Genomic DNA, 115,343 nt, shown 5'->3' on the forward strand with positions numbered 1-115,343 from the left:
CACGCATTTAATCTTCATCATTAATTGGTATTTGCAAACGGATTATATAGTAATTAAATTTAGTGGCGTACTTAAGACTGAAATCATTCTTGTAAATCAATTTTAATCGTTTTTTGGTATTTACTAAACCAATTCCACCTTTTTGATTAAGATTTTGTGAAATTACAAAATTATTTAAGATTTCAAAATCTAACATTTTATTGTTAGTAACTTTACAATTGATCTTTATTTTTAAGTTAGGATTGTTTAAACTCCCGTGTTTAAAGGCATTTTCGACCAAAGAGATAAAAATCAATGGAGGCACAACAATATCCTCTATATCAGATTCTAAGTTTATCGTAACTTCTACATTTTCAAAGCGTAATTTCTCAATTTCAATATAATTTTGAATGTAATCAATCTCTTTTATCAGAGGAACAAATTTGGTTCCTTTTACATCATATAACACATATTCCATCAAATTTGATAGTTTTATAATCACATCAGGAACCTTATTTGAAGATTCTAATGATAATGCATATAAATTATTTAGTGTATTGAAGAAAAAATGTGGCTGAATTTGATTCTCAAGATATTTTAGCTTGATTTTGAATTGATTTTCTCTCAATGATCTGTTTCTTTCTCTTTCTCGCAACCAGGTCAAAGTCAGGTAAACTGACGAAGCCATTGCGAGAACATACAATTCGCCAATACAAACCGCTACAATATGGTTAATCTCAAAAGGATGATATTCACGATTGGCTTCCGGCCAGATATTTTCGGATATAATATAATAGGTAAGTGCTGTTTTTAATAAATAGATACAAAAAAGGCTCGCCAATAATGAAAATGTATATGTAATATATTTCTGTTTTAATACGTATCTGGGTACTAAAACAAAAAGATTGAAATAGACTAGAGGAATGTGTAAAGAGAACTCAATTAAGTTTGATTTGAACGAATAAGGATAATCATTGAAGTAAGCTCCCCATCTTAAAAAGTTAAGAGTGAAGTAAGTACTCCAAAACCAAATGTGATTTTGAAGTTTAATGTCAAATTTCAATTTTCGAATTTCGCTCAACTTATCGTTTTAATTATTGATTTTTCTGGTTTATCTCTTTAAATAATGTGCAACTTTAAACAATTAGTTGCTTAATCGCAATTCTTTTGAATATTATTTTGAAAAAAAATAGAATTCGTGTGTTTTTTATTTGATGTAACGTTTTCGTAAAACATATTATTTATTGTTTTGTGCCGTTTGTTTAAGGTTTAGATTTTTCTAAAAAAAAGAATCTTGTAATATGTAAAATGATGCCTGATTAGGTTTTGGATTTTTATTATAATTTAAGATTATTTTAAGAGTTTGAGATTTAATAAGGCATCTTTACTTTATAGGAATTTGTGAAGGTTAGCAATGCTGAATTAGATATCATATTTTGAATTTCTTAAATATGATTCTGATTATTAGTGGTTTAAATTTTGAGTGATTTATAATGCTTTGTGTTTGCAAAATATTTTCAATTATTGACATGAAAAGCTTAAAATGTTAATCGTTATTGAGTAATTATTTGTTATTTGGGAATTTTATTGCAGGAAATCATTGTATTTTTGCAAAAAAATTGAAAAATAATGCATTGAAAACGTTTTCGAATAACACATTATTGATTGTTTTGTGTCGTTGGTTTAAAATTTTAAGTCGTTTGTATAATAATTTTTTTTTAACAGTACGTTAACAATAAATTTACGACTTAACCAACAAAACCATGATAAAATGAAACAAATTATGTTAATCTTTATGATTGTATTTACGGCGCAGGTCTCGCTTGCACAGGTAAAGACGATCAAAGGTTTAGTAAGCGATCACAACGGATTGCCGTTGCCAGGAGTAACTGTTATTATTCAGGGCACAAAAACTGCAACCCAATCTGATTATGACGGAAAATATACGATACAAGCATCGACAGGAGATGTACTTGTTTTTTCGTATATAGGTATTAAAACTCAAGCTGTAACCGTGGCCGGTTCTGCTACAATAAATGTTGTACTTACAGAAGATGCACAAAACTTAAATGAAGTCGTTGTTACTGCATTAGGTATCAAAAGACAAAAGAAAGAGTTGGGTTATGCAGTTCAGGATGTAAAAGGCGACCAATTAAGTAAAGTAATAACAACAAATGTTGCTTCGGGACTTTCGGGAAGAATTGCCGGAGTTGATGTTTCGTTACCAGCAACCGGGATTGGCGGTAGTTCAAGGGTTATCATTAGAGGTATTTCGAGTATAGGTGAGAGTAATCAACCGCTTTATATTGTAGATGGAGTTCCTATTGATAACTCAGGTTTGAATAATGATAGTGCTGCAGCCAGCAAATGGTTTGATGGAAGAGATAACGGAGACGGAATTTCGAGCATTAATCCAAATAATATTGAGAGTTTAACAGTTCTAAAAGGAGCTGCTGCATCAGCATTGTATGGTTCAAGAGCGTTGAATGGTGTAATTTTAATTACAACTAAAAAAGGAAGTAAAGGTAAATTACAAGTCGAATTAACAAGTGGTGTTAGCTTTGACAGAGTAAATGCTAAATATAAAGATTTTCAAGGTGATTATGGTAGCGGAAGTCATGGTGTATTGCCAGATCCTACAAAAGCACCAGAAGAATTATACGGATATACTACAAGTGCTTGGGGACCTAAATTTTCAAATTCAATAGGACAACAGGTTAAAATATTTGATGGTTCTATGAAACCTTATGCCAGAGTTGATAATAATATTCAGGACTTTTTCAGAACAGGATTTACAACAACAAACGGAATTGCACTTTCTGGAGGTAGCGAAACGGCTTATGTTCGTTTTGGATATAACAATTTGAAAAATGATGACGTTATTCCTAATTCTGGTTTAGAAAGAAATGATGCTAGTTTAAACGCAACTTTAAAATCAGAGAAATTTACATTGGATGCTAATGTGAATTACATGATCGAAACTACCGCTAACAGACCTGGTTTGGGAGATTCGCCAAACAATGTTGGATATTCTTTGAGTAGTTTAGCACCAAATATTGATCAGGCATGGCTTCAGCATTATAAAAATGAGGCTACAGGAGAAATCTATAAATGGAATAATAATATTTATCAGCTAAATCCTTATTTTACAGTAGATGCCAATCACAACTCTTCTAAGAAAAACCGTTTTATGGGTAATGTTGCGGGAACGTATCAACTTGCAAAATGGGTGGGATTGACTTTTAGAAGTGGTTTAGATACTTATCTTTTTACTGCTAAAGATTTCATGTCACCTGGAGGTACCTGGCCAGCAAGAGAAACTGGATATTTGGGATTAAATGATATTACTGTTTCTGAAATGAATACTGATGTTATTGCTAATTTCAGCGAAATTAAATTAGCTACAGATTTGACATTCTCAGGAATTTTGGGAGCAAACAGAAGAGATTTCAGAAGACAGGAAAATTCTAGTTTCGGAACAAATATTATTGAACCGGGAACAGAATATATTAGTAATTTTTCTAATCAAACGATAAATGCACCATCAGTAACTAAAACAAGAACAAACTCTGTTTACGGTTCTGCAAAGCTTGATTACAAAGGATATTTATATGCTGAATTTACAGGAAGAAATGACTGGTTTAGCGTTATTGACAAAGATGCTTTCTATCCTGGAGCTTCGTTAGGTTTTATCTTTTCGGATGCATTTAATATTAAGAGCGATACTTTTTCTTATGGAAAATTCAGAGCTTCCTGGGCAAAAGTTTCTAATGCACCGGGAGCTTACAAAAACTCATTAAACTATACTACTTATTCTTCTTATGACGGACAAAGTGTTGTGAATGTTAAGAATACATCGGCACCAAATGCTAATTTAACGTATCAAACGAAGAAAGGAATCGAGTTTGGTTTAGAAACAGCATGGTTCAAAAATAGATTAAGAGCTGATATTACAGTTTATCGTGAAGATACTTCAGATCAAACACTTGATTTAGCATCTTCTGCAACTTCAGGATATGAATTTCTTTCTGTAAATGCCGGAGAATTGCGTAACGAAGGTATTGAGATCTTTTTATCTGGTACACCAATAAAAACTAAGGATTTTGAATGGGGAATTGACTTGAACTTTTCTAAGAATAAAAACTCAATTCTTTCTCTTCATCCGGATATTAATACTTACACTATTTCTGAGGCTCGTTGGGCTAATGCTGCAATTGTTGCACAAGTTGGCGGACAATACGGAAGTATTATTGGAAGAGATTTTGAAAGAACACCACAAGGAGAAATGATTGTTGGCGCAAACGGACTTCCTACTTATACAGAGAATAAAGTTGTTTTAGGAAAAGGTGTTCCGGATTGGGCAGCTGGTTTAACAAACAGATTTTCTTATAAAGGGATTACGCTTCAATTTTTATTGGATATGAAATTTGGTATGGATGTATATTCTATGACAAATTCACTTGCAGCTGCAAAAGGACTTTTGGATATTACTACAGAAGGAAGAGATGAATTTATTGCTGCAAGAACACAAGCTGCTGCAAGCGATCCTAATTTTGTTTTTAAAGACTGGGTTCCTACAGCTGGTTATGTGGCAAATGGAGTTGTAAATACAGGAACTGCCGATAATCCGGTTTATGTGAAAAATACAAAACCTGTAGATCCACAAGAATATTGGAGAAGCGTTACAGACGCTACACCGGCACCGTTTATTTATGATGCTTCTTACGTTAAACTAAGAGAGGTAAGTTTAGGGTACACTATACCTAAAAGTGTTTTTGAAGGAGCAAAGATCAATTCAATTTATTTTTCTGTATTTGCAAGAAACTTATTGACATTCAATAAAGATTTACCAAACATTGATCCTGAATCTATGTATACTTCCGGAAACGGACAAGGGTTTGAGTATGGTTCATTGCCATCGAGACAATCATATGGTTTTAATATTAAAGTTACATTCTAAAAAAGTAAATTATGAAAACTAAGCATATAATAATAGTTCTACTTTCAGTATTTACTGTAGTAGGCTGTACAGACAACTTTGATGAGCTGATAAAAGATCCGGTTGCGTTAAGTCCAAATCCGGCAGGTCAGCTCACATTTACTCAGTTATGTATGTCCGGTAATGGATATTATCAACATAGAACCAATTTGATATATTCGGGAGGTTTTATTCAGCATTATTCCGGTTCATGGGCAGTAACAGAATATGGCGGAAAATTTAAGCCAGTCGATGATTATGCAACGGCGCTATGGAGAAGTGTATATTCTAATGAAATGAAAAATGTTGTAGATATCATTGATAAGACTAGTGGAGATCCTGCGGCGAGAAATATGAATGCTGTTGGTAAAATTATGAAAGTAATGATTGCACAGCGTTTAACTGATATTTATGGAGATGTTCCTTATTCTGAAGCTGGTTTGGGTTTCTCTAAAGGAATCGTAACTCCTAAATATGATAAACAAGAAGATATATACAATTCCTTTTTTAAAGAATTAGAAGAAGCTTCTGCCCAGTTAAATGCTGGTGGAGGCTCAGTAAAAGGAGACTTATTTTATAGTGGAGATATTTCAAAGTGGAAAAAACTTGCCAATACAATGCGTTTACGTTTGGCTATGAGAATCTCAGAAATAAAACCCGCAGAAGCAGAAAAGCAAGCAAAAGCAGCTTTCCAAGGTGGAGTTTTTGAAAGTAATGCTGATAACTGTATTATGAAGCATTTGAGTTTTCCTTTTAATGATGATCCTGCAAAACTTGATTTTAGAGGAAACGGATTGTCTTACGGTTTTATTGGAGATCAGGGAGGAGATCACTTTAGTTCTTTGCTTATTAATTATTTAAGAGATAATGGAGATCCTAGATTAACGATGTTGGCAACGCCAAAAACAGCAAGTTCAACAGGTGGTGGAGGACCTAAACCGGGAGAAAATTTATATGAAGGAGTTGTTCCGGGATCTTTTATCTGGGAAGTTCCGGGAGGTTCAGAAGCAGTATCAGATATTCAACCTTACTATCAGCAATTAACGACTCCGTTTTTACATGTGAGTTATTCAGAGTCACAATTGTTATTAGCAGAAGCGGCTTACAGAGGATGGATTTCAGGTTCAGCAGCAGACTTTTATAAAAAAGGAGTTGAGGCAGGCGTAAAACAGTTAGAAATTTATGGTGCACCTGCTGCAAGTCAAGCTAGTATCAATACTTATCTATCTGCAAAACCGTTAGTGGCAGGAACAGAAAAAGAACAAATTGCAACACAACTTTGGGTTACTTATTTGTTTAATAGTATCGAAGCTTATTCAAACTGGAGAAGAACAGGATTTCCTCATTTAGTACCAATAACAAATTCAGATTCCGGAACTGGCGGAGTTGTACCAACACGTTTGTACTATCCAAATGATGAGATGCAGAAAAATCAGAAAAACTATGAGGAAGCTGTCGCAAGACTTGGAGGAAAGAATGATTGGTTAGGTAAAGTTTGGTGGGATGCAAATTAAAAAATAGTCCAAAAATATAAAGTCATGCCTAATAAGGTGTTATTTTCATTCTAATTAAAATTGAAACCACAAGTTTAAAATTAAAAATTATGATAAAAAATAAAGCCTTATTAGGCATCCTTTTTTTTATAAGCTCACTTTTGTCTGCTTATAGTTGTTCAACTGACAAAGAAACAAATCCGATAAATATAAAAACTAAAACAGCCAGAGTTGTTGGATATTTATCAACGGATAATATTAGCAAAATGAATTCGATGCAGTTTTGCAAATTAACACACCTTAATATAGCATTTGCAAATCCTGATAAAAATGGGAATCTAATTTTTTCAGGAGATATTGATGCACTTATTAAATATGCTAAATCGGTTAATCCTAATATTGTAATAAGCATTTCTCTTGCAGGTGGGGTTATTTCTCCAGAGCAAGCTGCAAATTGGTCTTATTTAATTGATAAACCCGAAAATAGACCGGCTTTAATTCAAAACATACTAAATTTTGTCGAATTGCACCATTTAGACGGAGTAGATGTAGATCTCGAATGGGATGCAGTAACTTCAGGATATAGCGGTTTTGTTATTGAATTAAAAAAGAGTCTTGCAGAACATAAAAAACTTTTAACTGCTGCTTTACCCAATAATACCAGATTCGAAAATATAAATTCAGAAGCTTTGAATGCGTTCGATTTTCTAAATATTATGGCGTATGATAGTACTGGTCCGTGGACTCCTAATAATCCGGGACAACATAGTTCGATGGCTTTCGCCAAAGACGGAATTATTTTTTGGCACAAACTTCAAAATGTATCCAGTGATAAACTGACTCTTGGTGTTCCTTTTTATGGATATAATTTTACATATCCGGAAGCTACCAGTTCTACTTTTGCTCAGATTGTAGAAGCAGGAACTCAATTTGCAGATCAGGATGAAATAGGAAAAATTTATTATAACGGAAGACCAACCATTTCACAAAAAGTAGAATTTGCTTCTGAGAATACGGGAGGAATTATGATTTGGGAATTGGCACAAGATTCTTTTGGTGAATATTCTTTGCTGGATGTTATTCATAAAAAATATACTTCTTTAAAAACTAAAACAACCGGATTGTGTGGGAATTAGAAACTTTAGAAAACTAAATTTTTTGGTGCTATAATCTCAGGTATTTGTGATTACTAATATTTTGTTAAAATTAAATATTTATTATCAAAAGTATTGATTTTAAAGCTAAATATCAGCTAATTACCTCTTTATTGATGATTCAACATTTGTTAACTAAATTCCTTGTTTTTTTAATTAAAAATTATATATAAGTGAAAAACGTTAGGATATATCAATATGAAAACGTTTTCGCATAACGTATTATTGAATGATTTATGTCGTTTGTTTAAAATTTATTGCTGTTTGTATAAATTATTTTTTTTAACAATCCCTTAAGAATAAATTTACACCATAACTAACAAAATAAATAAACATGAAAAAAATTTTCTTAATCTTTATGATTGTTTTTACGGCGCAAGTTTCGCTTGCTCAGGTAAGAAATGTTAAAGGTGTGATTACAGATTCTGCAGGGATGCCATTGCCAGGTGCATCTGTTGCTGTACAAGGAGGTCAAAAAGGTGCTTCTACCGATTTTGATGGTTTGTATACAATTGAAGTGCAAAAAGGACAAACTTTAGTTTTTAGCTATGTTGGTCTTGAAACACAAACTATCGTTGTAGGTGATGCTTCTACAATTAATGTAAAAATGCAACAAGCTTCATCTAATGCATTAAATGAAGTTGTAGTAACATCTTTAGGGCTTAAAAAATCAAAAAAGACTTTAACTTATGCTGCACAAGAAGTAAAAGGTGAAGAGGTTACAAGAGTTAAAGATGCCAATTTAATGAACAGTTTATCTGGTAAAGTTGCCGGTATGATTGTTGGAAAAAGTTCTGCTGGAGCTGGAGGTGCTGTAAAAGTAACTATTCGTGGTAACTCATCTGCTACAAACAATCAGCCATTATATGTTGTTGACGGAATCCCATTATTGAACTCTACTTCTGCTATGTCAAACCAGGTTTTTGGTGATACAGCCGGAGGTAACAGAGATGGTGGAGATGCAATCTCAATGATGAATCCTGATGACATCGAATCTATGACAGTACTTAAAGGAGCTTCTGCAGCTGCTTTGTACGGTTCTCAAGGTGCGAATGGTGTTATCTTAATAACAACTAAAAAAGGAAAAGAAGGAAAAGTAACGGCAAATTATAATTCAAGTGTATTTGTAGACAATGTAGTTTCTTTGCCAGATTTTCAAACTAATTATGGTTCAGCTCCATCATCTGATTTATCTTGGGGACCAGCAAAAAAATCTCCTGATCATGTTAAAGGGTTTTATAATACTGGTGTAACTATGATTAACTCTATCGCTATAAACGGTGGTAGCGATAAGGCGACAACTAGTCTTACTTATGCAAATACTAACGTTGATGGTGTGATACCAACAAACGAGTTTAAGAAAAATAACATTGCGCTTCGTCAAAGCATTAAATTGTTTGATGATAAAGTAACTGTTGATGCGTCATTATCTTATGCTGAACAAAAAATCAACAATAAACCAACAAATGGATTATACTTCAACCCATTAACAGGAGTTTATTTGTTTCCAAGAGGAAATGATTTTGCTGACTACTATAAGAATTACGAACAATTTAATTCTACTAGAAACTTAATGGACCAAAGATGGCCATCAGCGACTTCAGATATTATTCAAAACCCGGGTTGGATTTTAAATAGAAATGCTTCTATCGATAAAAATCAATCATTAATTAGTTCTGCTGCAATTTCATATAAAGCAAACAACTGGTTAAGTTTTAAAGCTAGAGGAGGTTATAACAGATTGTATAATACATTTGATAAAAGAATGTACGCAGGAACAAATGAAACTTTGGCTCCATCTACAGGTAGATACATCTACTCAGATAGTGAAAGTTACCAATTATATGGTGATTTGATTGCTACGATCAACACAAAATTCAATGATGATTTCACATTCAGTGCTACTCTTGGTACGAGTTTAACAAAATCTACAGTTAATGACGCTTATGTAAGTGATTCAGGTCAAAAGAATGGATTAATTAATGCAAACTGGTTTAATACAGGTAACTTTGTGTCTGCTGAAAGAAATGCTCACACTATTGGAGGTAAAAAAGAAGTTCAATCAGTTTTTGCAAGTGCAACTTTTGGTTACAAAGACATGCTTTATCTTGATGTAACAGGAAGAAATGACTGGTCTTCAACTTTAGTGAATACAGATAACTTAAGTTTCTTTTATCCTTCGGTAGGTTTATCAGCAATTTTAAGCCAAATGGTAACATTGCCAGAAGCAATAAGTTATGCAAAAGTAAGAGCTTCTTATGCTCAAGTAGGTAATGATGTTTCTGCTTTTTTAACTTCACCTGTAAATACAATAGTTGGTGGTCAAGTTACTCCGCCATTAGTTGGACCAAAACCAGGTACTTCTTTGAAACCGGAAATGCAAAATTCTTATGAATTTGGTACAGAGTGGAGATTCTTGAATAATAGAATCGGATTTGATTTTACTTACTATAGAAACGAAACTAAAAATCAATTAATTACTGCTCCGGCTCCAATTCCAAATACTACAGGATACCAAAACTATGCATTTAATGCTGGTAGTATCGAAAACAAAGGTTTTGAGATTACTTTAACAGGTAAAGCAATTGCTAATGATAATTTTTCTTGGGATCTTGGATTAAATTATGCTTCAAATAAAAATACAGTACTTGATTTAGGTGCTGGTGCAAATGGAGGTGTTAATACTGTTGTTTTAACTAACGGAGATCCAAATAGCTATAAATATGTTTTAGAAGTAGGAAAACCATTTGGTGAAATTCAAGGAAAAAATATAGTTAGAAATGCTCAGGGACAAATCGTACTTGATAAAGATAAGAATATTCAAAAAACGGACTTTGTTGATTTAGGTAGCTCTAATCCTGATTTTATGTTAGGTTTTTCTAACTCATTCAAATACAAAAAATTGACTTTAAATTTACTTATTGATGGTAGATTTGGTGGTCACGTAATGAGTATGACTGAAGCAATGCTTGATTATTATGGTGTTTCTAAAAAAAGTGGTGATGCAAGAGATGCTGGAGGAGTTAAGATAAATGCAGTAGATCAAGATGGAAATGCAGTAACAACAATGGATGCTCAAAAATATTATTCACAAGTTGGTAATAGAGCTGGTGCAACAGGAGAATATATGTACAAAGCTACAAACGTGAAATTAGGAGAAGTTTCTTTAGGATATACTTTTGATTTCAGTAAAGAAACAGTTTTCAAAACAGTGAATCTTGCACTTGTTGGTAAAAACTTATTTTTCTTCTACAAAGATGCTCCGTTTGATCCAAACGTAACATTAAGTTCTGGAGAAGGATTACAAGGTGTTGATATTTTTGGTGCTCCATCAACAAGAAGTATTGGTGTTAATTTAAATTTAACTTTCTAAATAATATAATATAAGGACAAAACCTTTTGGTTGTTGTAAGAGAATCTTGTTTGTTGATTGAATGTAGAATAGTGTAAAAACAACAAACAATTAACCCTAAAATGGGGTGGCTTATAAATCAATAAAAATGATTTTAATTAACGATAAAAATTCACAGATGAAAAATAAATTATTAATATTTGGTTCAGTTTTAGCTCTTGCATTAGGCAGCTGTACAAATAACTTTGAGGATATAAATACCAACGAGACCGGTTTTAGTAACCATGAATTAGAACAAGACTTTAATCAGGTAAAAGCGCCTATTAAGACAATGCAAAGGGGGATGTATATCCTGGTTGCAGATGACTGGCAAGGAGATATTCAGTTTAACTTAAATGCTGATATTTTTTCAGGATATATGGGGACACCTCATGATTTTGAAGGTAATAGAAACAACTCAACTTATGTTCTTTTAGATGGTTGGAATGGTGCAGAATGGGTTCAGAAGTATCAAAGAGAAATGGTTAACGCATACAACCTTGAGAAATTAACAAAAGGAAAATTTCCTCAGTTTTATGCTTGGTCTTTGATCTTGAAAGTTTATGCAATGCACAAAACTACTGATTATTATGGACCTATCGTTTATTCAGGTTTTGGAAATGCTGATGGAACGACTCCTTACGATTCTCAAAAAGCAGTTTACGATCAGTTTTTCGCCGAATTGAAAACAGCTATAGATATTTTGAATGCTAAAATTGTTGAAGATCCAAGTATTGCACCAGAAAAAGTAACTTTTTTCCCTGATCCTAAAGATCCAACAGATGGAACTACAGCTAAAGGTAAAATGTTGAATTGGATAAAATTTGCTAACTCTTTACGTTTACGTTTAGCAATGAGAATTTCTAACATAGATCCGGTTAAAGCAAAAGCAGAAGCAGAAGCAGCGGTTTCAGGTTTTGGAGTTATTACAACAAATAATGAGAATATGGCTTATTTAGCAGAGCATCCTGTTAAAACATATACAGGTCCTTGGGCAGATATCAATGCAGGTGGAGCGATTACTTCTATCATGAATGGTTATAATGACCCAAGAAGAGAGACTTTCTTTCATACTGCTAAGGGCGGAGTTTATCAAGGTATTAGAATGGGTTCTATAGTTGATGCTGAATACAGAACAGCTCAAGCAGATTTATTCTCTAAAGTTGGACCTATTGTAGAAAATGATATGATTCCTTGGTTTAATGCATCTGAATCTCACTTCTTAAAAGCAGAAGCGGCATTAAAAGGATGGAATGTTGGCGGATCTGCTCAATCATTTTATGAATCAGGAATTACAACTTCGTTTGCTCAATTAGGAGCAGGAAGTGCATCAGCTTATATTAATGATGATACTTCAATGCCAGCTAATTTTACTGATCCATTAAATCCAACTAATAATATTGCAGCACAAAATTTAGTATCAGTAAAATGGTCTGATGCAGCATCAAATGAAGTGAAATTGCAAAAAATTATTACTCAAAAATGGATTGCTATTTTCCCTGACGGGCAAGAAGCTTGGGCTGAAACTAGAAGAACAGGATATCCAAAATTATTCTTACCGGCAAATAACTTTTCAGGAGGAAAAATTCCAGATGGAACTTTTGTAAGAAGAGTAAATTTCTATGTTAACGAAAAAACGGGTAATCCAGCAGGTTACGCTCAAGGTGTAAGCCTTTTAGGAGGTCCTGACACAGGAGCAACTAGACTTTGGTGGGATACTGGAGTTAACAAATTCTAATAAACATACAGAATAAAAGAATTTAAGTTTGGTTAGTAAATGGTATAAGTAATGAAAATTGCTTATACCATTTCAAAAACCAAAATTGTAAATAGCAAAAAAAGAAAAAGAAATGAAAAGTGCTTTAGAAATAAAACCTGATATCAGCTATAAAAGCGCAGGAAAATTTGAAGAAACTCGATTTGAAAAAATTCATAACGAAATCTTCAAAAGTTCTGTAGAAGCTTCAGTAATTGTAGCGCAGGAAATTGCGCAATTAATTAGATCTAAACAAGACAAAGGTAAATCTTGCGTATTAGGTTTAGCAACAGGTTCTTCTCCTATAAAAGTATATGAGGAATTAGTGAGAATGCACAGAGAAGAAGGCTTGAGTTTTAGCAATGTAATCACTTTTAACCTGGATGAATATTATCCAATGACAAAAGAGAACAATCAGAGCTATCATTATTTCATGCATCAGCATCTTTTTAATCACATTGACATTAATCCAGATAATGTTAATATTCCAGATGGAACCGTTCATATTGATGAATTAAATCAATATTGCATCGACTACGAAATGAATATTAAAAATGCCGGAGGATTAGATTTTCAACTATTAGGAATTGGTCGTACAGGTCACGTAGGTTTCAACGAACCTGGATCACACATCAATTCAGGAACCAGAATTATTACACTGGATCACATTACAAGAGTAGACGCTTCATCAGATTTTAATGGTATTGATAACGTTCCTAAAAGAGCGATTACCATGGGAGTTTCTACGATTTTAAGATCAAAGAGAATCGTATTAATGGCTTGGGGACAAAACAAAGCCGATATCATCAAAAGAACTATTCAGGGAGATATCAGTTCAGAAGTTCCTGCGACATTTTTACAAAATCATCCTAATGCGACTTTCGTATTAGACCAGTCTGCAGCATCAGAATTAACGCGTTTCAAAACGCCTTGGTTAGTTGGAGAATGCATCTGGAATCAGGAATTAAAAAGCAAAGCGATTGTTTGGTTGTGCCAAAAAACAAAACAATCAATCTTAAAATTAACAGACAGAGATTACAACAACAACGGAATGTCTGATCTTTTGGCACAAGAAGGTTCTGCTTATGATTTGAACATCAATATGTTCAACGTATTGCAGCATACCATTACAGGATGGCCAGGTGGAAAACCAAATACAGACGATTCTCATCGTCCGGAAAGAGCCAATCCGGCAAAAAAACGAGTGATTCTTTTTAGTCCGCATCCGGATGACGATGTGATTTCTATGGGAGGAACTTTTTCAAAATTGATAAAACAAGGTCACGATGTACACGTTGTATATCAAACCTCCGGAAATATTGCAGTTACAGACGACGAAGCATTGAAATTTGCTGAGGTTGCCAAAGATTTTATTGGTGAAGCAGGCGCAGGAATCAACTTCAAATCTGTGATTGAATTTTTGAATAGCAAATCAGAAAATCAAATCGATTCTCTTGAAGTTCGAAAATTAAAAGGATTAATCAGAAGAAGAGAATCTTATGCAGCGACAAGATATATTGGGCTGAAAGATGAAAATACACACTTTTTAGATCTTCCGTTTTACGAAACAGGACAGGTAAAAAAGAATCCATTAGGACCAGAAGATATTGCGATTGTAAAAGATATCATTGCACAAATCAAACCACATCAGGTATTTGCTGCAGGAGATTTGGCAGATCCACACGGAACTCACGAAGTTTGTCTAAATGCAATTTTTGCGGCTTTGAAGGAATTAAAACCGGAGAAATACATGGACGATTGCTGGTTGTGGTTGTACAGAGGAGCTTGGCACGAATGGGATATTCACGAAATTGATATGGCCGTTCCGCTTTCTCCATCAGAAGTATTGCTAAAACGTCATGCGATTTTGTACCACCAATCTCAAAAAGACAGAGTAATGTTTCAAGGAAATGACTCAAGAGAATTCTGGGTTAGAGCCGAAGATCGTAACAAAAATACAGCGATTCTATACGATGAATTAGGATTGGCTGAATACGAAGCAATTGAAGCTTTTAAGCGTTTTGATTACTAGAGTTGTTTTATAAAGATTCGGTTTGGAGCGAATCAAATTCAAAATTCAGATTGATTTCATAGCGATTTGTGAGGTTCAATAGAGAGATCATTCTGAGTTTTGTTTCTATTATCTATTATTAATGTTGTCTTGGGATAACATCTTTTCAAAAACAGTAAAAATGAAATATTTATTAGTCCTACTATTAGCAGGTGTAACTTCTAGTGCTCAAATTCAAAAAGAGCAGCTAAATCTTATGCCGTGGCCTCAAAGTGTTGTTGTAAACGATGGGAATTTTGCTTTAGATAAAAATTTTAAAGTAAACATTACCGGAAATCCTAATTCCAGAATTTTTGGTGGAGTAACTCGCTTTTTGCGTCGCTTAGATGGTAGAACTGGTATCTTTTTTCAACAAGGTTTTATTACAAAATTAAATGAAGTTCCAACAGCTGAGCTTCAGATAAACTGTACAAAAAGCGGAAAAATTGGTTTATACGAAGATGAAAGTTATCATTTAGACATCAAAAAAAATCAAATTACAATAAATGCAACCAGCGATTTAGGAGCACTTCATGGTCTTGAAACGTTACTGCAAATGTTGCAGAATAATAACAACTCGTTTTATTTTCCGATCTCACAAATTTCAGATTTTCCAAGATTTACATGGAGAGGTTTGATGATTGATGTTGCAAGACATTTTCAGCCAATTGATGTTGTAAAAAGAAATATCGATGGATTGGCAGCAATGAAAATGAATGTTTTTCACTGGCATTTGGTTGACGATCAAGGTTGGAGAATCGAAATGAAAAAACATAAGAAGCTTATCGATGTAGCTTCGGATGGAATGTATTATACACAAGAGGAAATTAGAAATATCGTAAAATATGCTGATGAGCGCGGTATTTTAGTAGTTCCTGAAATAGATGTTCCTGGTCATGGATCTGCAATTTTAACGGCTTATCCGGAAATTGGAAGTAAATTGATTACACTGACAGGAGGAACGTCTGAAAAAAATATTCAAGGTACAGCAATTGCTACCTATGGAATTGAAAGAAATGCGGGTATATTTTCGCCAACATTAGATCCTTCAAATCCTAAAACATATCAATTATTAAGTGAAATTTTTGATGAGGTTTGTCCCTTATTTCCCGGCGCTTATTTTCATATCGGGGGAGACGAAAATGAAGGGAAAGACTGGGACGCAAACCCGAAAATTCAGGAATTCATGAAGAAAAATAAGTTAGCCAACAATCATGAATTGCAGACTTATTTTACCATGCAATTAGTTCCAATGCTTACAAAACATGGAAAACAATTAATGGGATGGGAAGAAATTTTGACAAAAAACATGTCAAAAGATGCCATTATTCATTCTTGGAGAGGTCCAAATGAAGGAATGGTTGCAGGACAATCTTTAACAGATGCAGTAAAAAAAGGATATAAAACAGTTTTATCAAACGGCTATTATATCGATCTAATGTATCCTGTTGCAAGTCATTATTTAAATGATCCAATGCCAAAAGGAGTAGATTTAACTGCCGAAGAAAAAGCAAGAATATTAGGTGGAGAAGCTACAATGTGGACAGAACTTGCAACGCCAACAACATTAGATTCAAGAATTTGGCCAAGAACAGCAGCAATTGCAGAAAGACTTTGGTCAGCTGGAGACATTACAGATTTGGCAAGTATGCGCAAACGTCTGGATGTAATATCTTTTAGATTAGAAGAATTAGGATTAACACACATTCGTAACAAAGCAGTGATTTTGAGAAATATCTCAAACAATCAAAACATAGAATTGCTTGAAGAACTTTCAAATGTTTGCGAACCATTAAAAGGATACACACGTAATAAAGGAGGAACAGAATATCAAATGTATTCACCGTTTACACTTTTTGCAGATGCTTGCGGACCGGACGCTAAAGATTCTTTAGCTTTTGATGATGCTGTAAATCAGTATTTAGCAAATAAAACACCAGAGAATAAAGCAAAAGTTACCGCATTTTTCACTAAATGGATTGCCTTAAATAAAGGACTAATTGAGTTAGGAGCAAACGCACCTTTAGTACAGCCAATTTTGCCTTTGTCAAAAAAATTAAATGATGCATCACAAGAATTATTACTTGTTTTAGACAATAAATCAACATTAAAAGCTGAGGATTTAAAAACTCTAATAGAACAATGTAACACAAAAGAACACGCAGATGTTGAGTTATCAGTTTATGCGAGTCTTAAGAAATTGATATAAAGAGAAAGTTTGGTTTGAATTAGTGTTTAGTAAGTTTAAGTTACCATGATTATTTAGTAATTCATTTATCTCTACTAGAGATTTCTAGTAGAGATAATTATGGTAAAACCGAAAAAAATCGCTATAAAAACCTGTTAAAAAGAATATAAGTATAAGAATTATAGAAACCAAATAGTAACATTTAAAACCAAATAGACAGAATAGATTAAAAAAACATGACAAACAATTAAAGTATTAAAAATCGATGAACCCCAAATTTATCTTTTTGTATTTAAACTAATTTTTAAAAAAATTAAATAAATATCAATCAGTACTATTCACCAATGATTATGGATAAAATCAGTAATAGTAATATTTATTTTTAGAAGTAATATGAATTAATTTTTCCAATTGGTTGCAATCTTTTTTTTGCAATTGGTTGAATCCCAGTTGTTACATTTTATATACAGAGTTGCGGTATGTAACTTATTTCGATTGGAATATTTCTTTTTATTAACCAATATTAATTTAATTATGAAACATTATTACAGATTGCTTTTTTTGTTACTGTTTCCCTTACTCGCGTTAGCCCAACCAGCTCACGGTAAAAAGGTAGTAGGGTATTATGCGCAATGGGCTATTTATGCCCGTGATTTCAATATTCCCAAGATTGACGGGAGTAAATTGACGCATTTGAATTATTCGTTTTATGGTACAACTTTCGATCCGGCACACCCGGAGAATACAAAGTTGTTATGTTTAGATTCCTATGCCGATTTTGAGCATATGGAAGGTGGAATTCCTTGGGATGCTCCTGTAAAAGGTAACTTTTATGACTTAATGAAACTTAAGGAAAAGTATCCGCACTTAAAAATTTTAATCTCTGTTGGAGGATGGACAAAAGGTCAGGATCTTTCTCCGATTGCTGCAAGTCCTGTAGCAAGAGCCGCTCTGGCTGCAGATATGGCAAACTTTATTACCAAATATCCTTTTATCGATGGATTTGATATCGATTGGGAATATCCGCTTTCCGGTGGAACAGATGGTACCGAAGTAATTAACGGAGCCCCAATTCCTCCACAAAAATACAGCCCGGACGACAACAAAAACTTAGTTTATTTATTGAAAGCAATGCGTCAGGCAATGCCAAATAAATTAATCTCGATTGCTGCCGGAAACAATGTTCGTAAAGTTGCATCGCAATATTTAGGACCATCAAACAGAGCACAATACGGAATGACAGAAGATATTTCGACATATTGTGATTATATCACCTATTTTGGATATGACTTTGGTGGAAACTGGTATGATAAAACGTGCTACAATGCACCTTTATATGCAAGCGGAAACACAAACGATCCGCTTTACGGAGCAACACAATCAGAATCACTTGATGAATTAACAAATCAATATTTGAACGTTGTTGGTTTTCCTGCGAATAAATTAATCATGGGATTACCTTTCTACGGAAAGAAATTTGATCATGTAGCGACAAATTCAACAAATGGATTATTCGTTTCGGCTCCAAGAGATGTAGTTGCAGGATGCACAAATCCGCAAAATCCAACAGGAACTTGGGATGGTGCAGCAGCTTGTGAAAAATCAGGAAGTATCGAAATTTGCGATTTAGTCGGAAATCCGGTTACGAATTCACATGCTTATTTAGATCCAAATACAATGCAGGTTACATCATCTGCTGCAGCAGCAGGATGGGTAAGATATTTTGATAATACAACAAAAGTTCCTTATCTGTATAATGCTAGTTTAAAACAGTTTATCTCTTATGAAGATAAGCAGTCAATGGATTTAAAAGTACAATATATTAAATCAAAAAATCTTGCCGGAGGTATGGTTTGGGAATTATCTCAGGACACAAGAGGTTCTGTACCAAATGCATTATTAACTCAGGTAGATACATCATTTGGAAGCGTTGTTCCCGGAACAGTAAGTATTGCAGGTTCTGTAAAAAACGGAACAGCTTTAGTTCCTGATGTAACAGTTGAACTTAGAAATGCAAGTAATGTAGTATTGCAAACAGTAGTTTCTACAGGAGGTAATTTTACATTCAGCAACTTGACTTCAGGACAAAATTATATACTTACAGCTGCAAAAGCTTCATATACTTTTACGCCTGTAAATTTAACAAACGTAACAGTTAACCAAACAGGAGTTGTTATCAATGGATCACAACCTTTGTACACCGTTAGCGGAACTGTTCTTAACGGATCAACTGGAGTTTCTGGCGTTACAGTTACAGCTACATCAGGATCTACGGTTCTAACTGCGACTTCTAATGCAAGTGGAGTTTACAGCGTTGCTGGTTTAACAGCCGGACTTAATTTTACAGTTACAGCTGCAAAAACAGGATTCTCTTATACGCCAACTTCAACAGTTTATAATGCGATAGGTGCCAATCAAACGTTGAATTTTGCTCAGGGCGCTCCAATTGTATATTATACAGTAAGCGGAACAGTTCTAAACGGAACTACTGGAGCTTCAGGAGTAACAGTTACAGCAACTTCGTCAGGAGGAACTTTTACTGCAACTACAAATTCAACTGGAGCTTATTCGATTGCTAATTTACCGTCAGGCGGAACTTATACTGTAACTGCAGCTTTAGCAGGACAAACATTTACTCCGGCGTCAACAGTTTATACTAATTTAATAGCAAACAAAACATTAAACTTAACACAAGATGCTGTTGTTGTTCCAACTAATAAAATTAGCGGAACAGTTAAAAACGGAACCGTTTTAGTAGCGGGTGCAAAAGTAGAAATCGTTTTACCTTGGACAGATAGTACACACAACTGGAAAAGTGTAATTGCAACAACAGATGCACAAGGAAAATACAGCTTTGACAATTCAGTTGTAGCAGGATATACAACAGTTACAAGTTTAAAATTAAATAGTTGGGAAAACGGAGAAGTAGTTTATTTACCAAATAATCTGGCAAATTTCCCAGTTCCGGCAAACCCAACAATTTACAATTTTAATACAAGTACTACAGCAAAAGCAGCACAAGTTCAGGCAAATTTAATTAGCGGAAGCGTTAAAAACGGAACAACTCCGGTTGCAGGTGCAAAAGTAGAATTAGTGGTGCCTTGGACAGATAATACTCATAACTGGAAAAGTGTTTTGGCAACAACAGATGCATCAGGAAATTATACTTTCGATAATGCAGTTGTAGCAGGTTATACACAAATTTTAAGTTTGAAATTAAATGCATGGGAAAATGGCGACGTGACTTATTATCCAAATAACTTAGCCAACTTTGCAGTTCCAACAACAGCAACAGTTTATAATTTTAATAGACAAGCAGTGGTTGCGACTAAACCAGTAGTTACCATTACAGCGCCAACAGCTTCGGCGATTGCTATAAATTTAGGATCATCAATTAATTTTGTTGCAAGTGTTGGATTAAGTGCTGCAGATGCTACTACAATTTCATCAGTTGTATTTAGTTTAGACGGACAAACCATAAGTGCTACAAATTCTTCAGGAACTTATACATCGGTTTGGACACCGGCAGCAAATCAGTTTTCTGCTTCTCATACGTTAACCGTTACGGCTACAGCATCAAACGGAACAACAGATGCAAAAACATATAGTTTTACATTAACTTGTTCAGGTGCAAACTGTCCAAATTCATTGCCTGTAATTACTTGGAATTCACCATCGAATACTACAGTAAACCAAAGTACTTTCCAGGTTGTGCCAATTTCGGTTACAGCTGTAGATAGTAACGGATCAGTTTCAGGAGTTACTATTACAATAAATGGAGGTACATTCAACATGACAGCAGGTACAAATAATACTTATACGTATAATTTTACACCATCTGCTTATCAGGATTATCCAGTTGTAATCAAAGCAACTGACAATCAATCTGGTGTAACTACATTAAACAATACAATCAAAATTGCTCCGGTGAGCACAAATAGATTCATTCCGCTTCCATCCAAAATTATTTTAGGATACGCACATTCTTGGGAAAATGCAGGTGCTCCATTTTTATATTTTTCTCAAATGGTAGGAAGTAAGTTTAACGTAGTCGATTATTCTTTCGTAGAAACCGTTAATCGTGATGGTTATACACCAGTATTAACTACTAACGACAATAGATATTTGACCAATGGAGTTTTCAATAAGCAATTGTTGAAAAACGACATAAAATCTTTAAGAGATAGCGGCGTTCCGGTTATTGTATCTATCGGAGGTCAAAACGGTCATGTTGTTTTAGACAATGTAACTCAAAAAAATATCTTTGTTAATGGTCTAAAAGCAATTATAGACGAGTACCAATTTGACGGGGTTGATATTGATTTTGAAGGCGGATCAATGAATTTTAGTGCAGGAGGTTTAAGAGATATTTCGTATGCGGGTATTTCTGCTTATCCAAGATTAAAAAACGTTGTAGATGCTTTCAAAGAATTAAAAGCTTACTATGGCCCTGGATTCTTATTAACTGCAGCTCCTGAAACACAATACGTACAAGGAGGATATTCTACCTATACAGATACTTTTGGATCTTTCTTACCAATCATTCAAAACTTACGTAATGAATTAGATTTGTTAGCAGTACAATTGTATAATACAGGAGGAGAAAACGGATTAGACGGTCAATATTATGGTTCAGCTAAAAAAGCAAACATGGTAACGGCCCTAACCGATATGGTGATAAAAGGATATAACATTGCTACAACAGGAATGCGTTTTGATGGTTTACCAGCCTCAAAAGTTCTTATTGCATTGCCAGCTTGTCCAAGTGCAGCAGGTAGCGGTTATTTAACACCGGCAGAAGGAATTAGCGCGATGCATTATTTAAGAACCGGAACCACTTTTACCGGAAGAACATACACTATGCAGGCAGGCGGACCATATCCTTCTTTAAGAGGATTAATGACTTGGTCAGTAAACTGGGATGCATCATCTTGTGGTAATTCATCTGAATTGTCTAAAGCATATGCTACTTATTTTGCTTCGCAGTCAACAGCAAAAACATTAGCGGTTGATAATATTCCTTCAAAAAGCAGTGCAACGATAGCGTATTTCAAAAACAATGCATTATCAGTTACAAATGAGACTGAAGATATTGCTCAGATTGATGTATTCAACATCCTTGGACAAACATTAGTAAGTCATAAAAACGTTCAAAATAATAAAGAAATTCTGCTGCAAGATCAAAGTTTTTCAACAAAACAATTGTTCTTGGTTGTTGTTACAGACAAAGCAGGAAAAAAACAATCATTCAAAGTATTGAACTTCTTAAACTAAAGTTCGTCGCAATGAATAAAACACTGAAATAAAACATTGGAACGGTTAAAATTGAGTTTGGTTATTTATTTTTTAATCTGATTTTTATTTCGAATAAATGCATTGAACTCAGGTGATTTGTTATTTGGTTTTCACTTGAAGGAGAGCATTCTAAGCCTGGCAATTTTATTGCCAGGTTTTTTTTTGTTTTAAAGGGAAGTTAATCTAATGAAAATGTTTAGGAGCTATTTCCTACTATCCACTCCAATCTTTTATGCCGAACCCCGGCACAAAAGGATTTCCACTTCTATCAGGGCTAGGGCTTTAGGTTTTATTAGAAACAATTAAGATGAAGTAATCTCAAAGTAACCCCAAAGCACGTCATTGTGAGGAACGAAGCAACCACAATACTATAGACAATTATTGACATGGCAAGTGAGATTGCTTCGTTCCTCGCAAGGACATAAAATCCGCGTTTTCGCGATAGCGAATCCGTTTAATCCGCGTACCATTTCTAGCAAAGCATTTTAAAAATTGTAACGATCAAAACGGCTCTTGAACAAATGATATAATTCTAAAGTATCAGAATCTAAAATTTGCGATTCATTATATTCTAAACCATAATTAATGTCAAGAATATCCAGTTCAATATTTTGATCATTTATTTGTCTGCTATATTTATTAAAAGACAATTGATCATCATCGATTGGAGGATTTGCCTGATTGTTCTTTTCTATTTCTGCTAAGATGATTTCAGATTTAAATTCAGGAAATTGTAAAACCTTATTTAAACTCCCATCCAGATTAAAAATCACGGCATTATTTGGATTTGGATATAAATTACTATTGCTAAATATTGCTACAATATATTGCAAATTAGCTGTAGGAAATCCTTCTACACTGCCTTCATTATCAAAAACAGAAATTTCCGTTTCGTTATATTCCCAAGCAATACCAAATCTTTTTCCTTTTAAAAACTCATTCTTTAAATTTTTATCAATTTTATCAAAATAAGATAAGTGAGGAGCAAGTATATCAATTGGAATTTGAATACCGTTTTCATTCGTTTTTTTCCAGTTTTTAATCATGTTTTCAACAATATCAGTGTAAATCAGTTAAAATTTGCGTCATATTATCTTTGTCAAAGTTTCAAACTTTGACAAAGATTTAAAAATCTCAAATCGCAAAAAGCAAGAACAAAAAATCAGTGTAAATCAGCTGGAATCAGTTTAATCCGCGTGCCATCTTAGCGCAAAGTAGCAAGTGAGATTGCTTCGTTCCTCGCAAGGACTAAAAAATCCGCGTGCCATCTCAACGTAAAGTAACCACAAAGCACGTCATTGCGAGGAACGAAGCAACCGCAATACTATAGACAATTATTGACATGGCAAGTGAGATTGCTTCGTTCCTCGCAAGGACAAAAAATGAGAGTAAAAAGAAAAGTAAGAAACAAAAAAAAGCCACATAAATCCGCGTCTTCGCGATAGCGAATCCGTAAAATCCGCGTGCCATATTACCGCAAAGAAATTCAATTCTTCTTAATCCATTCATCAACAGGAATCTTTCGCTCAACATATTCAGAATATTTCTCGTGGTCAACTAAATCCATATAAGTCACAAAGAAGTTTTTTCCATCTGCAGAAACTTTAAAAATTTTACATTCATCATAATTTTCGTTAGCACCTTGAAAATATTGATCACAGATTTCAAAAGTTTTAATTTTATAAAAAGGGTTAAGATCAGAAGGTTTTTCTATGATTTCAAAGTACAATTCCTTTTTTAAACAATTGATTTTGTAGATTTTAATAATCTGGGTTTTTCGTTTTTCAAAGAAATCCAGAATCTGTTTTTCCTTCTTATTATATACAAATTGATATGGAATAAATTGGTGTTTTTCGGTTTCAAAATCCTTAGGATGATTTCGTTTTTCAGTTGGTTTTATTTCGACACCATTTTTATCAATATAACCCCAGGTTCCACCAACAATCGACGGATGTTCTTCATCTTTAGAGTAATCAAAATAACAACCATTACAGTATTCGGTAAAACCAAAATTCATATGAGAAACCCAATCGTATTGCGCCGGAATAACCTTAACTCCGTTTCGATTAGCAAAACCAAGTTTTTTGTTTTCGACAAATCGCATATAACCTTCACTAAAATCATCAAAACCGGCATCAAACATATAAGGTTCAAATAGAAAATTTCCTTTTCTGTCATACATTTTTAAACCATCTTTAATAACCCAAAAAGGAATTAAATTTCCTTTGATTTCTTCTTTTAAAATTCCATCATAAATAGAAGGAATTAAGGTATAAGCAGCTGGAATAATAATTTTCCCGTTTTGATTTTTTACGCCCAAAAGACTATCTTTTTCAATAAAATAATAGAGTTTATCCGTTTGAGAGAAAACAGAGAATTGATTTAGGATTAAAAGAAGCAGAAATATTTTTTTCATTAAAAGTGCCTTTAGTTATTGACAGTAATCAAATGTAGTAATTAAAGTCTTTAAAAATAACTACTTTTGATTTCCAATTATTGCATCAAAAATTCATGAAGAAATCAATTGTTTTTCTAATCCTATTTCTACTTTCGACAACAATTTTCGGTCAAACGAAATTCGGAAATCCGGAAGTTAATCCAATCCAAATTCAGAATAAATACAATGATTGGTGGATTTATCAAAGCAAAAATATCATGCTTTCCAGAGATTATGTAGCGCTTGATACCGATTCTAAAGAAATTTCAAAAGAAACCTTTCTAAATGAATTAACAAATGGAAATTATATTCCAATTAGATTAAAATCGGAAGATTCGATTTACTATTATAAGCTTTTTAAAATTCAGCCCAATTCAGATACAAGTATAAAGGCCACCATAAATCAGGAAGCTTTTGACGCATTAAAGAATTTCGAAATGGAAGGAAAACCTTTTCCTAAATTCTCTTTCAAAGATTTAAACGGAAACATTGTTTCTAATGAATCCATGAAAGGTAAAATCATCGTCATAAAATGTTGGTACATTCATTGTGCAGCCTGTATCAAAGAATTTCCCGAAGTCAATCAATTAGCAGCAAAATACAAAGACCGAAAAGATATTCTTTTTGTAAGCCTTGCCGAAGATACACCAGAACAATTAAAGGTGTTTTTAGCCAGAAAACCATTGTCATATTCAGTTATTCCCAACATGAAAATTTACATGAATGAAACTCTGCAACTGAATGCTTTTCCAACTCATTTTATCTTGAATAAAGAAGGTTTAATTGCTAAAGTTTTACCTAATTATAGAAGTCTGGAAGTAGCTTTGGAGAAAGAAAGTAAATTATAATAAGTAAGTTGTTAAAAGTTAGAAGTTAGATGTTGTTGTATTTGATAGGAATGGTGGATTTTATATTTCACTTTTCACATTTTACAAAACAAAAAACTTAGCGACTTAGTTCCTTTGCAACTCTGAACCTTTTTCCTTACTTTTGCACCAAATTAATTAAAAAGACATTCATGTTAACAGTCAATAATTTATCAGTTCAATTTGGCAAGCGAATTTTGTTTGACGAAGTAAATACCACATTCACTCACGGAAATATTTACGGCGTTATTGGAGCCAATGGTGCTGGGAAATCTACTTTTCTAAAAATCATTTCGGGCGACATCGACCCAACTTCCGGACACATTCATTTAGAACCGGGAAAACGTATGTCGGTTTTAAACCAAAATCACAACATGTTCGATGAGCATACAGTTTTGGAAACCGTTTTGATGGGAAATAAAGTTCTTTATGCTGTTAAAAAAGAAATGGATGAACTTTATTTAGATTACAACGATAAAAACGCAGACAGAATAGGAGAACTTCAGGTTCAGTTTGAAGAAATGAACGGTTGGAATGCAGATTCTGATGCCGCAGCGATGTTATCTAACTTAGGAATCAACGAAGAACACCATTATACTTTAATGGGCGATCTTGAGGGAAAAATTAAAGTACGTGTGCTTTTGGCACAAGCGCTTTTTGGAAATCCTGATTTGCTTATTATGGATGAGCCTACCAACGATTTGGATTTCGAGACAATCGCTTGGTTAGAAAATTTCTTAGCAAACTACGAAAATACTGTAATTGTAGTATCTCACGACCGTCACTTTTTAGATGCGGTTTGTACACATATTTCTGATATTGATTTCGGAAAAATAAACCACTACTCAGGAAACTATACTTTCTGGTACGAGTCTAGCCAATTGGCAGCAAAACAACGTGCTCAGCAAAACAAAAAAGCAGAAGAAAAGAAACAAGAATTAGAAGAATTTATTCGTCGTTTTAGCGCGAACGTTGCAAAATCTAAACAAGCAACTTCTCGTAAAAAAATGATTTCTAAATTGAATATTTCTGAAATCAAACCTTCAAGCCGTCGTTATCCTGCAATTATTTTTGACCAGGATCGTGAAGCTGGAGATCAGATTTTGAATGTAGAAGGTTTAGCAGCTTCTGTAGAAGGAGATCTTTTGTTTAAAGATGTAGATTTGAATATGGCAAAAGGCGATAAAATCGTTCTTTTTTCTAAAGATTCACGTGCTACAACAGCTTTCTACGAAATTTTAAATAATCAACAAAAAGCAGACGCAGGAACTTTTGATTGGGGAATTACAACAAATCAGGCTTATTTACCGGCAGAAAATCATTCATTCTTTGAAAACGATTTGACATTGGTAGATTGGTTACGTCAATACGCAAAAACAGAAGAAGAGCGCGACGAAGTATTTATTAGAGGATTCTTGGGGAAAATGATTTTCTCTGGAGAAGAAGCTTTAAAAACAAGCCGTGTATTATCAGGAGGAGAAAAAGTACGTTGTATGCTTTCGAGAATGATGATGGAGCGTGCAAATATCTTAATGCTTGACGAACCAACAAATCACTTAGATTTGGAGTCGATTACAGCGTTTAACAATTCATTAAAAAACTTCAAAGGTTCAGTAATTTTCACAACACATGACCACGAGTTTGCACAAACTGTAGGTAATAGAGTAGTGGAGTTAACGCCAAATGGAGCTATAGACCGTTACATGACATTTGACGAATATCTGGATGATGAAAAAATTCAGGAATTAAGAAAGAAGATGTACAATTTGTAATATTTCAATTTATAATATGAAGAAATCCCGATCGCTTTGGCAATCGGGATTTTTTTATGATTACTTATTGCCACCGAAGACTTTTGCAAAAATGAAAATGATTATCGCAACAATAAAGATGACGATAAAGATTCCGAATCCCATTCCGGCTTTGAAAATATCTCCAATAACTTCGCAACTTGTAAATGAAAATAGTATTACGAATACCATTAACAAACGTGTAATTATTTTTTGCATGATTTTGCTGTTTTAATTGTTTTAAAAAGAATTGAGTATTCTAATTTGCTTACAATAAAATTAATTCATACAATAAAAAAATGTGTTACATAATTTGGTCGAAAAGTTTTATGATTTAGAGATTAAGGAAAACGAATCAAAAAAAGAACCAAAGGTTCGGTTCATATTATAGGGCTGGATTTCAATCCAGTTTAAATATAAAAGACAAATATTACAACATTTCAATTAATTGAATTTTATTCCCACAAGTATCATCTAAAATGGCAATTTTTACATTTCCCATTTCAGTGGGTTTCATGATAAATTCAACGCCAAGATTAATAAGTCTTTCGTATTCTTCCTGAAGATTATCAACATTGAATTGCGTGTATGGAATTCCGGCTTCAAAAAGTGCTTTTTGATACGTTTTGGCAGGTTCAAAATGATTTGGCGAAGGTTCTAATAAAATTTCAACGCCATCTGGTTCATCTTTAGAAACTAGGGTTAACCATCTGTTTCCTTCGCCTAAAGGCACATCATGTTTTTTTATGAAACCCAATTTTGTAGCGTAGAATTGTAATGCCTTTTCTTGGTCTTGAACTGGGATTCCTATGACTTTTGCTTTCATGATTTACTCTATTTAGTTTATTGAACTTGTCTAAAATAGAAAATTAGATTTGTAATAATTTTAAAAAGGATTAATATGTACAGTATTGTTAGAAAAATATAAGCTGAATTTTTAAAATAAAAATACAGCTTATAACAGATGATTCCGTTTAAAATAATAGGGAGCAAACCAAAAATAATGGCAATAAATAAAAAACCTAGACTACTAAAAAACGAATCGTTTGATAGTCGCAGTTTAATTGTTTCTAACTCAATTAGCGAAGGATGAATTAAAAGTTCTGCAATGGATTCTTCACTAATGTTAGGATATATTTTACTATGTATCGCTCTTAATCCAGAATCAATTAATTGATTGAAAGCCATGTAGGAAATGGTTATGTAATTTGAAGCAATCGCAATAAAAGGAATTGCTAACATAAGAATTTGCCTGTTGTCAATGCTTAGATCAAATACTTTTACTTCTGAGATAATTGAATTGTCAATTAGAAACCAAATTATACTTAAAACAAGTGTAATGAAATAATAAGTATACATTAGTTTGCTACTAGCTTTATAATTTTCATTTAAAATTGGTTCAATTGCCTTTAATTCTTCAATTGTGGTTTTTTCGTTATTAATAGTATTAATGATTTGCGAATTAAAGTTTGGTTGTTTCATTGTTTTAAATGTTTTTAAAAAAAAATGTAATTAATAATATTTTCTATCTAATAATAGTTTTCTATTTATTGATTCTTCTATTGATTCCAGATGTAGATCTTCATAAGCATTTTCCATATGTTCACCGTAATGCAGTTTCCAGGGGGAAGTACTATTTAAGTTAGCACTTAAATATATATTGATATTATTTAATAGAAATTCGCGATTTAAAATAGGCGTATTGAAATTCTCTATACGATGATTTTCTTCTCTATTAATGAGAATATTATATAGTTTTTCTAGATTAAGTTTAAAATTATTTTTGCCTAATACTTCAATTGTAAATTCGATATCTGATAAATCCGGATCAATTGATAAATTAAAAATTGGAGTCATTTCATCGTATGGTTCTCCCCAGTCAAATTTCTTTTCTTCAATATAACAATACGGGCATGTACTTTTGTCGATGTAAATCATTTATTTAATTTATTGAACTAGATTTAATTTCTGTTAAGTTATTTACTTGGTGGATACGAAAAAAATAGAGCTATCGTTTTGAAAAACAAAGTAATTTAGAGATGGTTTTATTCATAATCATATCTATAAGTCAAGAAATCTCCTTTGTGAACATACGTTTTATATTCATTTTCGAATTTGTTTTCAAGTTCTTTTTTAAGCTGTTCATCTTTGTAATTGTAATGTCTTTTGTTTAAAAAACCAACTGACCTAATTGTCGGATGGTCAAGTATTGGTTTGAGGTTTCCGTTCAAAATGTTTGTGTTTACAAAACGGAAGTCAATAAGATTTGGAAATTCATTTAAAAAATCAAGATTGTCAATTGGTCCACAATTATTTAAACAAAGTACTTTTAATTTTTTGAGTTGAAGTAACTCCTGCGATAATTTGAATTTTTTTGATGTGTTAATGTGTAAAAACTCAAGATTTTCACTTAATAGGCTCAACCCATGATCATTTTCTAATTTAGTGCAATAATGAAGTTCAAGTCTTTTTAGATTTTTAAATTTCTCAATACCATCAAAGTTTTTAATGTTAGCCCAGTTTAATTCTAAATATAATAGTTTGTCTGCTTCAGACAAATTTTCAAACGAGTATGATTTTTCTTTTAGGTGCCAAATGATAGCGTATTCCGAAGTTGTAAAATTCTTGTTCTCAGACGTAATTGTATTTTCTTTAAAGTCCTTTCTGAAAATTTTGTCTTGTTCTAATTGTTCAAACCATATAGAGTTAAATCTCCAATCCATTTTTTTTGTATTAAATTATGAAATTGTTATAAGTATTTGTGAATTGCTCCAATAGAATTAGTTAGATCTGTTCTGCTTATGAATTTTCGAGCAATCTATTTTATTCACTATCAATTATTATTGGTTCGGATGTGGAAATTACGCTAACGCAATCATTTATACTTGAAATTAAATATTCATTATGGTCAATTGAATGATGCTGCGATACGAATCCATTTCGTAATTTTTCAAGTTCAAACCAGCCACCACTTTCGACTTTCCAGATCCAACCAGGAACTCTTACGTCGGGATTCCAAAACTCTAAAAGATTTCCTTCATCTAAGACTCTAAAACCAACTACATTTTTAAAAATAACATATATTGGACTTGGATGATCATTAAAAGATAGCGTTATTTTTAAAGTCCATAAGTCATAACTTACATTAAATATTTCAGGGTTTGATTTGTTAGAAAAGTTGATGTCAAATTCTTTAACTTTTGGTTCTAATAGATCTTGAATGTTTTCCATAACTTTTGGTTGGATTAATTTTGCATTCCGTTAAAATATAACTTTTGCAAATGAAGTTTTAAAAGTAATTTTATTTCTCGGAACAAAATGGGGGATTTTCAAAAAAAAGTATTTGTAAATGAAAATTTTCATCCCAAATCAAAAAAAAATATTTCCCTTCCCAACACCCCAACAAATAAATTCTGATTTTGTATATTTGCCCAACCAAACATTACAACTAATTATGAGCCAAAAAGTATTACTTAATTCAAAAGAAGTTACTATCATACTCCATCGTTTGGCTTGTCAGTTAATCGAAAAACATCTTGATTTCTCCGATACAATTTTAATTGGGATTCAGCCGAGAGGTGTTTTTTTGGCGGAGCGTTTAAAACAAATTTTAGAGAGCGAATACAAAACACCCGAAATCTCTTTGGGTTATCTGGATATTACTTTTTTTAGAGATGATTTCCGTAGAACTGATAAACCGCTTGAAGCAAATAAAACCCAAATCAACTTTATAGTCGAAAACAAAAAAGTCATTTTTATTGATGACGTTTTGTTTACCGGACGAAGCATTCGTTCTGCTTTAACCGCAATTCAATCTTTTGGAAGACCTTCAGAAATTGAATTACTGGTTTTAATCGACAGACGTTTTAGCCGCAATTTACCTATTCAGCCCGATTATCGCGGTCGTCAGGTTGATGCTATTAATGGTGAAAAAGTAAAAGTGAGCTGGAAAGAAAATGATGGTGAAGATGTTGTTCATTTAGTAACGAATTAGTTTAATCGGAAAAATAGTCTATTAAACATTTTTAAAAAATAAACGGTTAAACAAATAAACGATTAAACAATAAAAGTAATGACAGAGAACGAAACGTTTATTTACGAATCAATTTTTAATCAGATAAGAATGGGATTTCTTTCTGTTGATGAGATTCAGGAAAACATCATAGAAGAGATTGAAGACAACGAATTTGAAGGCGAAATATCAGAAGAATGGGCTTTTGAAAAAATAAGAGAAGAATACAAAAAGTTACTTGCAGAAAGTAAACAATGGAAAAGTCCAACAGATACTGAAAGGCTAATAGAAGCTTTTGATGAATTATGTGATCAAAATATACTGGCGCTTCATAATGTAGGTTACACCACAACTGATGGTGAATACGAAGTGATTGAAGTTGAAAGAGAATTACAGGAAAATGAAGTGGAGTCTGATGGATATTGTTTTTATCACGGACAGGATCTGGCGAGAGCTGTTGCAGTAGAAGATTCGAAATTGTTTATCGCTTTTCAGAAAGTAGACAATTCTGATGATGCAATTACGATAGAAATAGGGAAGAGAGTTGCCGAAGTTTTGATAAATAATGATTTTAGAGTAATCTGGAATGGTTCTGCAAGAACGAAAATTGAAATTCCAGGTTTTAGATGGCAGAAGATTTTTAATGAAGACGATAGAGATCTGCAAGATTATAGTGACGTTGTAGATAGAATGATTCAATAAAACAGCTTCTCTTTAAAGAAGCATTGACAATAATATTAAAGAAATAAAAATGAAAGAATTAAGCGTAAATCACTTATTAGGAATTAAATATATCAACGAGAATGATATTAACCTGATTTTTGAAACTGCCGATCATTTTAAAGAAGTCATTAACCGACCTATTAAAAAAGTTCCTTCATTACGAGATATTACAATTGCCAATATATTTTTTGAAAACAGTACCAGAACTAAACTTTCTTTTGAATTAGCACAGAAACGTTTATCTGCCGATGTTATTAGTTTTTCGGCAGCTCAGTCTTCTGTTAAAAAAGGAGAAACTCTGATTGATACTGTGAACAATATTCTATCAATGAAAGTTGATATGGTTGTAATGCGCCACTCTAATCCCGGAGCGGCTTATTTTTTATCTAAAAATGTCAAAGCAAGTATTGTAAATGCCGGAGACGGAGCACACGAACATCCAACTCAGGCTTTGTTAGACAGTTATTCTATCAGAGAGAAACTGGGTGATGTAACCGGAAAAAAAGTGGTAATTGTGGGTGATATTCTGCATTCGAGAGTTGCCTTATCAAATATATATGCTTTGCAAATGCAAGGCGCAGAGGTTAAAGTTTGCGGGCCAAAAACATTGATTCCAAGATATATAGAATCGCTTGGTGTTACGGTTGAACCAAATTTAAGAAAAGCATTAGAATGGTGTGATGTTGCGAATATGCTTCGTGTTCAGAACGAACGTATGGATGTTAACTTTTTCCCTTCAACACGTGAATACGCTCAACAATATGGTGTCGATAAACCTTTGCTGGATTCTCTTGGAAAAGAAATCGTAATCATGCACCCGGGACCAATCAATAGAGGAGTAGAGATTACATCTGAAGTAGCAGATTCTGATCATTCGGTGATTTTAAATCAGGTTGAGAATGGTGTTGCGATTAGAATGGCAGTGATTTATTTATTGGCTTCTAAGATTCAGTAGTTTAGTTTTCAGTCGCAGTTTTCAGTCTGATTAAAAGTGAAAACGGAGACCGAGACTAAATACTATAAACTGAGACTGCGACTGAAAACTAAAAAAAAACGTACCTTAGCTCTCGAAAACAGAGCCTATATATAATAAAATGAAAGTAGATCAAAAAGGACATACCGTTACGATTAAAGATACCCAGGGAGATTTTAATTCTTTTTTGGAGAAAGTGACGCAGCAGTTTAAAACCTTTGAAAAACAAAATATTATAATCGATTTATCATCAAATGCTCAATTGGCAGAAGGTGATTTGAAACTTTTTTTACCACTTTCGAAGCAACAAAAAAAAGCTAAAAAATCCTTTGTAATTGTAGTTTCTGATCTTGACTTTAATGCTATTTCTGATAAACTGGTTGTAGTTCCTTCACTTTTGGAAGCACACGATATTATCGAAATGGAAGAAATCGAAAGAGACCTAGGTTTTTAATTTTAGATTTTAGAGTTCAGATTTTAGATTTGGAATACTGAATGAATCTTAAATATGACTTACTCAATCTAAAATCAACAATCTAAAATCTAAAATGAAATTAACCATACTTGGCTGTTATGCCGCAACTCCCAGAACTCTTACTAATCCGACTTCGCAGGTTTTAGAAATTAAGAACAAAATGTTTTTAATTGATTGTGGCGAAGGAACTCAGGTTCAATTACGTAAAAACAAGATTAAATTCTCAAAGATCAATCACGTTTTTATTTCGCATTTGCATGGAGATCATCTTTACGGATTAATTGGGACTATTTCGACTTTTTCTCTTTTAGGAAGAACAACCGATTTACATATTTACGGACCAAAAGGAATCAAAGAGCTTATACTTCTTCAGTTGAAACTAACGGAATCATGGACTACTTATAGTTTATTTTTTCATGAATTAGAATCTAAGGAGAGTGAAGTTATTTTTGAAGATCAGAAAGTAATTGTCAGAACGATTCCGTTGAAACATCGCGTTTATACAAATGGATTTTTGTTTCAGGAAAAACCGGGAGACAGAAAACTAAATGTAGAAGCGGTTCAGCATTACAATATTCATACAGCATATTATCAGAAAATAAAAGGTGGAGGAAATGTAACGCTTGATGACGGAACGGTTATCGAGAACGAGAAATTATCTTTTGATCCCATTCCTTCATTGAGCTATGCTTTTTGCTCAGATACAGTTTATACAGAAGATATTATCCCAATTATAAAAGATGTTGATGTTTTGTATCACGAATCTACTTTTTTGGAATCTGAAGCTGCATTAGCGAAAAAAACATTACATTCTACTGCAATAGAAGCGGCAAAGATCGCACAGAAAGCAAATGCTAAACATTTGATTTTAGGTCATTATTCTACAAGATATGACGGAATCGAACGTTTTAAAGAAGAAGCTGAAACTGTTTTTCCAAATGTTTTATTAGGGAATGATGGGGTTTCTTTTGAATTTGTTTAATAAGGTACTGAGGCTCTAAGGTTCTGAGGCGCTAAGTTTTGGAATGTGAATATACAGATGTCACCCTGAGCGAAGTCGAAGGGCTTTTATAACAAGAAGGGCTTCGACTTCGCTCGGTCTGACAAACGTGAAACCTGAAACAAAAATTCTAAAATCTAAAATCAACAATCTAAAATCTAAAGTCATGAACGATTTAAGTAATTATAGAAAGTCTTACGAGAAAAGTGAATTATTAGAAAGTAATATTCCGGAAGATCCAATTAATCTTTTTAACCGATGGTTTCATGAAGTGGAGGATTTTGGCGCAAGCGGAGAAGTAAACGCAATGACGGTTTCTACAATTGGTTTGGATGGTTTTCCGAAATCAAGAGTAGTTCTGTTGAAGAAATTTTCTGAAGAAGGATTTATTTTTTATACGAATTACGATTCGGAAAAAGGAAAAGCTATTGCTGCAAATCCGCATGTTTGTTTGTCTTTTTTCTGGCAGGAAATGGAACGTCAGGTAATCATTAAGGGAATCGCCGAAAGAACTTCTGAAAATATTTCGGATAATTATTTTGATTCTCGTCCTGACGGAAGTAAACTTGGTGCGATTGTTTCTCATCAAAGTGAAGTGATTCCGTCTCGAGCATTTTTAGAAGAAAACTTAAAAAAATTAGAGGCTGAATTTGAAGGAAAACCAATTCCCAGACCCGAAAATTGGGGTGGATTTTTAGTAACTCCTTTAGAGGTAGAATTTTGGCAAGGAAGACCAAATAGATTGCATGACAGAATTCGTTACACAAGCCAATCAGATTTTTCATGGAAGATTGTACGATTATCCTCATAGTTGTAAGAAATTTACATTCTATAATAAAATTTTAATGCATTTCGTCGATTATTTTTGTAGTTTACCGATAAATTGAATACGTTTGACTTAAGAAACAAAAAGATTTATCCAAATATAAGTTTAAAGAATTTGCCCCAACATTTACTTTAAAATTAAACATGCTATTGACTATGAAGAAGATTATCTGCACCATGCTGTTCATTGTAATCTCAGTTACAATGAACTCATGTTCTGCTGACACGGCCGAGGGAACTGAAAATAGCAGCTCGACGGAAAAAGTAGTGATGAATTACACTTACAATGATTCTGAGCTGGAAACAATGCAAGCAATAAACGATTACCGAGTAAGTATTGGTTTGAATGCATTGCAAAAAATCAATCACATTTCTTCTAAATGCGAGGAGCATAACAACTATATGATTGCAAACAATGTTGTAGATCATAGTGATTTTGTTGCGCGTTCTGAAAATATTATGAAGTTGCTTGGTGCTACAAACGTTGGAGAAAACGTTGCTTACAACTACAAAACGGCTGATGCTGCACTGCAATCCTGGCTTGCAAGTCCTGGTCACAAAAAAAATATCGAAGGAAACTATACCCATTTTGGTATATCAGTAAAAACTGATCCCAGAACTGGAAACAAATACTACACAAACATATTCGCGAGAATATAGAAAAATATTGGACTGGTTGGTTTTTATTTGTCGTTGTAATTCGAAGAGTTGCAACGACTTTTTTTATGTAAAAAAAGGGATCAATACAGAAACCTGTGGAGCTATATAAATTAAGGGATGAATTTAACCGCAAAGTGCGCAAAGTTTTTTTTTATAGATTACGCTCATTAAACGCAAAGTTCGCAAAGCTTTATCAATATAGCTTTGCGAACTTTGCGTTTTTATAAAACCTTGCAAATAAAAAACCATTGCGTGCTTTGCGGTAAAATGCGCAAGGCAAGATTAACGTAAAGCTTTGCGAACTTTGCGTTTTTATAAAACCTTGCAAATAAAAAACCATTGCGTGCTTTGCGGTAAAATGCGCAAGGCAAGATTAACGGTAAAGCTTTACGAACTTTGCGTTTTTATAAAACCTTGCCAATAAAAAACCTTTGCTCCCGATAGCTATCGGGATTGCGGTAAAATACGCAAGGCAAGATTAACGGTAAAGCTTTGCGAACTTTGTATTTTTATAAAATCCGATATGTATAAAAAAACTTTGCTCCCGATAGCTATCGGGATTGCGGTTAAAATAATTAGTCAATACAAAATAGTTTAAATTTCTCCACAGGTTTTTGTGTTGATCCAAAAAAAAGCTGCCTAAAAAATAGGCAGCCCTGGCAAATGTGTAATAATCTTAACTAAACTTAAAGTGCAGTGATAATAAATTCACTTCGTCTGTTTTCCTGATGTTCAGCTTCTGTACAAGGAACATCGTCGGCGCATTTATTTACAAGTTGGGTTTCACCATAACCTTTTCCGGTTAATCTGTTTGGTGTAATACCATTTTTAACGAGCCATTGTATTGTCGATTTAGCTCTTCGATCAGATAAGGCTTCATTGTATTTGAATGATGCACGACTGTCTGTGTGTGAGCGAATATCTAATTTCATTGTTGGATTATCATTTAATACAACTAATATTTTTTCTAAGTCTAATGCCGCTTCTGTTCGAATATCTGATTTGTCTAAATCAAAGTAAATCATTTTTATTTTGAAGCATTTTCCTAAATTATCTCCAATAGTTACTTTACAGGTTTCAGGATCTAAAGCAATTGGAAGACTTGTTTTTCCGGTTGTTTTTTCAATTGTTATGTTAACTTCTTTGGTAGAAAAATCAGTTTTTTCGGCTCTTACATTATAGCTTTTTCCGCATTCGACAGCAAAAGTATAATATCCGTTTTCATCAGCAGTAACTGTTTTTTTAGGCTTAGTTGATCCCATATCGTATAAAGTGACTGTTGCTCCGGGTAAAATTGCTCCGGTTTCGGAGTTTGTAATGGTTCCGTTTAACTCCTGAATACATCTAAGTCTTTTAGTTTCCAGGAATTTATAAATGTCATCAGAACCCATTCCGCCATCTTTATTAGAACTAAAATATCCTAGTCGTGTGGTTGGATCTATGATATAGGCAAAATCGTCTTTTGGAGAGTTAATGTCGGCTCCAAGATTTTCGATTCCGGTGATCGTTCCGTCTTCTTCAATTTGTCCCACAAATACGTCAAGACCACCAAGTCCGGGATGTCCGTCAGATGCAAAATAAATTTCCTTTTCATTGGTAACAAACGGAAACGTTTCTTTTCCTTCGGTATTAATAGGTTTTCCAAGATTTTCGGGTGTTCCATAACTTCCATCTGGATTTATACTTACTTTATAAATGTCAGATTGTCCAACTGTTCCCGGCATATCTGATGCAAAGTACAGTGTTTTCTCATCTGGGCTAAGTGCCGGATGTGCGGTACTGTAATTGTCGCTGTCAAATGGCAGTTCTTTGATATTTCCCCATTTACCATCGCTTTCAAGTGTTCCTTTGTATATTTTTACTAAAGTAGTTTTATTTTCATCTTTTCCTTTTTTGCCATCTACATAGTTGTTTCTTGTAAAATAGACCGTTTTGCCATCTTTTGTAAAAACAGGCGTAGCTTCGTGAAATTTAGTATTAATTGCGCTTTTGAATTTATGTACTTTAGAAGCGCTATTGGTTGCGGCATCAATATCGGCGTCATATATATTGGTGAAGTATTCTCCTGTCCATTTGTGTTTGCGTTGCGAAAAATTACCTGTATCTCTTGCTGATGCAAAATACAATTTGTTGTTGTAGATAAATGAACCATAATCAGAATATTTGCTGTTTATGCCGGCGTCTTCAATTTTATAACGTCCTGAATTTGCTTTAATCTGGTCCAGATAATTTACATCTTCTTTATAAAGTTTACCTCTGTTATCGCCTTTGTATTTGATATTAAATTCGTCCAGAATTTTGTTTGCTTTATCAAGTTGTCCGGTTGATTTTAGAGATTGTGCATATCTGTAATAATATTCGGGTTCAACATTGGTATCCATTGAAAATAATTCTCCGTACCATTTTGCAGCTCCGTCAAACTCAGAGTTGAAATAATAGGAATTACCAAGTTTTTTAAACATTTCCTCAGATTTGTATCCTTTAGAGGCTACTTTCTCGTAGGTCTTTATAGCATCAACATAAGCGTAGTTATTGTACTTTTTGTCGCCAGAGTTTACCTTCGATTGCTGAGAATAACTTTTAAATGAAAAAGCACTTATGATTGTTAAGCAAAGGAGTATATAATTTTTCATAATAATCATTTTTAAAAGAAACGAGGAGTTGTCATTTTACCATTGTTTTTGAAGATTTCATAGCGCAGGAAGATTTCATGCGAACCTGAATTGTAGTTCTTTAAATTGGTAGTTTCGTTGTCGTATCCATATCCAACATATAGACCATCTGTAATTTGAAATCCTACCATAGCACTTAGGGCAGCACTCCATCTATAGGCTACTCCGACAGTAAATTTCTCAAAGAACATAAAGTTTGCTGATACATCTACTTGAAGAGGAGCACCTTCGACCATTTTTGTTAGCACTGCGGGTTTAAATTTTAAATCGTAAGAGAGATCAAAAACATACCCGGCCATTAAATAATAGTTTATTTTGTCTTTATAAATCGCTACATCATTACTATCATAACGGTTGGTTTCTATAAAATTAGGAACTGATAATCCAATGTATGCTTTGTCAGAGTGCCAATAAACTCCGGCTCCAATATTAGGAGAGAAATCACTGTTTAAGTTTTGAAATTGTGGATCTCCGGCTGTTTCCGGATTTAGTTTATCCACATCAAGATTAAAAATATCAGCTGTAGCTTTAATACCAAATGAGAGTTTCCAGTCCTCAGAAGTATGTATTGTATAGGATATATCTGCAGAGATTTGGTTTTCGTTTGTTGGACCAATTTTGTCATTTACTAACGAAAGCCCTATTCCTATATTGCTATTATTGATTGGAGTGTTTACGGAAACAGTATTAGTTTTCGGAGCTCCATCAAGTCCTACCCATTGATCGCGGTGCAAAGCAAAAATACTTAAAGCGCCACGAGAACCTGCATAAGCAGGATTTATATTTATTGTGTTGTACATATACTGCGTATATTGTGCATCTTGCTGCGCATATCCTGCAATTGTAACAAACATAATGACGAAGAAAAATAATTTTGTTCTCATAGTAGATATTTATTATTTTAATTATTACTATTGATTTTTTTGTATTAGGGAAATCAAAAAATTCAATGCATTCGCTTATTCAATGAATAAGGATTTATTTTTATTAATTATCGGATAATGCTCTATAATAGAATGTCTGTTATAGAGCATTTCTTCTGCTATGTTCTATTTAGACAGATATAAGTATCCATCTAGTTTATGATTTTGAACTACATTATTTCCGTCAAGAGATTTGTAGGTAACAATGTAGAAATAAGTTCCTGTTGGTAATCCGTCTGATTGTTTTACAGTCGTTCTGCCTCTTGAGGTTCCGTCAAAATTGTTGGTTGTGTTATTGTAATTACTAGTTTCAAATACTAATATTCCCCAACGATTATAGATTTCTACAGTGTTTTCAGGATAACATGTTGTCTCATCGATATTATCAATTACGAAAACATCATTTTTACCATCTCCATTAGGAGAGAAAGCATTGTGTATTACTATGTTTTCGCACGCTAATACAACACAATCAGCATTTACTTCCATATTAAGGAGTACACTTCTTGGACAATTTTCATCGGCTATTTTATATTCAAATTTATAATTGCCAATTGCTAGTCCAAATGCGTTAAGTACATTTCCTTGCAATGCATTGCTGCCATCAGTATCAATCCAGGTTCCGGTTTGTGGTGTGTTTTCTGGTAGTAAGGCAAGTAAGTCAATAGGAGATCTATCGTCATTACAAGCTTTGCTGGAAATATTTGTTACACCATTTGGAGAAACTGTGATTGTAATTGTAGCAGTATCACAATTCTCAGCGCTTAGTTTATCACAAATTCTATAAGAATAAGTATAAGTACCAGCTGGGGTTAAACTTGTTACTGTTACATTTCCGGAAGCGTCAACAGTGATATTTGGATCATTGCCTGTTTGGTCCAGTAAGGTAAAGTTTACCAACTCTAATGTCGCTGGAATATTTCCTTTTAAGTCATTGGCCAAAACGTTTCCAACTAATCCAAAAGTATTACAACCCACAGTATAAGTATCGTCTACAGCATCAACCGGAGTTGGTGGCGCAGGATCAACAACGGTAACGGTTACGATTGCTGTGTCACAATTTCCGTTATCGGCATTTTCACAAATTTGATATGTTAGAGTATAAGTTCCTCCAAGTGTACCCACTTTTACATCTACAGAACCATCAGGGTTTAGTGTTAATGCTCCCGTAGGATCTGGTGTTACTACTGTAAGTGTAACATCTGCAGGATTTACCGGATCACCGTTTAAGGTATCGTTAGTATATACATTCAATACATTTGTAGCACCTATTGTTCCCGGTATCGGACCTGCACTATCGTCATTCGCAATAATTGCAAAGGTTGGTCTTGCAGTACAGAAAGGATCTGCTGGCGGATAATCTACTGTAATTGTTTGGCTTGGATTAACAGACAATGTCACGTTAGCTTTTGGACGAAGACCTTCAAATCCGTCTGGAGCTTGTATCCATTTATTGTTTTGGAATACCCATCCTGGCCAGTCAATACCATGTCCGGCTTGATCAACCACAGCACCAGGCCATAATACACGTCCGCTTAGTGGTAAGTCAGTCATTGTAGTTACTACATTATTTGCAGGATCTGCCCAGGCAATTGTTACACCATTTACCGGAGTAAAGTTTCCTGGAGTGACTACATAATCAAGGTAAGGAACGTCGTTTACACAAATTGCTGTTGCTGTAACTGTCATCGTTGGCGCTTCAATAGTTATTGTAACTGTTGCAGTATCGCAGTTTGAAGTTTGATCAACTTCACAAATTTGGTACACCATTGTCAAAGTTCCTGCTGGAGCATTTGGCAGAATATCTACAGAACCGTCAGGATTCAATTGTAAAAATTGATTTGGTGTTACTGTAGTTATAATAACATCAGAAGGGGTTACAACTACGCCTTCGATAGTATCATTTGGCAATACATTCAGAACATTCGGCTGAGTATGATTTACTCCTGGGAATGGTCCTGCGCTATCATCATTAGCTACGATATCACGTAATTCTTTACAGTTTACACCAAAGTCAGCATCTAAGTGAACTAAATCTTGGGCGGTTACGGTAACAATATATGCGGCAGTACTTGTAGTTTGACAAACGGTATGCATTGCTATTTTGGCTGGTTTAGAAGTTTTGTTTTTGTTTGTTCCACCTGATGGAATAACTTTTACTAAACCTGTAGCTCCCAAAGCAGCTGCAACAGCGTCTAAGTTTGCATCTCTAACCAATTTTATATTATAATCTCCGTAAGGGTTTGGAGTTCCGGGTCTGTCTCTCCAGAATCCTTCAATACCTACGATTACTTCTTTATGATATCCGTTAGGACCATCAACAATAACGTTTGGACTTGCTGCGTTTCCAAAACCACCGGCATTTAATTCTCCGACATTTTGAGGACCTGCATAACTTCCGTCTCCGTTAAAATCGATCCATTCCCATAGACTAAAGTCTATCGCACCGTCTGCATCTGGAATGTTTTTAGTCACAACACCATCATTATTCGCATCGTACCATTCGTCCTGAACGCCATTTCCATTAGTATCATACCAAACATAATCTCCTAGAACCGGAAGGTTTGATTTTCCATATTCAAAATTATGTTCCTGGAATTTACAATCTTCAAGAGTAGTAAAGAACAAGCTTGAATCTACAGGATACAATTGTTGTGCACTGTTTAAATTAGCATCCTGAACCTGAACTAAATAACTTCCGGCAGGCATTCCTGTAAAGGTATAACGACCATCTGCTCCGGTGATACGCAATAGGATTGGACCTGTTGTAGTGCCTTGCGGAATCAATGTAACCGGTACATTTGCAAGTGGAGTATTGGTATCTATATTGATAATTTGCCCGGATATTTTAATTTTATAATTAGGCTCAGTTATCACAACTGAAGTCGTAGCAGTACAAGTTTGGTTCTCAGCATTTACTGCAGATGATGCAGTTACTGTATAAGTTCCTGGTGCTAAATTGGTGTTACCAACAACTTCGTTATTCGCGTTTCTAATAATTACGGTTGAACCAGGACTATTAGTAACTGCTATTGAACCGTCATTTGCGCCAAGACAAGAAACATTTGTTGCGATTGCGCTTACAGAAACTTTGTTGTCAACTGTGAAAGTTCGAACAAGTTCTGTTTTATTACCCGCACAATCAGTCAAAGTATAAGTTCTTGTTAAGATATAAGCGTTTCCGTCGCAGCCGCTAGCTTCATTATGAGAATCGCTAACAGTAATGTTTACGGTAGGACTGCAATTATCAGCCGCATCTGTTATATCTGAAGGACTTCCAATAGGGATATCTGCAATACTTTGTAAGTTCGCAACATTTGAAGGAGCAGTTCCTGTAGGTGGAGTTGTGTCTCTTACTGTTATAATTTGAGTGTAAGAAGCAGTGTTTCCGCCACAATCGCTAGTGGTCCATTTGCGAGTCAAAGTATAATTAGTAGGACATTCGTTTTGAATACCACTTTTAACTTCGCTGAAAACGATTGGTAAATTACCATTACAATTATCAGAAGCTTCAACGTTTGCCGCAGCAGGTACAGCATCACAGGAAACTGTAATATCACCCGGAAGTTCTCCCGCAAATATTGGCGCTGTAGTATCTTGAATTGTAATTACTTGCGTGAAAGTATCAGAAGTATTTCCACAATCGTCTTTTACAGTCCAGGTATTGGTGTAAGTTCCAGCATTTGAACAAGTTTCAGAAGCTACAAACTGACCAGATACTTTTACGATATTCGAAACATCGGTATCACAAGTGTCTGTCGCAGTTGGGAATAAAGCTTGCGCAGAAGATAAAGCTTCAGCATTACTACATTCGATAGTTTTGTTTAAAGAAGCAACTTCAGTAGACCAAGTTGGCGCTGTAGTATCTTGAATTGTGATTACTTGCGTGAAAGTATCAGAAGTATTTCCACAATCGTCTTTTACAGTCCAAGTATTAGTATAAGTTCCTGAGTTTGCACAACCTTCGTTAGCTACAAACTGACCGCTTACTTTTACGATATTCGAAACATCAGTATCACAAGCATCAGTCGCAGTTGGGAATAAAGCTTGCGCAGAAGATAAAGCTTCAGCATTACTACATTCGATAGTTTTATTTAACGAAGCAACTTCAGTAGACCAAGTTGGAGCTGTAGTATCTTGAATTGTGATTACTTGCGTGAAAGTTTCAGAAGTATTTCCACAATCGTCTTTTACAGTCCAAGTGTTAGTATAAGTTCCTGAGTTTGCACAACCTTCGTTACCTACAAACTGACCAGATACTTTTACGATATTCGAAACATCAGTATCACAAGCGTCAGTCGCAGTTGGGAATAAAGCTTGCGCAGAAGATAAAGCTTCAGCATTACTACATTCGATAGTTTTATTTAATGAAGCAACTTCAGTAGACCAAGTTGGCGCTGTAGTATCTTGAATTGTGATTACTTGCGTGAAAGTATCAGAAGTATTTCCACAATCGTCTTTTACAGTCCAGGTATTGGTGTAAGTTCCTGAGTTTGCACAACCTTCGTTAGCTACAAACTGACCAGATACTTTTACGATATTTGAAACATCAGTATCACAAGCGTCAGTCGCAGTTGGGAATAAAGCTTGCGCAGAAGATAAAGCTTCAGCATTACTACATTCGATAGTTTTATTTAATGAAGCAACTTCAGTAGACCAAGTTGGCGCTGTAGTATCTTGAATCGTAATTACTTGTGTGAAAGTTTCAGAAGTATTTCCACAATCGTCTTTTACAGTCCAGGTATTAGTATAAGTTCCTGAGTTTGCACATCCTTCATTAGCTACAAACTGACCAGATACTTTTACGATATTTGAAACATCGGTATCACAAGCGTCTGTTGCAGTTGGGAATAAAGCTTGTGCTGATGATAAAGCTTCAGCATTACTACATTCGATAGTTTTGTTTAACGAAGCAACTTCAGTAGACCAAGTTGGCGCTGTAATATCTTGTACAATAATTGTTTGACTTACAGGAAGAGAAACATTTCCACAAGCATCTTTAGCGGTCCAGGTTCTTGTTTTTGTGTAAGAACCCGCACAATTACCAGGAGTTACAGTATCTTCATAAGTTAATGAAGCAATTGTACCATTGTCGTCTGTTGCAGTTGCCTGAGCAAATACAGGTTCGGCAGGACAGTTAATAGTTGAGGTTTCCGGTAGCGGATCAATTATTGGTTTAACTGAATCTCCATCAAGAATCTCAAATGTTACAGTATGTGTACAACCTTTAGAATCAGTAATTATTACACTATAATTTCCTGCTAGAAGATTTGTAGCTGTAGCCGAAGTTTGCACCGGATTTGTATTCCAAGAGTAAGTGTAAGGACCAGTTCCTCCAGAAGCTACCACAGTTGCAGATCCACTTTCAGCTCCACCACAACTTGCGTTTACTTGAGATTTTGAAGCTGTTAATGCAAGTTCAGGTTCAGTAATTGTGATTTGTTCAGTATCTGTACAACCTTTTTCATCAGTTACGGTTACAATGTAAGTTCCTGCAATTAAGTTAGTCGCTGTAGCCGAAGTTTGAATTGGCGAAGTATTCCAAGAATAAGAATAAGTTCCGGTTCCTCCGGTTGCAGAAGCTGTTGCAGAACCAGTTGCGTCGCCTTTACAGTTTACATTAGTATCAGTTTTGATCGCTGCTGTAAGTGCAAGTTCAGGTTCAGTAATTGTGATTTGTTCCGTATCCGTACAACCTTTTTCGTCAGTTACCGTTACAATATAAGTTCCCGCGATTAAGTTTGTAGCTGTAGCCGAAGTTTGCACCGGATTCGTATTCCAAGAATAAGAATAAGTTCCGGTTCCTCCGGTTGCAGACGCTGTTGCAGATCCAGTTGCGTCACCTTTACAATTTACATTAGTATCAGTTTTGATTGCTGCTGTAAGTGCAAGTTCAGGTTCAGTAATTGTTATTTGTTCCGTATCAGTACAACCTTTTTCGTCAGTTACGGTTACGATATAAGTTCCTGCGATTAAGTTATTGGCTGTAGCCGAAGTTTGGATTGGATTTGTATTCCAAGAATAAGAATAAGTTCCGGTTCCTCCAGTTGCAGATGCTGTTGCAGATCCAGTTGCGTCACCTTTACAATTTACATTAGTATCAGTTTTGATCGCTGCTGTAAGTGCAAGTTCAGGTTCTGTGATTGTTATTTGTTCAGTATCGGTACAACCTTTTTCGTCAGTTACGGTTACGATATAAGTTCCAGCGATTAAGTTATTGGCTGTAGCCGAAGTTTGAACTGGAGAAGTATTCCAAGAATAAGAATAAGTTCCGGTTCCTCCAGTTGCAGAAGCTGTTGCAGAACCAGTTGCATCGCCTTTACAATTTACATTAGTATCAGTTTTTATCGCTGCTGTAAGTGCAAGTTCAGGTTCCGTAATTGTTATTTGTTCAGTATCTGTACAACCTTTTTCGTCAGTTACCGTTACAATATAAGTTCCTGCAATTAAGTTATTGGCTGTAGCCGAAGTTTGAATCGGATTCGTATTCCAAGAATAAGAATAAGTTCCTGTTCCACCAGTTGCAGAAGCTGTTGCAGAACCAGTTGCGTCACCTTTACAATTTACATTAGTATCAGTTTTTATAGCTGCTGTTAATGCAAGTTCAGGTTCAGTAATTGTTATTTGCTCTGTATCGGTACAACCTTTTTCGTCAGTCACAGTTACGATGTAAGTTCCTGCAATTAAGTTTGTAGCTGTAGCTGAAGTTTGAATTGGAGAAGTATTCCAAGAATAAGAATAAGTTCCTGTTCCACCAGTTGCAGATGCTGTTGCAGATCCAGTTGCGTCACCTTTACAATTTACGTTAGTATCAGTTTTTATTGCTGCTGTTAATGCAAGTTCAGGTTCCGTAATTGTTATTTGTTCTGTATCAGTACAACCTTTTTCGTCAGTTACCGTTACAATGTAAGTTCCTGCGATTAAGTTATTGGCTGTAGCCGAAGTTTGGATTGGATTTGTATTCCAAGAATAAGAATAAGTTCCGGTTCCTCCAGTTGCAGATGCTGTTGCAGATCCAGTTGCGTCACCTTTACAATTTACATTAGTATCAGTTTTGATCGCTGCTGTAAGTGCAAGTTCAGGTTCTGTGATTGTTATTTGTTCAGTATCGGTACAACCTTTTTCGTCAGTTACGGTTACGATATAAGTTCCCGCGATTAAGTTATTGGCTGTAGCCGAAGTTTGAACTGGAGAAGTATTCCAAGAATAAGAATAAGTTCCGGTTCCTCCAGTTGCAGAAGCTGTTGCAGAACCAGTTGCATCGCCTTTACAATTTACATTAGTATCAGTTTTTATCGCTGCTGTAAGTGCAAGTTCAGGTTCCGTAATTGTTATTTGTTCAGTATCTGTACAACCTTTTTCGTCAGTTACCGTTACAATATAAGTTCCTGCAATTAAGTTATTGGCTGTAGCCGAAGTTTGAATTGGATTCGTATTCCAAGAATAAGAATAAGTTCCGGTTCCTCCAGTTGCAGAAGCTGTTGCAGATCCAGTTGCGTCACCTTTACAATTTACATTAGTATCAGTTTTGATTGCCGCTGTAAGTGCAAGTTCAGGTTCAGTAATTGTTATTTGCTCTGTGTCAGTACAACCTTTTTCGTCAGTTACTGTTACGATATAAGTTCCTGCGATTAAGTTATTGGCTGTAGCCGAAGTTTGAATTGGATTCGTATTCCAAGAATAAGAATAAGTTCCGTTTCCTCCAGTAGCCGAAGCTGTTGCAGATCCGGTTGCGTCACCTTTACAGTTTACATCAGTTTTAGTATTTATAGCGGCTGTTAAGGCTGCTTGTGGTTGTCCGATAGTAACATCACAAGTTGTTTTGTATCCTAATTTATCGGTGATAGTTACAGTATGTAAACCAGCAGTTAAAGCTGTTGCCTGAACAGTTGTTTCGCTGTTATCCCATAGATAAGTATATTCTCCGTTTCCTCCAATAGCTGTAACGGTTGCGATACCATTATTATCTCCATAACATTTAGCAGGAGCATCTTGAACGACACTACAAGACAAAACATTAGGTTGAGAAATAGTGATAGTACAAGTTGTTGTACAGCCTTTAGAATCTGTAACAGTTACAGAATGTAATCCGGCATTTAAAGCAATAGCTTTTTGTGTTGTTTCAGTATTATCCCATAAGTAGGTATAATTACCATTTCCGCCAAGCGGAGAAACTGTTGCTTCACCATCACTCAATCCATTTGAAGTTACTGCTTTGTTTTGTGTAATTGAACAAGATAAAGGAGCAGAAGGTTGTCCAACAATTACCGAATTTGATTGACTAGAACAAGAATCTGTTACAGTCAATGTATAAGTTCCGGTAGGAAGTCCATTTACAGAAGCTGTAGTTCCTACAACCACATTCGAGCTGTTTACCCAAGAGTAAGATATAGTTCCTACGGCATTTGTTACTGTTCCAGCAGTTACTGATCCAGTACTGTCGCCATAACAAGAAGCGTCAGTTTCAGAAGAAGCTCCTAATGCTAAAGGTAAAGCTGGTTGTCCAACAATTACTGAATTAGATTGACTAGAACAAGAATCTGTTACAGTCAAAGTATATGTTCCGGTTGGAAGTCCGGTTACAGAAGCTGTTGTTCCAACTATTATGTTTGCGCTGTTTACCCAAGAGTAAGTTACAGTTCCTACAGCATTTGTTACTATTCCCGCAGTTACTGATCCAGAACTTGCATTATAACAAGAAGCATCAGTTTTAGAAGAAGCAGCTAATGCTAAAGGTAAAGCCGGTTGTCCAACAGTAACCGAATTAGATTGACTAGAACAAGAATCCGTTACAGTCAAAGTATATGTTCCGGTAGGAAGTCCGGTTACAGAAGCTGTTGTTCCAACTACTGTATTTGAACTATTTTTCCAGGAATAAGTTACAGTTCCCACAGCATTTGTTACAAGTCCCGCAGTTACTGACCCAGAACTTGCGTTATAACAAGAAGCATCAGTTTTAGATGAAGCTCCTAATGCAAGAGGTAAAGCCGGTTGTCCAACAGTAACCGAATTAGATTGACTAGAACAAGAATCTGTTACAGTCAAAGTATAAGTTCCTGTAGGAAGTCCAGTTACAGAAGCTGTAGTTCCAACAACGACGTTAGAACTATTTTTCCAAGAGTAAGTTACAGTTCCCACAGCATTTGTTACCAATCCTGCAGTTACACTTCCAGAACTTGCATTATAACAAGAAGCATCAGTTTTAGATGAAGTTCCTAATGCAAGAGGAGAAGCAGGTTGTCCAACAATTACTGAATTTGATTGACTAGAACAAGAATCTGTTACAGTCAATGTATATGTTCCGGTAGGAAGTCCGGTTACAGAAGCTGTAGTTCCAACAACCACATTCGAACTGTTTTTCCAGGAATAAGTTACAGTTCCCACAGCATTTGTTACAAGTCCCGCAGTTACACTTCCAGAATTTGCATTATAACATGAAGCATCAGTTTTAGAAGAAGCTCCTAATGCAAGAGGAGAAGCAGGTTGCCCAACAATTACTGAATTAGATTGACTAGAACAAGAATCAGTTACAGTCAAAGTATAAGTTCCGGTTGGAAGTCCGGTTACAGAAGCTGTTGTTCCAACTACTGTATTTGCACTGTTTTTCCAGGAATAAGTTACAGTTCCCACAGCATTTGTTACAAGTCCCGCAGTTACACTTCCAGAACTTGCATTATAACAAGAAGCATCAGTTTTAGAAGAAGCTCCTAATGCAAGAGGTGAAGCCGGTTGTCCAACAATTACTGAATTAGATTGACTAGAACAAGAATCTGTTACAGTCAATGTATAAGTTCCAGTAGGAAGTCCGGTTACAGAAGCTGTAGTTCCAACAACCACATTCGAACTGTTTTTCCAGGAATAAGTTACAGTTCCCACAGCATTTGTTACAAGTCCTGCAGTTACACTTCCAGAACTTGCATTATAACAAGAAGCATCAGTTTTAGAAGAAGCTCCTAATGCAAGAGGTGAAGCAGGTTGCCCAATAATTACCGAATTTGATTGACTAGAACAAGAATCTGTTACAGTCAAAGTATATGTTCCGGTAGGAAGTCCGGTTACAGAAGCTGTAGTTCCAACAACCACATTCGAACTATTTTTCCAGGAATAAGTTACAGTTCCTATGGAGTTTGTTACAAGTCCCGCAGTTACACTTCCAGAACTTGCATTATAACAAGAAGCATCTGTTTTAGATGAAGCTCCTAATGTAAGAGGGGAAGCCGGTTGTCCAATAGTTACCGAATTAGATTTGTTCGAACAAGAATCAGTTACCGTTAATGTATATGTTCCGGCAGGAAGTCCGGTTACAGAAGCTGTGGTTCCAACCACCACATTCAAGCTGTTTTTCCAGGAATAAGTTACAGTTCCTACGGCATTTGTTACAAGTCCCGCAGTTACACTTCCGGTACTTGCCCCATTACAAGAAGCATCAGTTTTAGAAGAAGCCGCTAATGCAAGAGGTGAAGCTGGTTGTCCAACAATTACCGAATTTGATTGACTAGAACAAGAATCTGTTACGGTCAACGTATAAGTTCCGGTAGGAAGTCCGGTTACAGAAGCTGTAGTTCCAACAACCACATTCGAACTATTTTTCCAGGAATAAGTTACAGTTCCCACCGCATTTGTTACTGCTCCCGCAGTTACAGTTCCGGAACTTGCACCATTACAAGTAGCATCTGTTTTAGAAGATGCGGCAAGAGCTAAAGCTGCTGTAGGTTGTGTTATATTAATCGTTAATATAGCCGTTGCGCAGTTATTATTGTCAGTTGCGATTACTTTGTAAGTTCCAACGGTTAGACCAGATATATCTTTTGTAGTTGCGAAATTCACATCGTTTTTAGTCCATTTATAAGTATATGGACCTTGACCACCAGTTGGCGTATTAAGCGTAATAGCTCCATTATTACCTCCAAAACAAGTAACATTTGTTTGATTCGCCACCGTTACAATTGGGCAAGGAACATTTGTAGTTGGAGAGGTAATATTTTGGAATGTTGTGACACAAAGCGCATTTTGGAAATCTAACCTCGATGTGCTAACCATTTGATTACCGCATGTGTTTGGTTTTGGAGTTAATCGATATTTTAACGTAATAGTTTCAACATTCAAAAAGTCAATATTCCAGGCAATTTGTTGTCCGGTAACAGTCGTAGTTCCCTTAGTAGAAGTCACAGTTCCAATTACAAAATTTGGATCAACAGTTTCTTTTTCAAAAGGAGTTCCCACTATTTGTTTTGCAACCCAGGATAATTGAGTGAAAATTTGAGAATAAATTCCAGTTAAATCAGCAGCATTTTCAGTAAAGAAAGAACCTCCTGATTGGATTTGATTCAAAGTATATTGTGCATCAGTTTGTTCGGTTCCGTTAATAGCACCAAATAATCCAACAGTAAAAATTTGATTATTATACGTAACTCCTCCCACAACAACAGTTTTTCCTGCATTAGCAGCAGCAATAGCATCCTGAATACAAGTACCTTGTTGACCACCAGAGCAGTTAGTGCCATGAGATGCAGATGCATTAGCAACACCATCGGTCAATAAAACCATACTTCTAGCAGTCGAACAATTGTAAGTTGCAGTTGCCAGAACCTGATTGGCTTTAAGAATACCATCTTCGATATTGGTACCACCATTTGCAACAAGTCCGTTAATGATGGTTTTTAGTCCGGCTTTACCACTAGAATCGGTCAGACCTTGTCTTATTAAACCATTATTACTAAAAGTTACGATTGCGACTTTATTATTCCCCGTTGGGTTATTCGCAGCAAGAAACATTTTGTCAATAAAATCATTAGCAGCATCCTGAGCATAGGATAACGGCTTCGGATTGTTTCCGTCGCCCATACTTCCGGATACGTCAATAACTAAAACAACTTCTAAAGGTCTGGCAACAGGATTTGAGCCTTGAATTTTTAATTCCACATCTAATGCTCCACAAACTCCCGGTGCTACAGTAACAGTTTTTGTTGGTGTAATTGTTTGTGCAAAACCTATCGTAGAAGAAATTAAAAAAAGTAACAAATAGAATGCTTTGTTGACTTGTTTCATAAAATGGATAAAGTGTAATGTTTTTTTCATTTTATATGAATTTAAATTGAAAAACAACTAAATATTTCGAAACGAACTATTTAATTTTCAGAAGGATTGTTTACGATTGTATGAACAATAGTGCTCGCTGTGTAATTACTACAATTTGTAGATGTCGCATTTATTTGGGTACAATTCCATTTGTTGTATGCAGTTCCTTGAGGGACCGATAAATGAAGTGAGAAAGTAGCTGTTTGATGAGATGAAACAGTGATAGAAGTAATCGGTACAGCACTATTGTCCAGAAAACTGCCAATTAAGTTAACATTTTGAGAAGTACTTGTTTGATCATTGTTCGCACAATTACCATTTATATTCAGCGCACTCAGGTTATAAACATCAGTCGAATTTCCTTCATTGGTAATAACCAGCGTAAAATAAGCGCCATCAGTACCAGCGTTGCTGTAGTTTCGGTCTTTCTCGACACCCAGAGTTGCGTTACACGAACCAGATTGGGCAAACGAAAGAGTTGTTAGTAAACAAAACAGTATAGAAAAAATGTTTTTTTGAAAGATATTTTTTTTAAACGAAAAAATAAACTTACAATTGGTTACAAATTTTACTGCCTTTTCAAGAGTAGATTTAGTTCTCATAACTTAAGATTTAGTTTTGTTGTATTTGCGAAAAATTAACAGAATCAAAGTTATATAGTCTATTTAATTTTGATTTTTTTTGTCTGTAACTAACCTAAAAACTCGTTGAAATGTTCTTTTTTTGTTAAATTATACCTCCAAAAAGTAATTTTTGTGTCTTTTTTTTGAAAAAAAATTAGTGACTTTTTTTCAATTTTTCATGAAAAAGAGGTTTTTTGTAATGCTTTAAAATGCTAATAATCAATTATTTAGTTAATTTTTTGGTAATATGCATAATATCGACGAAGTGTTTGTTTTAACAGATGAAGTACACTTTTTGTTAAAATTTGTAAGTAGAAAAATTGGATTGTTAAAATTTTGAGAATTTCATATTCTTGTTAAAATTTATATATAATGTTAACAGAAATAAAAAAAGAAGGAGTATTAGAATTTCTTTTGTAAATTAGAACTTGAATAAAGATTTACCTCTTTAATGGAGATCTCTAAACCTTCGGCTTATGAAAAATTTAATTTTAATACGGCATGCAAAATCCAGCTGGGAAGCTCCTTTAAAAGATTTTGACAGACCTTTAATGAAAAAAGGTATTTTAGATGCTCATGATGTATCAGCAATTATTTCGAAATTTCTGCCAAAGACCTATATTATATGGAGTAGTACTGCCGCTCGTGCCACGGAAACAGCTCTTATTTTTGCTCAAAATATTTCATACCCTATTGAAAGTATCGTTTATAAAGACGACCTTTATACCTTTGATGAGAGACAACTCGAGAAAGTTATCAAATCATGTGATAATAGTTTTGATAGCGTTATTCTTTTTGGACATAACGAGGCTATTACAAATTTTGTTAATAAATTTGGAGATGTTTTTATCGAAAATGTTCCTACGTCAGGTTTCGTATCATTACGATTTGATTCAGAAAGTTGGGACACTATTAATAAAGGCAAAACTCATAAAACAATTTTCCCCAAAGATTTAAAATAAATACCAGTGTACGAACAGAAATATATCGATAGAGAAAAAAGTTGGTTAGCGTTTAATGCAAGAGTTCTTCAGGAAGCTGCGGATAATACAGTTCCACTTTTAGACAGGTTGCGTTTTGTTGGAATTTTTTCCAATAATTTAGATGAATTTTTTAGAGTTCGTTATGCTGCAATTCGACGGTTGAGTCTCTCCGGAATTTCTGGCGAAAAATATTTAGGCGGAGTTTCTGCCCACCAATTAATTAAGGATATTACCGAAATTGTAATTCAGCAACAATCAGAAAGTTTACGTATTCTTAGTAATATTGAAGCTGAGCTTGAAGCTGAAAATATCTTTGTTATAAACGAAGATCAGATTACAAAATATCAGGAAGCTTACCTAAAAGACTTTTTTGTTCAAAAATTAAGTCCCGAATTAGTAACTATTATCCTGAATGATTTAGCCGAATTTCCGGTTCTTAAAGATACATTAGGTTATCTGGCAGTTCGTCTGGAAATGAATTTAAATGATGAAATTCGATACGCCGTTATCGAAATTCCTAAAACAATAAACAGGTTTGTTGTCCTGCCATCAAACGATGAAAAACAATATGTTATCCTTATAGACGATGTAATACGTTATAATTTGGGTAATATTTTCAATATTTTCGATTATAAAAGTGTTTCCGCACACATGATCAAAATCACGAGAGATGCACAATTAGATATTGATAGTGATTTGAGTAAGAGTATGTTGGAGAAAATTGCAACATCCGTAAAAGATAGAAGAATAGGAGAACCTGTTCGTTTTATTTACGACAATTTAATAGAAGAAGATACGCTACATTTTTTCTTAGATAAAATGAAAATTGTAGAAACAGATAGTATAATTCCCGGCGGAAGATATCACAATCGCCGTGATTATATGAGTTTTCCAAATTTAGGAAGATACGATTTACTTTATAAACCAAATGAACCACTGCCAATTCCGGGGTTAAGTTTGGGCGGAAGTATTTTAGAGAAAATCAGTAAAAAAGATTATTTATTACACGCTCCATATCAGTCATTTTCATATTTGACAAAGTTTTTGCGTGAAGCCGCTTTAGATCCAAAAGTTACAAGTATAAAAATTACATTGTATCGTTTGGCAAAGAATTCGCAAATCATCAGTTCTTTGATTAATGCTGCTAAAAATGGTAAAAAAGTAACCGTACAAATCGAACTTCAGGCGCGTTTTGATGAAGCTACAAATATCTCCTACGCAGAGCAAATGCAAACCGAAGGAATCGATCTTATCTTTGGAATAAAAGGATTAAAAGTACACAGTAAAATATGTGTAATAGAACGCGTTGAAGAAGGAAAAACTCGTCGTTACGGATTTATTTCGACAGGAAACTTTAACGAATCAACAGCGAAGATATATACAGATGTTACGGTTCTTACCTGTCATCAGGGAATTTTGAAAGACATTTCTAAAATATTCGAATTTTTCGATATCAACTATAGAGTGCACAGATACAAACATTTAATAGTATCGCCACATTATACAAGAACAAAATTTATTAAATTAATAGATCGTGAAATTCTGCACGCATTAGCTGGTAGAAAAACACATATTAAATTAAAAATGAATAGTTTATCAGATTTTAAAATGATCGATAAATTATATGAAGCGAGTAACGCCGGAGTAAAAATCCAGCTTCAGGTAAGAGGAATTTGTTCTTTAATTCCTGGAATTCCGGGAATGAGCGAAAACATTGAAGCCATAAGTATCGTAGATAACTATCTGGAACATTCAAGAGTTTACATTTTTGGAAATGCCGGTTTGACAGAAGTTTACATTTCGTCAGCCGATTTCATGACCAGAAATTTAGACGGTAGAGTTGAGGTAACATGCCCGATTTATGACCTTGAAATTAAAAAAGAATTAATTGATAATTTCAATATAGCATGGAAAGGGAATGTAAAAGTGAGATATCATTCCTATAAATTAGATAATAAATACAAGCCACGTAATCATCATGCCCCATTTAGAGCACAGCTTGAAACCTACAAGTATTATCAGAATAAAATTGATGTAATCGCAGAGGAAGTACAGCGTACAAATTAAATAATTAAAATTTCAAATCATAAAGTGAGCATGATTAATATAAGGAAATATGCAGCAATAGATATTGGTTCAAATGCCATGAGGTTACTAATATCGAATGTTGTAGAGCAAGATGGCAAAGAACCACAATTTAATAAAAGTTCGCTTGTTCGTGTGCCAATTCGTTTGGGACAAGATGCCTTTACAGTAGGAGAAATTTCAGAAGAAAATATAGATCGAATGGTTGATGCTATGAAAGCATTTAACCTTTTGATGAAAGTACATAAAGTAGAGCGTTATATGGCGTTTGCAACTTCGGCAATGCGCGAAGCATATAATGCAAAAGAAGTTGTTGCTTTGATTAAGAAAAAAGCCGACATTAAAATCGAAATTATCGATGGTAAAAAAGAAGCGGCAATTATCGCTTCAACAGATTTACATCATTTATTAAAATCAGACGAAACTTATCTGTTTGTAGATGTTGGTGGCGGAAGTACAGAGTTTACATTGTTCTCTGATGGAAAAATGATCAACTCAAGATCTTTCAAAGCCGGAACAGTTCGTTTATTAAATAATATGGTTCACGATTCTGTTTGGGATGAAATCGAAAAATGGATTAAAGTCAATACAGCAGATTATGAAGAAGTAACCTTGATTGGTTCCGGTGGAAACATTAATAAATTGTTTAAAATGTCCGGAAAACAACAAGAAAAACCGCTTTCATACATTTATATCAATTCACAATATGCATTCCTGAATTCGTTGACTTATGAACAAAGAATTGCCGAATTAGGTTTGAATTCAGATCGTGCCGACGTAATTATTCACGCAACCAGAATTTATCTAAATGCAATGAAATGGAGTGGTGCACGTCAAATATTTGTTCCTAAAATAGGTCTCTCTGACGGAATCGTAAAAGCAATGTATTACGGTAAAATATAATATATAAATATTTTTTAGCCACGAATTTCACGAATTTTCACGAATTAATTTTTTTAAGCTTTTATTGAAAAAAAATTAGTGCAAATTCGTGAAATTCGTTGCAAACTTTACTCTAACTATATGAATAAAACTAGACTTGAAGCTTTTAGTGATGGTGTTTTGGCTATTATAATCACCATAATGATTTTAGAAATAAAAGTGCCTCACGGAGTTGAGTTTGCAGATCTAAAACCGCTAATTCCTAAGTTTCTAAGTTATGTTTTAAGTTTTATTTACGTTGGAATTTACTGGAACAATCACCATTATTTACTTCATGGTCTTACCAAAATCAACGGAAAAATTCTTTGGGCAAATCTACATTTACTTTTTTGGCTTTCCTTAATTCCTGTTGCAACTGGTTGGATGGGTGAACATAATTTTGAAAAAGCACCTTTAGCACTTTATGGAATTATTTTATTGGGATGCGCAGTGGCTTATATTGTTCTTCAGAAAATGGTTTTGGAAGCAGAAGGGAAAGACTCGCTTTTAAGAAAAGCTATTGGTGAAGATTTAAAAGGTAAAATCTCAACAGGTCTTAATATTGTTGGAATCGTTTCTTCATTTTATAATGAATGGATTTCTGGTGGTTGTTATGTTGTTGTGGCTTTAATATGGCTTGTGCCGGATAAAAGAATCGAAAGAGTTTTTGCATCAAAAGATTAATTTATTCTGAATTATTTAAAATGAAAACCGTTTTTCAATCGATTCAGATTTTGCCTCAGAAAGAATTAGAGCAGTTAGAAGATTTAATTACTTTTCGTACCCTTAAAAAAGGAGAACTTTTATTGAAAGAAAATCAGATTTGCAACGAAATCTATTTTATTAAAAAAGGAATTTTAAGGTCTTATTTTTTCAATCATCAAGGAGACGAAATCACGAATTGTTTTGCTTTCGAAAATGAATTTATGGCTTCCTTTTCCAGTTTTATAACTCAAAATGTCGCCGAAGAAAATATTCAGGCTTTAGCCGAAACAGAATTGCAGGTTTTAAGTCGTGAAAGTTTAGAAAAGCTTTATAACTCAGGAATTCATTGGCAGGAAATTGGGCGTAAACTCACTGAAATGGAATATGTAACACTTCAGAAACGAATGATTTCTTTTCAGAAATTATCTGGAACACAACGTTATGAAGAACTTTATCAGAATCATCAAAAATATCTTCAGTTGATTCCGCTTCAACATTTAGCATCTTATTTAGGTGTTACACCAAGGCATTTAAGCCGAATTCGAAAAGCGGTTTTATAGGACATTTGTCTAGTAATGATTTTCATTGGAACATTATTTTTGTTAAAAAGAAACACATGAAAAAAATACTGATCATTAATGGTCATCCAAATCCATCAAGTTTTAATTTTGGAATAGCCGAATCTTACTTAAAAGGCGCAATTGCTTCCGGATCAGAAGTAGATACAATTACAATTGCCAATTTAAAATTTAATCCAAATCTACAATTTGGTTATCAAAAGCGAACAGAATTGGAGCCTGATTTAATAGAATCCTGGCAGAAAATTAAAAAAGCAGATCATTTGGTTTGGATTCATCCCATTTGGTGGGGCGGACTTCCGGCAATAACAAAAGGATTTATTGATCGATTGTTTTTACCAGGAATGGCGTTTGAGCACCGGGAAAATTCTGTTTGGTGGGATAAATTGCTCAAAGGAAAAACAGCTCATATTATTACAACATTAGATCAGCCAAGTTGGTATTATAAATTGGTTTATGGAAATCCAAGTGTAAATCAATTAAAGAAGACTGTTTTAGAATTCTGTGGCGTAAAACCCGTAAAAGTGAGTTACATTGGGATCATAAAAACTTCTGATGATTTTCAAAAAGAAAAGTGGTTACAGAAAGTCTACGATTTCGGACTGAAAAATAAGTAAAAAAGTTTGCCACGAATTCCACGAATTTCCACTAATTCTTAATGTTTAGTATGCAAAACAAATTCGTGAAATTCGTGGCAAAAAAATATTCGTGAAAAAAAATATCTTAAGAAGTCAAATCCAATCCAAATGTAGAACGTAAAAGATCAAGATTTGGGTTGATTTCCATCAAACGATTGTATCGATCCTGATCATTCAAACTACGTTTAATCTCGATAGTTTCATTTACATTAACTTCAATAGTAATATCATGATTGTGTAAATGCCCTTTTAAGTGTCCTAAAAGACCATGAATTTGTGATTCGAAATCTAATTTAGAACCTTCGTTTGGTAATTCAAAAGTAATGACAGTTCCGTTTAAAGTTGGATCGTTAATTAATAATAACGATTCCATAATTTTATGTCCTTTATCCCCCAAACGCTGCGCATACTTATTCCATTGAACCAACATTTCAGTCTGAGTAAATTCTTCCGTAGGCATTACAGAAGTTGGTTTTACGTAAGTCATGCTGGCTGCTTCCAATTCTTTTTTCTTGCGAATACTTGATAATGAAAAAGCCGAAATTTTTGGTTCGTTACTGGTTTCCTGTTTTGGAGCAACAGGAGCTTCTTGTTTTGTCGGAGTTTGAGTTTCTGTTGGACTTACTGCATTTTCAACTTTTGAAGTTGGATTTACAGTTTCGGCACTTTCGACTTTGGACTTTGGATTTTGGACTTCAACTATAGAGTAGCTTCCATTTTTATAATAAGTAGGCGGAATTATGAATTGCTCAACTTTTTTTTTTCTCCATCAAAATTGATAGAGGCCAATTGCATCAAACATAATTCGACCAAAAGGCGTTGGTTTTGGCTTAATTTATACTTTAAATCACAGTCATTTGCAATGTCAATTCCTTTTAGTAAAAAATCCTGAGAACATTTCTGTGCCTGAACGCCATACATTTGTTGAGCTTGTTCTCCAACTTCAAGTAAAGTTATTGTAGCGGGAGTTTTACTCACTAATAAATCTCTGAAATGCGAAGCTAAACCAGCAATAAAATGATGTCCGTCAAAACCTTTTGCAAGAATATCATTGTAAGCTAATAAAAGATCCGGAATCTTACTTTCTAAAAGTAAATCTGTAATCGTAATATAAGTTTCGTAATCTAAAACGTTTAGGTTTTCGGTTACAGCCTGACGCGTTAAATTAGTTCCGCAATACGAAACAACACGGTCAAAAATAGATAAAGCGTCACGCATTGCACCATCAGCTTTTTGAGCAATAATGTGCAAAGCATCGTCTTCAAAATTGATTCCCTGACTTGTAGCAACTTCTGCCAAATGTTCTTTAGCATCTTTTACGGTAATTCTTTTGAAATCAAATATCTGACAACGAGATAAAATCGTTGGAATAATTTTGTGTTTCTCTGTTGTTGCTAAAATAAAAATAGCATGTTTTGGTGGTTCTTCTAATGTTTTCAGGAAAGCATTAAAAGCGGCCGAAGACAACATATGAACCTCGTCAATGATATAAACTTTGTATTGTCCGGTTTGTGGCGGGATTCGAACCTGATCAATCAGATTACGAATATCATCAACCGAGTTGTTTGAAGCAGCATCTAACTCAAAAACGTTAAAAGCAAAATCTTCATTAGGATCATCATATCCGGGCTGGTTTATTTTACGAGCCAAAATACGCGCGCAAGTTGTTTTACCAACTCCACGAGGCCCTGTAAATAAAAGGGCAGAAGCAAGGTGATTACTGTCAATAGCATTCAACAAAGTGTTGGTAATGGCTTTCTGACCTACAACATCCTTAAAGGTCTGTGGGCGATATTTACGAGCCGATACTACAAATTGTTCCATATTCTTTTTATTCGATAGCAAATATAGGCTGAAAATTACCAAATCACAAATCTGAAATTGATAATTATTTGACGGAATTTTGAGCGTTTTGAATGTGAGGAAGTAAGCAATTTAAATTAACATTTTTAAATGAGAAGACGGTAAAATTGTACGCGGATAAAACGGATTCGCTAAAGCGAAAACGCGGATTTATGCGGATTTTTTCTGCATGCTTGTCATCCTGAGCGATCCCGATCCCGAAGCGTCGGGACGGGAGTAGGATCGCAATCATAATCGACAATCAAAGTCCTTGCGAGGAACGAAGCAATCGCACTAAGCATGAAAACGAATTGTTCTTGAAGTATTTAATTTTGAAAATCGTCATTTTAATTTATACTTTTGATTGAATACAAAAAGCTTATTATCAGTATTGTAATTTTAAGAAAGCTATTTTTAGAAGATACTAATCCTATATAAATTATTAAATATGAAACTGTTTTTATTGACTTTATTATTAATCGCAACTTCGGTTGTAAAAGCACAAAGTGTAACACAGACAACTCCTGTTTATCAATTGCGTATTTATGAAATTTTCGAAAAGAATAAGGATATTTTTCATGAGCGATTTCGAGATCATGCAATGCGTATTATGAAAAAGTATAATTTTAAAATTTTATCTATCTACGAATCAAAATCAGATAAGAAAACCGAGTTTGTTTATTTTTTAGAATGGCCGGATCAAAACACAATGAAAAAAGCCTGGAACGGTTTTAAAGCCGATAAAGAATGGATCGATATAAAAAAACAATACACCGAGAAATATGGTGATGTCATTGGAAATATTGAAGATCGGGTTTTGAATAAAGCAGATTATTCGCCTCAATAATGTTCATTAGTTTGTCTTTAGTATTTGTTATTTGTAGTAAAAAAGTACTATTTTTAAGGTAGTATAATACTACACTTTGTAAAATCAACTTTTAAAATAAGTACTAGATGAACTATTCAAAATTTTACTTCGTCCTGCTATTAGCCCTTTTTTCAATTTCAATTAATGCTCAGCAACAAGATGAAAAAGCTGTTGCAATTATTAATAAAGAACTTGATGCAATGGGAGGAAAAAATTTTATAAAAAGTATAAAAACACTTTATACCAATTCAGAAACTCAAATGGAAGGGCGAACTGCAAATTGGGTTGTCAAAGAAATGAAACCAAATATTGGCAGTTTTGAAATAGTATATGGAGAACGAGTGGTTTTTAAATCCTGGTACGATGGCAAAGTCGGTTATAATTTAAGTAGTGGTCAAAAAACAGTTGCCAATCAGGATAATTTTAAAGACAAAGCTTTCAAAAAAAATATATTTAATGAATTGGATTATTTAGATCCATCTTTATACAAATTGGAATACTTAGGAACTGAAGATTTTGAATCAGCAAAATGTCACAAAGTAAAAGCTACTGGTATTGGTGACAACAAAAAAGTTGAGTTTTTGTATTTTGACGATAAGACTTCTTTTTTAGTGAAATCAGAGACTGTAAAAGGCGAAAAAGATTCATTTGCAACTGTAGTTTATGGAGATTATAAAAAATTCAATAAACTAACATATTTCACAACCATGAGATTTGGAGTTGATAAAGATTCCCAAAGCGCTAAAATTGTTGAGCTTTTATATAATGAAAAGGTGAGCGAAAAGGATTTTCAATAATCAATATTTTGAAAAAAAATAAATATCATAGTAAATGCAACAATATAGTTTTAAGAATAATATTTTAAATTTAAAAGTTAAGAAATCTCCACTGGCAATTAGAGCTGTAATGTTCTTTTTTACGTTTGCTTTTTTTCTATTTCCTACATTAGGAGCTATTGTTAGTGTGCTAATTGGTGGTGGACTGCAATTTGGTCATGTAATTGGAATTGGAATATTTGCGCTTATGGGATTTTATCTTCTTCGAGTTTCATTATGGAATACCTACGGCGAAGAAACAATTGAAATATTGAATGATAAAGTTATTTACGAAGCTAATTATGGTTGGTTTAAAGACGGGAAAAAAGAAATTGAAATTTCATCTCCAAAATATTCATTTAAATCTGTTGGTTATGAGGAAGATAATGAAGGGGTTTTAGTAATTTCTGATGGAAAAATTCAACTGGAATCTGTTGTGAAAATTCCTGATTCAGCGTTGGAGGAATTGCTTTGGATTTTAGAACCAGCTTTTGTAGCTAAACAAATTTAAAAATGAAAACTCCAAACCCAATAACAACTGTCGACGAAACTGAAGGTCAAAAATTAAAAATAGCCGGAGGAAATTACCGAATCATTATTTCGGGAAAACAAACTAATGGAGAATATGCTGTAATCGAAATGTCGGTTCCGGTTGGAGCTGGACCAAATCCGCATGCGCATCCTGATTTTGCAGAGACTTTTTTTGTTTTGGAAGGAGAAGTTTCATTCAAATCAGAATTAGGAAGTTATGTGGCGAAGAAAAACTCTTTTGTCAATATTCCAAAAAGCGGAATTGTTCATGGCTTTAAAAACTTAAGCGATAAACCTGCCAAACTTTTATGTACCGTAACTCCAGCCGGATTAGATGATTTGTTTGAAGAAATGTCACATTATATGGAAACAGCGTCTTCAAGCAATGAATTGGAGAAAAAGGATAACATAAATTCGATTTTTAAAAAGTACGGACAAACACTTTATCCTGAGAATTATTTTGATTAAAAAACAGACCAAAATTTATTTAAATCACAGCAGTCCTGAATATTAAAATTCAGGACTTTTTTTATGCATTAATTTTAAGAAATTAATAAGTTTTAAAATTGTAGGATTATTTTGTAATATTTCATGGATTTATTCGTTAACTTAGAGAATTAATTAATTTAAAAAAGATATCATTATGAAAGTTAAATCAATTTTATTAGGACTGTGCCTTGCTTTTTCATTAGTAGCTTGTGGCCCTAAAGACGCAGATATTCAAAAAGAAATTGCTGCAAAAATAAGTGCTTTGCCAGGTGTTGACGTGACTGTAAAAGATGGAGTTGCAACGATATCAGGTATTTGTAAAGACGAAGCTCTTAAACAAAATGCAGAGAGCATCGTTAAAGGTATAAAAGGTGTAAAATCTGTAGTGAATAACTGTGAGATTGCGGCTCCGGAACCTGTAGCGACGGAAGCTCCTGTTGAAATTAATCCGGATGCAGTTTTAACTACTTCGGTAAATGATGTTGTAAAAACGTATAGTGGTGTGACTGCTGCGATTAAAGATGGCGTTGTAACTCTTACAGGAACGATCAAAAAAGAGCAATTACCAAACTTGATCAAAAGTGTACAGGAATTGAAGCCTAAAAAAGTTGAAAATAAGTTAACTATTAAATAAAGAAATTATGAGTTTACTGGATAAATACAAAGAGTTAACAGATTTGGCGACTAATTTAGGAATCGCAAATTTGCAAGTAAGAGAGCAGGATAATGTGCTTTATATTGACGGAACAGCAAAATCAGCTGCAGATAAAGATCAGGTTTGGGATGCTTACGGAAAGTTAGATCCTGAATTTAGATCGGCAGATGTGGTAATGAATATTGTAGTTGCCGAAGGAACAACAACAGAATATACTGTTGTAAGTGGTGATTCTCTATCGAAAATAGGAAGAGCACACGGCGTTTCCTGGGAAGCAATTTTTGAAGCTAATAGAGATCTTATTAAAAACCCTGACTTGATTCAGGCAGGTTGGAAAATAAAAATACCAACAGCATAATTTATTTTATGTATTGTTTTTAAAAGTCTGTCATTTTATGATGGACTTTTTTTGTAGTTTATTGGATTGAGGATGGTTTATTGGATTGAAATGGAACGCGGATGATGCGGATTCGCTATCGCGAAAACACGGATTTATGCGGATTTTATGTCATTGCGAGGAACGAAGTAATCTCCGCAGGTAGTTCTACAAAGTTTTTTTGTCATTTTTATTATTGTCAGGCTGAGCGAAGTCGAAGCCAGCGTTCCAATTAGTGCGCCTTCGACTTCGCTCAGGTTGACATAAAATGAGAAAAATAAATCTGTGCACATCTGTTTAAATCTGTAAAATCTGCGTGCCATAAAAAAACAATGGTTCTTATAAAACCTAAAGCCCTAGCCCTGATAGCAGCGGTATCCTTTTTCTTGTTTCTTTAACAAGGAAAAGATACAGCGAATAGCAGGAAATAGCTCCTTAAAAATCACCTGCCCTTTATACTTAGATCGAATAAAAACTTTGCGGTTTCCTGATCTGAGTCGGCGGAGAAACCCGCGACATAAACTCCTTTTTTACCAGAAGTTGACTTAATTCCGTATACAACTGCCTCATCGCCTGGGTCCGAATCCCCTTCGTATCGATACACATGAACAATTTCAAATTTTTCAGGATTTTTTTTAATCAGGTCCGAGTTTAGATTAAAATCACATGTAAATCCTTTTTCATTCAATTGATCTAAAGCTTTTGAAACAGTTGCGTAATGATACATTCTAATCATAATAATTGAATTTTAAAATTATGGATTTTAAAGATAACTAATTTAAAATTAAAATGTTATGAAAACAGGTCTAAAATCTAAAATTTAAAATGATTATTCTTAGTTGATAAATCGTTACTTTTGCCGCGCAGACCGCCTTATCGTCGTTCCGATTCATCGGGAGGGAGGAAAGTCCGGACACCACAGAGAAGCATAGCGGGTAACACCCGTCGGCGTTAGAAATAGCGCAAGGACAAGTGCAACAGAAAGTATGTACAGGTAATGCTGTAGTGAAACCAGGTAAACTCTATGCGGTGAAATACCAAGTATATCAGCATTTAAGGGCTTCTCGTCCGTTGTTGAAGGGTAGGTAGCTTGAGTCTCGCAGTAATGCGGGATCTAGATAAATGATAAGGCTCTGATTTATCAGAGACAGAATCCGGCTTATAGGTCTGCATTTTTTATATATATTTGTGATACTCTCTAATCTATCCTCATGAATATAACCGCCCCAAAATCTTCTAAGAAACCAAAGAAAAGTACTTTTAAAGTCATCATAACCAATCTTACTTTTTGGGTTCTGATTGCTATTATCGCAGGTATTTTGCTTGGACATTTTTCGCCTGAAAATGGTGTGAAAATGGAAATACTAGGAAAAAGATTCATTGATATTATCAAACTTTTTATTGGTCCGATTATCTTTCTAACGATTGTTTTAGGAATTTCCGGAATGGGAAATCTGAAAAAAGTAGGCCGAATTGGAATAAAAGCTCTCGGATATTTTGAAGTGGTTTCGACCGTAGCTTTGGCTATTGGAGTTTCTGTTGCTTATCTTTTTAAACCTGGAAAAATTGATAGATCAGGATTGACTCTTGGCGATGCAAGTCAATATACAAGTGGTACTGCCAAACATTTTTCGTGGTTAGAGTTTTTCTTTTCGAACTTTACTTTGCAGGTTTTATTGGCAGCGATTGTTTGCGGTATTGCCTTGAATTTTTATAAAAAAAGAGAACAAACGATTTTAGTTTTAGAACGTTTTTCGAAAGTAGTTTTCCTTGGATTAAAATACGTAATGTATTTAGCTCCAATCGGTGCTTTTGGTGGAATGGCTTTTACGATTGGTAAATTTGGTTTACAAACTTTGATTCCGCTTGGGAAATTGATGTTATGTGTTTATTTAACCATGGCGTTATTTGTGTTTCTGGTTTTGGGAAGTATTTTGAGATATTATAAAATCAGTATTCTTTCGATTTTAAAATATATTAAAGAAGAACTTTTATTGGTTTTAGGAACTTCGTCTTCAGAAGCCGCTTTGCCAAGTATTATGGTAAAATTGGAACAAATGGGTTGTAGTAAATCGGTTGTGGGTTTAGTGATTCCAACTGGTTATTCTTTTAATCTTGACGGAACTTCGATTTATTTATCGATGTCGGTGATATTTTTGGCACAGTTGTATGATGTTCATTTGAGTTTTTTCGAAATATTAAGTGTTATCGGAATCCTGATGGTAACGTCAAAAGGTGCGGCAGGAGTAACCGGAAGCGGATTTATAGTTCTAGCGTCGACTTTGACGGCTTTGCATAAGATTCCGGTCGAAGGTTTGGCCTTTTTACTGGGAGTTGATAAATTTATGAGTGAAGCGCGAGCAATAACCAATTTAATTGGAAATACTGTGGCGACAATTATAATCTCGAAAACAGAGCATGATTTTACAGAGTTGAATTTGGAACCTGTTTTGGAGGAGTAACTTTGTGTTGAATGACTTTGTGTTGAATGGCACGCGGATTGTACGGATTCGCTTTCGCGAAAGCGCGGATTTATGCGGATTTTTTTTCTCATTTTTGTCCTTGCGAGGAACGAAGCAATCTCATTTGCTATATTAATTATTGTCTGGTAGGAGTGTGGTTGCTTCGTTCCTCGCAATGACAAACCGGGCGAGTATTAGATCAAAAATTCGCGTTAATTAGTGTAATTCGTGGCTAAAAAAATAATAATTATGAAAAGAATCGGAATCTTAGGACTTGGCGGAGTTGGTGGTTATTTTGGAGCACTTTTGGCGAAAGCTTATTTTGGATCGGATGCGATTGAAATTGTCTTTATTGCACGTGGAGAAACGCAAAGAATAATTGCTCAGGACGGATTAAAAATCGTTACTGATGAATCTGAATTTATTGTTCGTCCAAAATTGGTTTCGAATAATCCGGATGAAATTGGACAATTAGATTATTTAATTTGCGCTACCAAAACCTATGATATTGAAGAAAGTTTACTTTCGCTAAAAAAATGTATTCTTCCGGAAACGGTGATTCTTCCTTTATATAATGGAGTTGATGCACCGGAACGTATTCAGGAGTTATTTCCTGAAAATGTAGTTTTGGAAGGTTGTGTTTATATTATTTCGATGATTTTTTCGCCAGGAACAATTCGTAAGATGGGTTTTTATGAAAAGTTATTTTTTGGTTCTAAAACGGCTTCAAAATCAAAATTAGAAGAATTGCAAAACATCTTGCAAAAGGCAAAAATCGAAAGTTATTTGGTTGATAATATTGAAGAAACGGTTTGGGAGAAATTTATCTTTATTTCGGCGTTGGCTTCTGCAACTTCCTATTTAAATGAAAATATTGGCGATATTTTACGCAATCCCGAATCTAAAGAACTTTATGTTCAATTGATACATGAAATTGTAGCAGTTGCCAATGCTAAAGGCTTGAAATTGCCTGATGATATTGTAGAACAAACAATCGTAAAATTAGAGAAGTCACCAAAAGAAGCGACTTCATCTATGCATAGAGACTTATTGGCAAGCAAAAATACAGAAGCAATTTCATTGACTCAGTTTGTAGTAAAAGAAGGCGCTAAATACAATGTCGAAACTCCTGCTTACAAAAAAATTGCTGACGTTTTATTGCCACAATAAATTATGATTCGTCTTTTGTAGTACGTACCAGACTGATTCCGGAGGTAAAGAAAACAATACCCAGAATTCCATAAATAATTAACGATTTTATATCTCTTGTTGCTCCGGATGTACTGGAGAATATCACGGCTGTATAAATAAGTCCAACGATGCCAAGAATGGTTAGTAAGGCTCCAAAAAATCTTTTTAGGTTCATGATTTCTAGTTTTAAAGTGTTCATAGCAAATGTATTAGCTTGGCTGTTGAAACCGTTATACAATTGCTTTTAAAACTTATATTTTTTTCAGTGTTAAAACGTTCTTTTAATACGATTTGTATTATTTAAATACTATTTTTGGCGCAACCAATTTAAATAACCAAAATGAAAAAAAAATATTTGTTCTTATGTCTTGCCGTTCTTTTATTTAATGGAGTTTATGCACAAGATGAAGTTGTAACTTCTGTTAGAAAACATCAATTTAAAATTAATATGTTCACTCCGGGTTTTGTTTATGAACATGGCTTTGATACTAAAAATACACTTTACTCAGAACTAAGTTTGAATATAGGTTACAGACATAATGATTTTTATGATGAATCTAGTTGGTATTTTGTGCCAACAATTAACGAACAATTTCGTCACTATTATAATCTGGAAAAAAGAGCCGCCAAAGGAAAAAGAACAGCCTATAACTCGGGGAACTTTTTTGCTGCCTCAGTCTCTTATAACTTTGAATCTATTTCTTCAAATAGTTGGTTTAATGAATATTCTCCTTCTGTAACAATTGGTCCGCTTTGGGGTTTTCAAAGAACTTACAAAAGAAAATTTAATTTGGAACTAGGCTTAGGTGCCGGTGTTAATATTGATAAATATGACACAGAATTTACGCCTATTATTAATTTTACATTAGGATGGGTTATTGGAAAATAATCTATAAATAAAATAGAAAAACCTTGACGAATCAAGGTTTTTCTATTTTAAATTCTAAGCCAATATTACGTGTACTTTCAATACTGATTTTTGGATCTGAATTGAAATATTTTCTAAGTCTGCTGATAAAAACATCCATACTTCGTCCTGAGAAATAATCATCTTTTTTCCACACCGACATTAAAATTTGATCTCTCTTTAATAACTGATTATGGTTCAGATATAAATACTCAATTAGCGAAGCTTCCATTTCTGTAAGTTGCTGGACATGATTTTTATTATTCAGTGTTAATCTTTCATTATCAAAAACATAAGAGCCAATTTCAATTATATTGTTTCCTTCCAGAGTTCTTTTTTGCTCGATTCTCTTTAGGATATTCTGCAAACGCAAAACCAGTTCATCAACTTCAAAAGGTTTTATGATATAGTCGTCAGCACCAAGTTTTAATCCGGTGATTTTGTCTTCTTTTAACTTTCTTGCTGTTAGAAAAATAAATGGAATCTCAGGATTAATCGTAATTATTTTTTCGGCCAATGAAAATCCGTCCAATTTTGGCATCATGACGTCAAAAACACAAATATCAAAATCCTGGTTTTTAAAATAGTCTAAAGCTATTTCTCCATTTTCTGCCCAGATTACTTCAAATTGATGTAATTCTAAATATTTTTTTAAAATTCCGGCAAAATCAAAATCGTCTTCAGCTAAAAGTAATCTTTTCAAAATAAGGTAATTAAATTTTTAATAAAATAGTAAACTGAGTTCCTTTTCCTAAATCACTCACAACGTTAATTGTGCCCTGATGCGCTTTTATAATTTGATTGACATAATACAAACCTAAACCTAAGCCTTTTGTATTATGAAGATTTCCTTGTTCTACACGGTAGAATTTTTCGAAAAGTAGGGATTGTTTGTTCTTTTCAATTCCAATTCCGTCATCTTCAATACTAATAGAAAATTGATTTTGGACTATTCTTGTTTTTATCGTAATTGTATTTGAACCATATTTTACAGCATTTTCCAAAACATTTAAAAAAGCCGTTGTGAGATGAAATTTATCTAAAACTAAAATTGTTTTCTGCGTTTGAAAATCAGTTTGAAGATTGATTTTTGGGAATGTAATTTTAAAATCATTCACAATTGCAGTAAGAAAATCTTCGGTTTCTATCTTTTCTTTTTGTAATTCAATTTCATTTTCAGCCAGCGAATTTGCCATAACCTGATCGATCAAGTTTTGTAAACGATTGTTTTGGCGTGAAATCGTATTGACAATCGAGTTGAAGTTTTCATCATTGTCACGAATATTTTTGTTCTCCAGGATTTTAGTCGAAATACTTAAAGTTGCCAATGGCGTTTTTAGTTCGTGTGTAATATTATTGATAAAATCTGTTTTGACATCGCTTACTTTTTTCTGTTTAATTAAGGCTTTTATTGCAATTACAAATAGCGTTATAAGCGTTAAAATAGATAATAAAGACAAAATCAAAACAACTGTCATTCGTCTCAGAATAATCATTTCCCAGTCGATTACAGAAACGTACATTGAATCTTCTGTCAATAATTTGTAATCCTGATTGGCGTAAGTTCCGTTTGTGGTTCCAACGTAATTGCGAACCAGAAAAGCATGATTTAGAGAAATCAGGTTTCCGTATAATTTATTTTGAATAAAAGGCTTTTGAGAGAAAATTGTATCTGCTTTTTTTCTGTTTTGATACAAAATGAATTTATTTAGTACAATTGCAAAATCAATTTTAAGATTCGGTAAATCGCGTTCGAACTTACGTTTAATTTTTTGTGTTAATGCATCTTGAAATTCATTGTCAAGAATCCCTTTTTTTACATCAAATTTGGTTGTTTTTCCTTTAAGGTAATTCTCTGATAAATTTTTATAAAGGGCTTCTTTTCTGGAAACAATTGCAGAATCTATATCACTGTAGTTGTTTGATATCTGGGCGATTTCATTTTTAATTTCCGTATGAAATTGCGCCACTTTATAATCGTATGTCGTTTTTACCAAATAGCATTGAACCGTCGATAAAACGATCAAAGCGATAACAGAAAATGCGATTAATAAATTGATTCTTTGTTTCATAATGTTTTGTTGGCACACGGATGACGCAGGTTAAACTGGTTTACACAGATTTTTTTGTTTTTCACGCTGATTTGAAAATGATTTCTTTAAATCTACGAGAGATTATGTCGCGCGGATGACGCTGATTAAACGGATTTATACAGCTATTATTGAACAAAACTAATAAAAACAAAATCAGCGTAAATCCGTTCAATCCGTAAAATCCGTGGCGAATTCTCCAGTTCAAAAATAATGCTTTTATAGTTCAAAAAGTACGTTAACTCCGCATTAACCTTCAATTAACCTTCAGAACTCATTTTTAGAAGCACTTTTGCATTGTTTCAATCTAAAATCAATCAAAAAATGAACATTTCTTTACCTTTTAAACTTTTTCTAATTTTAATTTTATTTTGTTGTTCGCTATTTGCAAATGCACAAACCGAAACTCCTAAAGACAGTATTTCGAATAAGTTAAATGAAGTTGTGATTACTCAAAACAAAAAAACTTTTACTAATACAAACGGGAATATTAAAGTTGATGTTGCCAATTCGATTTACAATTCGATTCCAAATTCAGTCGATTTATTGGCAAAATTACCAACCGTTCAGCTTAGTTCCGACAAAGAAAGTATTACGGTTATTGGTAAAGGAAGTCCGCTGATTTATATTGACAATCAAAAAGTAGGAATGAACGATTTGAATGCTTTGGCTGTAGCCGATATTAAAACCATCGAAATTATTCAGAACCCATCTTCTAAATATGAAGCCGAAGGACGTTCTGTGATTCTAATTACAAGAAAATTTAGCAAAAAAGACAGCTTTAGAACGGAGATTTCTGAGGTTGCTTCTTTCAAAAAAAACTACAACAATTACCTTGGGTTTAATTCTAATTTCAAAAAAAACAAACTCGAACTGAAAGCAAATTTTAATTACAATCGTTTAAATCCTTGGGAAAATCATAGTATAGATTATCAAATTCCAACTGCGGATATTGCTTCTAAATACGATGTAACGGCTGATACAAAAAGAAAACAATTCGTATTTGGAGGAGGTTTGTTTTATAAAATAAACGAAGATGATTATTTCTCATTTAGTGTCAATAGTAAGTTGCAAACTGATGTTTTTCCAATCAATACAATAACGGATAATAAAAATAAAGACGAAATAAATCATGTTGTAACTGCTAGTGATAATATCGGCAGAAAGAATTTTGTAAACTCATTTTTGAACTATTCAAAGAAAATAAAAGCAATTGACATGCAGGTTTTTACCGGACTTCAATATTCAAATTTTGACCAGACTTCTTTGAGTAATGTTCAGGATAATTTTAATGATTCAGGATTTGAATTGACGCAAAATCGAGATCAGAAATTTAAAGTAAATGTTTTTTCCGGAAGAATTGATACAGAGAAAAAATTCAAAAACGAAATGAAATTAGAAGCTGGAGGATTGTATTCTTCTGCTAATTCAAAATCTGATTTTGATATTTTGTATTATGAGACAAATGTAAAAGAAATAAGTCATTATGATTTTAGCGAGCAAAATTTAGCAGGATATAGTCAGCTCTCCGGAAAGATTAAAAAAGTCGATTTTTCAGTTGGTTTTAGAGTTGAGAATACTAATGTAGACGGGAAATTCAGAAGTGATTTAACGCCTTTAGTTGATAAAAATTATACCAAATTTTTCCCGAAAGCACAGTTTACATTTGCAATTGACAGCACAAGAAATATTAGTCTAAATTATGCTAAAACTATTTCCAGACCCAATTATTCGTCTTTAAGTCAGGGCGCGACGTATATAAATCCTTATTTTTTGTACGCACGTAATATTTTCCTAGATCCAACAATTACCGACGAAATTGCAGCTACTTTTCAATATCATGATAAGTCGGTTAGACTTAGTTATTATCAGACCAAAGATCCAGTTTATAATACTTTCTCTTTTGACGATCAAAATAATATAATGACTTTTAAGGATATAAATTTCGATAAAAGCTCTGGCTTTACAACTGAATTTGTGCTACCATTCACGTATAAATTTTGGACAACAACGAATTCTTTGATTTTTATTTTAGAGAAAATTGAAGATCATAGTGCTGTATTTATGAGCTCTAAACCTTATGCTTATTTTAGTTCAAATAATGAGTTTAAACTTCCAAAGGAATATTTTTTTAATTTGAATTTTTGGGGATTAACAAAACAATATACTGGAGTTTTTGTTACAAATCCCAGATTTGTAGTTGATATGACGGTTTCAAAAAAATTCCTCAAAAAATGGAATTGTACTTTAAGCTGGAATAATATTTTTAAAAATAATATTCAAACAGAAAAATTTACCATTAACAAGGTTAATTCAAAAGCGAGATATGTTGTAGATAATCAAGAAGTTTCAATATCGATAAAATATTCTTTTGGAAAGGTAAAAGGAACAGAATTTAAGGAGAAAAGCATTGATGAGAATGAAAGCAGAGTTCGATAAAAACAAAAAATCCCTTGAATTTCAAGGGATTTTTTTATGATTTAAAAAAGGAAATTATCCTTCGTCTTCTTCTGTTATTTTAATGAAATCATCAGGAAGTTCTTCATCATCGTCCGTAGAATTTAATTCGAAGAAACTAAAGAAAGATCCGCCGTAGCTTTTCTGAAAAGAAAAATTACTTAAATGCTCCATTTTTGTATATTTCGAATGCTCTATAATCATCATTCCGTCTTCATGAAGTAAATCTCTTTCGAAAACTGTTAAGACAATTTTTTCAAAAGCATTCTGATCTAATCCGTAAGGTGGATCTGCAAAAATAATATCGTATGATGTTTTGCAGTTTTCCAGAAATTTATAAACATCACTTTTCGTAGCTGCGATATTAAAATCATATTCTGAAGCGACTTGCTTTACAAATTTTACGCATCCAAAATCACCGTCAACAGAGGTAATTGGAGCACTTCCGCGTGAAGCGAATTCGTAACTGATATTACCGGTTCCCGAAAATAAGTCTAAAACCTTTAAGCCGTCAAAACTAAAATGATTATTTAAAACATTAAACAATGCTTCTTTACTCATGTCAGTCGTAGGTCTTACAGGAAGGTTTTTTGGCGGAAAAATTCGGCGTCCTTTGTATTTTCCTGAAATGATTCTCATGATTGAAATAAGATATAATGTTTTTGATTTTGTGCAGTTGAAAAGCGGTTTCTTTGCTGTAAAGTTTCTACATCCATAAACGAAATATGGCGAATGTACTTGTAAGCAATGGCATAAAACGGGTCGTTTCTATCTATTATTCCTAATAATTCAAGCGGAAAACTTTCTGGGTTTAAGCTCAATTGTTCGGCAGTAAATAGAATATAATAGAGAAAATCTTCTGGAGTCTGGTATTCAAAAGAATTGAATAATAGCAGTTTTTGATTTTGTACAACGATTATTTCAAAATGGTCCGGATTGAAATTCACAACCATTTTTTTCTCATCATTGTTTTTTGAATTTTCAATAATTTTCTCCACCAAAATACTGTTAACATGTTTGTAATCGAACGAACCAACAGTGTCAATTAAAAAGTTATTAATATTGACATATGGAATATAAACCGAATTCATTTCGTATTTTGAAAGGTGATCGAAAGTAAAAAAATCGGTTTCAAAAACTTTTGTAGTGTATTGTAAATAACTTGCTAAGTAATTTTCGTCGAACAAAGCCGACGGTACAAAAGTTGAAAGATTGTTGTTGTGAATTACCAAAATCTCGTCGTAAGAATCTTTTAATTCAGGATAGTTTTTAAAAGCAGCACTATATAAGTCTTCAATTTTTGATGTTTTTTGTGCAGCATCAAAGTTAACTTCGTTAAACGCTGTAATAGTATTGTTTAGAGTATCAAAACAACAAAATGAAAATCCATTCAAGGAAACCTGAATAGATAATTTTTTGTAATTTTTTGAAGTGATATTAGTATTTTGCAATGACATATTTGATTTACAATTCGTTACCTGTTTTTGAATCAAGAAAGAATTTAAGGCGAGTACAAACTTACAAATTAAAAAGGAAGAATTATAATTGCAATTTCAAAAAACAATTTCAATTAGATTTTAAAGCAAGGTTAAGTTTTCTTTACTTATAAGTGATGTAGGTATTTTAAGATTTAGCTTTGTGTATTGATTTCAGGATAATATGAACTTATATCACTTATATGGTGGAAAAATATTATCATAATTCGTTTCCCAAGGTTGAAAGCTTGGGCTATGGTTGGTTTCTGTAATAAAGCTTTTGTATTGATTCCTGGATAATATGAACTTATATTACTTATATGGTGAAGAAATATTAAATTGACATTGCCATTAAAAAGCCCGTACTTTGTATTTCAATTTTACCTTATGAATTCATCATTGTTTTACGGTGTTTTGCAAAAAAGATTTCCGTTTCCTCCAACATACAAACAGGATATATTTTTTCAGAAAATCGCTATTTTCTTAACGGACACACATAACGATACTATTTTTGTACTAAAAGGATATGCCGGAACGGGAAAAACGACTGTGATTTCGACAATTGTAAATAATCTTGGAGATATTAATAAAAAGTTTGTTTTGCTGGCGCCAACGGGTCGTGCGGCAAAAGTAATTTCCAATTATTCGAATACGCCCGCTTTTACAATTCATAAAAAAATATATTTTCCTAAAAAGTCGGCTGGTGGAGGCGTTGCTTTTACCAAGCAATTGAACAAGCATAAAAACACCATTTTTATCGTCGATGAGGCTTCGATGATTTCTGATAGTAATTCAGATTCTAAGCTTTATGATAACGGATCGCTTCTGGACGATTTGATTTCGTACGTATATTCCGGAACCAATTGCAAGATGATTCTCCTTGGAGATACAGCGCAGTTGCCGCCCGTGAATTTAGATATTAGTCCGGCACTTGATACGCATACTTTGGCAGCTCATTATAATAAAGAAATCAAGCATATCGAACTTGACGAAGTAATGCGTCAGGAGGAAAGCTCTGGGATTTTATTTAACGCTACGGAATTACGTGAAATTCTAAAAGAAAGCTTTATTACCGAGTTTAAATTCAATGTAAAAAGGTTTAAAGATATTGTTCGTTTAACGGATGGTTACGATATTCAGGATGCAATTAATTCGGCTTACAGCAATTATAGTATTGAAGATACAGCGTTTATAGTTCGTTCGAATAAAAGAGCGAATCAATATAATGAACAGATCAGAACGAGGATTTTGTTTAAAGAAAGTGAGCTTTCTGTGGGCGATTTCCTGATGGTGGTTAAGAATAATTATTTCTGGCTAAAAGAAACTGATGAAGCAGGATTTATTGCCAATGGTGATATTATTGAAGTTTTGGAGCTTTTTGGAATCAAAGAATTATACGGATTTACTTTTGCAAAAGTAAAAATCAGAATGGTCGATTATCCTGATCAGAAACCTTTTGAAACGGTTTTGTTATTAGATACAATCAAAAGTGAATCTCCATCTTTAACGTATGAAGAATCTAATCGTTTGTATGAAGAAGTAATGAAGGATTATGAAAATGAAACGACAAAGTATAAGAAGTTTCAGAAAGTAAAAGAAAACGAGTATTTTAACGGATTACAAGTGAAATTCTCCTATGCGATTACGTGTCATAAATCACAAGGTGGACAATGGAATACCGTTTTTATTGAACAGCCATATTTACCAAACGGAATCGATCGTGATTATATCAGATGGCTTTATACCGCTATGACACGTGCTAAAAATAAGTTATATTTGATAGGATTTAAAGACGAGAGTTTTGAAGAATGATTAGTTGCCACGAATTTCACGAATTAGTACAAATTACTTTTGAGTTCAGTAAATTAGTGTAATTCGTGAAATTCATGGCGAAAAAACAGCAACAATGACAACATTAAACGACTTACATTCGATTTCATCAACGTTTTCGAATACAGATAAAATGCCGGTTTTGTTTTTAGGACACGGCAGCCCAATGAATGCAATTGAAGAAAATCAGTTTGTGACTGGTTTTCGAAATTTGGCTAAAACATTGCCACAACCAAATGCGATTCTATGTGTTTCGGCGCATTGGTTTACAAACGGAACCAAAGTAACTTCGATGCAAATGCCAAGAACGATTCATGATTTTGGAGGTTTTCCGCAAGCTTTATTTGATGTACAATATCCTGCAAAAGGAAGTCCTGAATTAGCTTTGGAAACTCAGAAAATTTTAGAACCTGTTCACGTAGATTTAGATGAACATTGGGGTTTAGATCATGGCGCCTGGAGTGTCATCAAGCACTTATATCCAGAGGCAAATGTTCCGGTAATTCAGTTGAGTATTGATTATACAAAATCAGGACAATATCATTTTGAGTTGGCTCAGAAGTTACAATCATTGCGTCGAAAAGGTGTTTTGATTATCGGAAGCGGAAACATAGTTCATAATCTTCGTCTGGTTGATTTCAGAAATTTTGATAAAGACAATTACGGTTACGATTGGGCGATTGAAGCGCGTGAAACCGTTAACAATTATTTATTGGACGGAAATTTTCAGCCTTTGATTGATTTCGAAAAGATGAATAAAGCGATTCAATTGGCGATTCCAACTCCGGATCATTATTTACCTTTATTATACACATTAGGTTTAAAAGAAAAAACAGAAGAATTGAGTTTGTTTAATGATAAATTATTAGCTGGTTCTTTGAGTATGACATCGGTGAAAATCATGTAATAAATTTTACCGCAAAGCGCGCAAAGGTTTTTCGCAAAGAGCACAAAGTTTACAAGCTATACGACGAAACATATTAGGTAAAGCTTAGCGAACTTTTAGACAAATAGAAGAAAAACAAAGCTTAGCGAACTTTGCGAAAAACCTTTGCGCGCTTTGAGGTAAAATGCGTTTTCCAGATCAGGTTAAAAAGCTATAAAGACAAATAGATTCACAAAATCTTCTATTTTTCTAAATTATAAGCATATAAATATTCGTCAGCGCTTCCAAAGTAAATAGTGTTATTATCGATAAATGGCGATGAAACAATAGAGCCTAATTGATAAAATTGATCCATCACTTTTTTATTGTTATCATAAACTGACAGATCTTCGTTTTGACCAGCATATCCAAAATCTAATAAGTCATTTTTTAAGGTTGAAGCTGCGAATTGTTTGCGATTTTCTGTGCTTACTAAATTTGATTTTTTTCCATTTGAAAGTAAATCCAAAGAGAAGAAATTCCCAGTGAAATCTCCAAAATAAATCGTGTTTCCAGCAATTGCCGGTGAATTATAAATATAACCATTTGCTTTAAAACGATATTTTTCGGCTCCGGTTTTAGCATCCAAAGCCAATAAAGCATAAGTATCAGATGTTCCTACATAAATAGTATTGTTTTGAATTACAGCAGAACTTAAGATCCAGGAATTTTCGGCATTATACTTCCAGATTAGTTTTCCGTTTTCGGCATTTAAAGCAAAAAAGAACGGTTCTCTTGCTCCAAAATAAACTTTACCGTCAGAAACTGCAACAGAAGATTGGATTCCTTTAAAACCAGTTTTTGTTCCCGTGGCAAAATTCCATATTTCTTTTCCGGTTTCAATATTCAATGCATATAATGTAGCGTCCCAACCTCCAATGTAAATTTTATCCTGATCTATTACAGGAGTTCCGTGAATGGGTCCGTTAGTTTTGAATTTCCATTTTAAGTCACCTGTTTTAGCGTCTACAGAATATACGTTTCCATCGCTGCTTCCGAATAAAACTGCGGCTGCTTTTCCGTTTTCATAAACCACAGGAGATGATAAATAAAAGCTCCATAAATCCTCCATATATTGGGTTTCCGGTTTCATTCCCCACATTCCAATTTCGCCAAGCCAATGTTCGCCGCCAGTTTTAAATTTCCAGATTAGTTTTCCGTCTTCTTTGTTTATGGCATAATAATTTCCATCAAAACTGCCAAAGTAAATGGTGTTTTCAAATATACTTGCAGAACTGTGAATTGCTCCATTAGTTTTGAATTTCCATTTTGTTTTTCCTGATTTTACTTCAATTGCATATAGAAAACCGTCTTCACTGCCAATATAAACAATACCATTTTTTACAACTGGAGAAGCAAAGATTTTACCTTCGGTTTTGTATTTCCATTTTAAGTTATCAAGTGGCTGATATCCTTTTCCATCAAAAATGTGGTTTGAAAATGCGTTAATTATTTTAGGATTATTCTTTTGGCTTAAAGCCGAAGTAATAAAAAATAAATTGAATAAAAGCAGAATCAATACCGACAGTTTTTTCATGATGTTTTTTCTTATAAATATAATGTATTTTTAAAATCACGGCAATCACATTAAATCGTTCTGTTGTGATTATTTTTTTAAACTTAATTTCGAATAGTTACATTTGTTTACGTTTAAAAATAAATTTAAAATGAAAATAATAGCTGTAATTCCGGCACGATATGCTTCAACACGTTTTCCTGCTAAACTGATGCAGGATTTAGGTGGAAAAACTGTGATTTTAAGAACTTATGAAGCTGCGGTTTCAACAAAATTGTTCGACGATGTTTTTGTAGTAACTGATTCTGATTTGATATTTGATGAGATCGTAAATCACGGTGGAAAAGCCATTATGAGCATCAAAGAGCATGAATCAGGAAGTGATAGAATTGCTGAAGCTATTGCAAATTTAGATGTTGATATTGTTGTAAATGTGCAAGGCGATGAACCTTTTACAGAAGCTGGACCTTTAGAACAGGTTTTGTCTGTTTTTAAAAATGATGAAGATCGCAAGATTGATTTGGCTTCGTTAATGCGTGAAATTACAAATGAAAACGAGATAAATAATCCAAATAATGTAAAAGTGGTGGTTGATCAATCGCAATTTGCATTGTATTTTTCGCGTTCCGTGATTCCGTATCCTAGAGATAAAGACGTTGGAGTGCGTTATTTTCAACACATCGGGATTTATGCTTTTAGGAAACAGGCTTTGTTAGATTTTTATAGTTTGCCAATGAAATCTTTGGAAGCTTCTGAGAAGTTAGAGCAGCTACGTTATTTAGAATTCGGAAAACGTATTAAAATGGTTGAAACAACTCATGTTGGTATTGGGATTGATACGGCAGAGGATTTAGAGAAGGCTAGGGCTATATTGAAGGCTTAGTTTGCGGGGAATGGCACGCGGATGACAGGGATTCGCTATCGCGAAGACGCGGATTTTTTGTCATTGCGAGGAACGAAGCAATCTCACTTGTTTTATCACGTCATGTTTTTATAGTGTGATTGCTTCGTTCCTCGCAATGACGTAATTTGTGTAAAAATAAAAAAGCTTGTAAACAATTGTCTACAAGCTTTTTTTATATTCAAAACCGAATTAAATTCTTAGTATAAACTAGGGAATTTAGACGGATTAACTTCATTCATCATGCTGTATACTTTTTCAAAAATATCTTCGGCAGAAGGTTTTGAAAAGTAGTCACCATCAGTTCCGTATGCTGGTCTGTGTTCTTTGGCAGCAAGAGTTTGCGGTTTACTGTCTAAGTAATTATAAGCGTCCTGGTCTTCCAGAATTTGTTGTAAAATAAATGCTGAAGCTCCACCTGGAACATCTTCGTCAATTACTAAAAGACGATTTGTTTTGGCAATACTTTTTACAATATCCTTGTTAACGTCAAACGGAAGTAAAGACTGAATATCGATTACTTCACAATCAATTCCTAAATCCAATAATTCTACAGCCGCTTGTTCTACTAATCTTAATGTTGATCCGTAAGAAACTAAAGTAATATCTGAACCTTCTTTTAGAGTTTCAACTACACCAATTGGTGTTTTGAATTCTCCAAAATTCAGTGGAGTTTTTTCTTTTAAGCGGTAACCATTCAAACATTCGATTACTAAAGCCGGTTCGTCAGTCTCTAAAAGAGCGTTGTAAAAACCTGCCGCTTGGGTCATATTTCTAGGAACCAAAACGTGAATTCCGCGAATAGCGTTAATAATCATTCCCATTGGAGAACCAGAATGCCAGATGCCTTCCAGACGATGTCCGCGGGTTCTGATGATTAATGGCGCTTTTTGTTTTCCAACGGTTCTGTATTGTAAAGTAGCCAAATCATCACTCATGATTTGAATCGCGTACAATAAATAATCTAAATATTGAATTTCAGCAATAGGGCGTAAGCCTCTCAAAGCCATTCCAATTCCTTGTCCAAGAATAGTTGCTTCACGAATACCAACATCGGCAACACGAAGTTCACCGTATTTTTCCTGCATTCCTTCTAAACCTTGGTTTACGTCACCAATGTTTCCTACGTCTTCACCAAAGATTAAAGTTTCAGGATATTTGCTGAATAAAGCGTCAAAATTGTCACGTAAAATCATACGTCCGTCTAAGTCGGCTTTTGCATTTTCGGCATATTCAGGGAGTACTTTCTGAACTGAAAATACATTTTGTTCAGAATCAGAATATAAGTTACTGCTGAATTTTTCCTGAGTAACTCCAATATAATCTGTGATCCATTTTGATAGTATAGCTTTACTATTTGGAACTTCGATAAAGCGTAAAATCTTTCTTGCGATAACAAGCATTTCCTTTTTTAAAGGTGATTTTATAGCGCTTAATTCAGAGATGTATTTTTTAATTCTTTCTTTATGATTGATGCTTGCCTCAGCAATTTGCTCCAATAATACTAAAAGATTTTTTTGATCTTCGATAATTGGATTTATAAAAGAGTTCCAAGCTTCTTTTTTGGCTTCAAGAACTTCTTTTTTCAATTCAAAATCAATTTCAGCTAATTCCTCAGGAGATGCAATATTGATGGCGATCATCCATAAACGCATCTGACGAATACAGTCAAAATCTTTTTCCCAAGCCAGTCTTTCTGCATTTTTGTAACGTTCATGAGAACCAGAAGTAGAATGTCCTTGTGGCTGAGTTAATTCGTTTACGTGAATTAAAACAGGAACGTGTTGTTCGCGTGCGATTGCACCGGCTCTTTCATAAGTAGAAACTAACTCGGCATAATCCCAACCTTTTACTCTAAAAATATCATAACCTTTAGAATCTTCGTCGCGTTGGTATCCTTTTAAGATTTCAGAGATGTTTTCTTTTGTAGTCTGATGTCTTGCGTGAACCGAAATTCCGTATTCATCATCCCAAACACTCATAACCATTGGTACTTGTAGTACTCCGGCAGCATTTATAGTTTCAAAAAACAAACCTTCAGATGTACTTGCATTCCCAATAGTTCCCCATGCAACTTCGTTTCCGTTTACAGAAAATTTGTCTTTGATAGTAATACCATCAACATTTCTGTAAATTTTTGAAGCTTGAGCTAATCCCAATAATCTTGGCATTTGTCCGGCTGTTGGAGATATATCTGCGCTTGAATTTTTTTGTTTTGTTAAGTCTTTCCAAGATCCGTCTTCGTTTAAACTGTGCGTTACAAAGTGTCCGCCCATTTGTCTTCCTGCAGACATTGGATCAAAATCTAAATCGGTATGACCGTATAAACCTGCGAAAAATTGCTTTGGAGTCAGCTCGCCAATTGCCATCATAAAAGTCTGATCGCGATAGTATCCGGAACGGAAATCTCCGTTTTTAAAAGCTTTTGCCATAGCAAGCTGTGGCACTTCTTTTCCGTCTCCAAATATTCCAAATTTGGCTTTACCAGTTAATACTTCTTTACGACCTAAAAGACTACATTCGCGGCTGGTTACTGCAATTCTATAGTCGTTCAATACCTCAGTTTTGAAATCTTCAAATGTTAATGTAGTATTGCTTTTTTCTTTTATCATAATCTTGGAGAGTCATGTTTACTCTGCGAAATTACTTAAAAACAATCAATAATCATAATTCTTTAAAATAAATATAATTCAATTATTTGTATTTAAAACCAAAAAACTACGTACTTTTTTTGTGGTATTTTTATGTAAAATTTGTTTTTTGTGATAATAATGCAGGTTTTTATTTAAAATTCATTCGATTAGAACCATTTTCTAGTGAAAAGATTGACTAATGTTTTTGGGGATAAAGTCATTACAAATCGTATTTTTTGGTCATAATTTTTTTGAGAAACCTCCCATCCATTATTTGAATAAACCGGAAAATAGATCTCAAAATAGTCCGGAACCAGATTTAACCGTATACCGCTATCATAAACAAAGTCTGCACTTTGATGTTTACTTTTCATAAAACCAAGATCTCCGTACATTTCAATCCAGTTCCAAATCGAATAACTGGCATTTAGAGTTGTCATCCATTGATTTGCGTATGCTGGTTCTATTTTTGATTTAAAACCTCCTTCGGCCATTACAAATTGCTGACTAAAGAATCCCGTACTTTCAGATCTTCCATAAAAATTATAATCAAAAAGATAATCCGTTGGACGATCTAAACCAAAACTAAAATAATCTGAATTTGTAGAGTTATATATAAAAGCTCCGGCGTACATTCTTAAATTTAATTTATGATTGTTTTCGAATAACCTTCTATATTCAACTTCTCCCGCAATTTTTCCGAAATCTCCTGAAAATTGGAGATCATTCATATAATTGAAATGGTTTATCAACTCAGTTTTTGTATTTGAATAACGTGCATTGAAAACCGAATAATTTGGTTTTGAATTGTCAGTTATATACTTGCTTGCTTCACGATTTACAATTACCTGACGAAACAGTATTAACTGTTTTCTATTGTCTCTAAAATTTTCTTCACGGATTCTAAACTGAACCATCGGATTTAATCTGAAATATGCAGCGTCAGGAGCGTAGTGATAATAATTTTGACTAATTGAATATCGTACATTATATAAGGTACTATTTCTATAATATTCGCTCCATGAAAATGCCGAAGAACCGGAAATTGTCCCTGCATTTATAGAATAAGCAGGATTAATGTCAAAAGTAAACGGTTTGTCAAGAATAGTTTTGTTATGAAAACGAACTCCTGGCGTCAAACCATCGTATAAATTATAAGTAAGCGTTGGGATGTATAAAATCTGATTGTAATAGGGATCTTCAAGATCTTTTGCAAAATTAAATTTTATAGGACGATTTACTATTACAACACTTTTAAGAGATTTCCAATTGTTTCTTTGATTGTATTCCGGAACCTCATTGTCGTAATTCAGAACCAGTTTGTCTGCATTTTTTCGGGCAAATTCATAAATCGAATCATTATTCCTTGGTTCAATCCATTGCTTGAATACTACTTCATTTTTCTTAATTCCATAAACTGGAATTGGGACAAAGTTATCTGTCTTATTTTTTATTTTAAATTGAACACTGTCTTTAGTTCTCGAAACATTCGTAAACTTATAATCAATAATATCACGCGAATCTATAATGGTGTTGAAAAACCATTTGATATTTTTTGGACTGTTTTTCGTTAATATTTTTTCGAAATCATAGCGATTCGTTTGTTCTTTTTTGTTCAGATTATAAAATTCCTGAACACTTTCAGGAACGATATTATGATTTAGATAATCATCTAAATAACTCAGACTTAAACCTGCGCGATATTTGCTCGCAATTTGTTCATTGAATTTTATTAAAGTATTTTTTGGGTCGCCAAGTGGCTGATCGAGATTTTTTCTCGCCATTAACATATAATAATAGCTGTATTGCTCGTTGAAAGTCAGATTTGTAATGTTATAACTTTTAAACAGTTTCATGTCCGAAAGTCGTCCAAGCATTTTTTGATCCAGGTGATTTTGCTCCATGTATTTCATCATGGCATAAATCTGAATTCCGTCATAAACCCAATTGTCTTTTCTGGGATCGAGGTGCAAACTATTTTTTAAATAATTATTCAGATACGTTTTTAAGAAAGTTATCTCAAAGATAAAATCATCACTAAACGGACTTATAAACGATGGTAACTGATTTAATCCATAAAAAGGATTTCTATCATAATCTACCTGAGAAATCAATATTTTTTCATGTGGATATTTCCCAATAAAATTATTTGCAAAAGTAGCCACTCGATCAATTATAATTGCCTTTTGAATTTCATCCAGTTTCTTGGTTTTTAAATCCGATAAAACTTCTACAAGACTATTGTCATAACTTTTGAATGTATTCTGTTTTTCGATATAAAAATTAAAATCTGTTCTGTTATTTCCAGAGAATAAATAAGTGCTAAAAGAAGGATTCGTAATATCTTTTGAAACCGAATTCAAATCTGTTGTAATAGAATAGCTGGCAGGAAGTTTTATTTCGATTTGATAATCAGTACTCGCATTAGCAATATCATCCAGATTGAAATTATTATTTTTTGTAAAACTATGATTTTCAAATCTTGCAGGACTTAGAAACCAGTTTTTCAAAATCATTCCACCATTTTGAGTAAAACCATAACGCGTAAATTTGTCACTTGGAATTTTAGAGATATAAGTAAGATGCAAATCTATTTTTTCTCCCGGATATAATTTTCGATTTAGTTTAACAATGATGTAATCAGGATTCTTGTCTGTTCTTACCCATTCAAACGCCATATTATCAGAATCTGAGAGATTCAAAATCGTAGTATTTCCTCTTTCAGCAGGTTTAGCAAGATGAAAACCTCTATAAAACTCATCAGAAAAACGTTTTGCAAGTGGCGTATTTTTATCTGAGAAAGCATTGTTCCAATCGTTTAAAACAATTGTATTCAATGTATCCTTAGATGTATTATAATATGTGATATCCTGTTTTACATTCAGGGTTTTGAGTTCAAGATTAACCGCCACTTCCATCTTAGACTGATGTTGTGCGTACTGTTTTACCGAACTGAATAAAACTAAAACAAATAAAATAATTCTACAAATTGATTTCAAGGATAGTTCAGATATTAATGAATATAACTTAATTTACGAGCGTATAATTGTTTTGGTTTTATGTAAAAATAGCATAAAAAAAGCTGTTTTAAAAAACAGCTTTACTTTTTTGTAAGATTTAATGTAATTAAACATATGAGTGACGTAAGTTCATGTTATTTTAAGCATAGCATAACGTGAATTTAAATTGGTTTACATCATTTATATGTCTAAAATATTTTTAGAAATTCGGACTTAAGTCGTATTTCTTGTAGAATTTATCTAATACATCAACTACTTCATCTTCAGTGTCTACGATTTTAAATAAGTTTAAATCTTCCGGGCTTACAGTTTGCATTTTTTCAACCAAAACAGTTTTTACCCAGTCAATCAATCCAGACCAAAATTCAACACCAACTAAAATAATTGGGAATTTTCCAATTTTCTTAGTCTGAATCAAAGTAATCGCTTCAAACATTTCGTCAAGAGTTCCAAAACCACCTGGCATAACCACAAAACCTTGCGAATATTTAACGAACATAACTTTTCTCACAAAGAAATAATCGAAATTCAGGTTTTTATCGTGGTCAATATACGGGTTAAAATGCTGCTCAAAAGGTAATTCGATATTCAAACCAACCGAAGTTCCGCCTCCTAAATGCGCACCTTTATTTCCAGCTTCCATGATTCCGGGACCACCTCCTGTGATCACACCGTAACCAGCTTTACTGATTTTGAATGCAATTTTCTCCGCCAATAAATAATACTTATCATCTGGTTTTGTTCGCGCCGATCCAAAAATCGATACACAAGGACCAATACGTCCCATGCTTTCATAACCGTTTACAAATTCGGCCATGATTTTAAAAATCGCCCAGCTGTCATTTGTTCTAATTTCATTCCACGTTTTTTGTTTCAAACGATCCTGAATTACTTTGTCCTCATCATTATCAAAATCTTCTAATCTCATTTTAGGTATTTTAATTATTTATATTTTTATTTCTAGCTGTGTCGTTTTAAATTGTTATCCTGAGCGTAGTCGAAGAGGAAGGAGCTATTTCCTGCTGTCCACTATATTCCCGATAAACAAAAACTACAGCTAAAAAGCTTTGTTTTTCTAAATCGGGAGATGCCGTTTCCATCAGGGCTAGGGCATCAGTTTTCAATTGAAACATTGTTTTATAAAAGGAAAAAATCTCCTTTAATTAATACGTTTGTTCTTCAATTGATTTAGTAATGTTGCTTTTGACCTTTCCGGTATGTTCAGTAGTTTTCGATTCAATTAGCATTATAGAACATTCCTCAATCGATGAAACCCTGTGATTGATGCCTTTTTTTACAACAAACAAATCACCTTTTCTCATCATGAAAGAGGGTTCGTTTTCAATTTCCATTAAAAGTTCACCATCTATAATGTAAAATAATTCGTCTTCATTCTCGTGATTATGCCACGGAACTTCCTGACCTTTTATTTTCGCTACTTTAATATATTGATCGTTTACTTCATCAATTATTTTAGGCGAAAAATATTGGTCTACACCAGTTAACTTCTCTTTTAGATTCATAGATTTTTATCTTAGTCTTGCCAAAATCAAACGCTTTGATAAAAAGGGCGTACTAAATTAGTGCTTTTTTCGAGAATTGTTACAGAAATGGAGATTTATTAATTTAAATGTAACGTTTAAAATAGGATCATTCTTGTGTTCTTATTCATTATCAATAGATTGGAGTATGTAATGAATTGTATTATTTTTGAATAGGATAATTAGTCACTTTATGTTTTTCGAATATTCTTATTTCTTAGTTGAAATATATAAAATCAGTGTATCTATTTATGTTATGTTTTATTTTAAATTTTTGTAATTCTGTATAATCCAATAATCGTATAATTATATTTTCATCTTTAATTCTCTTAGAGAGATATAATTTTGGTAAAATGATTTTTTCAAAATAATCCCATAAAAAATTGAATTCTTTAGGAGCATCAATGTAAAAAAGATGTTTATGAGTTACGTCTTGAAAAGTGAATGATATATAATTTTCAATTCCTTGATATTTACCATCTTCATCTTTCCATTTACCTTTAAATGCGATTATGTTTATTTGGATATTTTCTAAGTCATTCCAATTGTATAAAAGAGATTCTTCGTCTTCCCAAATTTCTACTTCATTCTCACTAAAACATATGAATTTATTTTTTTGAATTATTTTTAAGGTTGTGAATTTATAATCTGTAAAATGATTAAATGTCAACATTCCTAAAAAACCAAACGGTAGACTTAAGCAATAGAATCCTTGTGCAGTGAAAACACCATAAGAAAAAGGGATAAAGATAAAAGCAATTAAAGACAAGCTTAAATACCGTTCTAATTTTGTTGGATTTGGATGAATTACAAGTGGAAACGTTAATTTATCGGTCATTAATAAATCTGTTTTTTATTTCTTCATTTTTATACGCTTCAAATCTTTGTCAAAGTTTTTAAACTTTGACAAAGATATCATGATTTTAATTCTCCAATTCCTTTTTCAAGAACTTAGCCGTATAGCTTTTTTTACTTTTTGCTACTTCTTCCGGAGTTCCTTTGGCGATCAATTGTCCTCCGCCTTTTCCTCCTTCAGGACCAATATCTATGATATAATCGGCAAGTTTAATTACGTCCATATTATGTTCGATGACAAGGATTGTATTTCCTTTATCGACTAATTTATTGATAACATCCATTAAAACACGAATGTCTTCAAAATGCAGTCCCGTTGTAGGTTCATCCAGAATGTAAAACGTGTTTCCGGTGTCTTTTTTAGACAATTCTCCGGCTAATTTTATACGTTGTGCTTCACCACCAGAAAGTGTTGTGCTTTGCTGGCCAAGTGTGATATATCCTAAACCAACATCCTGAATTGTTTTTACTTTTCTATAAATCTTAGGAATCATTTCAAAGAATGGAACAGCTTCATCAACCGTCATATTCAATACATCCGAAATTGATTTTCCTTTATATCGAATCTCTAATGTTTCTCTATTAAAACGTTTTCCCTGACATGTTTCGCATTCTACATAAACGTCTGGTAAAAAGTTCATTTCGATCGTTCTAACACCAGAACCTTCGCAGGTTTCGCAACGTCCGCCTTTTACATTAAAACTAAAACGTCCTGCTTTATAACCACGAATCATACTTTCAGAAGTCATGGTAAACAAGTTTCTGATTTCTGTAAAAACCTCTGTATAAGTCGCTGGATTTGAACGTGGAGTTCTCCCAATCGGACTTTGGTCAATATCAATTACTTTGTCAATATGTTCGAGACCTTCAATCTTTTTATAAGGTTGTGGTTTTTTTACGCCATTAAAATAATAAGCATTCAAAATAGGGTAGAGTGTTTCGTTGATCAAAGTCGATTTTCCACTTCCTGAAACTCCCGTTACACAAATCAATTGTCCTAAAGGCAATTCGATAGAAACATTTTTTAAGTTGTTTCCTGTTGCTCCGGTCAATTTCAAGAATTTTCCGTTTCCTTTTCTTCGCTCTTTCGGAATCTCCAATTTCATTGTACCGTTCAAATATTGAGCAGTAATCGTATTTGACTTTAAAGTTTCCGCTGGAGTTCCAATGCTAATGATTTCGCCACCATATTTTCCTGCTTTCGGACCAATATCAATTACATAATCTGCTGTTTCGATCATGTCTTTGTCGTGTTCTACAACAATAACCGAATTTCCAATATCACGTAATTGTTCCAAAGATTTAATCAGTTTTTCATTGTCTCTTTGGTGTAAACCAATACTTGGCTCATCCAAAATATATAAAACACCAACTAATTGAGAACCAATTTGTGTTGCTAATCGAATACGTTGCGCTTCACCGCCTGAAAGTGATTTTGAACTTCGGCTTAAAGCCAAATAATTCAAACCAACATTCATCAGGAAATTTAAACGATCTTTTATTTCTTTTACCACTTCTGAAGCAATCAAAAGTTGTTTATCTGTTAAATGAGAATTTAAATCCTGAAACCAGGCGGTTAAATCTGAAATATCCATATCACACAATTCGGTGATATTTTTTCCATTTACTCTAAAAAACTGCGCTTCTTTTTTAAGACGTGAACCTTCGCAAACCGGGCAATTTATTTCGTCCATGAAATCTTTTGCCCAACGTTTTATAGTTGTTGAGGCGCTTTCGTCATATTGATTTTTGATAAAATGTGAAATTCCTTCAAAATCAATCTTATAATCGCGTGTTACGCCTAAATCTTTTGAGTTTACGGTGAATTTTTCTTTTCCACCATGCAAAATCATATTCATGGCTTCTTCAGGAATCTTCTCAATTGCATCTGTAAGCTTGAAGCCGTATTTTTCTCCGATAACTTCTAATTGCTTAAATATCCAAGATGATTTATATTCACCAAGCGGCGCAAAACCTCCTGCTTTTATCGATAATTTAGGATTCGGAATAATTTTTTTGACATTGATTTCATGAACTGTTCCCAATCCATTACAATGCGGACAAGCTCCTTTTGGTGAGTTGAACGAAAATAAGTTTGGTTCTGGATTCTGATACGAAATTCCGGTTGTTGGACACATTAAATTTCTACTGAAATAACGTACTTCATTTGTATCCTGATCTAAAATCATCAATACATTTTCGCCGTGATGCATTGCTGTATTAATACTTTCGGCCAATCTTTTTTGATTGTCTTCTGTATTTTCGATTTGCATTCTGTCAACAACAATTTCGATATCGTGGGTTTTATAACGGTCTAATTTCATACCGGAAACCAAATCCTGAACTTCACCATTAACACGAACTTTTAAGAAACCTTGTTTAGTAATTTGTTGGAATAATTCGGCATAATGACCTTTTCTTGCTCTAATAATCGGAGCAAGAATATTAATGCGTTTTCCATTAAAATCCTGCATGATCAAATCTTTAATCTGCTCATCAGAATAAGAAACCATTTTCTCGCCAGTATTGTAACTGTAAGCGTCAGCACCACGAGCGTATAATAGTCTCAGGAAATCATATATTTCAGTAATAGTTCCAACAGTAGAACGCGGACTTTTACTAGTCGTTTTTTGTTCAATTGCGATTACGGGAGAAAGTCCGTCGATTTTATCTACATCCGGACGCTCTAATCCGCCAAGAAACTGCCTGGCATAAGCCGAGAATGTTTCCACATAACGACGTTGTCCTTCGGCATAAATGGTATCAAATGCCAAAGAGGATTTTCCCGAACCTGATAAACCGGTAATTACAACCAGTTTTTCACGCGGAATAGAAATATCGATATTTTTTAGATTATGAACTCTTGCACCAAGAACTTCAATAGTATTGTCTTTTTCTAACATAATTTTGAGCAAAACGCAAAGTTACCACTTTGATTTGTTCTTTTTGTGCTCGATAGCAAAACTTTATGTTACAAATAGTAACAAATTTCTAGTTTGAATTAAGATTATTTGCTTTCAAAATTTCATTAAACTTTTCCTCTTTCCCGTTCTTTTTCATCTCTGCATAAATCATCTGAATTAATTTCTCGGCATCAGTTCTATAAGGTGATTTTTGTTCAACATACAATTTGTAAGCTTTACACATATTATCAAGTCCTTTTTCGGTATCATTTAAATGAAGTGCGTACAATTGTCCAATTCCGTAAAAAACTTCTGGATTGTTTGGATCTATTTTGGCTATCTTCTCATAAGTTGTTACCGCTTTTTGATATTCCTTTTTATAAGAGTAAACTACTGCAATATTTTGTAAGGGCATTAACCCATTTGGATCTATTTTTAATGACTTTTCATAAGACTCAAGTGCTAAATCATATTGCTCCAAACGTCTGTAGCAAATTCCCATATTATCATATGCAAATGCAAATTTTGGATCAATTTTGACAGCCTTTTTATAATATTCTATAGCTCCTTTATAATTTTCTTTTTTGGTTTCATCTATCGCTAAGTTGTACAAATCCAGTGCTTTTTGGTTTGAAGACATTGAATTGTTATTTACCAGATTGTTAGCTGCAACTTTATCTTTTACAGCAGAACAATTAGCCATCAAATAGGTTTCCATTTGATAATAAATGTCTTTATATTCTTTAGAGTTTTTGTTCAGATTTACAGTAACGTTAATTTCTTTTTTTTCGCCTGTTGGATTTGATAAATCCACATTTGCAAATTGTTGCGTTATTTGATAAGCACCAACTTTATCATCAATGCAAGAACTGATATTAGCCGTTATAGAATCTTTGGGACGGTTATAAGTTGATATTGAATCAATACAAGAGCAAGCCTGATCAGTTAATTCTTTGAATAATTTTGTAGTGTCAATTTTATCTTTTGTTTGAGCATTACAGATAAAACTTAGTGAAAAAAGGAGAAGAAATAAATTCTTTTTCATTTTAGGATTGGTTTTGGTTAATTAACGTTTTCTTTTTCTGGTTGCCATATATTCTTCGATGGCTTCTTTGGTTGTATACCAGTTTCGGCCTTCTTTGTAAGCGTCTATTTTTCCGGTTCTGGCTAGTAAACTAACGTATTCTTGACCGTAAGGAGTTTCTGGTTCGCTTACAATATTTTGTATAGGTTGATAGTCATAAGTGCTTCCCGGCATTGAACTTAGATATATATTAAGTGTACGTTCTAAAGCCTGACACATCAAAAGCGTTAGTTTCTGATAATTACCACCATTAGCCTGATTAAGCGCTTCGTAATATTTTTTTCGATCATTTTTGAGAATAATTGCAGGTGGAAAACCGCAACGCATCAATAATAAATTCATACTCAAACGAACTGTACGACCGTTTCCATCAAAGAAGGGATGAATCCAAACTAGTTTATGATGATAGATTGTCGCCAATTCAATATCATTCAGACCTAGAGGATTTGTATTGATAAAATCAATTAATTCATCTAAGTAATCTGAAACTTTATTGGCATTTGGAGGCATGAAATTAGCGCCTGAAATTCGAACTCCACCGTTTCGTAAACGTCCTGCAAAATCATCTTCAATAGATCGTAAAACCAATCCGTGAATCGATAGAATATCAATGCTTCGAAGGTTGTAAGTATCATCAACAATTGAATATAAATAATCAATTGCTTTATCGTGATTGTGAGTTTCAAAATGTTCTCTGAGTGATTTTCCTTTTATAGTAATACCTTCCTGAATCACCATCTGAGTTTCTCGTAAACTCATAGTATTTCCTTCAATACTATTAGAATTGTAAGTCCATTCAAGGGATAAGCTCTCGCGTATTTTGTGCAAGGCGATATTGGGCAATGGTCTGCTATTTTGCAAATCAAGCCTTTTTTGGTACAATCTGTCAAAAGTCGATTGAAATTCTTCTCTGTATGTTAGGTCAATGTTCCACATATTCCTACAAAGGTACTTCTTAATATCGGATAACTAAAATTTTTAACTTATCCGATATTAAGCTTATTCTATTGTCATAGAACGCAACTTAGTTCTATAGGCTTCAAGTGCTATAGATTTGGATATGAATCCATAATATTTATCATTTCGGATAACCGGAAGAAAGGCTGTTTTAGATTTTTCGAACTTGCTCATTACAATTTCCATTGAGTCAAAAGAGGAAATAGTAGCTGCAGGAGTTTTCATTACATCTTTGATCAAGGTATATTTTACACGATAACTATTGAAAATGATTTCGCGAATATCATTAAAATGAACGATACCAACTAATTCTTTTTCGTTGTTTACAACGGCAAATACGACTTGATTTGAATGTGAAATTAAATCAACCAGTTTGCTTAAGTTTTCTTCGGGATGAACGGTTAAATAATCGCATTGAATTATAGTATCAATATCTAAAGTAGATAAAATGTTTGAATCTTTATTGCTGGTAAATGCGTGTCCTTTTTTCGCAAGACCTTTTACATCCAGAGAATATTTCTCGAAACGTTTAGAAATTGCAAAACTTATTGAAGAAACTATCATAAGCGGAATCATCAGACTATAACCGCCAGTAATTTCGGCAATTAAGAAGATAGCAGTTAAAGGCGCGTGAAATAATCCGCTTAGAATACCAGCCATTCCAACCATTGTAAAGTTACTAATTGGCAATTTAGATAAACCAATAAGGCTGATGAATTTTGAAAAGAAATAACCTAAATAGGAACCTAGAAATAGAGAAGGAGCAAAGTTTCCTCCGTTTCCTCCACTTCCTAATGTTAATCCTGAAGCAAATACTTTTACCATCATTGTACATCCTACAAACAAAAGTAAAACCCATTGATTATTTCTAAAATCAGCAAATAAGGTATTGTCTAATAAATGTCCAGGATCAGTTTCTGATAAGGTTTTGATACTTTCGTAACCCTCTCCAAAAAGCGTTGGAAAGATAAAAATAAGCAGAGCCAATAACGAAGATCCAATTAAGGCTTTTTTATAAGGACCAACTTTTAGATTAGAAAAATAATGCTCGACTCTTTGAAAATTTCGGGCATAATAAACAGCAATAAAACCTGTCAAAATTCCTAAGAGAACATAAAAAGGAATATTATGATAATTAAAAGCTTGTTGTTTTTTGAAAGACAATAAGATAGTTTCATCCAGAACAATTGCAGAAACTAAAGCACCTGTAGCCGCAGAAATCATAATAGGGGTAAAGGCCGAAATACTTACGTCTACCAATAAAACTTCTATTGCAAACAAAACTCCTGCAATTGGAGCGTTAAATGCTGCCGAAATTCCTGCTGCAACGCCACAACCAATCAATAAAGTTCTGTCTTTATAAGGTAGTTTATAATTTTGAGCGAAATTTGATCCAAAAGCTGCTCCAGTGATAACAATAGGACTTTCTAAACCTGCAGAACCTCCTAAACCAACCGTAAGCGAAGAAGTAACAATTTGCGCGTACATTTGTTTCTTCGGGATAATACTTGCTTTTTTAGCAACAGCATATAAAATTTGAGAAGTTCCCTTTTCTATACTTCCGTTTAAAACTCTTTTTACCACAAAAACGGTTAGTACAATACCAATAATTGGCAAGATACTGTTGATGAAACTTAATTTTAAGATTCCGTTGATATATGTCGCAAAAGAGAAAACACTATGGGCAAAAGTTTTTAGAACGATTACTGCCAAAGAACAAGAAATACCAATTAAAACACTTGATAAAAAAATAAATTGCTTTGGTGTCATCAACGACTGTCCTAAAGCGATAATGCTTTCTAGTTTTCTAAAATATTTTTTTAGCATTCTGTTTGTAAAGAGTTAGGGAAACCACAAATTTAGTTCATAATGTTTTAATATAAATGAAAATTGGAAACTAAATTAAAAACCAACCGCTGTATCGTCTCCGCGGAAATCAGCACCACCTTCAAGATTTTTGTTTGGTAAAACCAAAATACAATCCAATTTTCCAATTACGGGAGTTGTTTTTTCGTTGATTAAATATCCTTTTGCTTTTAGTTTATCTATCGTTGTTGTGTCAAATGCATTTGGTTCAAAAGTAATTAGATCCGGTAGCCATTGATGGTGAAAACGTGGCGCATTTACAGCTTCCTGCATGCTCAAATTATATTCATAAACATTTAGAATCGCTTGCAAAACAGTTGTAATAATAGTCGAACCTCCTGGAGAACCAACAACCATAAACAAGTTTCCGTTTTTCTCGACAATAGTTGGTGTCATTGAGCTCAGCATTCTTTTTTTCGGAGCAATACTATTGGCTTCATTTCCTACTAAACCAAACATATTTGGAGATCCCGGTTTAGCACTAAAATCGTCCATTTCGTTGTTTAAAAAGAAACCTAATTCATCACAATAATATTTAGATCCAAAACCGTCATTTATTGTCGTAGTTGCCGCAACAGCATTTCCTTGTGCATCTACAATCGAATAATGTGTAGTTTCGGTACTTTCATTATACGTTACTTTTCCTTCTTTTATATCTGATGATAAACTTGCCTTATTAACATCAAAACTTGACATTCTGTCTTTTAAATAAGCATCGGACAACAAAGCATTAATTGGGATTTTTACAAAATCAGGATCGCCTAAGAATTGACTTCTGTCTGCATAAGCTCTTCTTTCAGCTTCAACAATTACCTGAATAGATTCTTCAGAATTGTGTCCCATTTTTGATAAATCATATGGAGCGATCATTTTCATGATTTGCGCCAGACAGATTCCTCCGCTGCTTGGAGGAGACATTGAGGTGATTTTTAAATCTTTATAATTAAATTGTAACGGTTTTCTCCATTTTGCTTCATATGTAGCTAAATCTTTAAGCGTAATAATTCCGCCTCTTGTTTGAAGATATTCTACTAGAATTTTGGCAGTTTTACCTTTGTAGAATTCATCTTTTCCATTTTTTAAAATACGTTTCAAAGTATTTGCTAAAGCTGGATATTTGATCGTATCATTCTCTTTGAACTTTCCTGCCATAAGCGTATTTGGACCATTTGCTTTGACAATCGCATCGTGATAAGCTTCTAATTGTTTTTGCTGTTTTATAGTAACAATTACACCTCTTTCGGCAAGAGCGATAACGGGTTTTAAAATTTCGGACATTGGTAATGAACCTAATCTTTTATGAACGGCAAAAACTCCGGCTACTGTTCCGGGAACACCAATTGCCAAAGCGGTTTCGGTGCTTTTTCCTTTGATTACATTTCCGTCTTTATCCAAAAACATATCTTTTGTTGCTGCTAATGGAGCTTTTTCTCGATAATCCAAAGATCCAACTTCGCCATTTGCTTTTCGATAAACCATAAATCCGCCGCCGCCAATATTTCCTGCATACGGAAAAGCAACTGCCAAAGCCAATTCGGTACCAACCATTGCATCAAAAGCATTTCCGCCTTTTTTCATAATATCAGCTCCAATTTTTGAAGCTTCCTGACGTGCCGAAACAACCATAGCTTTTGTTACTACTAAACCTGTTGGTTTTACAGTTTCCTGAGCAGAACAATAAAAAGAAATAAAGCTGAATAATAAGGTGATTTTTTTCATAAAAAGCATTGTTATGTAATTTTATAGAATCCTTTAGATTTTATAATGAAAGTCTTTTTTGTTTGGCTTGAGCCTGCATATCTTGAAAGAAAAGATCAAATTCGGATTCAAATTCTGCATAAAAATCTTTGAGTTCCTGAGTAGCAAATTGCATTTTTGATTGATTTTTTGACCTTCGATCCATTTGCGTCAAAATATGCTGAATTCCGTCAGTCGTCTGATAACTCCAAAGCCAGTTTTCTCTAATCATCGTTGGCATTAAGTTTTGTGTTCTTTCGGTTAGGATAGGATAATTTTCATGTAATGATTTATAAAACCGATTAATGAAAAGATCCAGTTTTTCATCAGAATATTTCGCCCAGTTTTTCGCCAAAAAATGATCGTAAACAATATCTACGATTACGCCGGCATAATGATGATATTTTTCGTGTAAGCGCTTTGTACTTTGCCTAAAAATATCATGAGAATCTGTATATGTGTCTATAAAACGGTGTAAAATAATTCCTTTTTGGACATCCTCAGGAAAATGTTCAAATTGTTTTCCGCGAATTCCATCGGCCATAAAATTGCCAATTTTAATTAAATCATTATCACCTGAAAGATATATATGGGCTAGGAAATTCATTTTTTTTGAGGTGCTAAGGTTCTGAGGTGCTAAGTTTCTAAGTTTTTTAGACTAGTTTATTTTAGTAAAAGTATGAAAACTTTTTCACATCATTTTAGTGAATGATATGAATCAAGAGTGAGAATGTGCCGTTAGGTACTAAATATTGGTAGTCATTAGTTCGAAATTGGCTAACGTGCCGTAGGTACGAAATGGCTTGTGTTTTATTGTGTACCTACCGTACGCTTAAATTTATTTTAATTCATATTTTCTACCCATATTTAGTACCTAACGGCACAAAACAAAAACGTCATATTTAGTATTTATATGAATAATGTAAAGTTTCTAATTTACGTGTTTAATATCTTAGAAACTTAGTATCTCAGTCCCGAAATTTCGGGATAGCAACTTTTTTTTAATTCTTAGTAGCTTAGTATCTCAGAACCTTAGTAACTTTTCTATATTTGTAATTGATAACCATAACTCACAAAAATGACTTTAATAAAATCAATTTCAGGTATACGAGGAACAATCGGTGGAAAAGTTGGAGATAACCTGACTCCTGTTGATGCTGTAAAATTTGCATCGGCATATGGTACTTTTCTGAAAAACAATACTTCAAAAGAAAAATTAACGGTTGTAATTGGTCGTGATGCCAGAATTTCTGGACCAATGATTCACAATCTTGTTGTAAATACTTTAATAGGTTTAGGAATTAATGTAATTGATCTTGGACTTTCTACTACACCAACTGTAGAAGTTGCTGTGCCATTAGAAAAAGCTGATGGTGGAATTATTTTAACAGCATCTCACAATCCAAAACAATGGAATGCTTTGAAATTACTGAATGAAAAAGGTGAATTTTTAAGTGGTGCAGAAGGAGCTAAAATTTTAGAAATTGCAGAAGCAGAAGCTTTTGATTTTTCTGATGTAGATAATTTAGGCGAAATTACAATCAATGACGCTTATATGGACATTCATATTGATGAAGTTTTAAACTTGCCATTAGTAGATGTTGAAGCTGTAAAAGCAGCAAAATTTAAAGTGGTTGTTGATGGTGTAAATTCTTCAGGTGGAATTATTATTCCAAGATTATTAGAATTGATGGGAGTTGAAGTTGTAAAATTATATTGCGAACCAAACGGACATTTTCCTCATAATCCAGAACCTTTAAAGGAACATTTAACTGATATTTCTGAATTGGTGGTTAAAGAAAAAGCGCATCTTGGAGTTGTTGTTGATCCTGATGTTGATCGTTTGGCTTTTATCAGCGAAGACGGGGAAATGTTTGGTGAAGAGTATACTTTAGTAGCTTGCGCCGATTATGTTTTGAGTAAAACTCCAGGAAATACAGTTTCGAATATGTCATCGTCTCGTGCTTTGCGTGATGTAACAGTTGCTCACGGCGGAAAATATGAAGCCAGCGCAGTAGGTGAGGTGAATGTTGTGGAATTAATGAAAAAAAACAACGCTATTATTGGTGGTGAAGGTAACGGTGGAATTATCTATCCGGAATCTCATTATGGACGTGATAGTTTGGTTGGTGTAGCTTTATTTTTGACGCATTTAGCGAATAAAAAAATGTCAGTTTCGGCATTGAGAGCTTCATATCCTGAATATTATATGAGCAAAAACAAAATTGAATTGACACCGCAAATTGATGTTGATGCAATTTTGGTTGCTATGACTGAAAAATATAAAAACGAAGATATCACGACAATTGATGGTGTGAAAATTGATTTTGCTACAGAATGGGTACATTTAAGAAAATCAAACACAGAACCAATTATCAGAATCTATACTGAAGCTCCTTCTCAGGAAAAAGCTGATGTTCTGGCTCTTCGAATTATTGACGAGATAAAAGCAATTGCAGGAATTTAATTCTTGACAATTCATCATAAAAAAACACCTCTTTCATTAATTTTGAAAGAGGTGTTTTTTTATAAAATGAACTTAAAAATTTAACAGCAATAAAGGTTTAAAAGCTTTCAATTTGTGCCGTTAGGCACTAAATATTGGTAGAAAAATATAAATTGAGATAAGTTTAGCGTGCCGTAGGTACGCAATGAATAGCGTTTTGTTGCGTACCTACGGCACGCCAACGAATTTTGAACCTAATAATCTCTACCAATATTTAGTGTCTAATGGCACATTTTAACATTTGATTTACAAAATCAGAGTTTTAGTCTTTGATGATTTTCAATGTTTTTTTTACTGTACCATAAGTTACCGTTACAATATAAATTCCTGTAGAAAGTTTATCTCCAATTTTAATATCTTCATTAGTATAATAAGAATCCGAAGAGAAACAAAGGGTTCCTTTCATGTCGACAATTTTTATTGTCAATGGTTCTGTATCCACAGATTTTATATGAAGTATGGATTGATTTTTTACTGGATTTGGATAAATGGTAAAAGTATCTTTTTCGAAAGTTGGATCGTTAAGACCTAAATTTGCCTGAGCAACATCAATGTAATTAAAATTCATATCATTTGATTTGAATTTAATCTTCAAATAAACTTGTCCTTTTGGTAAAGTAATTCCGTTTACGGTTTTATCTGTATAAGTTTGATATCCGCCAGTAGCAGGAAAAGTTTCGCCTGTTTTTACGACAACATCATTTATAAGAATATCAAATTTACCGGTAATTGTTGGTGAAGCTACTCTAAAAGTCAGATTGTAAGTTCCGGCATTGGCTACATTTAGTTGGTATTCGTTCCAGTCGCCTTCATTTATAAAACATACATTTTGACCCGTTCCTGAATCCGTTGTGTTTTGCAATCCTGTACCACTTCTGCGATAGTGTTTGTTGGCAATAATTCTTCCGGGAACATTTATTTTTTTATCGGTATAAGAAACATTTATATATTCAGTACCAATAGGTTTCAAAACGCCTCTTTCAGGAGCTAATAATTGTCCTTCGAGCATATCTGTCCAAGTTGCAGGAACTCTTCCTGTGAACCAAGAATATCTGTAAATGTCAGGATCGTTTTCAAAACTGGTTACGATTTCCTTCATAAACGCAATTTTTTCGGCAGAAGTCTGAATAACTCTATTCGCAAATTCAGTTACCCAAACTGGTTTATTGTATTTTTTAAGAAGTCCCGTAACACCAATAACTGCTCCGGCTGAACTATCATAAGTGTGAAAAGCAATATAGTCGACTTTGCATTTTGGACAGATAGCAAAAAACTGATCGTGCCACGCAACCGGATCCGATATATTGCCATAACTTTCAGGGCCGTTGTAAGCTGGTGAAGCACTTACAATCTCTAGGTTTTTTGCAGCAGCGATTTTTTCAACATTTGCCCAAGCATTTACAGCTTCCTGAGGCGTTAATCTTGCTCCATCATTAAAATTTGGTTCATTAAAGGCAAGCAAATATTTAGCGCCGGGTTTTATTTTATTAATAAAATTCTGCAGATCAGCATCACTTACAGGATTCCAAGTCATTGGAACATATTCAACGCCAATAGATTCATAATTTGTGTTAGTATCATTTTCAGGTAAAGAACCCCAGTTGTACCACCACGAAACTCCGGGTTTTAAGGCTAATAAATCTGATGTTGAATTATTATTGTAAGCAATTCCGCGTTTTGGACTTTGAGCAGAACAGACATTTGAAATCGATATTATTATAAAGGTAAAAAGTAGGTTTTTAATCATAATTATTGATTTTGATTTGGGTTTGGAGGAATAATTTTTCTAACTCCAAATTTATGTCGTTTGTGTAATTTTTGATTTTCCCTCGATTAGGAAAAAATATTACAAAAACACATCAAAATCAGTTTTAGTATATCAAATAGTATGTTTCAATGGTTTAATGCTTTTTAAAAAGAAAAAGGTCAAAAAAAGAATGTTACTTTTTTTGACCTTTTTTCATTATTAAGATGATTATTCAACTTTATGTTTCCATCTTTTGTGCGTCCATAAATAATATTCAGGAGCTTCGTAAATTTGTTTTTCAACTTCTCTTAGATATTTTTCCGTGATTTCGAAATTCTCGTACTCTTTTGGATTGTCTGCAATTGGAATGATTGTAGCTTCATAATAACCACGACGTACTTTTTTTACTTTTACAAAAACAACGCTCAGATCGTATTTTTTAGCCAGCATTTCGGCTCCGGTATGTACAGGAACTTCAACTCCCATAAATTTCATAGAGTGAAAAATTCTATCAAGTTTTGGTGATTGATCACTTGCTAAACCGTACATGCTTAAAATTCCGTCACGTTGATTTTGAGCCATTGTTGGAATCGCTTTTCTTGTTTCGACTAATTCTGTATCAAATCTGGAACGAATTTTTCGAACCAATTTATCAAAGTATGGATTGGCTACTTTTTTATATACGGCAATTCCACGAAAATCAATTTTTGGATTAATCGTCAAAAGCCATTCATAGCTGGCATAGTGCGACGCTACGAGAATTACACTCTTACCTTTTTTTGCATATTCATTTACAAGATCAAGATTAGTGACTTTAAATCTTCTGTCCATTTCTTCAGGTGAAATACTCATGGTTTTGATCATTTCCAGAAACATATCGCACATATGTTTATAGAATTTTTTTTCGATGTCTTTTCGTTCAGCATCACTTAGATGTGGCAAAGTAAGTGCCAGATTTGCACGAACCACTTTCTTGCGGTAACCTACGATTCTGTAAATAAGAAAATAGACGACATCAGAGAAGCAATAAAATATTCGAAAAGGAAGAATAGAGATTAGCCAAAGAAGAGGATAGGCTAGTATATAAACGAGAAATTGCATGTATTTTTTTTTACAAATATAAATCAAAAATGAATAACCATTGATATTTTGCTTTGACGCTAACATATGTTTAAGAATGACTATATTTACAATTCACATTAAATGTTTTTTATGAATACCATTTTAGTTGGAATTATAGTAGCTAATGCTTTGATTAGTTACAAAGGTTTTAATGATCTTTCTTTTTTTAGAAAATACGAGTTTCATGTTGGAAGTATTCGTTCCGGAGAACAAATCAGAATGCTTTCGTCTGGTTTTTTGCATGTTGATATGATGCATTTAATTTTTAACATGCTAACACTTTGGTTCTTTGCGCCGGTTGTAATACAATGGTTGGGAACTATTTCTTTTGTTTTGGTTTATTTTGGAAGTTTAATCTTTGGGAGTTTGCTTACGATGCTTTTTCATAAAAATGATTATAGTTATCGTGCCGTTGGAGCTTCGGGAGCAGTTACGGGAGTTTTGTATTCTGCGATATTGCTTCAGCCGGATATGATGTTAGGAATTTTCTTTGTCATTCCGATTCCGGCATATTTATTCGGAATTTTATATTTATTGTATTCAATTTATGGAATGCGTGCTAAAAATGACAACATTGGACATACAGCACACTTTGGAGGTGCTATAGGAGGTTATTTGATAACTTTGATAAAAGAACCTTCATTATTTGCGGATCATACATTAATGGTTGTGCTGTTAGCAATACCTATTTTTATACTTTTTGTAATGGCAAAATTGGGAAAACTATAATAATGGCACAACTTTTGAAAAGTCATTATCAAATAACTTAAATATAACAAAAATGAAGAAAGTAGTATTATTTTTAACAATCATGTTTATGACTATGTCTTACGCTCAAGAAACCAAACAAATTCCTCAGATAAATGTAAATGGAGAAGGAAAAGTAAAAGTAGCACCTGATCAGGTTTGTATTTCAGCAACTGTTGAAACAAAAGGGAATAATGCTAAAGATGTCAAAAAGCAAAATGACGAGAAAATGGATGCTGTTTTAAAATTCATTAAAAAAATGAATGTTCCTACAGCAGATTACAAAACAAAACAAGTAGCTCTTAATCCTCAATATGATTATGAGAAAAAGAAAACAAGTTATAATGCTACTCAAACTGTAGAGATTGTTTTGAAAGATTTGTCTAAATACGACGAATTAATGGAAGGTTTGGTTCAACAAGGAATCAATCGTATCGACAGAGTTTCTTTTGAAACTTCTAAATTAGTTCAACTTGAAACAGAAGCTAGAAAATTGGCAATAAAAGACGCTAAATCGAAAGCAGAAGATTACGTTTCAGTTTTAGGACAAAAAGTTGGTAAAGCTTATACAATTTCTGATAATACGCAGGTTTATCGCCCACAACCAATGTATGCTTCTATGAAATCTATGGAGTCGGATTCAGCCGGAGCTTCAAATGAAACTTTAGCAATTGGTGAAATCGAAGTTACTGCAAACGTAAGTGTTAGTTTTATTTTAGACTAAAGTCTCGATAAATAAATTCACAATATATAAAATCCCAAATCCCAACTTAACAATTGGAATTTGGGATTTTTTTTATTTGATTATTAGATTATATATTTTCTAAAAAAGTAACCAGATTAATTTCCTCATTTTGGATATTAAGTTTCTTCCTTAACCTTGCTCTTGCGACATTCAGACTATTATAAGATTGACGCGTAAGTGCGCAAATTTCTTTGGTTGTCATATTTAATCTTAAAAAGGCACAAATTCTTTTTTCATTGAGCGTAAGATCAGGATATTTAATGTTTAAACGCTCATAAAAGTCATTATAAACCTGACTAAATCTGACTTCAAATTCTTTCCAGATATCATCGTCCTGAGCACTTTTAATGTCCAGAATTATTTTTTGAATAACATCCTGATCGGTTTTCTTCATTTGTTTTTTCAGCTCCATCAGGCGATTCGAAATTTCGGTATTGAATTCGTTCTTTTTCAAGAGATACATGATATTTGTTGTAAGCTCTTTATTTTTAAATTCTAATTCCCTTTTCAAAATATCTTCTCTTGAAGAAAGTTCTTTATTGCTCAATTGTGCACTTTCTTTTGCCAATTGCTGAATTTTAGCTTTTGTTTCCTGAAGACGATACATAATAACCACAATAATGATTACGAGAATCAATACAATTGCGATAATAGTGTAAACAAGTTCTTTTTGATCTAGGGCTATTTTTGCAGCTTGATTTTCTTTATCAAATTTATACTGCATTTCGGCCTGAGTAATTTTTTGTTGGTTTTCTTTATTAAAAAGACTATCACTCAAAGTTTTGTAGGCAACATGATAATCGTAAGCATTTCTATAATTTCCTTTTCCTGCCATTACAAGGCTAAGTTCTTCCATAATAGATGCTCTGGTAGACGAGGAGTTGGCTTGCTTAGCATATTTAAGACCTATTAACAGATATTCCTGTGCTTTATCAAATTGATTTTTTGCCTTATAAAGCCTTCCTAAATGATAATTTGATTTACATAAGCCGAAAATGTCGTTCTCTTTTTTCCGAAGATTAAGAGCTTCTATAAAAATAGCTTCGGCAAGATCGTAGCGTTTACTTTTGAGGTAGATAATTCCCATATTCGAATAAACCGAAGATAGATTTTCGTTGTCTTTTGCCTTTTTGCTATGCGTTGAAGCCTGACCAAAATATTCAAGAGCAAGGTCTTCCTGATGTTTATTGTCGTAAATAATACCAATATTGTTGAGTAATTTCCCTTGAATATAATGTGCTTTCTTTGGATTTTTTACAATATTCTTATTGAGCAAAGCTCTAAGCTGATTGTATTTTACAAGCGCTTTATCAAAATCAGTTTGATAAAAATATACAAGTGCTATACTGTTGTAAACGCCTACAATATCTTGTTGTGGTGGATAACGTTCGAATAATTTCAAAGCTTTTAGTTGATATTCCAGACAAACGTCAATATTGCCTTTCAACAGGTTGACATTTCCTATGCTTGAATATACTTTGGCTAAAAGGGTATCAGTTATTTTTTTTTCAAAAGGGAGTACCTTTTTATAATAAAATAGAGCAGAATCCAAGTTCTGTTTTTCTAATATATGCCCGGTTTTAAGAAGTAAATGCGCTTTTTTATCTGGATCAGAAGTCTTTTGATATTGCAATTTTAAGCGATCAATATTTTGTGAAAACAGTGCTTCACAGATAAAGATAAAAAAAACTATATAAGTATAAAAAAGCTTCAATTTGATTGATTTGGTCGCTAAACTATGAATAATTTTTTAAGTTTTAGATATATCAGTGCGATTTACTCAAAAAAATAAGTAAGATGGATTTTATTGCAAATCTGATTTTGTGGTCAAAAAATTAATACACTGAATTTTACCGCAATCCCGACAGCTATCGGGAGCAAAGATTCTTTTAAGGTGGAATTTTATAGAAGTGCAAAGTTCGCAAAGCTGCGCGACATAGCTTTGCGAACTTTGTGTTTTTCGAGCGTAATAAAATATCAAATCTTCGCGCACTTTGCGGTTAAATCTCAAACTTTAGAATTGAATAATTTATAGTTTTTAAAGTGTTGATAATAAGGTTTTTATTATTGGCTGTTATACAAATGTAATGGTCATTTATTCTCTATATATAAGATGTAACTATCGTTTAAAGAGTAACTATTTGATTTTTGCATATTCTTGCCCTGAAAGATTTAATGTGTTGTTAAAACAGCAAACTATTCATGATTTTTTAAGAGTAGTATTTGAGTTTAAATCGCTGTTTTTGCAATTACCTTAAATTATTAACTAACCAAAAAACAACTTTAATGACAAATTATTACAAAAAAGGAAATCGATTATTATGGTTTTTTATTTTTTCGCTTTGGTCAGTTTTTTCCTTTGGTCAGCAAGCGACTTTTAAGCAAGGTGTCAAACAAGGTTCTGTAAAAATTAAATTTTCAGGACAGACGGCATCAGCTTTAAAGAAAATGAATGTGTCCACGGGGAAAAAGCTAACCACAGGAATTCTGGCTTTTGATCAGGTTTCGAGTAAGGTTGGAGCACGGAATATGCACAGGCTTTTTCCGGAAAATCCTAATCCGAGATTAGAAGCTAAACTGCGAAAACACAAACTTGATTTATGGTATGTTGTTGACATTGACGCGAACCAGAGCGCCAAAGATGCAGTACTTAAATACAAAGGAATTGCTGAGGTAGAAACAGCAGAAACAGAGAAGCAAAAAGTGTTGTCTGATTACAATTTTAAGCCAATTAAAACTAGTGGTAAAAAATCTTCGTCAGCAGCTTCTTATTTTAACGATCCCAAATTGCCTGAACAATGGCATTATAATAATACAGGACAAACCGGATATCCAAACGGTTCTGATATTAATTTATTTAAAGCTTGGGATGTTGTAAAAGGCAGTCCACAAATTATCGTTTCGATTCATGATCAGGGTGTAGATATTGAACATCAGGATTTAAAAGCAAATATTTGGACAAACGAAGCTGAGCTTAACGGAGTTGCCGGAGTTGATGATGACAAAAATGGTTATATAGATGATATTCATGGTTGGAATTTTGACAAAAATAGCGGTGCTATCGAAGGACAACCTCACGGAACTCACGTAGCGGGAACAATATCAGCAGTAAACAACAACGGAATAGGAGTTTCTGGTGTTGCCGGAGGAAGTGGTAATAACGACGGTACTAAAATCATGTCCGTTCAGACTTTAGGTGGCGGAAGTTTTGAAGAAAGCTACATTTATGCGGCAAACAATGGTTCTGTGATTTCTCAAAATAGTTGGGGATATACTGAACCTGGAGCTTTTGATGAATCGATAAAAGAAGCTATAGATTATTTTATTGCCGAAGCGGGAGATTTTTCAAATAGCCCGATGAAAGGCGGAATTGTAATTTTTGCTGCAGGAAACAGTAATTCTGATGGAGATTGGTATCCTGGGCATTATGAAAATACGTTATGTGTAAGTTCAATTGGACCAAACTGGGAGAGAGCCAGTTATTCTAATTATGGAACTTGGGTAGATGTTGCAGCTCCGGGAGGAGAAACAGACTTAGGATCAAAAAATGGAGTTTTAAGTACATTACCAAAGAATCAATACGGTTTTTATCAGGGAACTTCAATGGCTTGTCCGCACGTTTCGGGGATTGCTGCACTTGCTTTGGCAAATAGAAAAAGCCAATTAACACCTGAAGTTTTAAGAATTAAGCTTGTAACAGGAGTTGTAGATATTGATTCTCATAATCCAGATTACGTTGGAAAATTAGGTTCAGGACACATAGATGCTTTTTTAGCGATTCAGAATAATGCGGGTGTTGCACCAAATGTTATTACAGATTTGGCTTTAACAGGAATTGCACAGGAATTTGCTAATTTATCATGGAAAGTTCCCGTAGATATTGATGATGAAAAACCTGTTGATTTTCGTATTTACTATAGTACTTCGCCAATAACAAAGAGTAATCTGGCGTCGGCAAAGTATGATATTATTAAAAATACAGATGCATCAGGAACGACAATTACACATTCTGTAAATGGGCTTTTAGGACTTACTAAATATTATTTTACTGTTATTTCAGGAGACAGATGGAACAATTTATCTGAGTTGTCAAATATTGTTGAGGGCACAACGAATGCAGGTCCAAAAATTGCAGTTGATGATAAAAGTAAAGATATTGTAATTGATGTCGATGCGAGTACGTCTTTTAAGGGATCGCACGATATGACAGTTTTAAATAATGGAGAAGGAGTTTTGAGATGGGAGTTTTTAGCCCGTCATAAAGAAACTTCTCTTGCAGCTTTTTCAGGAAAGAAAATCAACTATCCTTCTGCAAAAACGACAAAAGTGGCGACTGCAGGAAAAGTAGGCAGAAAGAAATCTAAAATAGCTGTTTCATCAAAAAAATCTGGTGTTGAACCATTTGGATTTACTCCACAAGGAATGAGTTATTGTGATAATCCAACAAATATTATTGGAGAAGATGATATCAAGATTCCAAATTCAGCGGCAACAAAATACGTTGTTAATGAAGCAGAAGGTTTCAACTTAACTCAAATTATATCGTATTTAAAAGTAAATCCGGAGTTTGGTCCAGCGGTGATTGAAATTTATAAAGGAACATCACTTACCAAGGAAAATTTAATCTATGCACAGGAATATACTCCTTTTAGTGTTGCCGAAGGTTATGTATATATAAATCTGGATGAACAATTGTATTTTTCTCAAGGAGAAACTTTTTGGGTAGTACTGCACATTCCGGCTGGAAATCTTTATCCTTTAGGACTTGGTTACGAAAATACAGTCGAGGGATCAGACAATTGTTTTATATCTTTTGATGTGGGACAAACCTGGGGACCATTAAGCGTCGCTCTTGCGAGTAATGACTTTGCGTGGTTTAATATGGCAGTTAGTCAAAATAAATATTTAGGAGAATACCTGACTTTAGATCCTACAAGTGGTGAAGTAAACGGAAATACTGCTGAAAAAACAGTTCTTTCAGCCGATGCTTCTAAATTGATCAATGGAACTTATCACGCAAATGCGATTTTAAAATCTAATGATGCTACAAATAGAGAATTAAAAGTTCCGGTTACAGTAAATGTATCAGGTCAGCAACCGGTTCTTAAAGCAGATGAAAAATTAGATTTTTCAAGCGTTTTTCAGGGAAGTTCTAAAGAATTAGAATTTGTAGTGAAAAATACAGGATTAGGGAATTATAATGATATAGCTGTAAATATTTCGAATCCAAATTTTGAACTTATTGGAAGTTATCCAAATCAGCTTTCAGCGGATAGTGAAGCTACACTTAAAGTAAAATACACACCAAACGCGACCGGAAATGATAATGGTTTTCTAACATTTACATCTTCTAGCAGTTCTAAAACGTTAAGAGTTATATTATTTGGAGTAAGTTCTGAACCTGCAAAAATTGTGGTTGCCCCAATGACGCAATTGATTGATAATGTTGCTTTAGGTGATAAAGTTACAGCATCGGTTACGGTTAAAAATGAAGGTAAAGCTGCATTGAAATATTTTGTTCCAAAATACGATCAATCAGGAACTGCTGATACCTGGGAAGGCGGATATCATAAATACGGATATAAATATCGCACAAGTTATGCATCAGAAACTTCTCCGTTAACATACGAATATCACGATATTTCAGGAACGGGAACAGATATTACCAATTATTTTAAAGCAGATGCAAACAGATATTTTCCTGTAGAAATGGGATTTGATTTTCCTTACTATGCTCAGAAAATGCAAAAACTGTTCATTAGTTATAAAGGTTTTACAACATTTGATGATACAACAAATCCGGTAAATGAGCCAGCTTTAGATGGATCACCATATTCTCCAAAAGGATATATTTCTCCTTTAGGAACTTATGTTGAGTTGAGTTTAGGTGGTTCTGTTCATTATAAAGTAGAAGCAGACAGAGTTATCGTGCAATATTCTAATATGACTGATGGATCTTCTGGAGTGCTTAGTGCGCAAATGGTATTATTTGCAGATGGAAACATTCGTTTTTACTATGACAATATTACTTATACGGATGATGTCTTGGGATATCTTAACATTCTTATAGAAGATTATGATCAGGTAGACGGAATTTTAATTAACAATTATGCTAAACAAGCCAAAATTTATTCAGGATTAGCTTTAGGTTTTGATTATCCGGGTCCGGATATGATTACTTCTATTAGTAATGCAGGAGGAATTTTATTGCCGGGCGAATCTGCTAAGATGGATGTTGTTATGGAAACTGCAGCTTTGCATGAAGGTACAATCAACAGATATTTGAATATCGTTTCTACAGATCCGGTAAATACTCAGGTTAATCCATTAATACAAGTTAATATTACAAGTGGTGGAAAAGCTGAACTTTCAGTTTCTGAAACAGCAATTAATTTTGGAAATGTATTTCAAGGCGCTATTGCATCCAGAAAATTCAGTATTAAAAATACAGGAACTACTCCGGTAACATTATCGGGTTTTACTTTAGACAATAATAAATTTCAGGTAACTGGCGAAACAAATGCAACGATAGCACCAGGACTTATTAAAGTTTACGATGTTGTTTTGCCAACTGATGTAGTGGCTGATTTTGCAGATGTATTGCATATTACAGATAATAAAGCAGGGAATTATACGATTGCACTTGCCGGAAAAGTATTAGATCCTCCGGGAATAAAAGTGACTAATTTAGATTTACTGACAGAGACTTTACAACACGGACAAACGTCTAAATATCCTTTATTGATCGAAAATACGGGTAAAGCAGATCTTGAAGTGGTTGCGACAGGTACAAACTGGTTGACGATGTCTGTACCGGTAAGTGGTCTGGAAGCTATTCCAAATTTTACTTATAGTTCAGAAATGTTTAATGACGGAACAAACTATCAATGGATTGATATTCGTAAAACAGGAACTCAAATATCAGTAGGTGCTGATTTAATGGATGTTAATGAATATTGGAAGACAAAAACACTTCCATGGGCGTTTAATTATTACGGTAAAGATTATACAGATGTGTACATTGGTGCAACGGGATTATTGACTTTTGATAAACCAGAAGAGCCTGCGTCAATAATTGGAAATATGCCAAGCGCTGATTTAAAGACGGTTATTGCTCCTTATTGGGTTTTTGGTTCTTTTGATACCACAACTTATCCAAAAGATCAGGTCGGAGTTTTCTATTACAGCGATAATGATAAAGTTGTTATCTCATGGGAATATTTTGTGAATTTCTTTGGCGGAATGGGAGATCCAACTTCTGCTCAGGTTATCTTTTATAAAAATGGAACGATGAAGTTTCAATATAAAGTTAACGGAAGCGTAGACAGAACTACAAATTTGGCTACTATTGGACTTCAGAATGGAGATCAGTCAGACTTTGTTATTTTATCAAACCATGCAAATGTAAATCACGGAGATGGTTTAGCATACTTAATAAGCCCTGCAAAAAAACATACAATTCCTGCAGGAACTACTTTAAATGCTCAGATCGATATTGATGCACGTAATATATATGCAGGAGAATATAATAGTAAACTAAAATTACGCACGAATGTTCCAAATCAGGAATCGCTGGAGAAACCAATTAAACTAACTGTAACTGGTGCGCCAATAATTGCTTCAAATTTAGATGAAATAAATTATGGCGAAATAATGGTGAATCCTGAGGCAATCTATACGCAAGAATTTTTAGTTCAGAATACAGGCGCTGAAAAACTACAAATTTCAAATGTTTCAGTAGAAAGTGGTTCTTCTGCTTATACTATCGAAACGTATGCTTATTTCAAAAGCTGGTTTGGTGGAGGTTATTGGAGTTGGACAAATATTAATGATTTAGCTGGAAATTACACCGCTATATTACCGGGTGAAAATTCTAAATTCAGAATTACTTATGCTCCAACAGCAGCAGGTTCTGTTAGCGATAATTTAGTTATCGAAAGCAATGCTACAGTAGCAAAATTATTGATTCCGATAAAAGCTGAGGTTACATTACCACCAACTTTAGATGTAAAAACTACTGAAGTAAATAGTATTGTAAATTATGTAACAGACACAGATACACAATATGCTGTTTTTAATAATAGCAATGGCGGTGGAACTTTGAAATATGAATTAAGTATTGATTATTTGCGAAAAGCAGCAAAAGGAATTAAGTCTCATTCAGAAGTAATGGCAAAAAAAGCAAAAAACGCTAAAGCCGATTCAATAGTGAAATCAAATCCTGCACCAAAAGGAGGAGCTACTGTTTACGCCGATCCAAGTTTTAACAGAGTATTAGCTTACGAAAATAAAACGGCTGCAGATTCGCACTTTGGTTACGACGGAGGTGAGCCTTTTACAACTGCAACCAGATTTAATGCAGGTAAAGACGGATTTACATTATCACATTTCCAAACCTTTATGTTTGGTCTTGATAAACCAACAGGAACAATTGAGTACGAAATACGTGCCGGAGGAACTTCTGTTGTCGATGCAACAATAATCGATCAGGGTTCTGTTGATTATGTATATGAAGGAGGTAAAAGTGGTTCATGGGTAACATTACCAATTAAAGAACCTAAAGGACTTTATCCTAACGAAGATTTCTATGTTGTAATTACATATCCTTATGAATTGCCTTATGTACAAGGTTCTATAGGAGGAATTGTGGATACTCCGGGTAGATATACATTAAGCGATGGTGAAAAATGGTATGATTTGCAAGCTGCAGATTTATATCCGGGTAATGGTTGGTTGGTTAGAGCAGGGGAAGAAAATTTTGCTTCTAATGCTTGGGTTTCAATCAACGGACTTTCAAACGGAACGATTACTCCAGGTGAGAAAAAAGATGTTCAATTAGACTTTACTGCGGCAAATGGAGTTCGTGGAGATCAACATGCAATTTTAAACATTAGAACAAATGATCCTGTAAATAGTGTAGGCAAGATTCCGGTTAAATTACATATTAATGAAGCTCCGGTTTTTGCTAATGTACCAGTAGAAACTATTGTTGTTAATGAAGCTTCAGAAGTAGTGGTGAAAATCGGCTTGACCGATAAAGAAGCTAATAAAATTACAGTTCAATCTGCTAATGCTCCGTCATGGGCAACATTTGAATTAATTGAAGATGAACTTTCAATAAAACTTGCTCCGGGTTACGAAACTGCAGGAACATATACATTGAATTACACTGCAGTGGATGAACTTGGTGCATCTAAAGAGACAACATTTGAAGTTAAAGTAGTAAAAACAAATCGTGCGCCTGAAGTTATTCAGTCAGAAGAATTAGTTTATTCTAAACTGAACTATTTTGATGTACGTCAGTTCGGAGATTACTTTACAGATCCTGATGGAGATAAAATGACATTTAATGCAACAGTTGCAAATGATAAAATTGTAACCGTAACCGTTGGTCAGGAATTAGGTCAATTTGTAGTTGAAACACATACTGCAGGTGAAACAACAATAACTCTGACAGCGACAGATGCTTTTGGTTTAAGCACTAAGCAACAAATAAAAGTAACGGTTGTAGATAATAAAGCTCCTCTGGCACTTGGCGCACAAGCAATTTTGTTTAATAAATTGTCTGTTCAGGAAAACTTTAGTTATGATACATATTTCAAAGATCCGGATGGTGATCAATTAACTTTTGAAGCTACTATAGCAGATGCAAAAATTGCATCAATAGCGCCATCAGCAACTGGTTTTACAATTGAAAGCCTTTCTAACGGCGAAACCGAATTGATCTTAAAAGCTACTGATATTTACGGCGCAACTGCAGAACAACGTGTAACGGTTATCGTAAACCAATCTGAAGTTATGGAACTTAATATATTCCCTAATCCGGTTGTAAATACAATCAATATCAAATGGACAAGTCGTTGGGCTGGAGATGTTACTGTTGAGGTTGTCGCGCTAAACGGTGCAATTGTACGCACGTTTAATATTGATGATGTACAACTTAAAACTTACAGCCAGCTAGATTTTAGCACTTTGCCTACCGGAGCTTATTTTTTACACGTGAGTGGAAAAGAAGGAACATCTTCAGTATTCAAATTTATCAAAAGTTCAGGGGAGTAAATAATGAAATGAAATAATGAGGTGCGTTGCGGTACAAGTTTAATGTTATAGCAAAATTACATTTGGCACTAAATATTGTATCGCAAAACGCATTAAAATTTCAATCAAAAAAATAATTAACAGATACACATGAAAAAAATATATTTTTTATTTTCATTACTCTTTGGAGTTGGAAATTTACTCGCACAAGCACAAAACAGGCCAATTGTCACCGCAGTTCCTTTTTTGCAAGTTTCGGCAGATGCCAGAGCTTCGGGAATGGGAGATTTGGGAGTTGCGACTTCGGCAGATGTCTATTCGCAACAATGGAATGCGGCAAAATACCCATTTGCAGAAAGTAAACTTGGCATAGGATTGAGTTATACACCATATATGTCTTCATTGTCAAATGATACAGGTTTATTGAATCTGAATTTCTTCAATAAGATAAATGAGAGAAGTGCATTTGCATTCAGTTTAAGATATTTTGGAATTGGAGAAACAGTTTTCAAGCAAAATGAAGATGATGCAGGACAAATCGTGAAACCAAACGAATTTGCATTTGACGGATCTTATTCCTTAAAACTAAGCGAAAAGTTTGCAATGTCAGTTACAGGAAGATACATTCGTTCTAATTTAGAAATTCAGCAAGCAAATTCAAACGGACGCGCAGCGAGTTCATTTGCGGTAGACATTGCCGGATATTATCAAACACCGGAAACGGCATTCAAAAACTTTAATGGTATTTGGCGAGGCGGATTTATTGTTTCAAATCTTGGTCCAAAACTTAAATACAATGGAGATTCAGGATCTGAAAGTTTTCTCCCGGCTAATTTAAAAGTAGGTGGAGGTTTTGACTTTATTTTTGATCAGGATAATACATTAGCAACTTCTATAGAATTTAATAAACTATTGGTTCCATCACCACAAAATGACCAAACCAATGTACAATATCAGGATGCCGGATTTGTAAAAGGAGCATTTAATTCCTTTACAGATGCGCCGGGTGGTTTTAGCGAAGAATTAAAAGAAGTTACCTGGGCCGTTGGATTTGAATATTTATACCAAAAAGCTTTTGCTTTAAGAACCGGATATTTTCATGAAAGCAGCGAAAAAGGAGATCGTCAATTCTTTACCCTTGGAGCTGGATTTAAATACAAGAAAGCCAAATTTGATCTTTCTTATTTAAGTTCTGCCGCAAAACAGAAAACACCATTAGATAATATGTTAAGATTCTCTTTGTCTTTTAATATCGGCGATAATGCTGTAACTATTATTGAAGAAAAAGAAAAATCGGCGAATTAATTTAATCAGTTAAATTTTATTTAATAATGATATATTAAAACCTCTAAATTTGATTTAGAGGTTTTTTTTATCAGAAAGCCAGATTTGATATAAGGTTAACCCACATATATTATGCATTACAAAGTTTGGGGCCGTCTTTTTTAATTTTCTTTGATTAATGATTTTAAAAAGTGAAATAAAAAGACCGTATTAAATTAGATGTTGATTGATTTCATAGATTTGTAGTAAATACCATAAAAACTTTTTGTCATGCCACTAATTGAACAATCAGAATATAATTTCCCTTCTATTATTCATCGTAACAGGCATATTTCTACTATTTATGCTGCTTTATTCAAAAAATTTGAAGTTCCGGGATATACAAGAGAAAAACATGAGTTGAGTGACGGAGATTTTATCAATATTGATTTTGTGATAAATGATTCTAAAAAAGCTGTTATTTTATGTCATGGTTTAGAAGGTGATTCACGCAGAACCTACAATAATAGTTGTGCGGCTTATTTTCAGCAGAAGGGTTTTTCTGTTTTCGCTTGGAATAATCGTACTTGTGGCGGAGAAATGAACCGACTTCCAAGACTTTATCATCATGGTGCAGTTGACGACCTTGATGAAGTAGTTCAGTTTGTTTTACAAAAAAAGTTCGAAGATGTTTATTTAATTGGATATTCAATGGGAGGAGTTCAGCTTTTGAATTATTTAGGCTGGACCAAAATCGATAAACGTGTAAAAGCAGCAGTTTCGATTTCAGTGCCAACTCATATTGCAACAAGTGCAGCAGTATTGAAACAAGGCTTTAACAGAGTTTATTTAAAGAATTTCACAATTGATATTAAAAAAAAACTGAAATACAAAGCAGCACAATTTCCTGATTTTATAAATAGCGATCAGATTGATAAAATTACTTCCTTTGATGAGGTTGATCAGTATTTTACAGCACCATTACATGGCTTTGCGAG

79 protein-coding genes and 1 other RNA gene (2 of these 80 running past the window's edge) are annotated in these 115,343 nt (G+C 33.7%); 43 read left to right on the forward strand and 37 right to left on the reverse strand.

Going from position 1 to position 115,343, the window contains the following annotated elements; genetic code table 11:
- Together C8C83_RS17720 and C8C83_RS17725 are read right to left on the reverse strand one after the other, a co-directional pair.
- A protein-coding gene (locus C8C83_RS17720) for a LytTR family DNA-binding domain-containing protein (protein WP_089353920.1) crosses the window boundary here: on the reverse strand, positions 1 to 18 show its start. Its footprint begins 684 nt before the window's first position; 18 of the gene's 702 nt are visible here — the first part of the coding sequence; the start codon lies at positions 16 to 18; its stop codon lies beyond the left edge, outside the window.
- A complete protein-coding gene (locus C8C83_RS17725; protein ID WP_121329722.1) occupies positions 8 to 1,060 on the reverse strand; it encodes a histidine kinase in 1,053 nt (350 codons plus the stop codon). The genes C8C83_RS17720 and C8C83_RS17725 overlap by 11 nt, the downstream gene beginning before the upstream one ends.
- 690 nt (positions 1,061 to 1,750) lie before the next feature.
- Between C8C83_RS17725 and C8C83_RS17730 the strand changes: the two genes are divergently transcribed.
- From C8C83_RS17730 to chiA, 8 genes are all read left to right on the forward strand, one after another.
- Positions 1,751 to 4,939: a SusC/RagA family TonB-linked outer membrane protein gene (locus C8C83_RS17730; RefSeq protein ID WP_121329723.1), complete on the forward strand. Its 3,189-nt coding sequence runs from the start codon at positions 1,751 to 1,753 to the stop codon at positions 4,937 to 4,939.
- An 11-nt stretch (positions 4,940 to 4,950) separates the two neighbouring features.
- A complete protein-coding gene (locus C8C83_RS17735) occupies positions 4,951 to 6,471 on the forward strand; it encodes a SusD/RagB family nutrient-binding outer membrane lipoprotein (protein ID WP_121329724.1) in 1,521 nt (506 codons plus the stop codon).
- An 89-nt stretch (positions 6,472 to 6,560) separates the two neighbouring features.
- Complete coding sequence (locus tag C8C83_RS17740; RefSeq protein ID WP_121329725.1) at positions 6,561 to 7,586, forward strand: glycosyl hydrolase family 18 protein; 1,026 nt, start codon at positions 6,561 to 6,563, stop codon at positions 7,584 to 7,586.
- Between the two features lie 352 nt (positions 7,587 to 7,938).
- A complete protein-coding gene (locus C8C83_RS17745; protein WP_121329726.1) occupies positions 7,939 to 10,977 on the forward strand; it encodes a SusC/RagA family TonB-linked outer membrane protein in 3,039 nt (1,012 codons plus the stop codon).
- A 157-nt stretch (positions 10,978 to 11,134) separates the two neighbouring features.
- A complete protein-coding gene (locus C8C83_RS17750) occupies positions 11,135 to 12,733 on the forward strand; it encodes a RagB/SusD family nutrient uptake outer membrane protein (RefSeq protein ID WP_121330085.1) in 1,599 nt (532 codons plus the stop codon).
- Between the two features lie 112 nt (positions 12,734 to 12,845).
- Entirely contained in the window at positions 12,846 to 14,783 is a 1,938-nt protein-coding gene (gene nagB / locus C8C83_RS17755) for a glucosamine-6-phosphate deaminase (RefSeq protein WP_121329727.1), read from the forward strand.
- Between the two features lie 160 nt (positions 14,784 to 14,943).
- Complete coding sequence (locus C8C83_RS17760; protein WP_132011829.1) at positions 14,944 to 17,010, forward strand: family 20 glycosylhydrolase; 2,067 nt, start codon at positions 14,944 to 14,946, stop codon at positions 17,008 to 17,010.
- 513 nt (positions 17,011 to 17,523) lie between these two features.
- On the forward strand, positions 17,524 to 22,263 hold the full coding sequence (gene chiA, locus C8C83_RS17765) for a T9SS-translocated chitinase ChiA (protein WP_121329728.1): 4,740 nt from the start codon (positions 17,524 to 17,526) through the stop codon (positions 22,261 to 22,263).
- A 506-nt stretch (positions 22,264 to 22,769) separates the two neighbouring features.
- Here the strand turns inward: chiA and C8C83_RS17770 are convergent.
- A complete protein-coding gene (locus C8C83_RS17770) occupies positions 22,770 to 23,330 on the reverse strand; it encodes a hypothetical protein (protein WP_121329729.1) in 561 nt (186 codons plus the stop codon).
- 440 nt (positions 23,331 to 23,770) lie between these two features.
- Positions 23,771 to 24,700 carry a WG repeat-containing protein gene (locus C8C83_RS17775; RefSeq protein WP_121329730.1) on the reverse strand — a complete coding sequence of 310 codons (930 nt, stop codon included), beginning with the start codon at positions 24,698 to 24,700 and terminating at the stop codon, positions 23,771 to 23,773.
- 95 nt (positions 24,701 to 24,795) lie between these two features.
- Here C8C83_RS17775 and C8C83_RS17780 point away from each other — a divergent pair, with 95 nt between their 5' ends.
- Positions 24,796 to 25,569, forward strand: coding sequence for a TlpA disulfide reductase family protein (locus C8C83_RS17780; RefSeq protein ID WP_121329731.1), 774 nt, complete (start codon positions 24,796 to 24,798; stop codon positions 25,567 to 25,569).
- Between the two features lie 170 nt (positions 25,570 to 25,739).
- Positions 25,740 to 27,359 carry an ATP-binding cassette domain-containing protein gene (locus C8C83_RS17785; protein ID WP_072971983.1) on the forward strand — a complete coding sequence of 540 codons (1,620 nt, stop codon included), beginning with the start codon at positions 25,740 to 25,742 and terminating at the stop codon, positions 27,357 to 27,359.
- Positions 27,360 to 27,419: 60 nt separating this feature from the next.
- On the opposite strand, the gene C8C83_RS27255 is transcribed toward C8C83_RS17785, so the two are convergent.
- From C8C83_RS27255 to C8C83_RS17810, 6 genes are all read right to left on the reverse strand, one after another.
- On the reverse strand, positions 27,420 to 27,596 hold the full coding sequence (locus C8C83_RS27255) for a hypothetical protein (protein ID WP_165877245.1): 177 nt from the start codon (positions 27,594 to 27,596) through the stop codon (positions 27,420 to 27,422).
- Positions 27,597 to 27,807: 211 nt separating this feature from the next.
- Entirely contained in the window at positions 27,808 to 28,203 is a 396-nt protein-coding gene (locus tag C8C83_RS17790) for a VOC family protein (protein ID WP_158598167.1), read from the reverse strand.
- A gap of 17 nt (positions 28,204 to 28,220) precedes the next feature.
- Positions 28,221 to 28,859: a hypothetical protein gene (locus C8C83_RS17795; protein WP_121329733.1), complete on the reverse strand. Its 639-nt coding sequence runs from the start codon at positions 28,857 to 28,859 to the stop codon at positions 28,221 to 28,223.
- Positions 28,860 to 28,889: 30 nt separating this feature from the next.
- On the reverse strand, positions 28,890 to 29,315 hold the full coding sequence (locus C8C83_RS17800) for a hypothetical protein (protein ID WP_121329734.1): 426 nt from the start codon (positions 29,313 to 29,315) through the stop codon (positions 28,890 to 28,892).
- A 107-nt stretch (positions 29,316 to 29,422) separates the two neighbouring features.
- Complete coding sequence (locus C8C83_RS17805; RefSeq protein WP_121329735.1) at positions 29,423 to 30,100, reverse strand: hypothetical protein; 678 nt, start codon at positions 30,098 to 30,100, stop codon at positions 29,423 to 29,425.
- A gap of 100 nt (positions 30,101 to 30,200) precedes the next feature.
- Positions 30,201 to 30,608, reverse strand: coding sequence for a hypothetical protein (locus tag C8C83_RS17810; RefSeq protein WP_121329736.1), 408 nt, complete (start codon positions 30,606 to 30,608; stop codon positions 30,201 to 30,203).
- 223 nt (positions 30,609 to 30,831) lie between these two features.
- Between C8C83_RS17810 and pyrR the strand changes: the two genes are divergently transcribed.
- The 7 genes from pyrR (at position 30,832) to C8C83_RS17845 (ending at position 36,045) form a co-directional block, all read left to right on the forward strand.
- Positions 30,832 to 31,371: a bifunctional pyr operon transcriptional regulator/uracil phosphoribosyltransferase PyrR gene (gene pyrR / locus C8C83_RS17815; RefSeq protein WP_099708618.1), complete on the forward strand. Its 540-nt coding sequence runs from the start codon at positions 30,832 to 30,834 to the stop codon at positions 31,369 to 31,371.
- A 78-nt stretch (positions 31,372 to 31,449) separates the two neighbouring features.
- Entirely contained in the window at positions 31,450 to 32,091 is a 642-nt protein-coding gene (locus C8C83_RS17820; RefSeq protein ID WP_121329737.1) for a hypothetical protein, read from the forward strand.
- Between the two features lie 49 nt (positions 32,092 to 32,140).
- Positions 32,141 to 33,067 (forward strand): aspartate carbamoyltransferase catalytic subunit, encoded by a 927-nt coding sequence (locus tag C8C83_RS17825; RefSeq protein ID WP_116754346.1) that lies wholly within the window; start codon positions 32,141 to 32,143, stop codon positions 33,065 to 33,067.
- Between the two features lie 139 nt (positions 33,068 to 33,206).
- Entirely contained in the window at positions 33,207 to 33,539 is a 333-nt protein-coding gene (locus tag C8C83_RS17830; RefSeq protein ID WP_099708617.1) for a ribonuclease Z, read from the forward strand.
- 94 nt (positions 33,540 to 33,633) lie between these two features.
- Positions 33,634 to 34,542, forward strand: a complete 909-nt coding sequence (locus C8C83_RS17835) for a ribonuclease Z (RefSeq protein ID WP_121329738.1) — start codon at positions 33,634 to 33,636, stop codon at positions 34,540 to 34,542.
- A 184-nt stretch (positions 34,543 to 34,726) separates the two neighbouring features.
- Positions 34,727 to 35,371 carry a pyridoxamine 5'-phosphate oxidase gene (gene pdxH, locus C8C83_RS17840; protein WP_121330086.1) on the forward strand — a complete coding sequence of 215 codons (645 nt, stop codon included), beginning with the start codon at positions 34,727 to 34,729 and terminating at the stop codon, positions 35,369 to 35,371.
- Between the two features lie 170 nt (positions 35,372 to 35,541).
- The gene (locus tag C8C83_RS17845; protein ID WP_121329739.1) at positions 35,542 to 36,045 is read left to right on the forward strand and encodes a CAP domain-containing protein; all 504 of its coding nucleotides are present in this window, start codon (positions 35,542 to 35,544) and stop codon (positions 36,043 to 36,045) included.
- Between the two features lie 686 nt (positions 36,046 to 36,731).
- Here the strand turns inward: C8C83_RS17845 and C8C83_RS17850 are convergent.
- The 4 genes from C8C83_RS17850 to C8C83_RS17865 all read right to left on the reverse strand — a co-directional run bounded on the left by C8C83_RS17850 (position 36,732) and on the right by C8C83_RS17865 (position 52,320).
- The gene (locus C8C83_RS17850) at positions 36,732 to 38,678 is read right to left on the reverse strand and encodes an OmpA family protein (protein WP_121330087.1); all 1,947 of its coding nucleotides are present in this window, start codon (positions 38,676 to 38,678) and stop codon (positions 36,732 to 36,734) included.
- An 11-nt stretch (positions 38,679 to 38,689) separates the two neighbouring features.
- Positions 38,690 to 39,601 (reverse strand): type IX secretion system membrane protein PorP/SprF, encoded by a 912-nt coding sequence (locus tag C8C83_RS17855; protein ID WP_121329740.1) that lies wholly within the window; start codon positions 39,599 to 39,601, stop codon positions 38,690 to 38,692.
- Positions 39,602 to 39,766: 165 nt separating this feature from the next.
- Positions 39,767 to 51,718, reverse strand: coding sequence for a gliding motility-associated C-terminal domain-containing protein (locus C8C83_RS17860; RefSeq protein WP_132011830.1), 11,952 nt, complete (start codon positions 51,716 to 51,718; stop codon positions 39,767 to 39,769).
- A 50-nt stretch (positions 51,719 to 51,768) separates the two neighbouring features.
- Entirely contained in the window at positions 51,769 to 52,320 is a 552-nt protein-coding gene (locus C8C83_RS17865) for a hypothetical protein (RefSeq protein WP_121329743.1), read from the reverse strand.
- 497 nt (positions 52,321 to 52,817) lie between these two features.
- Here C8C83_RS17865 and C8C83_RS17870 point away from each other — a divergent pair, with 497 nt between their 5' ends.
- The 6 genes from C8C83_RS17870 (at position 52,818) to C8C83_RS17895 (ending at position 58,230) form a co-directional block, all read left to right on the forward strand.
- Positions 52,818 to 53,303, forward strand: coding sequence for a histidine phosphatase family protein (locus C8C83_RS17870; RefSeq protein ID WP_121329744.1), 486 nt, complete (start codon positions 52,818 to 52,820; stop codon positions 53,301 to 53,303).
- Between the two features lie 6 nt (positions 53,304 to 53,309).
- Positions 53,310 to 55,391, forward strand: a complete 2,082-nt coding sequence (ppk1, locus tag C8C83_RS17875) for a polyphosphate kinase 1 (RefSeq protein WP_165877246.1) — start codon at positions 53,310 to 53,312, stop codon at positions 55,389 to 55,391.
- A 30-nt stretch (positions 55,392 to 55,421) separates the two neighbouring features.
- A complete protein-coding gene (locus C8C83_RS17880; protein WP_121329746.1) occupies positions 55,422 to 56,312 on the forward strand; it encodes an exopolyphosphatase in 891 nt (296 codons plus the stop codon).
- Between the two features lie 120 nt (positions 56,313 to 56,432).
- Complete coding sequence (locus C8C83_RS17885; RefSeq protein ID WP_121329747.1) at positions 56,433 to 57,014, forward strand: TMEM175 family protein; 582 nt, start codon at positions 56,433 to 56,435, stop codon at positions 57,012 to 57,014.
- A gap of 20 nt (positions 57,015 to 57,034) precedes the next feature.
- Positions 57,035 to 57,595: a Crp/Fnr family transcriptional regulator gene (locus tag C8C83_RS17890; protein WP_121329748.1), complete on the forward strand. Its 561-nt coding sequence runs from the start codon at positions 57,035 to 57,037 to the stop codon at positions 57,593 to 57,595.
- A gap of 56 nt (positions 57,596 to 57,651) precedes the next feature.
- Positions 57,652 to 58,230, forward strand: coding sequence for an NAD(P)H-dependent oxidoreductase (locus tag C8C83_RS17895; protein WP_121329749.1), 579 nt, complete (start codon positions 57,652 to 57,654; stop codon positions 58,228 to 58,230).
- A gap of 106 nt (positions 58,231 to 58,336) precedes the next feature.
- Here C8C83_RS17895 and C8C83_RS17900 read toward each other — a convergent pair whose 3' ends face one another.
- Both C8C83_RS17900 and dnaX read right to left on the reverse strand, forming a co-directional pair.
- Positions 58,337 to 58,738 carry a hypothetical protein gene (locus tag C8C83_RS17900; protein ID WP_233566119.1) on the reverse strand — a complete coding sequence of 134 codons (402 nt, stop codon included), beginning with the start codon at positions 58,736 to 58,738 and terminating at the stop codon, positions 58,337 to 58,339.
- A 251-nt stretch (positions 58,739 to 58,989) separates the two neighbouring features.
- Entirely contained in the window at positions 58,990 to 60,075 is a 1,086-nt protein-coding gene (gene dnaX / locus C8C83_RS17905; protein ID WP_121329750.1) for a DNA polymerase III subunit gamma/tau, read from the reverse strand.
- Positions 60,076 to 60,541: 466 nt separating this feature from the next.
- Here dnaX and C8C83_RS17910 point away from each other — a divergent pair, with 466 nt between their 5' ends.
- The 6 genes from C8C83_RS17910 (at position 60,542) to C8C83_RS17935 (ending at position 63,809) form a co-directional block, all read left to right on the forward strand.
- Positions 60,542 to 60,940, forward strand: coding sequence for an NIPSNAP family protein (locus tag C8C83_RS17910; RefSeq protein ID WP_121329751.1), 399 nt, complete (start codon positions 60,542 to 60,544; stop codon positions 60,938 to 60,940).
- Between the two features lie 107 nt (positions 60,941 to 61,047).
- Positions 61,048 to 61,758 carry a hypothetical protein gene (locus C8C83_RS17915; RefSeq protein WP_121329752.1) on the forward strand — a complete coding sequence of 237 codons (711 nt, stop codon included), beginning with the start codon at positions 61,048 to 61,050 and terminating at the stop codon, positions 61,756 to 61,758.
- 34 nt (positions 61,759 to 61,792) lie between these two features.
- Complete coding sequence (locus tag C8C83_RS17920) at positions 61,793 to 62,287, forward strand: hypothetical protein (protein ID WP_121329753.1); 495 nt, start codon at positions 61,793 to 61,795, stop codon at positions 62,285 to 62,287.
- Positions 62,288 to 62,289: 2 nt separating this feature from the next.
- Positions 62,290 to 62,775, forward strand: coding sequence for a cupin domain-containing protein (locus tag C8C83_RS17925; protein ID WP_121329754.1), 486 nt, complete (start codon positions 62,290 to 62,292; stop codon positions 62,773 to 62,775).
- A gap of 175 nt (positions 62,776 to 62,950) precedes the next feature.
- Positions 62,951 to 63,430, forward strand: coding sequence for a BON domain-containing protein (locus C8C83_RS17930; protein WP_121329755.1), 480 nt, complete (start codon positions 62,951 to 62,953; stop codon positions 63,428 to 63,430).
- A 7-nt stretch (positions 63,431 to 63,437) separates the two neighbouring features.
- Complete coding sequence (locus C8C83_RS17935) at positions 63,438 to 63,809, forward strand: LysM peptidoglycan-binding domain-containing protein (RefSeq protein WP_121329756.1); 372 nt, start codon at positions 63,438 to 63,440, stop codon at positions 63,807 to 63,809.
- A gap of 460 nt (positions 63,810 to 64,269) precedes the next feature.
- On the opposite strand, the gene C8C83_RS17940 is transcribed toward C8C83_RS17935, so the two are convergent.
- Positions 64,270 to 64,563: a hypothetical protein gene (locus tag C8C83_RS17940; RefSeq protein WP_099708599.1), complete on the reverse strand. Its 294-nt coding sequence runs from the start codon at positions 64,561 to 64,563 to the stop codon at positions 64,270 to 64,272.
- A gap of 124 nt (positions 64,564 to 64,687) precedes the next feature.
- Between C8C83_RS17940 and rnpB the strand changes: the two genes are divergently transcribed.
- The 3 genes from rnpB to C8C83_RS17955 all read left to right on the forward strand — a co-directional run bounded on the left by rnpB (position 64,688) and on the right by C8C83_RS17955 (position 67,459).
- Positions 64,688 to 65,005: RNase P RNA component class A (gene rnpB, locus C8C83_RS17945), an RNA gene on the forward strand.
- Between the two features lie 33 nt (positions 65,006 to 65,038).
- Complete coding sequence (locus C8C83_RS17950; RefSeq protein WP_121329757.1) at positions 65,039 to 66,289, forward strand: cation:dicarboxylase symporter family transporter; 1,251 nt, start codon at positions 65,039 to 65,041, stop codon at positions 66,287 to 66,289.
- 249 nt (positions 66,290 to 66,538) lie between these two features.
- On the forward strand, positions 66,539 to 67,459 hold the full coding sequence (locus C8C83_RS17955; protein ID WP_121329758.1) for a 2-dehydropantoate 2-reductase: 921 nt from the start codon (positions 66,539 to 66,541) through the stop codon (positions 67,457 to 67,459).
- 1 nt (position 67,460) lies between these two features.
- On the opposite strand, the gene C8C83_RS17960 is transcribed toward C8C83_RS17955, so the two are convergent.
- Positions 67,461 to 67,655, reverse strand: coding sequence for a hypothetical protein (locus C8C83_RS17960; RefSeq protein WP_121330088.1), 195 nt, complete (start codon positions 67,653 to 67,655; stop codon positions 67,461 to 67,463).
- A gap of 165 nt (positions 67,656 to 67,820) precedes the next feature.
- On the opposite strand from C8C83_RS17960, the gene C8C83_RS17965 reads away from it, so the two are divergent.
- On the forward strand, positions 67,821 to 68,369 hold the full coding sequence (locus C8C83_RS17965; RefSeq protein WP_121329759.1) for a hypothetical protein: 549 nt from the start codon (positions 67,821 to 67,823) through the stop codon (positions 68,367 to 68,369).
- Positions 68,370 to 68,400: 31 nt separating this feature from the next.
- Here the strand turns inward: C8C83_RS17965 and C8C83_RS17970 are convergent, their stop codons facing one another.
- Together C8C83_RS17970 and C8C83_RS17975 are read right to left on the reverse strand one after the other, a co-directional pair.
- The gene (locus tag C8C83_RS17970) at positions 68,401 to 69,090 is read right to left on the reverse strand and encodes a response regulator transcription factor (protein ID WP_121329760.1); all 690 of its coding nucleotides are present in this window, start codon (positions 69,088 to 69,090) and stop codon (positions 68,401 to 68,403) included.
- A 10-nt stretch (positions 69,091 to 69,100) separates the two neighbouring features.
- Positions 69,101 to 70,459, reverse strand: a complete 1,359-nt coding sequence (locus tag C8C83_RS17975) for a HAMP domain-containing sensor histidine kinase (RefSeq protein WP_121329761.1) — start codon at positions 70,457 to 70,459, stop codon at positions 69,101 to 69,103.
- A gap of 342 nt (positions 70,460 to 70,801) precedes the next feature.
- On the opposite strand from C8C83_RS17975, the gene C8C83_RS17980 reads away from it, so the two are divergent.
- The gene (locus C8C83_RS17980; RefSeq protein ID WP_132011831.1) at positions 70,802 to 72,916 is read left to right on the forward strand and encodes an outer membrane beta-barrel family protein; all 2,115 of its coding nucleotides are present in this window, start codon (positions 70,802 to 70,804) and stop codon (positions 72,914 to 72,916) included.
- 54 nt (positions 72,917 to 72,970) lie between these two features.
- On the opposite strand, the gene C8C83_RS17985 is transcribed toward C8C83_RS17980, so the two are convergent.
- Both C8C83_RS17985 and C8C83_RS17990 read right to left on the reverse strand, forming a co-directional pair.
- Complete coding sequence (locus C8C83_RS17985) at positions 72,971 to 73,573, reverse strand: RsmD family RNA methyltransferase (RefSeq protein WP_121329762.1); 603 nt, start codon at positions 73,571 to 73,573, stop codon at positions 72,971 to 72,973.
- Positions 73,570 to 74,391, reverse strand: a complete 822-nt coding sequence (locus C8C83_RS17990; protein ID WP_121330089.1) for a DUF3822 family protein — start codon at positions 74,389 to 74,391, stop codon at positions 73,570 to 73,572. Before C8C83_RS17990 ends, C8C83_RS17985 begins: the two co-directional genes overlap by 4 nt.
- 405 nt (positions 74,392 to 74,796) lie before the next feature.
- Here C8C83_RS17990 and C8C83_RS17995 point away from each other — a divergent pair, with 405 nt between their 5' ends.
- On the forward strand, positions 74,797 to 76,221 hold the full coding sequence (locus tag C8C83_RS17995; RefSeq protein WP_121329763.1) for an AAA family ATPase: 1,425 nt from the start codon (positions 74,797 to 74,799) through the stop codon (positions 76,219 to 76,221).
- Positions 76,222 to 76,315: 94 nt separating this feature from the next.
- Entirely contained in the window at positions 76,316 to 77,146 is an 831-nt protein-coding gene (ygiD, locus tag C8C83_RS18000) for a 4,5-DOPA dioxygenase extradiol (RefSeq protein ID WP_121329764.1), read from the forward strand.
- A 220-nt stretch (positions 77,147 to 77,366) separates the two neighbouring features.
- Here the strand turns inward: ygiD and C8C83_RS18005 are convergent, their stop codons facing one another.
- Entirely contained in the window at positions 77,367 to 78,701 is a 1,335-nt protein-coding gene (locus C8C83_RS18005; RefSeq protein ID WP_121329765.1) for a PQQ-binding-like beta-propeller repeat protein, read from the reverse strand.
- Positions 78,702 to 78,831: 130 nt separating this feature from the next.
- Here C8C83_RS18005 and kdsB point away from each other — a divergent pair, with 130 nt between their 5' ends.
- Entirely contained in the window at positions 78,832 to 79,563 is a 732-nt protein-coding gene (gene kdsB, locus C8C83_RS18010; protein WP_121329766.1) for a 3-deoxy-manno-octulosonate cytidylyltransferase, read from the forward strand.
- A 218-nt stretch (positions 79,564 to 79,781) separates the two neighbouring features.
- Here kdsB and C8C83_RS18015 read toward each other — a convergent pair whose 3' ends face one another.
- The 11 genes from C8C83_RS18015 to C8C83_RS18065 form a co-directional block, all read right to left on the reverse strand.
- Positions 79,782 to 82,193 (reverse strand): alpha-ketoacid dehydrogenase subunit alpha/beta, encoded by a 2,412-nt coding sequence (locus tag C8C83_RS18015; RefSeq protein ID WP_121329767.1) that lies wholly within the window; start codon positions 82,191 to 82,193, stop codon positions 79,782 to 79,784.
- 188 nt (positions 82,194 to 82,381) lie between these two features.
- The gene (locus C8C83_RS18020; protein ID WP_121329768.1) at positions 82,382 to 85,132 is read right to left on the reverse strand and encodes an aminopeptidase; all 2,751 of its coding nucleotides are present in this window, start codon (positions 85,130 to 85,132) and stop codon (positions 82,382 to 82,384) included.
- Between the two features lie 301 nt (positions 85,133 to 85,433).
- Complete coding sequence (locus tag C8C83_RS18025) at positions 85,434 to 86,162, reverse strand: TIGR00730 family Rossman fold protein (RefSeq protein WP_116751253.1); 729 nt, start codon at positions 86,160 to 86,162, stop codon at positions 85,434 to 85,436.
- Positions 86,163 to 86,397: 235 nt separating this feature from the next.
- A complete protein-coding gene (locus C8C83_RS18030; protein WP_121329769.1) occupies positions 86,398 to 86,757 on the reverse strand; it encodes a cupin domain-containing protein in 360 nt (119 codons plus the stop codon).
- A 235-nt stretch (positions 86,758 to 86,992) separates the two neighbouring features.
- A complete protein-coding gene (locus C8C83_RS18035) occupies positions 86,993 to 87,613 on the reverse strand; it encodes a hypothetical protein (RefSeq protein ID WP_121329770.1) in 621 nt (206 codons plus the stop codon).
- 85 nt (positions 87,614 to 87,698) lie between these two features.
- The gene (gene uvrA / locus C8C83_RS18040; protein WP_121329771.1) at positions 87,699 to 90,533 is read right to left on the reverse strand and encodes an excinuclease ABC subunit UvrA; all 2,835 of its coding nucleotides are present in this window, start codon (positions 90,531 to 90,533) and stop codon (positions 87,699 to 87,701) included.
- Positions 90,534 to 90,621: 88 nt separating this feature from the next.
- Complete coding sequence (locus tag C8C83_RS18045; protein ID WP_121329772.1) at positions 90,622 to 91,578, reverse strand: tetratricopeptide repeat protein; 957 nt, start codon at positions 91,576 to 91,578, stop codon at positions 90,622 to 90,624.
- A gap of 21 nt (positions 91,579 to 91,599) precedes the next feature.
- Positions 91,600 to 92,553, reverse strand: a complete 954-nt coding sequence (locus tag C8C83_RS18050) for a Fic family protein (protein ID WP_121329773.1) — start codon at positions 92,551 to 92,553, stop codon at positions 91,600 to 91,602.
- 63 nt (positions 92,554 to 92,616) lie between these two features.
- The gene (locus tag C8C83_RS18055; protein WP_121329774.1) at positions 92,617 to 94,401 is read right to left on the reverse strand and encodes a chloride channel protein; all 1,785 of its coding nucleotides are present in this window, start codon (positions 94,399 to 94,401) and stop codon (positions 92,617 to 92,619) included.
- A gap of 75 nt (positions 94,402 to 94,476) precedes the next feature.
- Positions 94,477 to 96,159: a gamma-glutamyltransferase gene (gene ggt, locus C8C83_RS18060; RefSeq protein ID WP_121329775.1), complete on the reverse strand. Its 1,683-nt coding sequence runs from the start codon at positions 96,157 to 96,159 to the stop codon at positions 94,477 to 94,479.
- Positions 96,160 to 96,199: 40 nt separating this feature from the next.
- Positions 96,200 to 96,784: an ACP phosphodiesterase gene (locus tag C8C83_RS18065; protein WP_121329776.1), complete on the reverse strand. Its 585-nt coding sequence runs from the start codon at positions 96,782 to 96,784 to the stop codon at positions 96,200 to 96,202.
- Between the two features lie 471 nt (positions 96,785 to 97,255).
- Here C8C83_RS18065 and glmM point away from each other — a divergent pair, with 471 nt between their 5' ends.
- On the forward strand, positions 97,256 to 98,644 hold the full coding sequence (gene glmM, locus C8C83_RS18070) for a phosphoglucosamine mutase (RefSeq protein WP_099708573.1): 1,389 nt from the start codon (positions 97,256 to 97,258) through the stop codon (positions 98,642 to 98,644).
- 301 nt (positions 98,645 to 98,945) lie between these two features.
- Here the strand turns inward: glmM and C8C83_RS18075 are convergent, their stop codons facing one another.
- Both C8C83_RS18075 and C8C83_RS18080 read right to left on the reverse strand, forming a co-directional pair.
- Entirely contained in the window at positions 98,946 to 100,430 is a 1,485-nt protein-coding gene (locus C8C83_RS18075) for a glycosyl hydrolase (RefSeq protein WP_121329777.1), read from the reverse strand.
- Between the two features lie 228 nt (positions 100,431 to 100,658).
- Complete coding sequence (locus tag C8C83_RS18080; protein ID WP_121330090.1) at positions 100,659 to 101,531, reverse strand: lysophospholipid acyltransferase family protein; 873 nt, start codon at positions 101,529 to 101,531, stop codon at positions 100,659 to 100,661.
- 111 nt (positions 101,532 to 101,642) lie between these two features.
- Here C8C83_RS18080 and C8C83_RS18085 point away from each other — a divergent pair, with 111 nt between their 5' ends.
- A complete protein-coding gene (locus C8C83_RS18085; RefSeq protein WP_099708571.1) occupies positions 101,643 to 102,281 on the forward strand; it encodes a rhomboid family intramembrane serine protease in 639 nt (212 codons plus the stop codon).
- Positions 102,282 to 102,333: 52 nt separating this feature from the next.
- Complete coding sequence (locus C8C83_RS18090) at positions 102,334 to 103,023, forward strand: SIMPL domain-containing protein (RefSeq protein WP_121329778.1); 690 nt, start codon at positions 102,334 to 102,336, stop codon at positions 103,021 to 103,023.
- Between the two features lie 88 nt (positions 103,024 to 103,111).
- Here C8C83_RS18090 and C8C83_RS18095 read toward each other — a convergent pair whose 3' ends face one another.
- Complete coding sequence (locus C8C83_RS18095) at positions 103,112 to 104,677, reverse strand: tetratricopeptide repeat protein (protein ID WP_132011832.1); 1,566 nt, start codon at positions 104,675 to 104,677, stop codon at positions 103,112 to 103,114.
- 653 nt (positions 104,678 to 105,330) lie between these two features.
- On the opposite strand from C8C83_RS18095, the gene C8C83_RS18100 reads away from it, so the two are divergent.
- The 3 genes from C8C83_RS18100 to C8C83_RS18110 all read left to right on the forward strand — a co-directional run.
- Positions 105,331 to 113,103, forward strand: coding sequence for a S8 family serine peptidase (locus C8C83_RS18100; protein ID WP_121329780.1), 7,773 nt, complete (start codon positions 105,331 to 105,333; stop codon positions 113,101 to 113,103).
- Between the two features lie 129 nt (positions 113,104 to 113,232).
- Positions 113,233 to 114,387, forward strand: coding sequence for a type IX secretion system outer membrane channel protein PorV (gene porV, locus C8C83_RS18105; RefSeq protein WP_121329781.1), 1,155 nt, complete (start codon positions 113,233 to 113,235; stop codon positions 114,385 to 114,387).
- A 249-nt stretch (positions 114,388 to 114,636) separates the two neighbouring features.
- On the forward strand, positions 114,637 to 115,343 hold the 5' portion of the coding sequence (locus tag C8C83_RS18110) for an alpha/beta fold hydrolase (RefSeq protein WP_121329782.1). It continues 262 nt past the right edge of the window; 707 of the gene's 969 nt are visible here — the first part of the coding sequence; its start codon is at positions 114,637 to 114,639; its stop codon lies beyond the right edge, outside the window.

Origin of the sequence: Flavobacterium sp. 90, assembly GCF_004339525.1 — a bacterium.
Taxonomy (GTDB): domain Bacteria; phylum Bacteroidota; class Bacteroidia; order Flavobacteriales; family Flavobacteriaceae; genus Flavobacterium.

Excerpts from the sequence above, each read along its gene's own strand:
- C8C83_RS17730 (WP_121329723.1), top strand. The coding sequence starts at position 1,751 with ATGAAACAAATTATGTTAATCTTTATGATTGTATTTACGGCGCAGGTC.
- C8C83_RS17735 (WP_121329724.1), top strand. The coding sequence starts at position 4,951 with ATGAAAACTAAGCATATAATAATAGTTCTACTTTCAGTATTTACTGTA.
- C8C83_RS17740 (WP_121329725.1), top strand. The coding sequence starts at position 6,561 with ATGATAAAAAATAAAGCCTTATTAGGCATCCTTTTTTTTATAAGCTCA.
- C8C83_RS17745 (WP_121329726.1), top strand. The coding sequence starts at position 7,939 with ATGAAAAAAATTTTCTTAATCTTTATGATTGTTTTTACGGCGCAAGTT.
- C8C83_RS17750 (WP_121330085.1), top strand. The coding sequence starts at position 11,135 with ATGAAAAATAAATTATTAATATTTGGTTCAGTTTTAGCTCTTGCATTA.
- nagB (WP_121329727.1), top strand. The coding sequence starts at position 12,846 with ATGAAAAGTGCTTTAGAAATAAAACCTGATATCAGCTATAAAAGCGCA.
- C8C83_RS17760 (WP_132011829.1), top strand. The coding sequence starts at position 14,944 with ATGAAATATTTATTAGTCCTACTATTAGCAGGTGTAACTTCTAGTGCT.
- chiA (WP_121329728.1), top strand. The coding sequence starts at position 17,524 with ATGAAACATTATTACAGATTGCTTTTTTTGTTACTGTTTCCCTTACTC.
- C8C83_RS17770 (WP_121329729.1), bottom strand. The coding sequence starts at position 23,330 with ATGATTAAAAACTGGAAAAAAACGAATGAAAACGGTATTCAAATTCCA.
- C8C83_RS17775 (WP_121329730.1), bottom strand. The coding sequence starts at position 24,700 with ATGAAAAAAATATTTCTGCTTCTTTTAATCCTAAATCAATTCTCTGTT.
- C8C83_RS17780 (WP_121329731.1), top strand. The coding sequence starts at position 24,796 with ATGAAGAAATCAATTGTTTTTCTAATCCTATTTCTACTTTCGACAACA.
- C8C83_RS17785 (WP_072971983.1), top strand. The coding sequence starts at position 25,740 with ATGTTAACAGTCAATAATTTATCAGTTCAATTTGGCAAGCGAATTTTG.
- C8C83_RS27255 (WP_165877245.1), bottom strand. The coding sequence starts at position 27,596 with ATGCAAAAAATAATTACACGTTTGTTAATGGTATTCGTAATACTATTT.
- C8C83_RS17790 (WP_158598167.1), bottom strand. The coding sequence starts at position 28,203 with ATGAAAGCAAAAGTCATAGGAATCCCAGTTCAAGACCAAGAAAAGGCA.
- C8C83_RS17795 (WP_121329733.1), bottom strand. The coding sequence starts at position 28,859 with ATGAAACAACCAAACTTTAATTCGCAAATCATTAATACTATTAATAAC.
- C8C83_RS17800 (WP_121329734.1), bottom strand. The coding sequence starts at position 29,315 with ATGATTTACATCGACAAAAGTACATGCCCGTATTGTTATATTGAAGAA.
- C8C83_RS17805 (WP_121329735.1), bottom strand. The coding sequence starts at position 30,100 with ATGGATTGGAGATTTAACTCTATATGGTTTGAACAATTAGAACAAGAC.
- C8C83_RS17810 (WP_121329736.1), bottom strand. The coding sequence starts at position 30,608 with ATGGAAAACATTCAAGATCTATTAGAACCAAAAGTTAAAGAATTTGAC.
- pyrR (WP_099708618.1), top strand. The coding sequence starts at position 30,832 with ATGAGCCAAAAAGTATTACTTAATTCAAAAGAAGTTACTATCATACTC.
- C8C83_RS17820 (WP_121329737.1), top strand. The coding sequence starts at position 31,450 with ATGACAGAGAACGAAACGTTTATTTACGAATCAATTTTTAATCAGATA.
- C8C83_RS17825 (WP_116754346.1), top strand. The coding sequence starts at position 32,141 with ATGAAAGAATTAAGCGTAAATCACTTATTAGGAATTAAATATATCAAC.
- C8C83_RS17830 (WP_099708617.1), top strand. The coding sequence starts at position 33,207 with ATGAAAGTAGATCAAAAAGGACATACCGTTACGATTAAAGATACCCAG.
- C8C83_RS17835 (WP_121329738.1), top strand. The coding sequence starts at position 33,634 with ATGAAATTAACCATACTTGGCTGTTATGCCGCAACTCCCAGAACTCTT.
- pdxH (WP_121330086.1), top strand. The coding sequence starts at position 34,727 with ATGAACGATTTAAGTAATTATAGAAAGTCTTACGAGAAAAGTGAATTA.
- C8C83_RS17845 (WP_121329739.1), top strand. The coding sequence starts at position 35,542 with ATGAAGAAGATTATCTGCACCATGCTGTTCATTGTAATCTCAGTTACA.
- C8C83_RS17850 (WP_121330087.1), bottom strand. The coding sequence starts at position 38,678 with ATGAAAAATTATATACTCCTTTGCTTAACAATCATAAGTGCTTTTTCA.
- C8C83_RS17855 (WP_121329740.1), bottom strand. The coding sequence starts at position 39,601 with ATGAGAACAAAATTATTTTTCTTCGTCATTATGTTTGTTACAATTGCA.
- C8C83_RS17860 (WP_132011830.1), bottom strand. The coding sequence starts at position 51,718 with ATGAAAAAAACATTACACTTTATCCATTTTATGAAACAAGTCAACAAA.
- C8C83_RS17865 (WP_121329743.1), bottom strand. The coding sequence starts at position 52,320 with ATGAGAACTAAATCTACTCTTGAAAAGGCAGTAAAATTTGTAACCAAT.
- C8C83_RS17870 (WP_121329744.1), top strand. The coding sequence starts at position 52,818 with ATGAAAAATTTAATTTTAATACGGCATGCAAAATCCAGCTGGGAAGCT.
- C8C83_RS17880 (WP_121329746.1), top strand. The coding sequence starts at position 55,422 with ATGATTAATATAAGGAAATATGCAGCAATAGATATTGGTTCAAATGCC.
- C8C83_RS17885 (WP_121329747.1), top strand. The coding sequence starts at position 56,433 with ATGAATAAAACTAGACTTGAAGCTTTTAGTGATGGTGTTTTGGCTATT.
- C8C83_RS17890 (WP_121329748.1), top strand. The coding sequence starts at position 57,035 with ATGAAAACCGTTTTTCAATCGATTCAGATTTTGCCTCAGAAAGAATTA.
- C8C83_RS17895 (WP_121329749.1), top strand. The coding sequence starts at position 57,652 with ATGAAAAAAATACTGATCATTAATGGTCATCCAAATCCATCAAGTTTT.
- C8C83_RS17900 (WP_233566119.1), bottom strand. The coding sequence starts at position 58,738 with ATGACTTACGTAAAACCAACTTCTGTAATGCCTACGGAAGAATTTACT.
- dnaX (WP_121329750.1), bottom strand. The coding sequence starts at position 60,075 with ATGGAACAATTTGTAGTATCGGCTCGTAAATATCGCCCACAGACCTTT.
- C8C83_RS17910 (WP_121329751.1), top strand. The coding sequence starts at position 60,542 with ATGAAACTGTTTTTATTGACTTTATTATTAATCGCAACTTCGGTTGTA.
- C8C83_RS17915 (WP_121329752.1), top strand. The coding sequence starts at position 61,048 with ATGAACTATTCAAAATTTTACTTCGTCCTGCTATTAGCCCTTTTTTCA.
- C8C83_RS17920 (WP_121329753.1), top strand. The coding sequence starts at position 61,793 with ATGCAACAATATAGTTTTAAGAATAATATTTTAAATTTAAAAGTTAAG.
- C8C83_RS17925 (WP_121329754.1), top strand. The coding sequence starts at position 62,290 with ATGAAAACTCCAAACCCAATAACAACTGTCGACGAAACTGAAGGTCAA.
- C8C83_RS17930 (WP_121329755.1), top strand. The coding sequence starts at position 62,951 with ATGAAAGTTAAATCAATTTTATTAGGACTGTGCCTTGCTTTTTCATTA.
- C8C83_RS17935 (WP_121329756.1), top strand. The coding sequence starts at position 63,438 with ATGAGTTTACTGGATAAATACAAAGAGTTAACAGATTTGGCGACTAAT.
- C8C83_RS17940 (WP_099708599.1), bottom strand. The coding sequence starts at position 64,563 with ATGATTAGAATGTATCATTACGCAACTGTTTCAAAAGCTTTAGATCAA.
- C8C83_RS17950 (WP_121329757.1), top strand. The coding sequence starts at position 65,039 with ATGAATATAACCGCCCCAAAATCTTCTAAGAAACCAAAGAAAAGTACT.
- C8C83_RS17955 (WP_121329758.1), top strand. The coding sequence starts at position 66,539 with ATGAAAAGAATCGGAATCTTAGGACTTGGCGGAGTTGGTGGTTATTTT.
- C8C83_RS17960 (WP_121330088.1), bottom strand. The coding sequence starts at position 67,655 with ATGAACCTAAAAAGATTTTTTGGAGCCTTACTAACCATTCTTGGCATC.
- C8C83_RS17965 (WP_121329759.1), top strand. The coding sequence starts at position 67,821 with ATGAAAAAAAAATATTTGTTCTTATGTCTTGCCGTTCTTTTATTTAAT.
- C8C83_RS17975 (WP_121329761.1), bottom strand. The coding sequence starts at position 70,459 with ATGAAACAAAGAATCAATTTATTAATCGCATTTTCTGTTATCGCTTTG.
- C8C83_RS17980 (WP_132011831.1), top strand. The coding sequence starts at position 70,802 with ATGAACATTTCTTTACCTTTTAAACTTTTTCTAATTTTAATTTTATTT.
- C8C83_RS17985 (WP_121329762.1), bottom strand. The coding sequence starts at position 73,573 with ATGAGAATCATTTCAGGAAAATACAAAGGACGCCGAATTTTTCCGCCA.
- C8C83_RS17990 (WP_121330089.1), bottom strand. The coding sequence starts at position 74,391 with ATGTCATTGCAAAATACTAATATCACTTCAAAAAATTACAAAAAATTA.
- C8C83_RS17995 (WP_121329763.1), top strand. The coding sequence starts at position 74,797 with ATGAATTCATCATTGTTTTACGGTGTTTTGCAAAAAAGATTTCCGTTT.
- ygiD (WP_121329764.1), top strand. The coding sequence starts at position 76,316 with ATGACAACATTAAACGACTTACATTCGATTTCATCAACGTTTTCGAAT.
- C8C83_RS18005 (WP_121329765.1), bottom strand. The coding sequence starts at position 78,701 with ATGAAAAAACTGTCGGTATTGATTCTGCTTTTATTCAATTTATTTTTT.
- kdsB (WP_121329766.1), top strand. The coding sequence starts at position 78,832 with ATGAAAATAATAGCTGTAATTCCGGCACGATATGCTTCAACACGTTTT.
- C8C83_RS18015 (WP_121329767.1), bottom strand. The coding sequence starts at position 82,193 with ATGATAAAAGAAAAAAGCAATACTACATTAACATTTGAAGATTTCAAA.
- C8C83_RS18020 (WP_121329768.1), bottom strand. The coding sequence starts at position 85,132 with ATGGAAGTGGCGGTTAATCTTGAACTCAAAACCCTGAATGTAAAACAG.
- C8C83_RS18025 (WP_116751253.1), bottom strand. The coding sequence starts at position 86,162 with ATGAGATTAGAAGATTTTGATAATGATGAGGACAAAGTAATTCAGGAT.
- C8C83_RS18030 (WP_121329769.1), bottom strand. The coding sequence starts at position 86,757 with ATGAATCTAAAAGAGAAGTTAACTGGTGTAGACCAATATTTTTCGCCT.
- C8C83_RS18035 (WP_121329770.1), bottom strand. The coding sequence starts at position 87,613 with ATGACCGATAAATTAACGTTTCCACTTGTAATTCATCCAAATCCAACA.
- uvrA (WP_121329771.1), bottom strand. The coding sequence starts at position 90,533 with ATGTTAGAAAAAGACAATACTATTGAAGTTCTTGGTGCAAGAGTTCAT.
- C8C83_RS18045 (WP_121329772.1), bottom strand. The coding sequence starts at position 91,578 with ATGAAAAAGAATTTATTTCTTCTCCTTTTTTCACTAAGTTTTATCTGT.
- C8C83_RS18050 (WP_121329773.1), bottom strand. The coding sequence starts at position 92,553 with ATGTGGAACATTGACCTAACATACAGAGAAGAATTTCAATCGACTTTT.
- C8C83_RS18055 (WP_121329774.1), bottom strand. The coding sequence starts at position 94,401 with ATGCTAAAAAAATATTTTAGAAAACTAGAAAGCATTATCGCTTTAGGA.
- ggt (WP_121329775.1), bottom strand. The coding sequence starts at position 96,159 with ATGAAAAAAATCACCTTATTATTCAGCTTTATTTCTTTTTATTGTTCT.
- C8C83_RS18065 (WP_121329776.1), bottom strand. The coding sequence starts at position 96,784 with ATGAATTTCCTAGCCCATATATATCTTTCAGGTGATAATGATTTAATT.
- glmM (WP_099708573.1), top strand. The coding sequence starts at position 97,256 with ATGACTTTAATAAAATCAATTTCAGGTATACGAGGAACAATCGGTGGA.
- C8C83_RS18075 (WP_121329777.1), bottom strand. The coding sequence starts at position 100,430 with ATGATTAAAAACCTACTTTTTACCTTTATAATAATATCGATTTCAAAT.
- C8C83_RS18080 (WP_121330090.1), bottom strand. The coding sequence starts at position 101,531 with ATGCAATTTCTCGTTTATATACTAGCCTATCCTCTTCTTTGGCTAATC.
- C8C83_RS18085 (WP_099708571.1), top strand. The coding sequence starts at position 101,643 with ATGAATACCATTTTAGTTGGAATTATAGTAGCTAATGCTTTGATTAGT.
- C8C83_RS18090 (WP_121329778.1), top strand. The coding sequence starts at position 102,334 with ATGAAGAAAGTAGTATTATTTTTAACAATCATGTTTATGACTATGTCT.
- C8C83_RS18100 (WP_121329780.1), top strand. The coding sequence starts at position 105,331 with ATGACAAATTATTACAAAAAAGGAAATCGATTATTATGGTTTTTTATT.
- porV (WP_121329781.1), top strand. The coding sequence starts at position 113,233 with ATGAAAAAAATATATTTTTTATTTTCATTACTCTTTGGAGTTGGAAAT.